Source organism: Shivajiella indica, from assembly GCF_042683085.1.
GTDB lineage: Bacteria > Bacteroidota > Bacteroidia > Cytophagales > Cyclobacteriaceae > Shivajiella > Shivajiella indica.
The window spans coordinates 814,990-930,332 of sequence record NZ_JBHUIV010000010.1; the positions used below are offsets into that span (position 1 = coordinate 814,990).

93 protein-coding genes and 1 tRNA gene (2 of these 94 only partly in view) are annotated in these 115,343 nt (G+C 38.6%); 41 read left to right on the forward strand and 53 right to left on the reverse strand.

The annotated features are described in order from the left end of the window. On the forward strand, positions 1-288 hold the final stretch of the coding sequence (locus ACFSKV_RS06890) for a tetratricopeptide repeat protein (RefSeq protein ID WP_380801204.1). 438 nt of this gene lie to the left of the window's left edge; only the last 288 of its 726 coding nucleotides appear in the window; the start codon falls outside the window, past its left edge; its stop codon occupies positions 286-288. Here ACFSKV_RS06890 and ACFSKV_RS06895 read toward each other — a convergent pair. Then, a complete protein-coding gene (locus ACFSKV_RS06895) occupies positions 285-1,127 on the reverse strand; it encodes a universal stress protein (RefSeq protein ID WP_380801205.1) in 843 nt (280 codons plus the stop codon). The genes ACFSKV_RS06890 and ACFSKV_RS06895 overlap by 4 nt on opposite strands. Positions 1,128-1,139: 12 nt before the next feature. After that, positions 1,140-2,060 carry a 2-hydroxyacid dehydrogenase gene (locus ACFSKV_RS06900; protein ID WP_380801206.1) on the reverse strand — a complete coding sequence of 307 codons (921 nt, stop codon included), beginning with the start codon at positions 2,058-2,060 and terminating at the stop codon, positions 1,140-1,142. A gap of 167 nt (positions 2,061-2,227) precedes the next feature. Between ACFSKV_RS06900 and ACFSKV_RS06905 the strand changes: the two genes are divergently transcribed. The 4 genes from ACFSKV_RS06905 (at position 2,228) to ACFSKV_RS06920 (ending at position 6,415) form a co-directional block, all read left to right on the forward strand. After that, complete coding sequence (locus ACFSKV_RS06905) at positions 2,228-3,079, forward strand: DUF2911 domain-containing protein (RefSeq protein ID WP_380801207.1); 852 nt, start codon at positions 2,228-2,230, stop codon at positions 3,077-3,079. Positions 3,080-3,081: 2 nt separating this feature from the next. Then, positions 3,082-3,705 carry a CatA-like O-acetyltransferase gene (locus ACFSKV_RS06910; RefSeq protein WP_380801208.1) on the forward strand — a complete coding sequence of 208 codons (624 nt, stop codon included), beginning with the start codon at positions 3,082-3,084 and terminating at the stop codon, positions 3,703-3,705. 178 nt (positions 3,706-3,883) lie between these two features. Next, positions 3,884-5,776: a phosphoglycerate dehydrogenase gene (gene serA / locus ACFSKV_RS06915; protein ID WP_380801210.1), complete on the forward strand. Its 1,893-nt coding sequence runs from the start codon at positions 3,884-3,886 to the stop codon at positions 5,774-5,776. 225 nt (positions 5,777-6,001) lie between these two features. Continuing rightward, complete coding sequence (locus tag ACFSKV_RS06920; protein ID WP_380801211.1) at positions 6,002-6,415, forward strand: PH domain-containing protein; 414 nt, start codon at positions 6,002-6,004, stop codon at positions 6,413-6,415. A gap of 135 nt (positions 6,416-6,550) precedes the next feature. Here the strand turns inward: ACFSKV_RS06920 and ACFSKV_RS06925 are convergent, their stop codons facing one another. Both ACFSKV_RS06925 and ACFSKV_RS06930 read right to left on the reverse strand, forming a co-directional pair. Continuing rightward, positions 6,551-9,367 carry a TonB-dependent receptor gene (locus tag ACFSKV_RS06925; RefSeq protein ID WP_380801212.1) on the reverse strand — a complete coding sequence of 939 codons (2,817 nt, stop codon included), beginning with the start codon at positions 9,365-9,367 and terminating at the stop codon, positions 6,551-6,553. Positions 9,368-9,561: 194 nt separating this feature from the next. Further along, the gene (locus tag ACFSKV_RS06930) at positions 9,562-10,305 is read right to left on the reverse strand and encodes a GLPGLI family protein (protein ID WP_380801213.1); all 744 of its coding nucleotides are present in this window, start codon (positions 10,303-10,305) and stop codon (positions 9,562-9,564) included. 128 nt (positions 10,306-10,433) lie between these two features. On the opposite strand from ACFSKV_RS06930, the gene ACFSKV_RS06935 reads away from it, so the two are divergent. Continuing rightward, positions 10,434-11,885 (forward strand): sensor histidine kinase, encoded by a 1,452-nt coding sequence (locus tag ACFSKV_RS06935; protein ID WP_380801214.1) that lies wholly within the window; start codon positions 10,434-10,436, stop codon positions 11,883-11,885. Next, complete coding sequence (locus tag ACFSKV_RS06940; RefSeq protein ID WP_380801215.1) at positions 11,882-12,565, forward strand: response regulator transcription factor; 684 nt, start codon at positions 11,882-11,884, stop codon at positions 12,563-12,565. Before ACFSKV_RS06935 ends, ACFSKV_RS06940 begins: the two co-directional genes overlap by 4 nt. Positions 12,566-12,764: 199 nt before the next feature. Here the strand turns inward: ACFSKV_RS06940 and ACFSKV_RS06945 are convergent, their stop codons facing one another. Then, complete coding sequence (locus tag ACFSKV_RS06945; protein ID WP_380801216.1) at positions 12,765-13,754, reverse strand: bile acid:sodium symporter family protein; 990 nt, start codon at positions 13,752-13,754, stop codon at positions 12,765-12,767. Positions 13,755-13,757: 3 nt separating this feature from the next. Continuing rightward, positions 13,758-14,519 carry a TrmH family RNA methyltransferase gene (locus ACFSKV_RS06950; RefSeq protein ID WP_380801218.1) on the reverse strand — a complete coding sequence of 254 codons (762 nt, stop codon included), beginning with the start codon at positions 14,517-14,519 and terminating at the stop codon, positions 13,758-13,760. Positions 14,520-14,537: 18 nt separating this feature from the next. Here ACFSKV_RS06950 and tamL point away from each other — a divergent pair, with 18 nt between their 5' ends. Beyond that, on the forward strand, positions 14,538-16,955 hold the full coding sequence (gene tamL, locus ACFSKV_RS06955) for a translocation and assembly module lipoprotein TamL (RefSeq protein ID WP_380801219.1): 2,418 nt from the start codon (positions 14,538-14,540) through the stop codon (positions 16,953-16,955). A 28-nt stretch (positions 16,956-16,983) separates the two neighbouring features. After that, complete coding sequence (locus ACFSKV_RS06960; RefSeq protein ID WP_380801220.1) at positions 16,984-17,274, forward strand: hypothetical protein; 291 nt, start codon at positions 16,984-16,986, stop codon at positions 17,272-17,274. A 17-nt stretch (positions 17,275-17,291) separates the two neighbouring features. On the opposite strand, the gene ACFSKV_RS06965 is transcribed toward ACFSKV_RS06960, so the two are convergent. From ACFSKV_RS06965 to ACFSKV_RS06980, 4 genes are all read right to left on the reverse strand, one after another. Then, complete coding sequence (locus tag ACFSKV_RS06965) at positions 17,292-18,197, reverse strand: YihY/virulence factor BrkB family protein (protein WP_380801221.1); 906 nt, start codon at positions 18,195-18,197, stop codon at positions 17,292-17,294. 3 nt (positions 18,198-18,200) lie between these two features. Continuing rightward, positions 18,201-19,157, reverse strand: coding sequence for an aldo/keto reductase (locus tag ACFSKV_RS06970; RefSeq protein WP_380801222.1), 957 nt, complete (start codon positions 19,155-19,157; stop codon positions 18,201-18,203). Between the two features lie 95 nt (positions 19,158-19,252). Next, on the reverse strand, positions 19,253-20,641 hold the full coding sequence (locus ACFSKV_RS06975) for an NmrA family NAD(P)-binding protein (protein ID WP_380801223.1): 1,389 nt from the start codon (positions 20,639-20,641) through the stop codon (positions 19,253-19,255). Beyond that, positions 20,642-21,895 carry an NAD(P)/FAD-dependent oxidoreductase gene (locus tag ACFSKV_RS06980; RefSeq protein ID WP_380801224.1) on the reverse strand — a complete coding sequence of 418 codons (1,254 nt, stop codon included), beginning with the start codon at positions 21,893-21,895 and terminating at the stop codon, positions 20,642-20,644. Positions 21,896-22,070: 175 nt separating this feature from the next. On the opposite strand from ACFSKV_RS06980, the gene ACFSKV_RS06985 reads away from it, so the two are divergent. After that, on the forward strand, positions 22,071-23,288 hold the full coding sequence (locus tag ACFSKV_RS06985) for a serine hydrolase domain-containing protein (RefSeq protein ID WP_380801225.1): 1,218 nt from the start codon (positions 22,071-22,073) through the stop codon (positions 23,286-23,288). A gap of 9 nt (positions 23,289-23,297) precedes the next feature. On the opposite strand, the gene ACFSKV_RS06990 is transcribed toward ACFSKV_RS06985, so the two are convergent. Then, complete coding sequence (locus tag ACFSKV_RS06990; protein ID WP_380801227.1) at positions 23,298-24,272, reverse strand: helix-turn-helix domain-containing protein; 975 nt, start codon at positions 24,270-24,272, stop codon at positions 23,298-23,300. Positions 24,273-24,781: 509 nt separating this feature from the next. Then, positions 24,782-25,327 (reverse strand): ferritin, encoded by a 546-nt coding sequence (locus ACFSKV_RS06995; RefSeq protein WP_380801228.1) that lies wholly within the window; start codon positions 25,325-25,327, stop codon positions 24,782-24,784. Positions 25,328-25,618: 291 nt separating this feature from the next. On the opposite strand from ACFSKV_RS06995, the gene ACFSKV_RS07000 reads away from it, so the two are divergent. Beyond that, on the forward strand, positions 25,619-26,959 hold the full coding sequence (locus ACFSKV_RS07000) for a Gfo/Idh/MocA family protein (protein ID WP_380801229.1): 1,341 nt from the start codon (positions 25,619-25,621) through the stop codon (positions 26,957-26,959). A 49-nt stretch (positions 26,960-27,008) separates the two neighbouring features. Here ACFSKV_RS07000 and ACFSKV_RS07005 read toward each other — a convergent pair whose 3' ends face one another. The 3 genes from ACFSKV_RS07005 to ACFSKV_RS07015 are packed head-to-tail and all read right to left on the reverse strand — an operon-like array spanning position 27,009 to position 29,358. Next, a complete protein-coding gene (locus ACFSKV_RS07005) occupies positions 27,009-27,647 on the reverse strand; it encodes a hypothetical protein (RefSeq protein ID WP_380801230.1) in 639 nt (212 codons plus the stop codon). Between the two features lie 22 nt (positions 27,648-27,669). Then, on the reverse strand, positions 27,670-28,230 hold the full coding sequence (locus tag ACFSKV_RS07010) for a GNAT family N-acetyltransferase (protein ID WP_380801231.1): 561 nt from the start codon (positions 28,228-28,230) through the stop codon (positions 27,670-27,672). 3 nt (positions 28,231-28,233) lie between these two features. Then, complete coding sequence (locus ACFSKV_RS07015; RefSeq protein ID WP_380801232.1) at positions 28,234-29,358, reverse strand: pyridoxal phosphate-dependent aminotransferase; 1,125 nt, start codon at positions 29,356-29,358, stop codon at positions 28,234-28,236. A 220-nt stretch (positions 29,359-29,578) separates the two neighbouring features. Between ACFSKV_RS07015 and ACFSKV_RS07020 the strand changes: the two genes are divergently transcribed. Continuing rightward, complete coding sequence (locus tag ACFSKV_RS07020; RefSeq protein WP_380801233.1) at positions 29,579-30,370, forward strand: hypothetical protein; 792 nt, start codon at positions 29,579-29,581, stop codon at positions 30,368-30,370. A gap of 92 nt (positions 30,371-30,462) precedes the next feature. Here the strand turns inward: ACFSKV_RS07020 and ACFSKV_RS07025 are convergent, their stop codons facing one another. Both ACFSKV_RS07025 and ACFSKV_RS07030 read right to left on the reverse strand, forming a co-directional pair. Then, a complete protein-coding gene (locus tag ACFSKV_RS07025; protein ID WP_380801234.1) occupies positions 30,463-32,307 on the reverse strand; it encodes a gamma-glutamyltransferase family protein in 1,845 nt (614 codons plus the stop codon). A 3-nt stretch (positions 32,308-32,310) separates the two neighbouring features. Then, on the reverse strand, positions 32,311-33,378 hold the full coding sequence (locus ACFSKV_RS07030; protein WP_380801235.1) for a carboxypeptidase-like regulatory domain-containing protein: 1,068 nt from the start codon (positions 33,376-33,378) through the stop codon (positions 32,311-32,313). Between the two features lie 111 nt (positions 33,379-33,489). Between ACFSKV_RS07030 and ACFSKV_RS07035 the strand changes: the two genes are divergently transcribed. From ACFSKV_RS07035 to ACFSKV_RS07055, 5 genes are all read left to right on the forward strand, one after another. After that, positions 33,490-33,834, forward strand: coding sequence for a DoxX family protein (locus ACFSKV_RS07035; RefSeq protein WP_380801236.1), 345 nt, complete (start codon positions 33,490-33,492; stop codon positions 33,832-33,834). A gap of 66 nt (positions 33,835-33,900) precedes the next feature. Next, positions 33,901-35,193: a DEAD/DEAH box helicase gene (locus ACFSKV_RS07040; protein ID WP_380801383.1), complete on the forward strand. Its 1,293-nt coding sequence runs from the start codon at positions 33,901-33,903 to the stop codon at positions 35,191-35,193. 219 nt (positions 35,194-35,412) lie between these two features. After that, positions 35,413-36,087: a dienelactone hydrolase family protein gene (locus ACFSKV_RS07045; protein WP_380801237.1), complete on the forward strand. Its 675-nt coding sequence runs from the start codon at positions 35,413-35,415 to the stop codon at positions 36,085-36,087. Between the two features lie 17 nt (positions 36,088-36,104). Next, a complete protein-coding gene (locus tag ACFSKV_RS07050) occupies positions 36,105-36,788 on the forward strand; it encodes a phosphoribosyltransferase (protein WP_380801384.1) in 684 nt (227 codons plus the stop codon). A 39-nt stretch (positions 36,789-36,827) separates the two neighbouring features. Continuing rightward, a complete protein-coding gene (locus ACFSKV_RS07055) occupies positions 36,828-37,313 on the forward strand; it encodes a hypothetical protein (protein ID WP_380801238.1) in 486 nt (161 codons plus the stop codon). Positions 37,314-37,326: 13 nt separating this feature from the next. Here the strand turns inward: ACFSKV_RS07055 and ACFSKV_RS07060 are convergent, their stop codons facing one another. From ACFSKV_RS07060 to ACFSKV_RS07070, 3 genes are all read right to left on the reverse strand, one after another. Beyond that, positions 37,327-38,307, reverse strand: coding sequence for a PorP/SprF family type IX secretion system membrane protein (locus tag ACFSKV_RS07060; protein WP_380801239.1), 981 nt, complete (start codon positions 38,305-38,307; stop codon positions 37,327-37,329). An 11-nt stretch (positions 38,308-38,318) separates the two neighbouring features. Then, complete coding sequence (locus tag ACFSKV_RS07065; protein WP_380801240.1) at positions 38,319-42,932, reverse strand: T9SS type B sorting domain-containing protein; 4,614 nt, start codon at positions 42,930-42,932, stop codon at positions 38,319-38,321. Between the two features lie 565 nt (positions 42,933-43,497). After that, positions 43,498-46,044: a glycogen/starch/alpha-glucan phosphorylase gene (locus ACFSKV_RS07070; RefSeq protein WP_380801241.1), complete on the reverse strand. Its 2,547-nt coding sequence runs from the start codon at positions 46,042-46,044 to the stop codon at positions 43,498-43,500. 311 nt (positions 46,045-46,355) lie between these two features. Here ACFSKV_RS07070 and ACFSKV_RS07075 point away from each other — a divergent pair, with 311 nt between their 5' ends. Continuing rightward, positions 46,356-47,009, forward strand: coding sequence for a hypothetical protein (locus ACFSKV_RS07075; protein WP_380801242.1), 654 nt, complete (start codon positions 46,356-46,358; stop codon positions 47,007-47,009). Between the two features lie 54 nt (positions 47,010-47,063). On the opposite strand, the gene ACFSKV_RS07080 is transcribed toward ACFSKV_RS07075, so the two are convergent. The 13 genes from ACFSKV_RS07080 to ACFSKV_RS07140 form a co-directional block, all read right to left on the reverse strand. Further along, positions 47,064-47,819 (reverse strand): DUF2490 domain-containing protein, encoded by a 756-nt coding sequence (locus ACFSKV_RS07080; RefSeq protein WP_380801243.1) that lies wholly within the window; start codon positions 47,817-47,819, stop codon positions 47,064-47,066. 104 nt (positions 47,820-47,923) lie between these two features. Then, complete coding sequence (locus ACFSKV_RS07085) at positions 47,924-48,679, reverse strand: porin family protein (protein WP_380801244.1); 756 nt, start codon at positions 48,677-48,679, stop codon at positions 47,924-47,926. 287 nt (positions 48,680-48,966) lie between these two features. Then, entirely contained in the window at positions 48,967-50,346 is a 1,380-nt protein-coding gene (locus ACFSKV_RS07090) for a DUF1254 domain-containing protein (protein WP_380801245.1), read from the reverse strand. A gap of 29 nt (positions 50,347-50,375) precedes the next feature. After that, the gene (locus tag ACFSKV_RS07095) at positions 50,376-51,776 is read right to left on the reverse strand and encodes a DUF1254 domain-containing protein (protein ID WP_380801246.1); all 1,401 of its coding nucleotides are present in this window, start codon (positions 51,774-51,776) and stop codon (positions 50,376-50,378) included. Between the two features lie 56 nt (positions 51,777-51,832). Further along, positions 51,833-53,365 (reverse strand): DUF1254 domain-containing protein, encoded by a 1,533-nt coding sequence (locus ACFSKV_RS07100; RefSeq protein ID WP_380801247.1) that lies wholly within the window; start codon positions 53,363-53,365, stop codon positions 51,833-51,835. Positions 53,366-53,427: 62 nt separating this feature from the next. Beyond that, positions 53,428-54,885: a DUF1254 domain-containing protein gene (locus ACFSKV_RS07105; protein ID WP_380801248.1), complete on the reverse strand. Its 1,458-nt coding sequence runs from the start codon at positions 54,883-54,885 to the stop codon at positions 53,428-53,430. Positions 54,886-55,149: 264 nt separating this feature from the next. Further along, complete coding sequence (locus tag ACFSKV_RS07110; RefSeq protein WP_380801249.1) at positions 55,150-56,304, reverse strand: helix-turn-helix domain-containing protein; 1,155 nt, start codon at positions 56,302-56,304, stop codon at positions 55,150-55,152. Positions 56,305-56,563: 259 nt separating this feature from the next. Further along, complete coding sequence (locus tag ACFSKV_RS07115) at positions 56,564-58,402, reverse strand: alkyl sulfatase dimerization domain-containing protein (protein WP_380801250.1); 1,839 nt, start codon at positions 58,400-58,402, stop codon at positions 56,564-56,566. 347 nt (positions 58,403-58,749) lie between these two features. After that, positions 58,750-59,916, reverse strand: a complete 1,167-nt coding sequence (locus tag ACFSKV_RS07120) for a helix-turn-helix domain-containing protein (protein WP_380801251.1) — start codon at positions 59,914-59,916, stop codon at positions 58,750-58,752. A gap of 159 nt (positions 59,917-60,075) precedes the next feature. Next, the gene (locus ACFSKV_RS07125; protein WP_380801252.1) at positions 60,076-60,882 is read right to left on the reverse strand and encodes a DUF2490 domain-containing protein; all 807 of its coding nucleotides are present in this window, start codon (positions 60,880-60,882) and stop codon (positions 60,076-60,078) included. A 135-nt stretch (positions 60,883-61,017) separates the two neighbouring features. Continuing rightward, positions 61,018-62,256: a BamA/TamA family outer membrane protein gene (locus tag ACFSKV_RS07130; RefSeq protein ID WP_380801253.1), complete on the reverse strand. Its 1,239-nt coding sequence runs from the start codon at positions 62,254-62,256 to the stop codon at positions 61,018-61,020. 206 nt (positions 62,257-62,462) lie between these two features. After that, positions 62,463-64,568 carry an alkyl/aryl-sulfatase gene (locus ACFSKV_RS07135; RefSeq protein WP_380801254.1) on the reverse strand — a complete coding sequence of 702 codons (2,106 nt, stop codon included), beginning with the start codon at positions 64,566-64,568 and terminating at the stop codon, positions 62,463-62,465. 104 nt (positions 64,569-64,672) lie between these two features. Continuing rightward, a complete protein-coding gene (locus ACFSKV_RS07140) occupies positions 64,673-65,848 on the reverse strand; it encodes a helix-turn-helix domain-containing protein (RefSeq protein ID WP_380801255.1) in 1,176 nt (391 codons plus the stop codon). Positions 65,849-66,160: 312 nt separating this feature from the next. Here ACFSKV_RS07140 and ACFSKV_RS07145 point away from each other — a divergent pair, with 312 nt between their 5' ends. Beyond that, positions 66,161-67,363 carry a BamA/TamA family outer membrane protein gene (locus ACFSKV_RS07145; RefSeq protein WP_380801256.1) on the forward strand — a complete coding sequence of 401 codons (1,203 nt, stop codon included), beginning with the start codon at positions 66,161-66,163 and terminating at the stop codon, positions 67,361-67,363. Between the two features lie 396 nt (positions 67,364-67,759). On the opposite strand, the gene ACFSKV_RS07150 is transcribed toward ACFSKV_RS07145, so the two are convergent. Both ACFSKV_RS07150 and ACFSKV_RS07155 read right to left on the reverse strand, forming a co-directional pair. Continuing rightward, positions 67,760-69,103, reverse strand: coding sequence for a DUF6515 family protein (locus tag ACFSKV_RS07150; protein ID WP_380801257.1), 1,344 nt, complete (start codon positions 69,101-69,103; stop codon positions 67,760-67,762). 6 nt (positions 69,104-69,109) lie between these two features. Then, positions 69,110-69,853 (reverse strand): DUF2092 domain-containing protein, encoded by a 744-nt coding sequence (locus ACFSKV_RS07155; RefSeq protein WP_380801258.1) that lies wholly within the window; start codon positions 69,851-69,853, stop codon positions 69,110-69,112. Positions 69,854-70,262: 409 nt separating this feature from the next. Between ACFSKV_RS07155 and ACFSKV_RS07160 the strand changes: the two genes are divergently transcribed. The 3 genes from ACFSKV_RS07160 to ACFSKV_RS07170 are packed head-to-tail and all read left to right on the forward strand — an operon-like array spanning position 70,263 to position 72,021. Next, entirely contained in the window at positions 70,263-70,910 is a 648-nt protein-coding gene (locus ACFSKV_RS07160; RefSeq protein ID WP_380801259.1) for a DUF4136 domain-containing protein, read from the forward strand. Between the two features lie 3 nt (positions 70,911-70,913). Beyond that, positions 70,914-71,522 carry a hypothetical protein gene (locus tag ACFSKV_RS07165; protein ID WP_380801260.1) on the forward strand — a complete coding sequence of 203 codons (609 nt, stop codon included), beginning with the start codon at positions 70,914-70,916 and terminating at the stop codon, positions 71,520-71,522. Between the two features lie 37 nt (positions 71,523-71,559). Continuing rightward, a complete protein-coding gene (locus ACFSKV_RS07170) occupies positions 71,560-72,021 on the forward strand; it encodes a hypothetical protein (protein WP_380801261.1) in 462 nt (153 codons plus the stop codon). Between the two features lie 60 nt (positions 72,022-72,081). Here the strand turns inward: ACFSKV_RS07170 and ACFSKV_RS07175 are convergent, their stop codons facing one another. The 5 genes from ACFSKV_RS07175 to ACFSKV_RS07195 form a co-directional block, all read right to left on the reverse strand. Further along, a complete protein-coding gene (locus ACFSKV_RS07175) occupies positions 72,082-73,377 on the reverse strand; it encodes a TRAP transporter large permease (protein WP_380801262.1) in 1,296 nt (431 codons plus the stop codon). Between the two features lie 4 nt (positions 73,378-73,381). Further along, positions 73,382-73,864 (reverse strand): TRAP transporter small permease, encoded by a 483-nt coding sequence (locus tag ACFSKV_RS07180; RefSeq protein WP_380801263.1) that lies wholly within the window; start codon positions 73,862-73,864, stop codon positions 73,382-73,384. Between the two features lie 58 nt (positions 73,865-73,922). Further along, positions 73,923-74,936 carry a TRAP transporter substrate-binding protein gene (locus tag ACFSKV_RS07185; RefSeq protein ID WP_380801264.1) on the reverse strand — a complete coding sequence of 338 codons (1,014 nt, stop codon included), beginning with the start codon at positions 74,934-74,936 and terminating at the stop codon, positions 73,923-73,925. After that, a complete protein-coding gene (locus ACFSKV_RS07190; protein ID WP_380801265.1) occupies positions 74,933-75,595 on the reverse strand; it encodes a beta/alpha barrel domain-containing protein in 663 nt (220 codons plus the stop codon). The genes ACFSKV_RS07185 and ACFSKV_RS07190 overlap by 4 nt, the downstream gene beginning before the upstream one ends. A gap of 142 nt (positions 75,596-75,737) precedes the next feature. After that, positions 75,738-76,733 carry a PfkB family carbohydrate kinase gene (locus ACFSKV_RS07195; protein ID WP_380801266.1) on the reverse strand — a complete coding sequence of 332 codons (996 nt, stop codon included), beginning with the start codon at positions 76,731-76,733 and terminating at the stop codon, positions 75,738-75,740. Between the two features lie 114 nt (positions 76,734-76,847). Between ACFSKV_RS07195 and ACFSKV_RS07200 the strand changes: the two genes are divergently transcribed. Continuing rightward, on the forward strand, positions 76,848-78,491 hold the full coding sequence (locus ACFSKV_RS07200) for a UxaA family hydrolase (protein ID WP_380801267.1): 1,644 nt from the start codon (positions 76,848-76,850) through the stop codon (positions 78,489-78,491). Between the two features lie 173 nt (positions 78,492-78,664). Here the strand turns inward: ACFSKV_RS07200 and ACFSKV_RS07205 are convergent, their stop codons facing one another. The 3 genes from ACFSKV_RS07205 to ACFSKV_RS07215 all read right to left on the reverse strand — a co-directional run bounded on the left by ACFSKV_RS07205 (position 78,665) and on the right by ACFSKV_RS07215 (position 81,154). Beyond that, positions 78,665-79,687 carry a Gfo/Idh/MocA family protein gene (locus ACFSKV_RS07205; RefSeq protein WP_380801268.1) on the reverse strand — a complete coding sequence of 341 codons (1,023 nt, stop codon included), beginning with the start codon at positions 79,685-79,687 and terminating at the stop codon, positions 78,665-78,667. Beyond that, a complete protein-coding gene (yiaK, locus tag ACFSKV_RS07210) occupies positions 79,684-80,685 on the reverse strand; it encodes a 3-dehydro-L-gulonate 2-dehydrogenase (RefSeq protein ID WP_380801269.1) in 1,002 nt (333 codons plus the stop codon). Before yiaK ends, ACFSKV_RS07205 begins: the two co-directional genes overlap by 4 nt. Positions 80,686-80,851: 166 nt before the next feature. Continuing rightward, complete coding sequence (locus ACFSKV_RS07215; protein WP_380801270.1) at positions 80,852-81,154, reverse strand: DUF1330 domain-containing protein; 303 nt, start codon at positions 81,152-81,154, stop codon at positions 80,852-80,854. A gap of 106 nt (positions 81,155-81,260) precedes the next feature. Between ACFSKV_RS07215 and ACFSKV_RS07220 the strand changes: the two genes are divergently transcribed. The 4 genes from ACFSKV_RS07220 to ACFSKV_RS07235 all read left to right on the forward strand — a co-directional run bounded on the left by ACFSKV_RS07220 (position 81,261) and on the right by ACFSKV_RS07235 (position 92,803). Then, positions 81,261-82,673: a tagaturonate reductase gene (locus tag ACFSKV_RS07220; RefSeq protein ID WP_380801271.1), complete on the forward strand. Its 1,413-nt coding sequence runs from the start codon at positions 81,261-81,263 to the stop codon at positions 82,671-82,673. 123 nt (positions 82,674-82,796) lie between these two features. Further along, on the forward strand, positions 82,797-83,258 hold the full coding sequence (locus ACFSKV_RS07225) for a hypothetical protein (RefSeq protein WP_380801272.1): 462 nt from the start codon (positions 82,797-82,799) through the stop codon (positions 83,256-83,258). A gap of 426 nt (positions 83,259-83,684) precedes the next feature. Next, complete coding sequence (locus ACFSKV_RS07230; RefSeq protein WP_380801273.1) at positions 83,685-91,745, forward strand: T9SS type B sorting domain-containing protein; 8,061 nt, start codon at positions 83,685-83,687, stop codon at positions 91,743-91,745. Between the two features lie 32 nt (positions 91,746-91,777). Further along, positions 91,778-92,803, forward strand: a complete 1,026-nt coding sequence (locus ACFSKV_RS07235) for a PorP/SprF family type IX secretion system membrane protein (protein WP_380801274.1) — start codon at positions 91,778-91,780, stop codon at positions 92,801-92,803. Here the strand turns inward: ACFSKV_RS07235 and ACFSKV_RS07240 are convergent. From ACFSKV_RS07240 to ACFSKV_RS07255, 4 genes are all read right to left on the reverse strand, one after another. Then, positions 92,800-93,561, reverse strand: coding sequence for a DUF2490 domain-containing protein (locus ACFSKV_RS07240; protein ID WP_380801275.1), 762 nt, complete (start codon positions 93,559-93,561; stop codon positions 92,800-92,802). The genes ACFSKV_RS07235 and ACFSKV_RS07240 overlap by 4 nt on opposite strands. Positions 93,562-93,631: 70 nt before the next feature. Further along, positions 93,632-94,255, reverse strand: a complete 624-nt coding sequence (gene pncA / locus ACFSKV_RS07245; protein WP_380801276.1) for a bifunctional nicotinamidase/pyrazinamidase — start codon at positions 94,253-94,255, stop codon at positions 93,632-93,634. Positions 94,256-94,338: 83 nt separating this feature from the next. Then, positions 94,339-95,262 carry a ribose-phosphate diphosphokinase gene (gene prs, locus ACFSKV_RS07250; protein WP_380801277.1) on the reverse strand — a complete coding sequence of 308 codons (924 nt, stop codon included), beginning with the start codon at positions 95,260-95,262 and terminating at the stop codon, positions 94,339-94,341. Then, complete coding sequence (locus ACFSKV_RS07255; protein WP_380801278.1) at positions 95,249-96,730, reverse strand: nicotinate phosphoribosyltransferase; 1,482 nt, start codon at positions 96,728-96,730, stop codon at positions 95,249-95,251. Before ACFSKV_RS07255 ends, prs begins: the two co-directional genes overlap by 14 nt. A gap of 159 nt (positions 96,731-96,889) precedes the next feature. On the opposite strand from ACFSKV_RS07255, the gene ACFSKV_RS07260 reads away from it, so the two are divergent. The 6 genes from ACFSKV_RS07260 to ACFSKV_RS07285 all read left to right on the forward strand — a co-directional run bounded on the left by ACFSKV_RS07260 (position 96,890) and on the right by ACFSKV_RS07285 (position 102,281). Then, the gene (locus tag ACFSKV_RS07260; RefSeq protein WP_380801279.1) at positions 96,890-97,501 is read left to right on the forward strand and encodes an RNA polymerase sigma factor; all 612 of its coding nucleotides are present in this window, start codon (positions 96,890-96,892) and stop codon (positions 97,499-97,501) included. Then, positions 97,479-98,261: a hypothetical protein gene (locus tag ACFSKV_RS07265; RefSeq protein ID WP_380801280.1), complete on the forward strand. Its 783-nt coding sequence runs from the start codon at positions 97,479-97,481 to the stop codon at positions 98,259-98,261. Before ACFSKV_RS07260 ends, ACFSKV_RS07265 begins: the two co-directional genes overlap by 23 nt. A 72-nt stretch (positions 98,262-98,333) precedes the next feature. Continuing rightward, the gene (locus tag ACFSKV_RS07270; protein WP_380801281.1) at positions 98,334-99,119 is read left to right on the forward strand and encodes a hypothetical protein; all 786 of its coding nucleotides are present in this window, start codon (positions 98,334-98,336) and stop codon (positions 99,117-99,119) included. Between the two features lie 158 nt (positions 99,120-99,277). Further along, entirely contained in the window at positions 99,278-100,093 is an 816-nt protein-coding gene (locus tag ACFSKV_RS07275; protein WP_380801282.1) for a DUF2490 domain-containing protein, read from the forward strand. Positions 100,094-100,102: 9 nt separating this feature from the next. Continuing rightward, a complete protein-coding gene (locus ACFSKV_RS07280) occupies positions 100,103-101,170 on the forward strand; it encodes a hypothetical protein (protein WP_380801283.1) in 1,068 nt (355 codons plus the stop codon). A 10-nt stretch (positions 101,171-101,180) separates the two neighbouring features. Beyond that, complete coding sequence (locus tag ACFSKV_RS07285; RefSeq protein WP_380801284.1) at positions 101,181-102,281, forward strand: ABC transporter transmembrane domain-containing protein; 1,101 nt, start codon at positions 101,181-101,183, stop codon at positions 102,279-102,281. On the opposite strand, the gene ACFSKV_RS07290 is transcribed toward ACFSKV_RS07285, so the two are convergent. From ACFSKV_RS07290 to ACFSKV_RS07305, 4 genes are all read right to left on the reverse strand, one after another. Further along, positions 102,184-105,024 carry a CHAT domain-containing protein gene (locus tag ACFSKV_RS07290; protein WP_380801285.1) on the reverse strand — a complete coding sequence of 947 codons (2,841 nt, stop codon included), beginning with the start codon at positions 105,022-105,024 and terminating at the stop codon, positions 102,184-102,186. The genes ACFSKV_RS07285 and ACFSKV_RS07290 overlap by 98 nt on opposite strands. Next, the gene (locus ACFSKV_RS07295; RefSeq protein WP_380801286.1) at positions 105,005-105,898 is read right to left on the reverse strand and encodes a hypothetical protein; all 894 of its coding nucleotides are present in this window, start codon (positions 105,896-105,898) and stop codon (positions 105,005-105,007) included. Before ACFSKV_RS07295 ends, ACFSKV_RS07290 begins: the two co-directional genes overlap by 20 nt. Before the next feature lie 134 nt (positions 105,899-106,032). Continuing rightward, entirely contained in the window at positions 106,033-106,839 is an 807-nt protein-coding gene (locus ACFSKV_RS07300; protein ID WP_380801287.1) for a DMT family transporter, read from the reverse strand. A gap of 144 nt (positions 106,840-106,983) precedes the next feature. Then, on the reverse strand, positions 106,984-107,658 hold the full coding sequence (locus ACFSKV_RS07305) for an ABC transporter ATP-binding protein (RefSeq protein WP_380801288.1): 675 nt from the start codon (positions 107,656-107,658) through the stop codon (positions 106,984-106,986). A 138-nt stretch (positions 107,659-107,796) separates the two neighbouring features. Between ACFSKV_RS07305 and sucC the strand changes: the two genes are divergently transcribed. The 3 genes from sucC to ACFSKV_RS07320 all read left to right on the forward strand — a co-directional run bounded on the left by sucC (position 107,797) and on the right by ACFSKV_RS07320 (position 110,618). Beyond that, positions 107,797-109,011 carry an ADP-forming succinate--CoA ligase subunit beta gene (gene sucC, locus ACFSKV_RS07310; protein ID WP_380801289.1) on the forward strand — a complete coding sequence of 405 codons (1,215 nt, stop codon included), beginning with the start codon at positions 107,797-107,799 and terminating at the stop codon, positions 109,009-109,011. An 18-nt stretch (positions 109,012-109,029) separates the two neighbouring features. Beyond that, positions 109,030-109,103, forward strand: a tRNA-Arg gene (locus ACFSKV_RS07315). Between the two features lie 678 nt (positions 109,104-109,781). Beyond that, positions 109,782-110,618, forward strand: coding sequence for a universal stress protein (locus ACFSKV_RS07320; protein WP_380801290.1), 837 nt, complete (start codon positions 109,782-109,784; stop codon positions 110,616-110,618). Between the two features lie 186 nt (positions 110,619-110,804). Here the strand turns inward: ACFSKV_RS07320 and ACFSKV_RS07325 are convergent, their stop codons facing one another. Further along, on the reverse strand, positions 110,805-111,710 hold the full coding sequence (locus tag ACFSKV_RS07325; protein ID WP_380801291.1) for a DUF3078 domain-containing protein: 906 nt from the start codon (positions 111,708-111,710) through the stop codon (positions 110,805-110,807). A gap of 244 nt (positions 111,711-111,954) precedes the next feature. Here ACFSKV_RS07325 and ACFSKV_RS07330 point away from each other — a divergent pair, with 244 nt between their 5' ends. From ACFSKV_RS07330 to ACFSKV_RS07350, 5 genes are all read left to right on the forward strand, one after another. Continuing rightward, a complete protein-coding gene (locus tag ACFSKV_RS07330) occupies positions 111,955-112,512 on the forward strand; it encodes a DUF4136 domain-containing protein (RefSeq protein ID WP_380801292.1) in 558 nt (185 codons plus the stop codon). Positions 112,513-112,531: 19 nt separating this feature from the next. After that, the gene (locus tag ACFSKV_RS07335) at positions 112,532-112,849 is read left to right on the forward strand and encodes an Mpo1-like protein (RefSeq protein WP_380801293.1); all 318 of its coding nucleotides are present in this window, start codon (positions 112,532-112,534) and stop codon (positions 112,847-112,849) included. 103 nt (positions 112,850-112,952) lie between these two features. Beyond that, positions 112,953-113,309 carry a response regulator gene (locus ACFSKV_RS07340; RefSeq protein ID WP_380801294.1) on the forward strand — a complete coding sequence of 119 codons (357 nt, stop codon included), beginning with the start codon at positions 112,953-112,955 and terminating at the stop codon, positions 113,307-113,309. Positions 113,310-113,399: 90 nt separating this feature from the next. Then, entirely contained in the window at positions 113,400-113,885 is a 486-nt protein-coding gene (locus ACFSKV_RS07345) for a hypothetical protein (protein ID WP_380801295.1), read from the forward strand. A 70-nt stretch (positions 113,886-113,955) separates the two neighbouring features. Beyond that, positions 113,956-114,156 carry a hypothetical protein gene (locus ACFSKV_RS07350; RefSeq protein ID WP_380801296.1) on the forward strand — a complete coding sequence of 67 codons (201 nt, stop codon included), beginning with the start codon at positions 113,956-113,958 and terminating at the stop codon, positions 114,154-114,156. Positions 114,157-114,463: 307 nt separating this feature from the next. Here the strand turns inward: ACFSKV_RS07350 and ACFSKV_RS07355 are convergent, their stop codons facing one another. Beyond that, positions 114,464-115,343, reverse strand: the 3' portion of a protein-coding gene (locus ACFSKV_RS07355) for a peptide MFS transporter (protein WP_380801385.1). It continues 623 nt past the right edge of the window; only the last 880 of its 1,503 coding nucleotides appear in the window; its start codon lies off the right edge, out of view; it ends in the stop codon at positions 114,464-114,466.

Consider the following 115,343-nt stretch of genomic DNA (forward strand, 5'->3'; position numbering starts at 1 on the left):
GAAAAGTTGGGTTATATTGAAAAATCCAAAAAAAGCTTCAAAAAAGCCGATGAGCTGGTTGGTTACAATCCCGGAAAAATGGGAAAACCGGAAATTGACCAAGATTCAAATACGGGATCTAAATTAAAAACATCATTTGTGGAAGATTCCGGTAAAGGGGCTGAAGGGCAATCTTCCCTGACTTTTTCAGATTATTTGGGAACGGTAAAAAAAGTCTTTAAAGACCAGGAAACCCGAAAAGAATTTTGGGAATTTTTGAAGTCAAGGCTAAGCGGAAATAAGCTTTAGGCTCTTTTTAAAACCAGAAGTGGCTTATTGATAAAATAGGACATCTTTCTGGAAAGGTTATGGGTAAAGATCTGTTCAAACCAGGATTTTTTCTTGCTGAGGGTCACAAGAATATCCCCTTTGGCCGTGATCAGATAATTTTCCAGTCCTAAACCTGGTTCATCCCGGTAAGATTTCAGCACATAATTGACTTTATTATATTTGATAAAAGGCTCTATTTCCTGCACCATGATTTGATGTAGTGTCTTATCAATTGTTTTTTCCCTTGAACTTACATGGACGATATCAATTTCGCTTCCATAAAATTTCGCGAGTTCCACTATCTTCTGAATGGCAATTTTGTCTTCTTCCAGGTAATCTGTTGCATAAACCAATTTGCGGGGAGGCTTAAAATAAACACGTCTTGGGATGATAAATACATCTATTTCAGACCGCTCTACCACTTTGCTGGACCTGGTCCCTATATAATTCTGTTTGAAATCATTGATACCTTCCGTTCCCATCACAATTAGGTCCGCATTGATTTCCTCTGAGTAATCCAGAATGGTTTTTACGGTTTTGCCTTCTTTGATGATCCCTTTACAGGAATTTAATCCTTTGTTAAGGCTTTCTTCTCTAACAGTATTGACCAGGTTTTCCAACTTTTTCTGAATAAAGGAATACTGATCTCCAGAATTAATATCTCCAGCAGACAGTTTTTGATAATCCTCTTTGTCAGGAACATGAAAAAGAGTAAGGTCAGCATGGTACTGTTCCCCAAGTTTTGAAGCATATTCGATTGCGTTCAAAGAACATTCTGAAAAATCAGTGGGACAAAGAATCTTAAAATTATTGGCCATAAAATGTGAGGTTTAATATCCCTTATTTCTATCTATTTCATTGAGCAACTTCATATTGCTTTTCATCCTGTGATAATTTTCGACTATCTGAGGTGAGGCAGCTTCAGGATTGGTCACACTGGCAATATGAGGTGTAATTGTAATTTCTTCCTTCAACCAAAAAGGATGGGATTCAGGAAGGGGTTCATTTTGAAAAACATCCAGCAGTGCACCTGAAATTAAGCCCTCTTCAATTGCCAACAATAAATCCTCTTCAATCAGGTGCTTTCCTCTGGCTACATTGATCAAATAAGTTCCCTTATTACATTTCCTGAATAGATCCATATTTAGAATTCCCTCAGTTTCTTTGGTCAAGGGGAGCATACATACCAAAACATTGATAGCTTTGAGGAACTCCTCAGTCTGACTTTTATCAAAATATGGATAATCCAATCCTGTTTTGGGGGAATTCCCCAAACCTACCACTTCAATCCCCATGTATGAGAGTTTTTCAATCACATCCCCGCCTAATTCACCAGATCCCATGACTCCTACCCTGACGGCAATTTCCGGATTGGACATATCCCAAACCTTACGGTTCTTATCTTTTAAATACCTAAAAATCTGTCTATGGAAGTTCAACACCCCCATGATTACATAATTGGTCATGGAAAAGGTAAGCTTTTCATCGACTATTCTTGTAATGGGCAAATGGCCGGGAATATTTTTGTCAGTCAAAATATGGTCCACACCTGCTCCCATAGAGCAAATAAGTTTCAAATTTGGAAAGCTATCCAAAATACCATGAGGGTGTTGCCAAAGAATGACAGCTTGAACATCTTCGGTATCTTTTATTTCAGGGAATACCTGAACTTTAATGTTCTTATCTATTTTTGTTATATTTTCGACCCAAATAGAAACATCTCTTCCTGGGGAAATAATGGCGATACCCATGGCAGTCTTTTATGGTAAGCATAAAACAATTCAAACAACATGTTGAAATACTACCCCGTTAAAAGTAAGTCATCATGTAACCTTTACACCTAACAAAATTAAAGGAATGAATTAAAATTCAAAAAAAAACACAATTAATATCGTAAAAATCATAACAAAATTAAAATATGAAAAGCAAAGCAAAATTATTAATCCTATTTGTAGTATTTATTTGCTTCGGAGGAGTAAATGCACAACAGATTCAGATGCCACAGGCCAGCCCGGCTGCCCAGATTAGTCAAAAGGTTGGTTTAACAGATGTGATTGTGGAATATAGCCGTCCAAGCATGCGCGGCAGGAAGATTTTTGGTGAACTGGTGCCTTACGGAGAAGTTTGGAGAACTGGGGCAAATGCCGCTACTATTCTCACTTTCTCTACAGAGGTGAAAATTGAAGGAAATGCCATACCTGCAGGATCTTATGCCCTTTATTCCATACCTGGAAAAACAGAATGGACCATGATTCTTTCCAGCAATACAAAACTCTGGGGTGCAGTGGGATATAGTGATGCGGATGATGTTTTGCGTTTCAAAGTGAAGCCAGGCAAAACCGGACAGAAATATGAGACCATGGAAATCAATTTTGTCGATATAACTGATACAGGTACATCCATAGCGCTGAAATGGGAAACCACTAGGGTTAAATTCAGAATTGAGACAGAAGTAGATGGTATTGTAATGGCCCAGATCAAAGAACTTGTCATTGACCAGCAACCCCAGAATCCAGGATTATATTACCAGGCTGCCAACTATTATTATACCAATAATAAAGACATGAACCAGGCCTATGAATGGATTGTAAAATCAGTCAATGATGACCCAAAATACTGGACCATGCACCTGAAAGCAAAAATTGAACTTGCTTTGGGCAAGAAAAAAGAGGCGATTGAAAGTGCTACCAAATCCATGGAAATGGCAAGGGAAGCAAAAAATCCGGATTATGTAGGTTTAAATGAAAGATTGATCAAATCCATCAAATAAATATGTACAAAATTCTTGATATGGAAAAGTGGTCTAGAAAGGACCACTTTTCTTTTTTCTCAAAATTTGAGGAACCCTTTTTTGGAATCACAGCTCAAGTAAATTGTAGCAAAGCCTATGATTTATGTAAAGAAAATGGTTTTTCATTTTTCCTATATTACCTCCATGCTTCCCTTTTCGCAGCCAATAAAATTGAAAATTTCAGATTTAGAATTCAAGGACAGGATGTGATCATTTATGATAGGATCAATGCTTCTCCTACTATTAACCGAGAAGATGGCACATTTGGATTTTCATACATGGATTTTTACGAAGATTTTGAAAAATTTCAAAAAGAAGCTAAAAAAGAAATAGAACGAGTGAGAAATACAACAGGATTAATTCCAGCCATGAAGGGAGAAAATGTAATACATTTTTCTGCTGTACCTTGGATTAACTTTTCTTCAATTTCTCATGCCCGAAGTTTTTCTTTTCCTGATTCCTGTCCAAAGATATCTTTTGGGAAAGTGATAGAATCTGTAGGGAACAAGCATATGTCTGTTTCCGTCCATGTGCATCATGCTTTAATGGACGGGTATCATGTCGGAAAGTTTTTGGAAGAACTCCAGAACTTACTGAACAGATAAGCAATAGTTAAACACTTGAAATGAAAATCATGGATTAGATAATTTGGGTTTAAATGCAATACAATCGATTTCCTTTCTTAAGTGCCAAAAATCACAAAATCATTTTAGTAAAAAAAGGGTTTAATTTTTAATAATATTATAATTTTGAGGGAATAATGCCAAAACTTCAACAATAGTAATGCCCAGTAACAAGAAATTCATTATTGATTTTGACAGTACTTTTACCCAAGTGGAAGCCTTGGATGTGCTTGGAGAAATAACCCTGAAGGATGATCCCAAAAAAGAGGACAAATTGCAGGCCATCAAAGACATCACCGATATGGGTATGGACGGTTCCCTTAATTTCAGAGAGAGTCTGGAAAGGAGGTTGGACATACTCCGCCCCAATAAAAATCAGATCACCGAATTGATCCATGCCTTAAAACCAAAAGTTTCCAAATCTTTCAGGAGAAATAAGGAATTCCTGGAGGAACATGCAGATGATATCATCATCATTTCCAATGGGTTTAAAGACTTCATCGCTCCTATAGTTGCTGATTATGGGATCAAAACGGACAATGTTTTTGCCAATGATTTCATTTACGATGATTCAGGAAAAGTGATAGATTTCAATAGGGAGAATGTACTTTCAAGAAACGGTGGCAAATCAGAAACCATCAAAAGGCTAAATTTACAGGGAGATATTTATGTGATTGGTGATGGATATACTGACTATGAAATCAAAGCAGCCGGATTGGCCAATAAATTCTATGCCTTTACCGAAAATGTGAAAAGGGCAAAAGTAACTTCCAAAGCAGACCATATTGCACCTAGTTTAGATGAAATCCTTTATGTCAACAAAATGAACAAAAAATATTCCTACCCAAAAAGCCGTATCAATGTCTTATTGCTCGAAAATGTTCATCCTGTAGGAGTGGAACTGATGAGGCACGAAGGATATAATGTTGAAGTGGTCACTTCGGCCTTAAGTGAAGACGAACTGGCTGAAAAGATTAAAAATGTGAGCATTCTGGGTATCCGCTCCAAGACCAATGTGACAAAAAAAGTATTGGATAATGCCAACCGCTTAATTTCAATTGGTGCTTTTTGTATAGGTACAAACCAGATTGATCTAGAAACCTGTACTGAAAAAGGGATCGCAGTATTTAACGCACCTTTCAGCAACACCCGCTCCGTGGTTGAAATGGCCATTGCGGAGATTATTTTTCTGATGAGGAATTTCCATGATAAAAGCCATGGCATGCATCAAGGCAAATGGGATAAATCAGCCACGGGAAGCTTTGAAATCAGGGGTAAAAAACTGGGTATTATAGGTTACGGTAATATAGGTGCCCAATTGTCCGTATTGGCAGAAAACATGGGAATGGATGTCTATTACTATGATATTATTGAAAAACTAGCGCTGGGCAACGCGACCAAATTAAGTTCTCTGGATGAACTCCTTGCAACCTGTGATGTGATCTCACTCCATGTGGACGGTAGAAAGGATAATAAAAACCTGATAGATGCCGGTAAAATTGGACTGATGAAAAAGGGATCTTATTTGCTCAATCTCAGCAGGGGACATGTGGTGGATATCAAAGCTTTGAAAACTGCATTGGATTCTGGTCATATTTCCGGTGCCGCAGTAGATGTATTCCCCGAAGAACCCAAAAACAATGATGAACCCTTTGTGTCCGAATTGATAGGAAGTCGAAACACCATTTTAACGCCCCATATCGGCGGTTCCACTTCTGAAGCCCAGGTCAATATCGCTCAGTTTGTACCGGGAAAAATCATGGAATATATCAATACAGGAAACACCTACAATTCAGTCAATTTCCCAAACATACAATTGCCGTTTTTAAAGGATGCCCATAGGTTGATACATATACACCAAAATGAACCTGGGGTATTGGCAAAAATTAACCAGTGCCTGGCCAAACACGAAATCAATATTGTTGGGCAGTATCTGAAAACGAATGAAAAAATCGGCTATGTAATTACGGATATTGATAAGGCCTATTCTCCTGAAGTAATAGATTCCATGAGGACTATTCCTGGAACTATCAGATTCAGGGTTTTATATTGAAAAGAATTTAAAAGCTTAGAATACTTTTTTCTTAATGATAGATTAAGTTTAAAAAGGTATTTGATGGAATAAAATATTATATAGAAAAGGTAAAAAAGGCGGTAATTTAATTACTGCCTTTTTATTTTTTTGACAACTAAAGATTTTTCTCTAATTTTTATCATGCATTTATGCTGATAATTTAAAAACGTATTTTCTCAATTCTTAAACCAAAAAATTTTTAATATGAAGAAGTTTCAATCTAAAAAAGGAAAACTGTTTCAAGGATTGTTGGGAACAATAACAGGATTATTTATTTACAGTCTCATTTCTGATAAGTTTACCTGGCCCTTTAGTCTCCTTATATTGATTCCTATTTCTTTGATGATTTGGATTTATTTTAACACTTATTATGTCCTCCAAAATAACCTTTTAAAATACCGCTCAGGTTTTTTAAATGGGGAAATTGACATCGCAAAAATAAATGAAATCCATCCGGATAAGACTTTATGGTATGGTCTGAAACCAGCCCTTGCCCAAAAGGGCATCATTATCAAATACCACAAGTTTGACGAAATATATATTGCGCCTGAAAATAATGAAAAATTCATCGAAGAACTCCTGAAAATCAATCCCTCTATTTTGGTGAACAAACTATAAGTACTCTTAAAATATTTTGATAAAAATTACAGGATATTAACATCCCGGAAGTAAATCCCAAATCCTTAATTTTCTCTGATTTCCATCAAGGAAAAGTGGACCTATTCCTTCGATGAGAAAAACTTGGATCAATTATCAATTCCCCATCCTAAACATCCTTACTCCTCCCCCAGGTCTTCCCATATTGTTCATTGGATTGAGGTTGTTGTTGAGTTTATATGTGAAACTCAACAGAATAAATTTCCCAAGGTTATTAGTAACTGTTTGTTCGATAAAATTGACATCCGCTCTTTGGGAAACTCCAACATTCTGATCCAAAAGATTTTGTCCGGAAAGTCTGATTTCTCCTTTCCGGTTCTTTAAGACAAAACGGCTGATATAGAGATTCAGTAAGGGAATGGTTTCATTAAAGTCTGTAGTTTCACTTCTGTAAATCAAATAGTTGAAAGAGCCACCAAAAGTATAATATTTAAGGAAGTTGATATTCAGTTCAGAAGTATAGCTTTGATTGAAGAAAAGTTGGTTTTGTTGCGGGTTAAAATCATAAGCAGTTCGCTGCCGGCTCCAATTCCCAGATAGCCCCACATTCACAAATTCTTTCCAATTATAATCATATCTCAAATTTCCACCGAAATTGGAAATTTTGATCATGTCTTCTACTTCGTTGATCAAATTGAGCCCTTGGTTATACATCAGGTTAGGACCAAAATTCACCCTGCTTTTTATAACATTGATCGGAAATCCCAAATTAATTGTACCCATGGCCATGATATTTTCTTTAACATTGACTGGAACAATAGTTCTGACCTGTCTTTCGTCTATACTTTGGGAATTGCCGATGGCATTACGGGTATAATTGAAATTGGCATTGGCAAAAAGACTGATGAATTTTCCAAGGTCAAAACTATTATAGTTTACCCGCCAATTGTGTAAAAAAGCAGGCCTTAATTCAGGATTTCCAATATATAGGTTCAAAGGATCAGAATTATTGATCACCGGTTGCAACTGTTCAATGGTCGGTTCGGTCACCGAGGTGACATAATCAAAGGAGAGGTTTTTAGTGTTACTGAAGCTGTAATTAAACCTTAAACTGGGGAGGAGGTTTTCAAACCTATTTTTGATTGAAACCTCATCCAGCAATAACTCTCCATTCAATCGGGTGGCCTGTAGGGAAAGCCCAGCCACCACATTATATTTTGAAGCATTGTAACTTATATTGGCACCTGGTCTGTGGTAGGTATATAAACTTGTGTATCTATTACTTAAAGGTTGGTTGAACGAAAGATTTTCTCCTTCCACATCGTAAACTTCTCTATTTACCTTATTATGGTTTTGCCTGAAATTATATACAAGTTCCAGATACTTTCTTCCGCCCAATGGTTCTGTATAGGATATATTTGTGCCATAATTCAAGGCGCTGTTGTTCTGATAATTTTGCTGGTTGATAATTTCCTGGCTTGGATTTTCTCCAAAAAACTCATTGACAGCATTCAGACTTCCTTCGAAATCACTTTCATTGTACCCAATGTTCACATTTGCAGACCAGGTTCTACCCGGCTTTGCAAATCTATGCCTGAATAAGAACTCTGAATTGATATTGTAACTGTCACCTACATTTATATTTGTTCTTTCTCCCTTGTTCAAAAGATTACCGTTCAAATCTTGATTGCTAGAAACACTGTTCAAAACCCTATCAGAATGGATAAAGTTGGCATTATTGCTTGAGCGGAATGAATTTAGGGAATCAATTTTATGGTCTAAAATCAAATTAAGTCTGTGGTTGGCATTCAGATTATCCTGTTTGCTGAATTCATTGAAATTGAAATCCGCGCCGGGGAAAAAATTCAACCTGTCTGTATTTTGGGTTATCTGATGGTCCAAAAGGTTGAAAAAATAACTACTTGTCATTTTAGTCTTTTTGTTGAATTCACGGTTAAGATTTGCACCAAACCCATGACTATTCATTAGGCCATTTATCCTTTGACCGGTATTCAAGGGGATACTATTTTGATTGCCTGAGCCTCCAATGACTATCCTAACCTGACCATTAGCCTGCGTAAAGCTTTGCATTCCCCCATTGAAATTGATATAATCATCAATTGAGAACCCCTGTTCATTGGTATTATTTGACATTCCCAAAAATGAAAGCTGTTGTTTTTCGGAAAAATTATTGACATTTCCTTTAAGGCTATATCGGTTTTCAGTACCTGCTCCACCATTCAAATTACCGAAATATCCTTTTTTATGGCTTTCTTTTAGCTGAAGGTTGATGGTTTTTTCCCTATTCCCATCATCTATTCCAGTAAATTGGGATTGGTCGGATTTTCGGTCTAGAATCTGTACTTTGTCAATGGCTTCAGCCAAAAGGTTTTTGGTTGCCAGTTTGGGGTCTGTTCCGAAAAATTCTTTTCCATCCACCAAAACCCTTCTTACTGTTTCTCCTTGGGCCTTAATGTTCCCATCTGCATCTATTTCCACCCCTGGTAACCTTTTAAGAAGGTCTTCCACATTGGCATTTGGTTGGGTTTTGAAAGCTTCAGCATGAAATTCGATGGTATCTTTTTTGATGGTGACAGGAGGAATAGCTTCGACCACAAATTCATCTAAATCTGCTGTAGATTCTTTTAGCGTGATTTTGCCCATGTTCAAAAAATCAGCACCAACCGGACTTTTAATTTCTTGCATATAGGATTGAAAGCCTGTAAAGGAAATTTGCAAAATTAGGTTTTCTTCCCTAAGGTTTTTTATTTCAAAATTTCCTTGGGGATTACTTACTCCAAATGTAAGCAGCGTGGAGTCATTTGGGTCCAATAAAGTAATGGTAGCAGATGGCAGTAAATTACCATTCTCATCCTGAACTGATCCCGACAAAGTCCATCTTTTACTTGGGATTTGACCTTGGACACTGGAATACAAAACAAGACTGATCAAAAAAAATATATATTTTTTCATGACTTGATAAAACTGTGGTTTTTGAGAAGTGGAAGGTTTGAAAATCAAGTTTTTAGACCTCAGGGCTGATAAAAAACAATTCCTGACACTTTGCGCTCATTTTCTAGTCTTTGGTATCCTATTAATATATTCTTGAATCTTGATTCTTGGTTCTTGTATCTCGCTTGTAATTTCTCGATTCTCGTCTCTCATGTCTAATTCCTTATCATCATCCTAAATCCTCCTCCAGACCCTTGGCCCCCCATTTTTTCCATTTGTTCTTCCACCATTGCCCGGTATTCTTCATCGGTTACCTCCTGGCCTCCTTTGGGTAATTTAAGTTCATTCTTTTTTAATGCTCTAAGGTCAATTTTATCAGCAAAAATGACCATGTCATCTTTATTAATGGCTACTTCAAGAATAAGTCCTGGAAGGCCATGATATGTTTCAGGTCCGATGGGAAGCCTGATTTCCTCGGTATACCAAGCCATAACTTCCCTTTCACTTTCATCTGTAAAGAATGCATTCTTGCATAGATATCCCTGGATTTCTTTGGTCTCATCCCCAAGTTTCCATGGCAGGCGATTGCTTTCCTTTTTGATGATATACTTCTTTCCCATAAATTCCTTCAACTGGGTAAACATATCCTCATCTCTATTCAAATAGGTTTCATTTTGTAGCACCATACGCATGACTCTTGGTCCATCATTTCCCGGCCCCTGATCAAATGGGTTTTCATCAGGAGGTACTGGTTTAAAAAGACTTTCTGTTTGGTTAAAAATCAACTGGCTTTGAGTAGTTGAAAATTCAGGAATCATTTTTTTCATTTCTTCCTGCTCAGCAGGAATCCGTTTGTGCATATTGACTTTGGTTGAATATGTAATTACTCCCTGGTCAAATTGCTCGGAAATAAAAGCCCAGGAGGCACAAACAAACATGGCTAATAGGTATTTTCTCATGGTTATTTAATTTTGATGATCCAAAGGTAGGGGGACAAATTTTCAAAGCAGGTTAATCAACCTGAATACAAGGTTAATTAAGGTTAATGGATTGCCCAAAGCCTATAAAAACAAAATATATTTGCTGTATGCAAAATAAAAACAAACTGTATCTCTTGCTGATGACAGGAAGTATTTTGGTACTTGTCCTGGTACAGTTTTTTTGGTTGTCCTCTGTGTATAAGGATTACAAAAACAGCCTCAAGCAGGAAACCAGGCTGCTATTTGCAACAACAGTAACCGGATTGTTGGACTCTTTGGTTTTAAAGGAATTAAAACCTATGTTTATTCCTGGTATTCCGGACACTGTATTTTTAAATCAGAAAATAAACAACTTTTCCTTTCAGGATTCTTCAAAAACTATTCGGATTGAAGTAAGAAGAGAAGAAATCAAAGGAGATTCGGTCCATGGAAAAGATCGGGAAATCCGGGTGTTCACGGCTGGGGATGAATTTTTAGGTGATTCAGTCCGTACCATTTTCAGACCCATCATTCAGGGTATTGACAGTCTTAAATGGGAAAACAGATTCACTTTTAGTTTGGACAGACAATCCCTGGATCCCGAACAGGTTGAAAAAAAATTCAATGAGATTTTAGCTTCCACCAACTATCCTTTACAGGCCAGGGTCAAAAGATATGATTTGGGACAGGGTTCCATGACAATTCCGGATGGTGCCATTTCTCTGGAGGAAATCAGAATACCTTTTGGAACAAGGATCATTGGATACATTGAATCCTATCAGGGATTTCTAATTCAAAAGATGTTCCTACCCATGCTATTTGCCTTGTTGGTCGTTCTCTTGATCTCATGGTCTATGTTGGCTATGTACAGGAACATGCTCAAGCAACAACGCTTGAATCTTTTAAAAAACGATATTATCAGCAATATCACCCATGAACTTAAAACTCCCGTTTCCACAGTAGCCATTGTGTTGGAATCCTTGGAAAATTTCGGTGCAAATGAAAAATCAGAAACAAGGAAAGAATACATTCAAATAGCCAAAAATGAGTTAAAAAGATTGACTGCAATGGCTGATAATATTTTGAAATCCAGCGTATTGGAAAAAGGGTCAAATTTAAGTATAGAGGTATTGGATTTAGATTTCCTTTTGGAAGACAAAATACAATCTTTTAAACCAGTCCTGGTAGCTCAGGATTTTGATTTCCATTACCTTAAACAAGGTAATGATTTTAAGATAAAAGGAGATAAGGAGCAACTTGGTCTTGTCATTTTCAATTTGTTGGATAATGCGGTAAAGTATAGTAAAGAGGAAAAAAATATTGAAATCAGCCTTCAAGAAAAGGAAAATAAAATCAGTTTAGTGATTAAGGACAAGGGAATAGGAATTCCTGAATCCTTTCAAAAAGAGATTTTTGAAAAATTTATACGGGTTCCCCAACAGGATCATCATGATGTAAAAGGATATGGGTTGGGACTGGCTCAGGTAGCGGCAATAGTCCGTGCCCATCATGGCAAAATATCCCTTGAATCGCAAGTTGGAAAAGGCTCTACATTTACCGTTCAATTTCAGAAAGCATGACCAGGATATTGTATGTTGAGGATGAACCTGCTTTGGGAAAAATTGTAAAAGAAAGCCTTCAAAGCAGGAATTATGAAATAATAATGTCAGAAGATGGCTTTTCTGCGGTTAATTTATTCAAGCAATCAAACCCTGATATCTGCGTTTTGGACATCATGTTGCCTAAAATGGATGGGTATACTTTAGCTAAGGAAATCAGGAAATTATCACCCCAAATACCTATAATTTTTCTAACTGCAAAAAGTCAGGTAGAAGATGTGGTCAAAGGATTCCAAACAGGAGGAAATGATTATTTAAAGAAGCCTTTCAGTTTGGAAGAATTAATTGTAAGGATAGAAAATTTGCTGGCCTTGACCAAAGGTCAAAAAATACAGAATAAGTCAGAAATTCAGTTTGGCAAATATAAATTTTATCCTTCCCGTTTTGAGCTTCATGGTCCAAATGAAGAAACCAAACGTCTTTCCCATAAGGAAGCTGGGATTTTGGCCCTGTTATTGGAAAATACCAATCGGACAACTGAGAGAAAAGATATATTAATGGCTTTTTGGGGAGATGACAGTTATTTCAATTCCCGCAACCTGGATGTTTATATCACCAAATTGCGGGATTACCTCAAAGCTGATCCTAATATTCAGATCATTACGATTAAAGGGATAGGATATTATTTTTCCGTTTCCTGAGGTTTGGTTTTTGATTTTTGATTTTAGATCTAAGATTTTAGATCTAAGATTTGAGATTTTAGATTTTTGATTTTAGATTTTGGAGCTTGAGTTTTGGATTTTGGGTTTTGGAGCTTGAGTTTTGGGTTTTGAGTTTTGAGTTTTGGAGCGTGAGTTTTGGATTTTGATAATTGGTAATTGGTAATTGATAATTGATAATTTACCCCCCCTTCTTCTCCCCCATGCTTTGCGCCAAAGCCGATCCTGCCATCAATTGCAGGGCATGGTAAACCATCAATGGCAAAAGAATTATACCAAAGACTACAGGGTCAGGAAACATCACCCTTCCCATGACAGCCCCTTGGACCAAAGATTTTTTACTGCCACAGAACATTACTGTAATGGTATCTGCCCTTGAAAACTTTAGTCCTCTGGAAATATAATACATCAAGGCTAACATCAACCCAAAAAAGGCCAACATGAAGGTTCCCAAAACCATCAATTCCCAGGTGTTATACCCTGCGAACATATCCTCTGCAAAGGATTCGGCAAAGGCTGTAAACACAATCAAAAGAATTATTCCCTGGTCAAAATTCTTAAGGGCAGTCTGATGCTTATTTACAAATCCAATCAATCTAGCATGAAGGAAAAGTCCAATAATTACCGGAAAAAGGACCTGTAAACTAAGTTTGATGAAAGTATCTGTCAAGTCAAAAGAAACTGCTGTTTCAGGAAGCATTACATCCATCCAAACTGGGGTAATAAAAATACCCACCATGCTTGATATACTGGCATTGAAAATGGCTGCAGGCAGATTTCCCCCTGCTATGGAAACCATGACCACCGAGGAAGATACTGTAGAGGGCAATGCCGCCAAATAAAAAGTTCCTAACCAGAGGTAATTGCCTTCTTCTCCAAAAAGAGCATAAAAAAACAACACCACCAGAGGGAAAACAAGAAATGTGGTAGACTGAACAACAAGATGTAATTTCCAGTTTAATAGCCCTTCTTTTAGTTTTTGAGGACTTAATTTCACCCCATAGAAAAAGAAAATAAAAGAAATCCCTGCCCCGGTAATGGCTTTTAAAGGAAGCGGACTATCAGCTGTCCCCCAGTATGGGAAAAACTTGGCCAAAAAAATCATGGCAATTAAAAGAAAGAAAAATGTATTCAGCCCGGCTTTTTTGAGTGTATCCCTTATACTGGCCATGTCTTAATTCTTTTGTCTTAAATAAGTCCCTCTTCTCACATTATCGCAAAAAATAGAAGTAGCAATCGCTACGTTCAAAGACTCGGCATGTCCAAATCGGGGAATTGAAATTCGATGCAGAATAAGCTTTTCCACCTCCTGCGAAATACCATTGGATTCATTACCCATGACTATAATCCCACCTGTTCCAAAATCCGTATTGTAAATGACTTCTCCCTGTAAAAATGCTCCGAAAACAGGCAAATCAATCTCAGCCAAATAAGAAGCCAAATCAGTGTAATAAAAACTTAATCTCGTAAAACTTCCCATACTGGCATGGAGTACTTTTGGATTGTAAATATCCGCAGACTCTTGGGAAAGCAATAATTTATTTATGCCGTACCAATCCGCAATCCTGATAATGGTACCCAAATTTCCCGGATCCCTTACATCATCCAGGGCAATCACCCATTCATTTGACTTGGGTTCAATATCCTGATTGACTTTTATTTTGCCCACGGCCAGTGCGCTGTCATTGGATTGGAAGGTTCCCACGGATTCCAGTGTTTTTTGATTGACCTCATATTTCTCCCCTTTAAAGCTTAAAACTGCACTCGGGTTCTCCTCAGCAAACTTTGGTGTAAATAAAAGTAAGCTAATTTCGAAATCTGATGACAACAATTCCGTTACATTTTTACTTCCTTCGACAAAAAAAGCCTGTTCTTGCTTTCGGAATTTTTTCTGTTGCAAGGATTTAATAAACTTAAGCGTATTTTTGCTTAACATTCGGATAATTGCGTAGAAGTGAATAAGTCCAAATATATAAACTTTCTTTTTCTGCTTATTTTAATTTCTTCCTGTTCTTTGACCAAAGGGCTCAAAGAAAATGAATATTTACTTTACAGTGTTGATGTCAAAGGTAATGATAGAACAGGCAAATCTGAACTTTTAGATGTAGTCCAACAAACTCCCAATACCAGAATTCCCTTATTGAACACCTCTATTGGCATATCCCTCTATAGATTTGGAAAATGGACTTTTGACAGTATGAAATATGTCAATAAAAAAGAGGCTATCCTTGCGGAGAGAACAAAATTAATCCAAAAGGAATTGGAAGGACAGGGGTTGACCAAAAAGGAAAAAAAGAGATTCGACAAACTCAGCAGTAATCTCACATCTGTTGAAAAAACACTGGAATATGGCAATTTTTTTATGAGAACGGGAAATCCCAGGGTGATATTTGATAGCTTGAGTACAGTAGAAAGCAGCAAACAGATTACTTATTATCTTATAAACCAGGGTTATTTTGATGCTGAGACTAGCTTTGAGGTTGAAAAAAAAAGGAAAAAAGCCTGGGTCAAATATTTTGTCGTAGAGAATAGTCCCTACCAGGTGGATTCATTTTATACCAGATCAGATGATCAAAACATATATGAACTTTTATTAAAAAATGAAAGAAGGTCAAATATAAAAGTAAAGCAAAACTATAATCAAAGTGCAATAAGTAGGGAACGACAAAGAGTGGAAGATGTTTTGAAAGACAATGGCTATTACACTTTTTCAAAGTCCTACATTGAATATAATGTATATAAAGACACCTTAGAGAAAAATGTTAAAATTGAACAGCTGATCCGAAAACCTGTCTATGGGGATTTTCATCAGGTATACAGGTTGGATTCTGTACACTTCTTTATTGATCCACCCACCAATGAAACATTGGATGAAGACATCAAGACAACTTTTCGTGATATTGACTTCTCCATCTATAAGGACAGGTATTCTGAAAAAATCATTGCCTCAAGAATATTCCTCAATAAAGGGGAATTATATAGCCGGAGAGATGTAATAGAAACCCAAAGGCAATTGGCAAATCTTGATTTATTCCGTTTTGTAAATATTGCATTTGATACACTTGGGGATGTACTTAGGCCAAAAATATATACACAACCAGGACAGAAATATCAAATTACCAATCAAGTCGGAGCAAGTATCACCGAACAATTACCAGGTCCTTTTTTCAGCCATTCTTTGAGGAACAGAAATCTGTTTAGAGGAGCAGAAGTGTTTGAATTTTTCTTTAGGGCCGGGCTTGAGGGAGTTGTATCCGCTACAGGTGAAGGTGGGGTTTTTAGAAGCCGTGAGTTAAATACTTCTGCATCTGTCATTTTCCCACGTTTCCTTTTTCCAATTGGGAAAAACTCTCTCCAAAAATTTGGCCGTTACAACCCGAATACAAGGACTTTGATAGGATACAATTATGTCAACCGACCGGAATACATCAGGGAAAGTGTGAACGGCATCATTGCCTATAATTGGAACACAAGAAATTTAAAACAACAATACGCCTTCAATGTATTGGATGCCAATTTCATCAGGTCAAACCTGAGCAATGATTTCAGGACCTTACTGGAAGATCTTCAGAATCAGGGAAATAACCTGATCAATTCATTCCTTCCCTCCTATGTCAGCAGTATTTCAGGCCAGGTCATCATCAATTTCAATCAATATGGTGCCTCCCAAAAAAACAGGGCCTCCTTATGGAGGATTTTCATGGAAAGTGGTGGTACTACGCTTAATTTTTTGAATGAAAGTGTCATTGCTGAAAGAAATCTGGCCTATTTTCAATTTCTAAAATTCCAATCCGATTTCAGGAGATATATCCCCCTTTCCAGAAACCAAACCTTTGCTTTTCGTTTTAACTTAGGAATGGCAAAGCCCTATGGAATCAGTGATGGGGTATTGCCTTACGAAAAATACTTCTTTGCAGGTGGTAGTACTGGTATCAGGGCATGGCAACCACGGCGTTTGGGCCCGGGTTCCAATACGCCTGATACCTTTGAAGACGGTACATTCGATTATAGGTTTGAACAACCTGCAGACATTTTATTTGAAGGAATGTTTGAACTACGGTCAAAACTTTATGGTTATTTTGATGGGGCATTTTTCATTGATTTGGGCAACAGCTGGACCTTCAAAGAAGATCTGGCAAGGCCTGGAGCAAATTTTGAATTCAACAGGTTTTATAAAGAAATCGCCATAGGAACGGGGCTTGGATTAAGGATGGATTTTGATTTCCTTGTTCTTCGTCTTGATATGGGCGTGAAAGCAGTGGATCCGGCAAGGCCTCTGGGAGAAAGATTTATTCTGGATAAATTTTTCCAGAGTTTCTTAGGAGAAAGAGGTCAGACCGTATTCAATATAGGAATTGGTTATCCTTTCTAAATCAGATTTTCAATAAATTCTTCAAGATATGGACTTCAATGAATTTGTTTCAACTTTAAAAAATGAACATCCTCCCCAAGGCATTCCCAGACAGTTGGAGGCCTTATGGCATGATGGCAAAGGAAACTGGAAAAAAGCACATGACATTGCGGATGGACCTTCCGACCTGCTTTCATCCAGGGTCCATGCCTATTTGCACAGAAAGGAAGGTGATATATGGAATGCCGATTATTGGTACAAAAGGGCTTCAGAACCTAGGCCTAATATCAGTTTGGAGCAGGAATGGGAAATGTTGGTCAAAAGGATACTGAAAGTTTAAATCCAAACCAATTCATGCTAATCAACTTCCCTGATTTCAACTTTAACAGCCTGGGGTTTGGGAACAATGTTGCCTCCTACATGTTCGGCAATGTAGTAAGTAACCTGGCCACCAAATAAGAAAATAACTACTGAATAATAAATCCAAACCAAAAGTAGGGCCAAAGATCCTGCAGCCCCATAGGTAGAGCCTATATCACTGTTTCCTAGGTAAACCCCTATAAGAAATTTTCCTATTCCAAAAAGGATCATGGTAACTATTGCCCCGATCCAGGTATCTTTCCATTTAACTTTCGCATCTGGAAGGATCTTAAACATCAGTGCAAAAATCACAATCAGAACCAATTGTGTTATGGCAAAATTTAGGATACTGGCAAGGTGTAAATTAATATTTCCGATAAATTCTGTAAGGTATTGGCTAATGATTACCATAGCAGCTTCCAACAGTAAAGAAACTATCAATAAAAATCCTATGGATGCCACCAATGAAAAACTCAAAAACCTGTTGATCAAAAATTTAAGTAATCCCCTTTCAGGTTTTGGTTTGATATGCCAAATATGATTAATGGCATTCTGGAGACTGATAAAAACTGTGGTTGCACTGAAAGCTAAAATTATATAAGCTATAAAATTGGGAATTACACCATCTGGATTAATGGAATAATTTCTGAGGATTTCTTCTAATGTGGCTTTGCTTTCCTCCCCTGCCAATCCTTCAACCTGGACCAGCAATTCATCTCTTATTTCTGACTTACTTAAAAAAGTGGTTCCAATATTCAAAAAGATTATCAGTAGAGCGGGTAGACTGAAAATAGTGTAAAAAGCAGTTGCTGCAGCCAGATTCATTGACTCCCCATTAGAAAAATCAATAATACTATCCTTTAATATCTGAAAAAGTGTCAGTTTTTTTATGAATTGGATCATTATTTATTCCTTTTCCCAAAGATCATCCTTGGTATATGGACTAATGGGTCCAGTAAAAAAACTACCGTCAACATAGCGGTAAGATACTCCAATATTGGCAATTTTGGCCATATCCTGTGCAGAAAGATCAATTGTTGTTGCCGCCAGATTTTCATTAATTCTTTCCTTATTCACTGATTTTGGAATAACAGCAATACCTCTTTGTATGGAATAAGCAATCAGAATTTGTGCAGGACTCGCATTATATTTTTTAGCAATTTCCACTATGGTTGTGTTCTCCAATAAACTAGGTTCATTGGCCTTTTTGATAGAAGCAGAACGGTCACCTGAACCCAAAGGGGAGTAAGCAGTATTCAATATTCCATGTGACCTGCAAAAATTCACTAATTTTTCCTGAGGGAGAAAAGGATGTAATTCTATTTGGTTCATTTCCGGAACTATGCTTCCTGAATTGATAAGTTCATTCAGTTTACTGATATTAAAATTAGAAACCCCAATGTGCTTTGTCAATCCTTGTTCCTTACAATGTTCCATTCCTTCCCAAGTTTGTATCAAGGGAACGTCACTATAGGTATAAAATTCTTCCCGATGTTGGGCAAATCCAACTCCTGGCTTAAAACTTATTGGCCAGTGGATAAGATACAAATCCAAATAATCCAATTTAAGGTCTTTCAAGGTCTTTTTTAAAGCTGTAGGCACATCGTCCAATCTGTGGTTACTGTTCCACAACTTTGAGGTGACAAACAAATCTTCCCTTTTGACAATATTTTCCTTAAATGCCTGTTCAAATGCATTCCCCACCTCTTTTTCGTTATTATATAAAGCCGCACAATCTATATGCCTATATCCAGCTTCCAATGCCCATAAAACTGCTTGAAATACCTCACCAGGCTTGGATTTCCAAGTTCCCAAACCAATGATTGGCATTTCATCTCCATTTCTGAACTTAATTGTTTTCATATAAATTGGACCTTAAATATTACTATACTAAGTTATCAGGTATTCACCGAAAATTAAACAAATAGCTAAAATTTATTAAAATTCCATATTCCCTTTTAGACTTCAAATCTGTATTTCTCCAGATACTTTTTAAATTTATTCATTACCCATAAATGGATTTTGGCCTGGGTGTTTACATAAATCATCCAAGGAAGTCTCGGAACAAATTCATGGATGGCCGAAATCATATATTTCCCTCCCAATACCTCTCTAAATTCCAACCAACCATAATCAAAACGCTTGACAAGCCAACCTCCTGTTATATAAAATAACTGCCTTTTGATATCACTCCTATCAGGAATCCAGGTCAATTGAAGCATGGGTTTTGAACTTCCCAAAAGATAAAAGCCAAGGTCTCCCCTATTGTTTTCCTTGGCATTGATGAAAAATCTAAAAAAAGTTGGTAACCATAATTTGTATCGGTTAGCCACCCACAATGCACTTTGGTGTCGGGTATTGGGAAATCTTTGAATGCTTCTAACTGTATTCTTAACCTCTTTTTCATTCCGAAATTTGGGTAATTGGGGCATTTGGTTGATGGGGTCCAATGCTTCTTTAACACTTTCTTCATAAGAAAGATATTTTATTTCTTTTTGTCGATAGGCAAGGGCTTCAGAAACTGTCAAGGTATGCTTTAGACTCTCAACCAAAGGGGAAACAAGCTTGGAAGGTGTTTCCCCAAAATAACTTACCCAAAGCTTTGATAAGCCAACAGAAAAAAAAGGAACGGAAAATATCCATCGTTTCTTCTTCATTACCTTGGCTGTTTTTTCCAGCATTTCCTTATATGAAAGGATTTCCGGCGAACCAATTTCAATTGCTTTACCAAAAACCTCTGATTTACCCAAACAATCATCCATAATGGTAAGCGTATCCTTTAATGATATTGCCTGTGTTTCTGATAAAGTCCACTGAGGACACATCAGAGCAGGAAGTTTCCTTACCAGATTATATATCATTTTAAAGGAAGAACCACCAGGTCCCACAATTATACCTGCCCTGAGGGCGGTAAGTGGTGTTCCCTTTGAAGCTAGCGCTTTTTCGACCTCTAATCGGCTTTTCAAATGGACAGAAATGTCATTTTCATTAACTTCTTTGGGCAAAATTCCTCCCAGATACAGAACCTGTTTGATACCATTTGCTGCAGCAGCCCTAGCAAAATTATCAGCTAATAATAAATCAGTATCCTCAAAAGAGCCTTGGTTCAAACGGGTGGATCCGCTCATGGAATGTATCAGGTATATGGCAAAATCCACTCCTTGCAGGGCTTCCGTAGTAGAAGTAATAGAAAATAACTCCACTTTTCGCCATTCGACCTTAGGGTAAGGATTTTGGATAACTTCTCTCCTGCTCAGGGCAACGATACGGTATTTGTCTTTAAAATAATGAATAAACCATCTACCGATGTATCCCCCTGCTCCTGCTATGGCTACCGTCTTTTTCAATTAATAGGTCGGTTGCAAACTTAAAATTACCGCTTCCGCAGCTTTTCTTCCTGCCGTCATGGCAGCATTGATGGAACCGTTCAATAAGAAATCACCCGCCAAATACACCCCATCCAACACCTTGGTGTTTGTAGGGGATAGAGTACATGCAAAATCCTCTACTTGCGGTAATGCTTCCTCAATCAAATAAGTTTTGATATGCTCAAAATACTCAGCCTTTATCTTGGTAAGCGCCTCAAGTTCAATGGCTACCATTTTCTCCAATTTTTCAATGGATTCGACCGGTTTAACGATGGATACTGACAAGAGCGCCTTTGTGTTTTGGGAATAAGCTTTACTGATATCCGTCATAAAAACCAGGTTATTGATTAAAAATTGTGGGTCTGTCACCAAAGCAATCATGGGCTGGGCAACAAAAGAATGGAAAATAGAATAGTAAATATTGATCACTTTTCTTCCTGCTTTAAATTGACCCGAAAGTTGAGGAATCAACTTATCCGGCTTGGTCGCCACTATAATCCTATCTGCTTGGATTTCACCCCCTGAACTTAGGTAAAGGGTTGTGCCTTCAATTTTCTTTACCGGGCTGTTAAAAATTATTTGACTTTTAGTCAATTTGTTTTTTAATTGTTCAGCTATCTGTTGCATGCCATTTTCAGGGATAGCTGCATGACCCATAGCAAACATTTTAAATACAAACTTGAACATTCTTGAGGAGGTGTTTAGCTCGTTTTCTAAAAAAATTCCGGAGAAAAATGGTTTGAAAAAATTGTCAATGATTTTGTCTGAAAAACCATAATCCTTTAAAAATTGTAAGGTGGTTTGAGAAGGTTCCTGGAAAATCTCCTCTATGGATTTTTTTTCCAATGATTTGGTCAAACTGAAAATTTTAATTTTATCCAGGAAAGTCCCAACGCCAGAAAAAACCATATTAATTAGCTTTAAAGGGTTTCTTAGGGGATCATGTATAATAAAAGAATTTCCAGGTTTTAAAATAATCGCTCCTGGACTGAATTTTTTGAGCTTCAAAGCTTCATAGTCCAGGTATCTTTGGGCTTCCGGATAGGCGGTCAGGAGAACCTGAAACCCCCTGTCTAAAAGGTAGTCTTTGAATTTATCGGTACGGACCCTTCCCCCTACTTCATCGGAAGATTCTAAAATGATGGGGCTATATCCTGCCATTTCCAGTTCGTAAGCCGCAATCAGACCGGATATCCCAGCACCTATGATATAAATTACTGCATCACTCTTCATAATAAAAAGATATAATGATTAGACCAATTTACTTTCAAATTGTTTTAAGTGTGAATTTAATCTTTTATTCCTGACCAGTTAAAAATAAAATGCAGTAAATCCTGTAAATTAAATTTTGAGGATCAATAAGATATTTTACCTTCCCTTCCTAAATCGCTTTTAAACTATGAAAAATATGAGAAAGACCTTGGTTCTTTTCATTCTTCTCCTGAGTCTAGGGTCCGTACAGGCTCAAAACCATTATTTCCCTCCTCAGGGAGAATGGCAAGAAAAAGAACCCCGGGAACTGGGAATGAATGCCTCTCTGTTGAAAAAAGCTATAGATTTTGCTGTTCAGGAAGAAAGTGATGCGGATAAAAACCTAAAAGTTGCCCACTATCAAAGCGCATTTGGACGGGAGCCCTTAGGCTTTCCGGTTGGCCCCATGAAAGATCGCGGTGCGGCTGCAGGGCTGATAATATACAAGGGTTATGTGGTAGGAAAATGGGGTGATCCCCATCGGGTGGATTTAACGTTCAGTGTTGCCAAGAGCCTCCTTTCCACTACAGTTGGGCTTGCATATGATCAAGGACTGATCAAAAGTGAAAAGGATCTGGTCTATCCTTATATGGCTCCAATTATTCCTTATGATCCATATCGGTTGATGATGAACAAGTCTGACCATCTCCATGAAGAGGATGTTTTTGATTTATTCGGAACGGCTCATAACCGAAAGATTACTTGGGAACATCTTCTTCGGCAAACTTCTGATTGGGAAGGGACGCTATGGGGAAAACCTGATTGGGCAGACCGACCACAGGGGAATGCAGCCGAATGGTTGAGCAGGCCAAGAAATGAACCTGGAACTGTCTATAAATACAACGATACACGTGTGAATGTATTGGCATTGGCAATTCTGAATGTTTGGCGAAGGCCTTTGCCCCAGGTATTGAAAGAAAAAGTGATGGATAAAATCGGTGCCAGTCCCACCTGGAGGTGGACAGGTTACGAAAATTCCTTTATTGTTCTGGATGGACAAATTGTACAATCAGTAAGTGGTGGTTCCCATTGGGGAGGAGGATTGTTTATCAGTGCCTATGACCAGGCCCGATTTGGTTATTTGACGATGAGAAAGGGAAACTGGGACGGTGAACAGGTCATTTCTAAGGAATGGATCGAAAAATCAAGAACCCCGACAAGCGTCCAAACCAACTATGGATTTATGAACTATTTCCTCAATACCGACAAAAAAGAAATTCCGTCAGCACCCGAAACAGCCTTCTTTCATTTAGGAGCAGGGACTAATATGATCTATGTAGATGAAGAAAATGACCTCCTTATCGTCACACGCTGGATTAAAAACGAGAAAAAAGCAGATTTGGTAAAAATGGTATTGGAAAGCCTACCCAATTAGGTTTTTGATTTAAATTTCTTCTTTTTCCAAAGCTTCCATCCTAACCAATACTTTCTTTCTCAGTTTGTTGAAAAAAAGTTTTCTTTCCCTATCGCCTACATTGCTGATCAGGGTTGATTTTTTCATGAGATTTTCAAGATTGGCGAAAACAGAGTCGTTGAATTTTTTATCCACCGTGGCAATAAAATACAATACACTGTGGTTAAGATAGGTTATCCTCTTATTATCCAGTTCTCCCATAAATGTATTGTCCCCTATTACTATTTCATTTACAAAAAAACGGTAATCGGGACTCTCTGAGGTCACTTCCTGGTTGATACCAAATTTTTTGCCTGCCTCTGCCATCACTTCCAGATGATCTATTACTTCCAAAACACATTGGTACAATCTATTTGCATCGGATTTCAACGGAATAATTCCCGTATCCTTATAAAAATCTATCTGTCTCAAGGTAGTATTGATTCCTTCTTCATTCCAGATTTCAGTAGTCGGAATGCAGTTGTACAAATTGATTATTTTCGAACACAAATCTCTATGCTCCTGATAATGAATGGAATCAAGAGAAAAATTCACTCCTTTCAAACTTTCATAATAAAGGATTGATTTACTCCAAAAGAAAAACTTAAAGGAAGCCAATTCCGGATGATATAGATGATAAAAGGGCGGCATATCCTTGACCAAATAATAAATATGTTTTTGTTTATGACTTGCCACCAGTTGGAGCTGCGCCAACATATCCAAAAGCCAATTCTCCAAACTGCTGTTATCATATTTGTTTAGCTGACCATGAAAAACAATGGCATCAGATTGAAGACTTAGCATCTGATCCAAAGAAATCTTAAAATATTGGCATATCTTTTGGATCTCTTCCAGGTTAATAAATTTATCACCCCTTATCCGCCTGTAGGCAGAATCATTACTGATATTCAATAAATCCGAAATTTCTTCCACCAAAGATTTATGGTTGGGCAAAAGTGTTTTCAAATGCTGAAAAAACTTTGTTTGTAATTCTGATGAAACCATTTTATAACAAACAAATAAGGTTTAGAAAATTGGAAATTTGAAACCTAATTCCTTTACTGAATAAGCATAAAGAATTGAGGAGTCTACAAAACATTATTTTGTAAATATTAAATTTTACTTCCGATGAGATTAATTTAATAAAAATACAACAAATAATATTATAAAATATTGAATAAAATACTAACTAGTATTTTAATATAGACAATAAAAGGAATTTATAACATTTATAAATGATATTTATTCAAAAATAGGATTTAATAATTCCGTAATTTTATTCAAAAAATTCTTAATTATCTTATTTCCAATAGGTTATTAAAAAATTCAAAACATTTTAGATTAAACAAAGAACAAGCTTTAAAAGAATACAAGAACCCTTTAATCTGGATCTGAAAAAAATGCTACAAGTCCAAAACCCAATTCATTGATGGGATATGGAACTTGTAGCAGTAAATTATTTTATAGATGTGAAATTATTCCCCTGCTGCTGCAGTTTTGGCATGGAGTTTACCCAATTCCTGATCAATAGTCCAGAGGCCTACTCCCTCTTCACCAATGATATCAAATAATTCCAAAGCTCTTCTGGCCAGGGTTTCTTCTTCTCTTTGTTCGGTCACATACCATTGCATAAAACTGAAAGTAGCAAAATCCTTCGCTGAAAAAGCATGATCAACAATGGAATTGATGGATTTGGTAACCTTTATCTCGTGTTCCAGAATCAGTTCAAATATTTCTCTTAAGGAGTTGAAATTATGACGTATACCCGTGATTTCAGGTTGGATTGCATGTCCGCCTGCTTCATTGATATAGTGGAACAATTTCATCATATGCATTCTTTCTTCATCTGCATGGGTATACAGATAATTTGAAGCGTTTTCATATCCCATCATTTGACACCAGGAAGCCATGGACAAATAATAGGCTGAAGATTTTCCCTCCATTTCAATCTGCTGGTTTAATAACTTTTCCGTATCATGAAGAAGGGAACGTTGCAACGTTACAATTTCTTTATTTTTCATAATTTTTAGTATTTATACAAACTTAACTAATTTCAACAGAATTTGATTTCCTTTTGGCTTCTAAAACTTAAATTTAGAATTAGTATTAGTAAAAATCTAAAGAAGAAAGTATTGAAAAAATAATTCCATATATTCAAATATATAATATCCAAGGATAACCGATAAAAAGGTAAATGGGTAATTTCAACAGAAAATAACTTATCATTTATGTAATTATTTATACATTGAAAATTAAATCATCAATCGCTTTTATCCTTAGCATACTCATAACCTAATAAACAATAAACCAAAATGACATCAAGAAGAAAATTTATTCAAAGCAGTATTCTGGCAACCGCCGGATTGGGTATTCCGGGAATTTTGCAGGCTGAAACCTTAGAAAATCTCAGGAGAAAAATTGCTCCTTCAGATCAATTGAATTTTGCAGTGATCGGATGCAAAGGAATGGGATGGTCCAATATGAACTCCCATTTAAAAATACCCAATGTCAATTGTGTTGCCCTTGCCGATGTTGACCAAAGTGTGCTAGACCAAAGATCTGCAGACGTAGAAAGGATAAGAGGTAAGAAACCTGCTGTTTACAAGGATTACCGGAAAATGCTAGAAAACAAGGATATCGATGCCATCATTGTGGGTACACCAGACCATTGGCATTGTCTGGCCATGGTCGATAGTTTATCTGCAGGAAAACACGTCTATGTAGAAAAACCCATAGCCAATACCATTGAAGAGTGTAACATCATGGTCAAGGCTAAGCAAAGATATGGAAAAATGGTACAGGTGGGCCAATGGCAACGCAGTGGATCCCAATATGCAGAAGCCATCGATTATGTGCGCTCCGGAAAATTAGGACAGATCCGTTTGGTAAAAACCTGGGCATACCAAGGATGGATGAAGCCTGTCCCAAAACGTCCTGATAGCACAGCCCCTGCCGGTGTAGATTATGATATGTGGCTGGGACCAGCCCCAAAAAGGCCTTTCAATGAAAACAGGTTTCATTTTAATTTCCGATGGTTTTGGGATTATGCGGGGGGTCTGATGACTGATTGGGGGGTCCATGAGATCGATATTGCCCTTTATGCCATGGGTGTCACTGCTCCTAAATCAGTAATGGCTTCAGGAGGAAAATTTGCTTATCCTGATGACGCCTCTGAAACTCCTGATACCTTGCAAACAGTATATGAATATGATGGTTTCAATATGCTTTGGGAACATGCAACAGGGATCAATAATGGAAATTATGGTACCACTGAAGGTATTGCCTTTATTGGAAACAACGGGACTTTGGTGGTCAACCGTGGAGGTTGGTGGGTTATACCTGAAACAGAAAATGTAGGTGGACAAACCCAGTCTAAGTTAGAAGAAGTAAAACTTATCCGTCCATCCGGTAATGCCCTGGACCTACATTCCCAAGGCTTTGTCAATGCCATTCTTCAAAATGATGCTTCTAAATTGACCTGTGGGATTGAAACAGGAAGTATTGCTGCCATCAATGCCCAAATGGGAAATATTGCATTCAAAACAGGAAAAAAGGTCTATTGGGATGCAGGAAAGGGTCAGTTTACCGATGCAGAGGCCAATGCTTTAATGAAAGCTAACTACCATAACGGTTGGCAACTACCTAAAGTCTAAAAAATACAATCTTTATAAAAAGCCTGCCTTGGTAACTCGGCGGGCTTTTTTATGGTACAAACTGGGATAAATTGATTGGTAAATTGTTAGTTCCCTTAATTTCCAAACCTGTTTTGGTTTTCCAATTATGGGTTACTACTACCCGATTGGTAGGTAAATCAAACCTGATTGTCATAAAACCACTTTGAGCTTCATGGTTGACGTTAAAATTTGACTGGTTGGGTAAATAATTGATTCCGGCTATCGGCCCTAAGGTGAAATTTTTTTCTGATAGATTGACCAGGATATTCTGGTCGGTTATCTCAGCTGGAGGAAAAACTATATATTCTCCTTCCTGAAGTGGAAAGGTCGGTAAGCTCACCCCTTTATCGATGGAATGGATGTCCACCCTAAGGACACTTGAATTTCCAATGTAAGGCTCTCTGAATTCTATGTCTGTGGATAGAAACAAAGTTGCCCTGTAATGGGAATTAGGTCCGGAAACATCTTGCGGTCCGGTGATAGACAATTTGGCGGAAACAAATTCTACTGGTTGATTCCCGAAAAATATGGTATTCACCTGATTGATCTGGAATTCTTCATATGGAGTAAGGTCACAGGAAGAAAAAATAAAGAAAAAAATAAGCAACCAATACGCACCCTTAAAAGGAATTGAATTCCATGTGAAATTTTGATCTTGGATTTTCATGTGATCAGATTGAGATTAAAACTTACCAATTATTTTCCCTCTTTACATAAGGCCATTCATTCTTAAGAATACTGAAATATATGGTATCCCTCCTCCTTTCCCTTGTCATCAAAGTATGGCTTCTCAAAACTCCTTCTTCTATGGCATTGATATTTTTTAATGCCTTTCTGGCCTGGATATTCAATACATCTGTCTTGAATTCTACCCTTTCTAAATCAAGGGATTCAAAGCAATAAGTGAGCATTAAACGCTTCATTTCCTGATTGATACCGGTTCCTTGGTGTTCCTTGCCCAGCCAAGTCCAACCGATTTCCATTCTTTTGTCACGGGTAGAAAAATTACCAAAAGCGGAAGAACCTACCATTTTCCCAGATGCTTTATCAATCACAACAAACTGTAATCGCTGCTGTTTGAAAGCAGGTTCTGCCCAAACTGCAACACCTTCTTCAGTGGACAAATCGTGGGTGTTAAAACGCCACATATCAGGATTGGAAGTCAAATCCAATAATTGAGGAATATCTTCCGGCATTAAGGGCCTTAATAAAAGGATATCACTTTCAAGAATAAGATCAAAATCCAACATTGGTTATCCCAAAGTTTCATTTAGCGCGTTATTGAAAAAGGCTACTTCCTCCAATGTACCGGTACTTACCCTACACCAATCATTATATGGGGGAAAAGGTCTACCAATAATTACTCCTTTCGCCTGCATTTTTTCCGCGAGAACTTTTACATCCTGTTTGGCATGAAAAAAGACAAAATTGGCCTGGGACGGAAGATAGTCCAGCCCCAATTGATCCAGATTGGCTTCTATTAATTTTCTGGCTTCCAAATTTTTTTGAAGGCTGAATTTGTAAAAATCCTGGTCCTGAAGTGCAGCTTTTCCTGCTTCAATAGCCATGATATTGGTATTGGCTACTACCCTTTCATTTAATTTCTTCGCTATATCAGGTCTTGCCACCATGTAACCCAATCTGATACCCGCTAGGCCATAAACTTTGGAAAGTGTCCGGGAGACTATCACATTTTCTCCTTGTTTTACCAATTCCACCATAGAAGGATAACTACTGTCTTCAATATAATCATAGTAGGCCTCATCACTGAATACCATGGTCTTTTGACTGACTGCATTGCAAAAATCTTTTACATCATTTGCAGGTAAAAGTTTTCCAGTCGGATTATTTGGATTACATAGGAATACAAGTTTGGTTTTAGCCGAAACCCTCTTTTCGATTTCCTGAAGGTCATAATTCATATCCTTATCCAAAGGAACCCAGTTAATATCTGCTCCCCATACCTTGGCATATTCCATCATTGACAAAAAAGTTGGCAAACCTGAAATAATTTCATCACCTATTCCAGCATAGGTGATTCCTGTAATCTTTAATCCTTCAGTAGAACCCGCAACTAAAACGATATGGTCTGGAGTTACCCCTTCTTTCTCCGCAATCATATCCCTCAAGGGATTATTGAATGCCCAAGGATACCTACATCCCAAATCAAAATTATCCTGCATCGCTTTCCTTACTAATGCAGAGGGCCCGTAGGGATTTTCATTGGACCCAAGCCTGACTGGGCTATTGAATGGCCTTGGATTGAATTTTTTTGTTTCTGCAGCCGTTAATTTTCCGATGGAGGCTGTACCGGTCAACATTGCCATACCTCCAATTAAGGAAGCACCTCTCAGCCAATCTCTTCTTGAAAGCTTCATATCTATAATATTTTTTCAAAATCTAATAAGTATTGGGATTTTATCCTAACCCTTTTTTAGAAAGAACCAAAACAAGGTAAAAATATATGATTTTCAAGTATTAATTGCCAAATTATAAATATAGACAAAACTTTGGCGATTAAAATTATCATTTCCGAAATTTTATTCTTAAATTTTAAGACTTCCATATTGTTCTACCTTTCCACTAAAAATAACCGCTATGAAAAAGGTTTTAATTTCCCTCCTCATATTTATGATGGCTATGTCCATGGTAAATGCACAACAAACCAGATATTTGGTTTTCGAGTTCTTCAAGGTGGAGTCTAACCAGACTTATGATTTCATTGAGCATATTGAGTTCATGGAAAAAATTTATAAAGCCGCGATTAATGATAAAAAAATCCAGGGATGGGATTTTTGGTCCCTGCAATCCGGTGCAGATCCCAGTGAGTTTCAATATATTACCATCACCTATTTTGGAGATCCTGTAAGCATGATGAATGGATTACAGGAAGATGATCTGGTAAAATATGGTATGATTTCTTATCCCCATATGACTGAAAAAGAAGTACTGGATAAATTAAATAATGCCTCAACAAGTATGGATTTAGCACAGAGGTCTTATATGCAGGAAATCGCCTCAACCCGGGATAATTTTCAGTTTAAAAGAGGAACATTGGCATCTTTTGACCTGATGAAAGCAGTTGAAGGAAAATTCCAGGAATACGAAAAGGCAGAAAAGGAAGTATTTATGCCTATACACCAAAACCGTATTGAAAAAGGGTTAATGGGCCATTGGAGCCTTTTAAGAACCGCATTACCATTTGGCAGTGAAGCCAAATCCACACATTTGACAATGAATATATATAAAGACTACTTGCAGTTTTTTAATGCCCAGGAATATGAAGACATGGAGTCAACCGAAGAACAAAGGGCTGCCCAAGAAAAAGGATTGAAATCCAGAGATCAAAAATGGGTTTACCTGGCCACTTTGGAAAATGCAGTTCGCTAGAATTTCTAAAGTCACAAAATTCAAAAATAAAGCCCTAGGTGCATCCTAAGGGCTTTATCATTTTAAATATCATAATTTGAACATTGGTCAAATCACCAACCTATGCCATAGTCTTCGCCGTGATTACTGGAACCTCCCCAAAAACTCTTATGCTTCCAATCAAACCAAATGGCATTTAAAGGTCCAGAGGTTCTTTCCATAAAATTCATTTTGTAACCTCTCTTCTCTAGATCATTTCTTACCCAGGAAGGGATCTGAGAATTCAGGGTTATAGATCCTGGTTTAGACTCATGTGCTCCAAAAGAGGATTGAATCTGGTAATTATGGATATTAGCGGCTTCTGTGGCTTCCTGTACTGTCATTCCAAATTCCACAATATTTAGGAAAAGCTGTAAAAGATCTTGATCTTGGGTATCCCCTCCCTGCACTGCAAATGAAAGAAAAGGTTTCCCATCTTTTAAAGCCATGCTTGGGGTCAGGGTCACACGGGGACGTTTCCCTGGTTGCAGCACATTGAAGGGATTCAGATTTTCATCTAAAACAAAACTCTGCATCCTCTGGCTTAGTCCTACCCCTGTATTACCGGCTATAGCCGCTGGTATCCATCCTCCTGATGGGGTAACAGACACCACCCAGCCTTCTTTATCTGCCGCTTGAATAGAGGTAGTTCCAGAAAGAAAACTCTGTAAAAAAGGATCTTCAGGACCTTGAATAGGCTGTTCAGGCTGATAATAGGCCATTGCATTTTTTCTTTTTTCTAAAAGGTGTAAAAATGGGTTTTTTTCATTTTGATAAGGATAAGGATCTCCTGGGCCCATTTCAGGATCATTTTGTTCTTTGATCAGTGTGGCTCGTTCCTTTGCGTATTCTTTTGATAGTAATCCTTTCATTGGACTTTTTGGTGCAAAATCCGGGTCTCCATAATAAAAATCCCGATCAGCAAAAGCGAGGCTCATGGTCTGATAAATAGTATTGATATAATTGGAGGAATTGTAACCCATTGACTTTAGGTCAAAATTTTCAAGAATATTCAGGGACTGCAATAAAGCAGGACCTTGTGTCCATTCCTGTAATTTATAGACATCAATCCCTTTGTAATTGATTGTCAGCGGTTCTTCAATTTTTACTTTCCATTTAGCAAGATCTTCCATAGTAAATAGTCCTCCTTGTTCTCTGGTTCCCCGGACAATTTCCTGGGCAATATCTCCTTTATAAAATCTTTCATAAGCGGCATAAATGGCTTCTTTTCGGGACTTTCCTTGTGCTAATGCCTGCTTTTCAGCCTCTACAAGCTTGGATAAGGTGTTATATAAATCTTCCTGAACAAAAATCTCACCTGCGTAAGGAGCCTCCCTTTCTTCTCCTAAATGAGGTAGAAAAACCTTTTTTGAATAGGGCCATTGCTTGATTAAATCCTTCCTGTTTTCAATCATATTAGCTGTCTGTGCTTCTATGGGATATCCTTTTGCCATTTCCATAGCAGGTGCAAGAACCTGTTCCAAGCTCATAGTCCCAAATTCTGCCAACATGGTCATGAGACCTCCAGGGGTTCCTGGGGTAGTAGCTGCCAGCGGTCCAAATTCAGGCGGATAACTCATACCCTTTTCTTTGTAAAATTCCACAGTTGCACCCGTCGGCGCAATGCCCATGGCATTAATTGCGATTACTTTTCCGGTTTTGGGATTATAGATCAGTGCCTGGGTTTCCCCTCCCCAACTCAACACATCCCACATGGTGCAGACTGCAGCAAGCATGGCACAGGAAGCATCCACGGCATTTCCTCCTTGGGAAAATATCATGGCTCCTGCGGTAGCTCCTAAAGGTTTTCCGGTAATGGCCATCCAATGTTTACCATGTAAGGGTGGCTTCTGTGTTCTTTGTGAAAAGCCTGCATGGTATATCAACAAGCTTAATAAAATAAGGATTAACTTTTTCATTGTTTAATTCTCAACTAGTTTAGGTACCAGGGGTTCAAAACCTTCGAACAGGCTGTTATACTGGGTGAAAATGGTAAAATATCCTGAGGGTAACCTGATATTTACCTCATTTTCATCTACAAATTTTTTAATTTCTTCAGCTTTATCCCCAAATATTGCGAAGAAATCCTTTTTCTTTTTGGGAATTTCTATGACATTTTTATCTTTTAAGAAATAATACACGTTCCTTTTCATGATCTGATCATTCCTTTGGCCTACCATTAGAGCCTCATTATAATTTGAAGTCTTGATAGTTGCAATAGTCCTTCTCAGCAAAGGCATTTGTCCATCTACCAAAACTTCAAATATTCCGGATATGGGTACCCCATCTTCACGGAAATCCATTCCATTTACAAAGTACCTGGGCACATTATGTTCACTGTCTACCCAGACGATATTCTGCACCCTGAAACCTGGCATTGAACTCACCAGATCTTCCTGCTCAGCCCTCAATTCAAAATTATTGCTATTGATGTTATACCTTACAAAATAACCCTCCACGACCTCATTGTCTTTGTAAAGTAAAATGGATGCCTTATTCCATTTAGGATCCAGGTAAAAGTTCCCTACTAGGCGTTTGGGTTCTGGTGGAATCCCAAAAACCTGGTTTCCTCCAATAAAATTCGGTCTTTTGGTAAATAACTCTGCGATATTGGTGGCGCGGATAGTTTTTTGCAAAGCCAATTCCTCTGGATTTTCATAGCCAATAGGGAAAAGAGTGATTACACCTAAATCCAAATCATTTTTGACATTGATCTGAGCCTGATAGGATTGATAACCTGCTACATTGATATTGAGTACATATCTATTGGGATTTACTTTTACCACCTGGAATTCACCACCATCTTTTGAGACGGCAGAATAAGCGGTTTCCCGGAGGGTTACCATAGCTCCTTGGAGGAATTGATCTGAAAGTCCGTCTTTAATAATTCCAGAAATCTTATATTCTCCTTGAGCTTTACTTTCAAATACAAACCCAAGGAATAAAACTATTATGCTAAAGAATACACGGAATTTACACAAAATAACCATAATTCAATGTTCATTCATATTTAAGTCAATTTCCCTAAATTTGTTATGGAAATTTTATCCTACTTTTAAATTGTAATATAATTATTGATTTCTAGAAACCTCAACAATCCCATGGACTTATTTTTTCTTTACCTGATGAGTGGTTTTTACATTTTCGCAGGGCTGATGCATTTTATCAAACCCAGGATGTATATCAGGATCATACCTCCCTATTTTCCCAAACCAGAGATCTTAAATTTGCTTGTTGGAATATTTGAAATTATTTTTGGTCTGGGACTGTTATTTGATCTGACGAGAAGTATTTCAGCAATTGCTATCATTTTATTGCTGTTGGCAGTTTTTCCCGCCAATATTTATATGTATCAAAAAGGTACCAAAGGAATACCCCAATGGGCCCTTCTTTTAAGGTTACCTATACAGTTTGCCTTGATTGCATGGGCTTATATTTATATCTAAACACTATGAACATTGAATTTTAACCAATTTAAATTTGAAGATGCCCTCGTTGAGGGACTGGAGGCTATGGGGTTTGAAAAACCCACTCCTATACAGGAAATGGCCATTCCCGTCTTGATTCAGGGTAAAGACCTCATTGCCTGTGCACAGACCGGTACTGGAAAAACAGCTGCCTTTATTTTGCCTATTTTGAATAAAATAGCCCAGACCGGATCATCCGGATTGGATACCCTTATCCTTGCCCCAACAAGGGAATTAGCCATACAGATCGATCAACAGATCCAGGGTTTTGCCTATTTTTTGGGCATCAGTTCCATTCCGGTATATGGAGGTGGCGACGGAGTGGTATGGGAGCAGCAAAAGAAAGCATTGGAAACCGGAGCGGAAATCATCGTTGCCACTCCGGGAAGATTGATTGCTCTTCTTTCAGGAGGTAAAATCAAACTGGATAAGCTCAAACATCTTATTTTAGACGAGGCTGACAGAATGCTCGATATGGGTTTTTCTGATGATATACTAACCATAGTCAACCATCTTCCGAAAAACAGGCAGACCATCCTCTTTTCGGCCACTATGCCTCCAAAAATCAGACAATTCGCGAAGCAATTGCTCAATAATCCGGAGGAAATCAGTTTGGCGCTTGGAAAGACTGCCGAGGGGGTTACCCAATCCGCTTATCTGGTATATGATTACCAGAAAGAAGATTTGGTAAAATATGTACTCAGCCAAAAAGATTATGAAGCCGTCATCATATTTGCCTCAACAAAAGAGAAGGTAAAAAGTCTATATAAAATCCTCAAGAAAAACTTTGAGGTGGAGGCTTTCCATTCTGACCTTGAACAGGTAGAGCGGGAAAAAATTATGTCAAGATTTAAAAATAGAAGCCTCAAAATCCTGATAGGAACAGATATTATTTCCCGGGGGATAGACGTGGTGGGCATTGAATTGGTGATCAATTTTGATACCCCTAATGATCCTGAAGATTATGTCCATAGGGTCGGAAGGACAGCTAGAGCGGACAGTAAAGGGGAAGCGATCACTTTTGTAAGTGATAAAGACCAATACAAATTCAAAAGAATTGAATCACTGATTGGAATGGAAATTGAAAAAATCCCCCTTCCAGGAGGATTTGACCAAGGTCCTGAATACAAAGGGAATTCAGAAAAATCTGGCAAAAAATCTGGCTTCTCAAAAAAGGGGAAAAAGACAGGGAAGAAAAACTTCCAGAAAAAAAGAGAAAACCCGGAAAAAAGACTGAAGCCAGTTGAGCCCAAAGGCGATAGTAAGGATATGGTTACAGCACAGCAATCGGGTTCACCAAAATTTGGAAAAAGAACCAATGTCATTAAGGAAGATTAATAAAAATTACAACAACCTTTCAAATATGAATTCAAACCCATAATATGTATTATGGGTTTGCTTTTTTTTAATGGGGTACTCATATTTTTATTTCATTTGCCTAAAAATCAATCGAAAAACAAACAAAAGTCATAAAATAGTCCCTGTATTTTGGGTAAATTTATGTACAGTTAATGAGAATTACTTTTTGATACAATTCACTTAAAATTTTATTGAATCATGGAAAGGCTAAAAATAAGAGTTAACCATGTTGTACTGGACGGTGACCTTTCTCTACCTGAAAACCCTTTGGGATTGATTATATTTTCACATGGTAGCGGAAGTAGCCGATTCAGTCCCAGGAACAATCTGGTTGCCCAATACCTGAACAAATTAGGTTTCGGAACATTTTTATTTGATCTTCTGACCCAAGAGGAAGATCTGGATTACCGTCTTCGGTTCGATATCCCTCTTTTATCCGGGCGTTTGGAGCAAGTAACACGGTTTTTATTGGAACATCCGAGTACAAAAAACTTTCCCTTCGCTTATTTTGGAGCAAGTACGGGAGCGGCATCCGCACTCATTGCAGCTTCCCATCTCCAAAATAATATTAAGGCAGTTGTAAGCCGTGGGGGAAGACCTGATTTAGCCATGGGTGTTCTTCCAAAGGTCCATTGCCCTACGCTTTTGATAGTGGGCGAGTTTGACTTTGAAGTTTTGGAACTTAATAGGAAAGCTTATGATAAAATTACAGGAAAGAAAGAGATCAGGATTATTGAAGAGGCAACTCATTTGTTTGAAGAGCCTGGAAAACTTGAACTTGCGGCCCAATATTCAGGTGAATGGTTTTTGGAACATCTCAAATCAAACTCTTCTGGAAAACCAAATATTCCACGTCAAATAAATATTCATTGATTGGATTGTAAAACCCAATCTTTACATTTCAACAGTATCTAAAGAGACCAGCCATGTTCAGAGATAGAAAAGATGCCTCCATTCAATTAGGGGAAGCGCTTGAAAAGTATAAAAATAAAAATGCCCTCGTACTTGGTATTCCAAGAGGAGGTGCTGAAACGGCTTATTACGTAGCCAAACATTTAAAAGCAGAAATGGCTTTGGTGGTTACAAGGAAATTGGGCCACCCGGAAAATCCGGAATATGCCATTGGGGCATTGGCAGAAGATGGAAGCCTCTACCTCTCTCCGGAAGCCAATATTTATTTGTCGAAAGAAACCATAGAGGACCTAAAAAAAGACCAGGAAAAAGAGATCCAAAGAAGGATTCAGGAGTTTAGACATGGTAACCCTCTTCCAGCATTGAAAAACCGTACCGTAATCATCGTTGATGATGGAATCGCAACTGGGGCAACTCTATTTGCAACCATCATGCTTTGTAAAAATAAAAAAGCAGGCAAAATCGTGGTGGCAGCCCCGGTTTCAGGTGAAGGGATGTCAAGGAAATTAAATGAGATGGTGGATGATGTGGTAATTCTTGAGACCCCATATCAATACAGGGCAGTATCCCAGGCCTATCAAAATTTCTTTAATCTGACAGATGAAGAAGCTATGTTTTTTATGGAAAAATGGAAAAAAGAAAATCCCCAAAGTCCTAAATGAAACAAACATTAATTCATTCATACTTTAAATTCTATCGATATGAACAAGAAAATATTAAATGTCCAGCATGCTGAATTCAAGAAAAAGTTACTGGAAGCAAGCATTAAAAAGCACCAATCAGTGATTGATGATTTTAAAAGAAGCATTAAAGAACTTTTGGGAACTGAGACCAAAATCAATGAAGATGAAATGGATATGTCCCAGCAATCTGTCAATACCGAACAGATTCAAAGGGCGAATGCCATCGGTGACCAGGTTAGTTTTGCCAATGATGAAATGACCATTTTGAATAATATGATGCCTTCGATTGAGGATATCCATGACGAAGTGGCACTGGGCTCAGTTGTGGTAACAGATAAAATGAATTTCTTTGTTTCTGCCAGTATTGAGCAATTTGAAGTGGACGGAATTGAGGTTTTCGGATTATCTACTGAAAGTCCGATTTACCAGGAAATGAAAGGAAAGAAAAAAGGAGATAAATTTTCCTTTAAGGATCATCATTATACCATTGTTGATCTTTTCTGATTTCCATCCAATATTAAAACCACCTGGGGTTTTTGACTTTAGATGCTTTTTTGGTGATGTAATATCCCAATGAAAACTCATGAGAGTTATTTCTATAGTTTTCTAAGGCATTTAAGTTTTTATCATAAGCATAGCCTAGCCTGAGATCAGGGGTGACAAATACTTCTACAATAAATGCCAGTGCAGTTCTGTTGTTGAGTATAAAGTTTCCTTCTATGCTATCATTCCCTATTTGCATATTGGAACGATAACTGGCTCCAAGCCACAGCCGATCAAAAAATAGAAACATGCCATTGATATCGTAATTTATTGGCGCACCTTTTACTTCTCTGATTAAAAAGCTTGGCTTGAACTCCACGTTATCACTGATGGGCAGCATTAGTCCAGCAGTGATATAATAGTGGATGTCATGGAAGGAAAGTGCAATATCACCACGTTCTAATGTCTTTCTGCCAACCAGATTAAAAGCACTTATCCCGGCATAAAAATGAGTAGAATGAAATAATATCCCCGTGTTTAAATTAGGAGTAAACATTACCTGAGTATCAAAGGGTAAGTCAGGATCCGATGGGTCTTTGGCTATGAGCAAGCCCCCATCAAACAAATACTGACTGGCTCCACCCCCTACCCCAAGGCTTAGAAAACTGTTCTCGGCTGTCTGTATACGGTGAGCATAAGATATTATACCTGAAGTTGTTTTTGTGGCACCAATTTGATCACTTAACAAGGAAACTCCAATACCTACCAAACCATCATTGGCACTCAAATCCGCTGTTAATGAAAAAGTCTGGGGTGAACCTGGAAAATTCATCCATTGTTTTCGAAAGGTACTTTGAATATACCCTTGTCCTTTGTAACCTGCATACGCAGGATTAATCGTCAGACCATTGAAGATGTATTGGCTAAACTGGGGAAGCTGCTGAGACCGGGATTTTTGAGGAATCAATGCTGCCGTTGAAAAGATTAATATTGAAATAAATAATAGCTTTTTCATAAGTTGATTCATCATTTTTTGATAACCTGAATCCATCCTTTGAACTCTTGATTTCTTCCTTCCCTATCCTCACCCCGAAAGATGTAATAATAAGTACCTGCTACATGGCCTGATGCATCCCAGTCATTGGCATAATTTTCCGTTTCAAATACATGATCTCCATACCGATTAAATATCACTATGTCATTTTTTATAAACTTATTGATGCCTACTATTTCAAATACGTCATTAGAGCCATTTCCATTGGGTGTCATTACATTAGGAAAAAAGAAAGGATTAATGGTATTCGTATCGGTTGCACCTTTTATCAACTCCCCAATCTGTACGGTGGCATTATTGATAATGACTTTAGGGCTTGCATCCATCAGGTTTGCTGCCAACACCTTTAATCTGATTTCGATTCCGGCACCTACAGGCAGATTCGGTAATTTCCAATTTAAACGGCTTCCTTCCTGAACAAATGTGACTTGAAGATCGGGTGTGGTAAAGAATACCTCCTGGCTTTCGAAACCTAATCCTTCCGGAAGGATGTCCTCTATCAATACTTCAGACAAATTTTCGGTACCGGTGTTGGTAACATTTATAAAATAGTCGAATGTATCATCCCCCCATATGTCAACACCGTTTGAGGTTTTCTCAATGGTGACATCTATCTCTCCTTCTACAAATACTTTTACAAAAGCAAAATCACAGATGTTTGGATCTGATTTGCTACAAATACTGTAAAACAACATGTATTCCCCAGATAGGGTATTCTTTGCTAATGTGATTGAACCATTATTATTTAATGTCAATTCCTCACTGCTACTTTGAACGGTCAAGATCACATCACCTGGATCTACAAGCAAACCATTTATAGAATCATTTTCCAATACGTTTCCGAAGGTCATTCCCTCTTTTCCATTAAAGGGACCATAATTGTCGTCATTGGCTACAATGGTGGTATTTTCCACAATAATGGTAACTGTTGCAGAATCACAATTTTCAGGATTAGTAGAAGAACAAATAGAATACACCAAAACATAGGTACCATCTTCAGTATCAGGCGCGACATCCACACTACCATTTGGATTCAAAACAATATTGGGTTCTGAATTATTGGCTTCATTTAAAAAAGTTACCGGTTCCACTACCTTGATGCCATCTACCAATAAGTCCACCTGGCTTAGGTTTAAATTAAGTCCATTGATTCTGTCGTTATCAAATATATTGATCAAATTATTCTCCCCAATTACTCCTTGGACTCCATTGACATTGTCGTCATTGGCTACGATCGTTTCCAGATCTGTATCAACAACCAATGTAATTAATGCTGAATCACAGTTTGCGGGATCGGAACCTTTCTCACAAATACTGTATGCTATGGTATAGGTTCCATTGGACATTTCTCCAACAGCAATGTTCCCTGTCACAGGATCTATTGTAACAAAAGGAGAAGATGTTTCTATAGAAGTAATATTTACCTGATCCGGGTTCAGCGGTGAACCGTTAAAAGAATCTGCTCCCTTACCATTATCTACAAAAATATTGCCCGCATTGGAATTATTGGCAGAACTGGTAACCGTTCCATCCATAGCAACTAACAGGTTCTGGACCTGTACCGTAACCGTTGCGCTGGAGCAGTTAAAATCCTCAGGATCTGTTCCGGCCTCGCAGATACTGTATGTGATGGTGTAAGTGCTGCTGGATACCTCACCTATAACAATGTTACCTGTTTCATGATCGATGGTAACCGAAGGATCGGTCGCATTGCTGATTGTTATTTTTACCTGATCTATGGATACAGCTTTCCCATTCAACAAGTCTTCCCCGTTACCGTTGTCCAGTAAAATATTTCCTGCATTGGGGTTGCCGGCAGTGCTGTTGAACGTATCGTCATTTGCTTCTATTGGGTTCTGGACCTGTACGTTAACTGTTGCACTGGAGCAGTTAAAATTCTCAGGATCCGTTCCGGCTTCACAAATGCTGTATGCTATGGTATAGGTGCCGCTGGATACTTCGCCCACAACTATATTACCAGTTTCAGTATCGATGGTGACCGAAGGATCGGAAGTATTGATTATGGTTATATTTACCTGATCTACGTTTACAGCTTTGCCATTCAAAAAGTCCTCTCCATTACCGTTGTTATGTAATATATTGCCGGCATTAGGGTTGCCTGCAGTGCTGTTGACCGTATCGTCATTGGCAAGGATCAGGTTCTTGACCTGCAAGGTCACGGTGGCCTTGGAACAATTTGAATTCGAAGGATCTGTTCCAATTTCACAAATATTATATTCAATAATATATGTATCGCTGGATACTTCTCCTACAAGTATGTTTCCAGTTTCTAAATCGACAGTAACCGAAGGATCGGATAGATTGATAATTGCTAAATTTACCTGATCTATACTTACAGCTTTCCCATTCATCAAGTCCTCTCCGTAGCCATTATCTTGAAATATATTACCTGCATTCAGATTGCCTGCGGTGCTGTTGACCATATCGTCTTTGGCAGCTATTGGGTTTAAAACTTGCAGGGTCACAGTGGCCGTGGAACAGTTTGAATCCTCAGGATCTGTACCAGCCTCACAAATGCTGTATGATATAATATAGGTGCCACTGGAAACTTCACCCACTATGATGCTTCCTGTTTCAGGATCGATGCTGACCAAAGGATCAGAAGTGTCAATAGAAGTGATGTTTACCTGATCCGGAGTAATCGGTATGCCATTAAAAGTATCTTCCCCATTCCCATTATTTTCAAATATGTTGCCTGCATTTGGATTATTGGCAGCACTGTTTACTTCATCGTCATTGGCAACAATGAGATTTTGAACCTCGACAGTCACGGTTGCAGTGGAACAGTTGATTCCGGCTGGATCAGTTCCTGCTTCACAAATGCTGTATTCTATTTGATATATGCCTACTGGAACATCCCCAACGGTTATATTTCCTGAATCCACGTCTATGGAAACCAATGGATTGGAGGAAATTACAGAGGTAATATTTACCAAGTCAATGGTAATAGGTTCATCATTCAACAAGTCTGCCCCATTTCCATTGTCTCCGAACACATTACCAGCATTGGTATTATTGGGAATACTGATAACATCATCATCATTCACTACAATCAGGTTCTCAACCTGTACTGTCACGGTGGCCGTAGAGCAGTTGGTATTTTCCGGATCAGTACCGACCTCACAAATAGTATAGCTTATGGTATAAGTTCCGCTAGGAACACTACCCACAAAGATATCCCCTGTATCAGGATTAATGGAAACCAGAGGATTGGAAGGAACCACAGAAGTAATATTGACATCATCTATGGTAATGGGAAGATTGTTGATCCGGTCATTTTCCAATACATTTCCGGCTATTTGAATATTTGCTGTTGATGTGATAAGTAAATCATTCGCAATAATGACATTGACAGGTGCCGCGGTAATGCTGGATATGTTATTATCTGGATTGGGATCACCCGCTAAGGGAGTTATTTCAGCTGTATTTCTATAATTACCCGAAGTGTTGACAGTAACTCCGATTTTCAAAGTGGCAATTTCTCCATAAGAAAGCGTACCTATTGCCCAAATTCCCGTACCGATGTTATAACTTCCTTTAGAGACATTTAAACTGGCAAAACTGAATCCTGAAGGCAATAGGTCTTTAACCTGGACATTGCTTGCATTTAAAGGCCCGTTATTGATTGCTGAGATCGTGAAGGAAATGGTCTCTCCAAAATCTGGTACTGGGTTGTTAACTTCCTTGGTGACACTCAAATCCACGGAAGATGTCCTTATTAAAAATACCTTTCCATCTCCATGGTTAATATTAGCACCTATATACCTTACAGCAGTAATGTAAGATCCCAATGGTACTACCTGATCTAATCTAAATAATGCGATACCAATATTGCCATTGTTGGAGTTTACCCTACCCGACCTCCAATAATCTGCTCCTACAGCTGGCGGCCCAAATACTGGCCCCGCAATTGGTGGCCCAGGCCTGGCAAATAAACTTCCCAACACGGTCTCAGGACCTCCAAAAGATTGGGAACCTATAATTTCTATGTAAATACAACTGTTGGCATTTCTTGTAGTTATCCCAATAATTGCCTCTTGGTTGACAATTTGTAAATCATCATAAAAAATTGTTTGAATTTGAGCATCTGTCGTAGCGGCAGCCTCAAAATCCGAACAAATATTTCTTCCATTTCCATCTGAATCAAATATAAAATTAAGGTTTGGACTGGAAAAAGCTGCCAATGCATTTGTATTCCATGTAGGACTACTACTATCCGTTTCAAGGAAAACCCCGTTTTCAATTATGTTGTTCTGGTTATGTCCATTAGGACCGATACGGGTAAGCTCATAACTGCTCGGAAAGGAGAATCGATCATAAACCTTTTCATCAACAGTTATTGAAACCAAATTGGCGGGTGAAGAAGGAGTTGGCTGAGGGCCATCCCATTGAAAAGTAACTCCCGATGTAATGCTGGGCGGTTGGGTTTGAGCTATTAGAAGATTAGTAGAAAAAAATGCTGAAATAAAAAGGACAAATGTCCACCTAAGAAATAAAATCCTATTTTCTAAAAATTGATGAATGAAAGACAAAAAAAACCTTGAGGTAATTTTTAGCAGACCCATGCACAAACCTTTAAAAAATTGAAATATTAGAAATACTGACCAAATCAAAAGTGATAAGCCTTTGGGAAGTTGATTTAAAAAAAACTCTTTTATCATTAAAAAGATCAATAAACCCATCATTGTAATAAGTAGAAACTATTCCTGCATTTCTGATAGAAAAATCTAGAGTAAAAATAATAATATTTCTTTTACTAAAGAAAATTTGAAAATAAAATAATTTTAATCTAAAAATTCAAATATTATCCAAAGTATCTTCTGTATTGTTTTTTGTAATTAATAATAACTTTTTTAGATTTCACATAAAAATTTTGTTGTTAAGCCAAAATAAAAAAAATATAATAACTAGATATTTAATTCGTGATTTTCGATAAAACGATGCCTTCCAAGCAAATTTTCCGTTTTAATTTCTCAAAAGATTAAATCAATCTAAATAATTCTCAAGTTCAAAAAACGCATATGAATCCATATTTATTCACCCATAAATAGCAGAGGGTAAAAATGGAAAAAGCCGGAGTTTCAATAGTTTTCACAGAAACATCCGGCTTAAAATAAATGATAAAGAAATTTAATTTCCGTTTAATGAAACAGGTACTGATTTGACTTTCCAGATATCCTCACAGTATTCCTGTATACTCCTATCACTTGAAAATTTCCCCATTCTCGCGGTATTCAAAATGGACATTTTTGCCCATTTTACTTTATCTCTATAAGCAACATCTACCTTATCCTGGCATTCTATATAAGACTGATAATCCGCAAACAAAAGAAACTGGTCATCATATAAAAGAGACTTCACCAAGTCTTTGAACACCGTGTCATCCAAATGTGAGAAATAACCTGAGGAAATTTGGTCCATTGCCAATTTTAATTCTGCATTATTCTGATAGTATCCATAAGGATTGTATCCTTCAGATTTTATTCTGGCTACTTCTTCTGCGGTCAATCCAAACAAGAAAAAGTTTTCCTCCCCAACACATTCCCTTATTTCCACATTCGCCCCATCTAAAGTGCCTATAGTAAGGGCACCGTTCATGGAAAGCTTCATATTTCCTGTTCCGGAAGCCTCCTTTCCTGCAGTGGAAATCTGTTCGGAAAGATCTGCAGCAGGATAGATTTTCTGGGCATTGGTAACATTATAATTGGGATAAAACACCACTTTCAGTCTATCTTTCACATCAGGATCATTATTGACAATATCTCCTACAGAATTGATCAGCTTAATCATCAGCTTAGCCAGCTTATATCCCGGAGCTGCTTTCCCCGCAAAAACGAAAGTCCTAGGAACAATATCGATTTCCGGATTTTGCTTGATCCTATTGTACAAGGTGATGACATGTAAAATATTGAGGTGCTGACGTTTATATTCGTGGATTCTCTTAACCTGAATATCAAACATGGATTCAGGATTTACATCTATACCCGTTCTGTTTTTAATTTTCCTTGCCAGATTCTTTTTCATTTCCAATTTGACATCCATCCACTGTTTTTGGAAATCCGGATCATCAGCAAACTTTTCAAGACCGCTTAATTCTTCCAAATGCTTGATCCAGCCATCACCAATTTTACTACTGATGAGTTCAGTCAATTTTGGATTGCTTAAAACCATCCACCTTCTGGGAGTTACTCCATTGGTTTTGTTGCTGAATTTCTCCGGGTAAAGGGCATAGAAATCCTTCAAAACCGTTTTCTTCAACAACTCTGTATGCAGTGCCGCCACCCCATTGATGGCATAACTTCCAACACATGCAAGATTCGCCATTTTTATATACTTTCTGGGGCCTTCACCGATCAAGGAAAGGCTTCTTATTTTTTCAGGATCCCCATAAACCCTGACCGTTACTTCATCCAAAAATCTCCTGTTGATTTCATAAATGATTTCAAGATGTCTTGGCAATACAGACTGGAATAGTTCCAGATCCCATTTTTCCAGAGCCTCTGGCAGCAATGTATGGTTGGTATAGGCAAAGGTTCTGCTAGTAACCCGCCATGCGGTAGACCAGTCCAAATCATGCTCATCCAAAAGCAATCGCATCATTTCGGCAATGGCAACTGCGGGGTGCGTATCATTTAACTGGACAGAAAATGTGGATTGAAAGTCTTCAATTTTTTCTCCTTGCCTTAAATGAATACCAATCATATCCTGCAAAGAACATGACACAAAAAAATACTGTTGTTGCAATCTCAGCTTTTTCCCGTTTAAAGTTTCGTCATTTGGATATAGTACTTTGCTGAGGTTTTCACAAACAATTTTTTGGTTGACGGCGAAATTATAATCCCCCGCATTAAATGACTGAAAGTCAAAGGATCTTGGTGCTTCTGATTTCCACAGTCTCAAGGTATTGGTAGTATTGACTTTATAGCCTAAAATAGGAGTATCATATGCCACTCCCTTTACGGTCAATTCCGGTATCCATTTACTCCTGAATTTTCCATCTCTATCCGTGTAATGCTGAAGGTAACCGCCCAATTTGACATCATAACTGAGTTCCCTTCTGGCAATCTCCCATGGATTTCCTCTTCTCAACCAATTATCAGTATCTTCGACCTGCCAGCCATCTCTGATATCCTGTTCAAAAATTCCAAACTGATACCTGATGCCATATCCTATGGCAGGTACTTCCAGAGTTGCCAAAGAGTCCATATAACAGGCTGCTAACCTGCCCAGACCACCATTTCCAAGTCCAGGTTCTACTTCTTTCTCAATTAACCAATCCAGACTAATCCCCAATTCTTTGGTCGCTTGTTCTGTCTCCTTATAAATTCCAAGGTTGATTAAATTATTCGCTAAATGAGGACCCAATAAATATTCAGCAGACAAGTAAGAGACAATTCGGTGCTTTTCCTGCAAATACTGCTTCACTGAAGCTACCCACCTTTGAAGTATCCTGTCCCTGACAGCGTAAGCCAAGGCCATGTAGTAATCATTTCGGGTTGCTATTTCAGGATATTTACCCTGCACATAAAACAAATTATTTTGTATAGCTTTTTTGAGAGTTTCAACTGTAAGACCTGTCCTGGCATCCTCCACTAAAACATTTTGAACCTCATTTTGGTCCAAACCTCTATCTTCTAACACAGACTTTATGTCAGAAAGGGGCAATGATTTTTTCATTCTATTTTTTGAATTCAATTAAAAGGCCGAAAGTTAAACAAATCTAATTGGATATAAAAAATTTAATAATAGAACCCCAATAACCCCTTTTAAAATAATAATAATTAAATTTGAAAAAATGGTATAATCCGGTAACCCTGTACTAAGATTTTAAAAAATAATCTTCGAATATGACAATCTAAAATTTTTAACTTCAAAGTTAAATCCATTTTGAATAAATGATTAACTTTCTTTTATACAATTCATAAAAATTAGGTATATTTCTATTAATTAATCCAATTTTAATTCCTTATTTATTTCAACAAAAACCTATGAAAAAACATCTACTTTACGCATTGATTGTTTTGGTGTCTGCATGTTCTCCTGCAACAAAAATTACCAGGTCTTGGACAAGCCCTGAAAAAAGTACCTATGGATACAATAACCTATATGTGGCAGTTGTGATAGGTGACATTTCCAAAAGGCAGATCATGGAAGATGACATTCAAAGTAAACTGACTCGTTTGGGAATTTCTTCTACGACCAGTAATTCCACCATTCAACCTAATTTTTGGATGAGTACTGATCTGGATAAAAATAATATGATGAATGTGGTCTATCAAAGTCAAAAGGATGCTATCATGACCGTTTCACTGATAGATGTGCAAAATGAGCAACGGTATATCCCCGGAGCCGTGATGATGGGAGGACCGATGATGATGGGTCCAGGTGGTTGGGGCATGGGTGCCAATTTTGGAGGTTTCTGGGGTATGAACCACGGAATGATGATGACCCCTGGCCATATTGTGAATGACAGAAAGTATTTTATTGAAATCAACATTTATGACACCAAGTCTGAGCTCCTAGTATGGTCTGCTCAGTCTAAAACCCTGAATCCTGCCTCTATGGAGAAGTTCTCCTCCGAATTTGCCCAAGTTGTATTGGAAAGAATGTTGGAAGAAGGTGTAATCAGAAACCAGAATTAAGAGTTTAATATTTTTGCTTTTACAAAGAATGCCGGAATACTCTTCCGGCATTTTTCATATATGATCCCCCGGGAAATCTTTTAGGGTATGTCTCCTGAAATTTTTGAACTGATAATTGATGTTAATCCATAAAAACAGACCATGGTTTATAAATAATGTCTTGCTGTTATACTCCGGTATGGCAAAACGGATATGGTAACCGGGAGAAAATGTAATGGACTTTTTCTGAAAACTGAATAACAAAAAAACGCGATGTTCAAGCGGATTAACCACAGGATCAGGCCCCACCGTAAATAAAGTTTCATTAAATAAAGTCGTGGCAAAATTGAAATGAGGACTTAACCTATTTTTCCAATTGTACCTCAAACTCGCATTAAAGCGTAAGCGGTGATTGAGCCAATAGCCATCGATAATTTCGGTAGTATTGAATTTTGCTCTGTAGCGCATATCATGCCTGTATCTCAAACTAACCGAAAAATCAGAACTGCTGGGTATTCTATAAACTACTTGGCCCCAGGGTCGGTGTTCCGGTCTAATCAGTTCACCATCCGAAAAGGGTGTGGTTAATTTTAATCCGGCATAACCTCCTGTTACTGCAAATTTCTGGTCATCCGTATGGTAAGTCAAGCCACCTCTCAATATAAAAAATAAATCAGGAACATGATGGGTATCCAACCATAAAGACCATTTGGGGGCTATTTGTCCAGAGGTCATCAAACCAAACCAAACCTCTGAATTGACCACAGTTTGCCTTTGGGCTATCGATGGAATAGTGATTGTGAAAAAAAGCCAAAAAAAGAAAGTTTTCATTCAATTCAATATTGCCTAAATAACTAAAGTTTTTTCAAAATACCCCAAAAATTACGGTTTAGATTCATCAAGTAAAAAACAAAGCTGAATATTTATCTAAAAACTCAATCTACATGATCACTGGGATATTCTACAAATGTTGGGAGTTTATTTTTCATGAAATTCAGGTTAATGGTCACCCAGATCACAGGTCCATGATTGATTCTTGCTGCGGTGGGGCTTGAATTGATATATCTTATTACATATCCAAGGGAATAAACGAAATTCCCTTTTCCCAACTGCCCCAAAAAATGCGTTCTGTGCTCATGCCTTACACCATTTGGACCGGGACCTGATGTGAACAATGCCTCGTTGAGCATTGTGGTAGTAAACCGGGTATTTTTGCTGATCACATTTCCCCAAGCATACCTCAAGGCATTGTTAAACCTCCACCTGTGATTAAAAGAAAAACCATCTGTTAGATTTCCCGCTTCCAGATTCTGAATAAAGCGGGCATCATACCTGAACCTGAAGCTTGTACTCAGCTTTTTGGTGGAAGGGACCCTGTAAATGGTCTGCATCCAGGGCCGGTGTTCCGGTCTGACCAGGCTTCCTTCCGAATTTGGGGTTCCTAATTTCAAAAAGCCATAACCAACTGTAGTGACAAAATTGTCTCTTTTTGGATGGTAGGTAAGACCTGTCCTATAGATAAAAAACAGCTCATTGACAAAATGGGCATCATTCCATATAGCTAAACGATCGGATACCTGAGCGGAAGTCATTACTCCCCACCAAGTCTCATTATTAAAACTAATATCTTGCTGAGCAAAACCGGAATGAAATAAAACACAAAAAATCAAAATCTTAATTAAACGCATCATTGTTTGTTTAAATACAACCTAGCAAACATACAAATTTGAACGCAAAGTGGCTTTGGGATTTTCCAAAGAAATCCGGATAAAACGAATTAATTATCTGATGAGCACTTCTATAAGTGGTGCTCCTCTTACACCGGAAGGTGAATTAATCTTAAAATACAGGAAAAGAGTAAGCGCAATATCCATTTATTGCCAATTTCAAAATTGATATGGAAAAAAGAGCCAAATTAAAAAGCTAAATCATGAAATCGCCTACCCCTCTATAGCAAGATTAAACTTCATAATCAATTTCAATCCAATTTAACAACAGGTTGGGGAACCCAGGAATTATTCATAACTTCCTCTTTAGGTCCATACAAACGTAACAAGATGTCAAAAGGACCATCAGGTGCCGGAAGCCAGTTGCTTGGCCCTTCTTTGGGCATTTTGTGGCTCATGTAAATCGTCAACGAACCATCTTTGTTGTATTTCAACCCTTTGGTCCTGTCGCCAATAGAGTAACGGTTCAATTCATTATGAGCCATCAATCCGGTTACGTTGTCGTACATGGTAAGCGACCAGAAAAACTTAGCAGGGGGTAAGGCATCAGCCGGAAAAGTGAGGGTATAGGAGTTTTGCCCATTAAAAGGATATCCATCAGCATCCCTTCTGGCCGCGGGATAGTAAGCTTCAATCGGGCAATTCGCGTAGATATGCCCCCGGGCAATCTGGGTACGAAGCCTGAAGTTGCTTCCAAAATACGGGTCCTGTATGGGCCATAGCATCCAGCCATTTTTAACAGTTCCTATTTCCGTCATCATAGCGTCTATTCTTTCCAATCCTTTTTTAACACCGGCAGAAAAGGCTTCCTCGTATTCAGGGTTCTCTTCCAAAAAGGTAAAGTCACCGCTGTTGTTTACCCCAATTTCTTCAAACTTTTTTATCATCGCTTCATCGTCAGGTGCCAAAGTCGTGTATGGTAAGAGGAAGTTCAGCAACGAAAAGAACTCGGGTGTGGTAATACTGGCCTGGCTGTAGGCAGGAAAGTCTATCTTCTCCACGGTCTTCGGCTTGAACTCGGGATAAAATTTGCTCATGACCCCGATCTCGATCTGGTTTTGTAAGGCTATAGCCGCATCCCGGTCCACGGGGTCTTCACCATTCACACCTATCCTCCCCACCACACCCACGAACGCTGAGGGGGCCTTGATTTCGACAACACCTTCGGGAAGTTTTCCGGTATAATCGGGCCCTGTAACCGCATATACACCGGCTTTCGAGCCTCTTGACCTCGTACCGATGTAGCTAAAATTGTCGGTGGTTTGGGAGGCCAACTGGAAAACATAGTACCGGTTGTTCGCCTCCGGCACCTTGAAGATCACCGGCTCGGCACGCAGATCCAACACACCATTGCTGTAGTAGGTGTCGTTGTTGGCGCGGACCACGGCTTTATCATCAGCGGTATAGAGCCTTGTTTCGAACTTTACGGTATTCATGGGGGTAAAGAATGGAGAGGCTTCCAACACTCCGTAGAAATAAACAGCCTTGTAATTTTCCACGATTGGGAAGCAATGCACATAGGCATCGGCTACGAGGTTTTCAACCTGTTCAGATGTTAGTTTTTCTTTTGGGCTTTGGCAGCTTAGCAAGAGGGCGACAAGCCCCAAAACAGTCAATGATTTTGCTTTCATACTTCCATTAATTTTTTTGAACTATCAATCTACTGCACCCGTACCAAAGGCTTTGGCTTCCACGTTCCGTTCAAGGCCTCAGGTTTAGGCAAATACAGGCGGTTTACGAAAAAGAAAGGCCCATTAGGCGCAGGAAGCCAATTCGACTCCTTGTCCTTTCCCGGAGATTCGTGCTGTATATAAATTGTAATACTATTGTCTGGATTGCGCTTGAGATTTGGCAACATGGCGGAATTTATCAAATACCGGTTAATCGGATTTTCCGTCATAATTCTTGCCGGCAGCTCATACATGGTATAAGACCAAAATGCATTAACCGGGGGCATTTCATCACTCTTCATGGTCAATGTATACTTGTTGATAGCGGCATTCAAAGGCTGCCCTTCCGAATCAGTCTGGTAAATAGGGTAGATCGCTTCTTCTTTGGAGAGGCCATAAATACCCAATACCGCTCCGGCCATGCGAAACATATAATTGTTGTTTAAATGTTCCCTGGTGCCAAACGCCTCCGCGCTACCCACTTTGCCGGTTTTGATTTCGTTTGTATTGAAGGCCTCAAATTCTTTCCAGGCATCTTGCATACCCGCACTCAGCGCCTCTTTGATTTCGGGAGACAAGGATGCTGCATCAAAGGTTTTACCGGGTACCAGGCCGATTTTGGCAAATTGCTCCCTGAGGTCCTTTTCGGATGGATGCGTAGGGCAGAACTGCAAGTAGAAGTTCAACAGGCTGAAGAACTCCAGCGATGTCCTCTGGGACTCCGGCGTGAGCGGCCGGGGGAAGTCGATCTTAGGAGCAGCCTTTGGGGCAGGTTGATTGAGGAAGGCCGATAAAGTCTTAACAATATACTGCTCCTGGATCTTTTTAACATTCTTTAGGTCGGCAGGATCGAAGAGTTGTGTCCGGAACTGGGCGGAGGCTATTTCGGTTTCGCAACGGATTACCCTGGTAATTCCTTCGGGTTTTTCCCCTTTCCAGTTGGGACCTGCAATGAGAAAACTGCCGCCATTGTTCCCATCTGTGCGCGTACCGGGTATGTCGAAGTTGTGTGTGTACAGGTCGATTAGCTGCAAACTCCAATACCGATCTTTTTCGATAGGCGGCACAGTGAACACAATCGGTTCTGTGCGCAGATCGAGGCCGATCCACGAATAGGGAGTGTCCGAATTTGCCGTTTGGATTGCTTTGTCCTGGGAGGTGAAAACGCGGGGAATATTATAGAGGATATTGTAAGGCGCTTTGTAATCCGGATCGTTCTTGTCGATGAAATAGGCGTATTGCACCCGCATATTGTCTACAAGCGGGAAGCCGTAGATGTACGCTTCCCTAGCAATTTTCCTTGTTTCTTCGGGCGTCACTTCGGTTTTCGGACTTTGGCAACCAAGGACAAAGGCTATTAACCCTAGGCCAATCAAAAATTTTATATTCATACTATTTTGTTTAAAGTGAGCTGTATATTATGTATAGCCTCTCTATATTCTTCCATTTAATTCACCTCCTCAAAATCAGGCAATACAAAGGTCTTATCGAAATAAGGTTGCAAAGGAGCATACAGGCGAAAGATCACAAACCAGCCATCGGTTCCCACCGTTTTCATGAAGTTGCTCTCGTATCCTTCAGGAGCTTTGGCACCAATGTAGATATCAACGGTTCCGTCTGCATTGCGCTTGATGTCTGGCATCCGGCTGTTGATGGCGACTGAACTTACCTTTGGATTTGGGTCTCCGTTGTCATAATGGCGCCTCGTATCCTGGCTGTACAAATCCACCGCCCAGAATTGGGCAGTCGGGACATCTGCGGGCACCCTCAGGCGGTAGGTCTTATCGGCCCGAAACAGGTTGCCCTTGCTGTCGCGTTTAACGGCCAGATACACCTGGCCCTTTCCGATATAAGGGTTAACCATGCCTTCACTGCTGGTAACGGCATCATAAAACCATACGGTACGCTCGTCCAGTTCCACCTTGGTGTAGGTAATCTGCGGAATTGAAAAACCCATCATATTATGCCATTGTTTATCCGGCCAGTAAGTCTCTATAACCCGTGGATTGGTTGCCAGGTTACGTGCCATCAATTCGCCCAGCGCGGCTCCTTCCATCAGGATTTTCGTTTGTCGGGCATCCGGTGCAAATGGTTTTCCCTTGACAATTCCCAAGGGCTCGATCATGGCCATCCAGGCCTTGTCCTGCTCACGCACCGGCTCCTGATTGATGACATCGTGCAGGGCTTTCCAATAGTCCATTCCCCGGTAGGCTGTGGCCGACCAGGTTTTATCTAAACCCTCGATCAGTTTATTCTGCACAGGCTGCCCACCAAGGGCAGAAACTTTCAAGGCCTTTACGAAATTACTTTTAAATTCCGGGGCAGTATCCAAAATGCGGAATCCCCACATGATGTTATTTGTGGCAGACTGAACCACAAAAACTCCCCTTTTCTCATACTTTTTTGGGTCATCTTCCGGCCCGACAATGATATAAGTTCCTCCTTCGCCCCTATCCGGTCCCGTAAGCCCAAGATCGGCAATAGGACGTTGCCAAAAATCCAGGGCTGCACCTGCTGTCATGCCTGCCGGGTACTCAATTTGAAGCGGGCCTTTTGAAAGGTTTTCGAAGGATATAAAGTAAGGCGTTGTCAGATTGGCCGTGACGATTCCCTGCTTCTCTCTGAAACTTACAAAGACCGCAAAGGTCCCCCTTGCGTTGGGACCGTAGTGTTTGTTCTGCTCTTCACGCCAGGTTACAAAACTGACCAAAGGTGTAGACCACATATAAGCCTGAGAGGCCCGCTGCAGGTCCATGGCATCAAAAAGCCTTTGGGAGCTTTCGTCCGTCAGGTAGTTGTGCTGCAATTCCATCACACCGTAAGGTGTTGTGATTTTTTCGTCACCTACCAATGTGGCGTTTTCTAATGGGACAGAACTGCTTTGTACTGTACGCGATTTCCTTTGGGCATAGGAATTGCCTGAAAAGGCCATGCAAAGTATGGCCAGAATAAGCAGTAATGGGATTTTTTTAGTTTTCATTTTTACTTTTTTTAATTTCAAAAGAATCTAGATAAACTTTATATCTCTATAGAGGGAAATTCTCAATCTACAAGCTCCAAATCAGGCAAGACCCAACTTTTATCGAACAAAGATGGAAGCGGTCCATAGAACCTGAACAGTATCTCGAATTTGCCCTTAGGGTCCGTTGGGGTCCAATTAGACTCTTTACCCTCTGGGGCTTTCGGTCCGAAATACAGATCCACCGATCCGTCCTCATTCACCTGAAGACCAGGACTCTGGGAGGAACGTCCCGCGTGGGACATCTCTCGGATAAGGGCGTGGGTCTTCAGGTCGTAGAGCGTGGCCGACCAGTATTGCCGCACGGGGGCATTGGCAGGAACATTCAGCTTATAGGTCTTGCCACCGTCTAAGAGCTGGCCCTCCTTATCCACGAGTGCCATGAGGTAGAACTGACCTTCACCCATGCGTTTGGGTGTAAAGAAGATGAAGGAGAATAACAGGCCCCGGGCATCCACCGGATAGAGGTTTGGGTCTGTAAATTGCTCTTGGGAGGCCTTAAAGACCATGGCAATCGACTGGGGAAATGACCACCTGCTGCCCTCTGCAAATGCACCGCCCTTCACCACTTCCTTGTACATCCCGTCAATAAACGTAAAACCCTGCCCAGCTGCCTCATTGAGCAATTGGGCGCGCTCTGCGTCCGGTGCAAATGGCTTTCCTTTTTCAATGCCGATCATGCGCAGCTTATCAATCATGGCCCTGTCACGCTCGAGCCAGGGTTCGTACTGAACTATACGGTTCAGCGACTCAAAAAAGCGGATGTCATATTGAATGGTTGCATCATAAAGCACTCCCGCCGCATCCACATAAACGGTGGGAGGCGGAGCCTGTGCCTGCGACAAGGGGTAGATCTTCATTCGCTTTCCGTATTCCACTGCCTTGGCAAGGTCTTCTTCACTGCCACTTTTTAGTACAGAACGGATAAGAGCGTACCCCTTGTAGGTCAGCGATGGAAGAACAATATATCCTGAGGGCAAATTGCCTGAATACCCTGGAGGAAGAATAAGGTACTTACCTCCCTTACCCCCGTCGGCACCTGCCGGGCCGATATCTTCAAGCGGCATCTGCCAGGCATCCATGATAGTCCCTACAATAGCACCGCCATCAGCCGGGGGTATCTCTAAGACCACTGGCCCCCCTTGTTTCGTATCAAAATAAGGCGTGAAATAGATGACATCGGTATTGGGCGTAAGCGTTTGGTTTTTCCAATCAAGCAGCCCCGACCAATACAGCATCTGGTTGTCCCGGCAAGCGGTCTCGCGGAGCATGGCCTGGTACATGAGATCAAGATTAACTGCGGGCATACCCCATAACATAGCCTCGACGGCACGGTGCTTTATAACCTGCTGCTCCATTTCAGAGAAGGACACAGTTTGATATGCCTGTGGTTCGCCTGAATTAAGAGACTTTTCCTTAGGCGTACAATTAGTCAATGCCGAAAGGATCAAAAAAATAAAAGGTAAGTAACAGATTTTCATGGTTTTCATTTGAACAAATCATAAGATACATTCAAATTTAAACCAAATCAGGTCCTTATCATTTTGCTCATTGCACCTTTTTAGCCAAAGAATGCAAGGAGAAAATCTATAATTGGCTGGATATCTTTCATCATTTCAAAAAAAACAAAGTTAATTCCTATGTCAATGGAGGTAAAAGTTCTGATCAAATAAAAAATTTGAGTTCAATATTGATTCCTTCCAGCTTGACCTTAATACCATGTAACAAATTATTCGATTTTAGTTTCAATTCTCAAACCCGGACCTGAATTCTGAAGGAGAAACTCCCATTACTTTTTTGAATGATTTGGTAAAGGAATTTCTATTGTTAAATCCACAATCAAATGCAACCGCCTCTAAAGTATGGTTCAACCATTCCCCATTCTTGAATTTGTTGATGCAATATTGGATACGCTTTTGATTGATAAAGTCCACAAAACCTAGGCCCATAAATGCATTAAGACTTTTAGAAATCTGATAGGCCGGTATATTGATATCTCTGGATAAATCATGAATGCTGTAGCCATGCTTCAAAAACAATTGGTCTTTTTCCACAATAGTATCAATCTTGGAAATTATTTCCTCCAGTTTTTCATCTTCTGCGGTCAATTGGATTTTATTTATGGATTTCGAAGCTTTAATGGTTCCATTGAATGATTTTCCGTACAGCAATGAAGGGTAAAAAAAAAGGGAGAAAATTAAAATCAACAACCAAATCACAGAGACGGTATTGGCCAATTGGTAAGAGGTCAATTGATCCAACCAAAAAATACTGATCATATGAGGAAACCAAATAAAAAACTGACAACCTAAAAACACAAATATCCAATTCTTCCAAATTTTCTGATACTTGCTTAAGGTACTTTGATTCCTTGCCCATTTGACCAAAACTACCAACTGAGCTACCCAATAGGCTCCAAAAACAAAGGTTCTGAATTCATGGTGAAAATTTGGTCCAAAAAATTTACTTTGGTTAAATTGGGCCATAAGTGCCAGATCCTGAATTTCCAGAAGAATAAGCTCCTTCTTTTCGGCAGCAGGCAAAATCAAAACATCCCAATAATCAATCAGATAAATCAAAAGTGGGATGGCATGAAGTAGGTCATACCCTTTCCATTTCCGGTTTTTCGTGAAAAAGTCAACATGCAAAAATGCCATCACGCAAAAAATAAGGACAAATATCTGTCCGGTTCTATAAAAAATTGGCCAGTAAACGAGCAATTGAGAACTTAGGGAAAAACTCACCCATACTGCCAAAGAAGCATTCAATTGGGCAAACCCTAAAGGTATATTGGCAGGATTTTTCTTGATTCCAAAATAAAAAATCACTGAGGCTGAGATTACCCCTAAAGCCACCACAACCAATTGAACAAAAGTGATAATATCAAAATTGATTTCCATTTTGAATAAATAAACAAATTTCTAGTATCAATCTAGCACGATAAAAATAAAGGGATTTTTTGGAATTTTACCTTTTAAAAAGAATTAAAAACAAATATGGCTTAATGCAAAAATCCTTGTCATACAACCACATCCAAATGCATTGTTGCAATCCTACTTAAAGACAAAAATGAAAAAGTGATTATTGCCGAATACGAAATCCGGCAATAATCACTTTAGAATTGAAATACTGAAAAATTTTTAATTATGATTATTTGATTTATTGTTGTAGAACCGGAATGTGCTGATTTATGGCAGGGTTAAATATTTCATCAAAATACGATAGGAATTTTTCTACCTCTTTCTTATCCCCTTTTACGGAGTTGCCTTGTTCGGACAGTATTTGACCCACTGATTTTCTGTTCATGAAAAGATCAACCAAGGAGGGTTGCGACATGGTAAGGGTGGCATTGGGGGCTTGACTGTATTTTTCCACATCATCTATAAACTCAACCACGCCAAAGCGGCAGTGAAGCCCGACTTTCTTGTCATTGTCTACAGCAAAGGCCAACAGGTAATTCGTGGTACCCGCCTTTTCAGGGTCTATCCTTACCTTGTATTGCGTGAGCAGGGTGTTTGGATTCATGCTATTCACGATCTCATCAGGCAATACCAACCGCGGCAAAGCTAATTTATTGGTAAGCGCATAGGCCTGTGTGATGCACCAACTGCGCGCATTTTGAGATTCGAGCACCATTCCCAACTGATAAAGCAATTGCGCTTTTTTAGTTCGGTAGGTCTGATTGGTGGGATCGGTCACATACAGATAATTGATAAGTTTCATAGCCCAAATTTGATCCCCATCTTTATTGGCTTGATCGCTTAGTTGTTCCACACGTTCAGCCCCACCCATTGCTTTAATCAAGTTTGTTGCCTCATCTTCTCTTGTAAGTTTAAAAATATTGGCAGCATCATTGTCAAACCATCCGCGTCCATGATGGTAGATGGGTTCGGCATAGGTTTCGAGGGGACCGTAGGTTTCACACAAATACTCCGCATCGCGAAAATGCTGTGGCAATTTCAAAAACTTGCCCAGGTCCTGCGGGGCCCTTCCCAACAACATTGCCCTCAAGGTTTGGTCCTTCACAAAATTGTAAAAATCGGCATAAGTCTCTACTGTTTCCTTCACCTCCTGCTTACCCACAATGGGCATGCCGTGTGTACTCAGCATTATTTCCGTACCCAGATCCCTGATCTTAAATAATGCCTGGGTTATGATTTCCGGATCTCTGAAGTTGGAACCACGCAAAGAATACATATTAGGCATAAAGCCCCAGAAGGCATTGTTCAAAACGATTTTCCTGCTTGGGATCCATACGAGCAACTGGTCGTCTGAGTCAACATTGAAATTGGTGAAAAACTGAAGATCCAGCCCATCAATAGTAAGCACCTGCCCTTCGGTCACCTCATAGGTCGGCCTTACGAATCCGCTGAAGTCAGGGAAAGAGATGAAACCCCCAAAGGGTGCATCCTTACCCTCTCGTGGCAGCATCATATGAAACTGCTGTACCAAACCACTGTTCAAGAGGGGGCCAATCTCAGGAAACACACTTCCTGCCCCTTGGCCGGAAGCCAGGTTTGATGCCACCCTCGGGTTGGCAATGAATTGGGCATTGGGGTATTTTTCCTTGATTGCGGAACTTCCAAAAATGTAGTGGGAGTGGCTGTAGATCACCGCAATCACCGGCTTCTTGGTTACGGTTTCCAGCATCTTCAGGATTTCCCGTCCTATTTCCGGGCTGGTACCACTATCATAGATGATCACCCCATTTTTTGTTTCTATTACAGGTATGTACGATGCAAACAAACCATTGATGGTGTAGATGCCATCGGCAATTTTTGCAACTTCCTTTTTGATAAAATTGGACGATAATGGGACTTTGAACATTTTATAGTCAGTCTGTAGGGTTTTGTTTGCCCATGCCCCATTTGGAAATTCTACAAGCTCATAAGGGGTACCCATGAATGTCCCCTTCTTGTCAACCTTCAATTCCTGGGCTTTACCCATAAAAGGAACAAGTAAAATTATAATTCCAAAAAAGAGTTTGGATGCTTTCATAGATATTTTGGTTTATGTTTTTAAATAATTAATTGTGTGTGGATTGCCGATAAGAATCCAAATTCCATTTATTGCATTTTTTTATTGGAATATGGCCTTTAAATTGATATAAATACCCGGATTCATCCCATAACTATTTTTCTATTGGTTTTTAATAATTGCTTCAACTCAAAAGTAATTGAAGGTAGCAGGGAAGACTAAATGTCTTGGCATATATTCAATCAATAATGACGAGGCCTAATTATTTAGTAATAAAAAAATGAGGAGGCCAACTAAAACGAATCTACCGAGGAAAAAAGCTAACTTTCAAAGAGGGTTGATCTACTTCTTTCGAATAAAAAACAATGTTAATTTTTTAGGTTTTCCCGGTATTCAGAAGGGGAAGATCCAAGGAATTTTTTGAAAGCATTGGTAAAGGAATTGCGGTTATTAAATCCGCATTCAGCAGCAATAGCTTCAACTGTGTAATTTGACCATTTCCCTTCTTTGAATTTCTTCACGCAAAAAAGTACACGCTTTTGGTTGATAAAATCTATGAAACTTAAACCCTTGAAAGCGTTCAGGCTTTTAGAAATCTGATAAGCAGGAAGATTGATGTCTTTGGAGAAATCATGGATACTGTATTTGGCATTCAAAAAAAATTTTTCCTCCTCCATCTTTGACTCCATTTCCTGAATTATATCCTCTAATTTCTTTTCATCCAATTCAGATATTTGGGGTTTTTTAAGGTTTTTTGTGAACTTTGATATCCTATTACCTCCTTCAAAAGGCTTTCCATATAGCAAAGAAGGAAAAAAGAAAAGGAAAAGACTTGAAAGCATCACCCATCCCACAGAAAAAGAGTTGGTGATGTAGTAGGTAGTCGATTTATCCAACCAAAAAACAGTAAGGAAAAAAGGGAACCATAAAAAAAATTGGCAACCTAGAAACAGGATCATCCAATTTTTCCAGACCTTGTTTTCCGGTGTTAATAAAGACTGACTTTTGACCCATTTGATCAAAATCACAACCTGTGCAACCCAGTAACCGCTAAATAGCACTGTTCTGAATTCCGTGTGAAAACCCGGACCAATAAATCTTCCTTGGGTAAATTTTCCCAAGAGGTCCAAATCATTGATCTCCTGTAGGATCAATTCTGTCTTTTGAGCTGAAGAAAGGGATAATGTGTCCCAATAATCCACTAGATAAATCAATAGTGGAATCAAATGCAACAAGTCATACCACCTCCATAGCCGTTTTTGGGTGTAGAAAACGGTGTATAAATAAGGCATTGGGATAAATATCAGAACAAAAGCATTTCCTAACCTATACAAAAATGGCCAATGGACAATCAATTGGGAAACGATGGAAAAACTCACAAAGATCCCCAGAGATATGCTTAACTGCCCAATGCCCAAAGGTTGGTTGACAGGATTTTTCCGGAAACCGAAATAAAGAATAACCGCTGAGGATACAATCCCCACCACCACAGCAGCCAAATGAATAAAAGTGATAAAATCAAAATTGATTTCCATGGGGTTGTAAAAAAAGCAGATTCAAATTAAACGACTACTTCTTCTAAATTAATTTTAATTTCAGGAATCTAATTAACATTGACAAAAAAATCATCAAAAGAAAGAAGTCCTAAATATTGCTTTGGTTATGTTTGGACCCACCTATTGGATAAATATTTCTCAATCAATCACAGGAATTTCCTCTTCATTGATATTCTTCTTCTTCCTGAAATCCAAAGTTTGAAAAAGGGTTATCCGAAATGAATTGATAAGGAAAGTTTCCCTCAAAAATGGCTGTTGCTGAACGATAAGCTGATACAAAACCGCAACGCTCATATTCCCCGGAGGAGATATCAATACACCCGCCAAGGTCCTGTTCTGATCAAAAAGCATGTAGCCGACTTCTTCCTTGTTGTGGATAAAAAATTCATTGGCCAATTGCCATCGAAATCCAATTTTACTTTCAGGATATTCAGTGATGGGACCGTCGAACTGGATAAGGTAACGGTATCTATTGGTAAATGTGTAAATGGTTTCATCCAATTCTTCATTGGTAAACTGTTGCCGCCATCGCTGCTCAATCCGTAAACGATGCACCACATTTATATGACCTTTTTTATGATTGTACTGGAGTTGCTGATAGGTCCTGTTCTCATGTAGCCATGTCTGTTCTGCCTCAGAAGCAAATGTCCCAAACCAGGCATATCCACCTGTAATCCTAAAACCCATATTGGTATGGTAATTCATACCCACCCTTCCTGCGGTTAGGCTGGAATTCAGGGGAATAAGGCCAGTTGTCCGATAGTTGAGGTCGAAGCCGTAACTCCACCTGTCGTCAAACCTGCCGGTGTGGTTATAGGTAAACCAATATTGGGGCTTGGCAAATTGGGCCTGAACAGAAATACTGACCAAAAACAGAACAAAAAAAGGAAAAAACAGTCTCCAGTCTGATTTGATAATGGTACTTTTCCGTTTTTGGGTTTTCATTGCAGCTACGATATTATGAATCCGCATTGACAAAGAAATCCAACAATGTGTAATGTACCTAGACCTTAATCTGTTTTTCACCTTTTTCCCCGTAATCAATCTAATATTAACTCAAATTCAAAATTCATTGATTTGTTAAAAATATTCATTCAGGTTAAGGAACAAGCCCTGTGCACCGTTGGCACCAAAACCATAATCAAGTCCCAGGTTAACTCTTTTCTTTTCATTGATCATAAATCTCAGTCCTCCACCATATCCAAAAACAAAATTGCTAAATGCATTGATGTTTTCAGTCCTGCTGCTTGCAGTAGAAGCATTCAAAAACAGTACTCCTCCCCATTTGTTTTTCTCTCTCTGAAGGGGAAATCGCCATTCAGCTTCCCCGTATACCAAATCCTCTCCCCTTATCCTACCCTGCGTATAGGGCCTGCCTGATCTGGCAAACATATCCCAACCAATGGCAGGCAAAGCCAGATAAGGGGAAGTGCCACTGGTAACAAACCAACCATAAGCCCAAAAAGCCAATACATTACGGGGGCGGTTCTTATCCAGGTTGACATAGGTACGGTATTCCATCCATAATTGGGAGGCGCTGGTAGTACTTCCCAAGAACTCCGGAAATGCCCTTAATGAAATTGCTGCCAATTGCCCTTCATAGGGGTTAACTACGTTGTCCCGGCTATCAAAAGTAGCATTTGCAGAAAGTCCTGACTGAGAATATTTTTCATCGCTAAGCCCTTTCAGGTTTTGGTACCGGTAATGGTGGGTAATTCTCTGTGGTTCAGCATCTAGGTCAAGCTGTTTGTCATCTATTGCCCAAAAGATGTCCAGGTGATAACCAATACCATAAAACAGGTTCGTCTGCTTATGTCTTTTCTGTACAGTTTGGTACAACCTGAAATTATTAAAATACATCATCTCCTGTTCTTGGAAGGGTGGATAGGGATTGTCTGAAGGAATATCACCCCCTCCTACCAGCGTGCTCTTATCCAATACTGAACCCAGGCCATATGTGGGTTGTGCATTCAAGTTGAAGCGGATATCGGTCAGAAGGTTGAATTTATCTTCTTTGGTAAAGGCATTGGCGCGAACGGATGTAAAAAGCTGATTTAAGGTAGTGTAATAAACACCTATCAGGGCGGTAGAGTTTCTTGTATCAGCCGGTGTTCCCATATTCCAATTGACACCTGGCAATACTCCAAACAAAACCCCTACCGTGGGGTTTGTGGCTACCACGGGCAGAATATTGATATCAACTTTCTTTTCTTTTCTTGCCGTTTCTTTAATAGCTTCCTCCTCTTCTTGGCCAAATAAAATTGAAGGGAAAAAAAACAGGAAACCAAATATCCAAATAATAGTAAGGGTCTTTTTCATTTTTTAGTTGCAATGTGAATTTTGAACACTTAAATATAAGTCTATTGGATTTGGGATTTCGGGAGTTATTGCATGCATTTAAGGAATCATTGCGAGAAATGGAGGTATACCCGAAGAAAATTAATGTTTTCTACAATGGGTCAGCGACCCACTGTAGAAAACATTCAACTACCTTATCCCAAAATTGATGGTATCAAAATTCAACATCAATCTTCGATATAGGCGGGAGCATCAAATCCGCTATCGGCATTTGGAGCTTGGAACTTATTCTTTTTTGTACCTGGTAGAATTTCAAATCTTGGGTCAAACTCATCCAACATGCCAACCAATTGGGCAAGTATCTGTGGATTACCTTCAACTTTTGCTTTCCCTTCCTTGAGCAAATCCTCAAAAGTTTTAACTCCCATCATGGCCAAGTTTAGATCCGCCCGATTCAATGTTAGGGTAAGATCTGCGTTTTTGGCGGTAAAACCTTTGAGGTTGGATAGTGTCGAATTGCTCAATTCCACCAAGAATTTCTCGTTGTTATCTGGCGTGATGATGTTCATCTTAAAAGTTATTCCTTCTGCCTTTTTGCTATTGAGTTTTACACCAAGAAAATCCAACCAGGTTTCCGTACTCATGGCTCGAATGATATCAGGAGTCACAGATTTAGGCATTTCACCACCAGGGATACCGTTTCGAAGCTCATAGGCCCCTGCCAAGAAACTGTTTCTAAGACTTGTACTTTCCTGTTGGTATCCTATCTGCTCATAACAATCTGCCAAAAGGTCTTTGGCTTCTTGGTTTTCCGGTTCTGCAAATACTAGTTTGTTCAATAACTCGGCCGCATACTTATATTTTCCCTCCTCGAAAAGTTGTCTCCCCTTTTTGATTATTGGGGCTGCTCCACCCATCATTTCTACAAAAAGTGGCGCGGACTCTCTTTCCGACATGGGTATTAAAGTAAGCGGATTGGCATCCCAATATCCCAAATACCTGTTGATAATGGCACGGCTGTTATGCTCCACTGAGCCATGATAAGACCTAGCTGCCCACTGCTTTTGCAAGCTAGGAGGAACCTCATATACATTATGGACTTCATTGACTGTCACCCCTTGATTGGCTAGGTTCAAAACAGTATTGTGAATATGACCATAGGCATCCCGCTGCGAACGCAGGACTTCCTTTACCCTTTCGTTTCCCCATCTTGGCCAATGGTGCGATGCAAACATTACATCCGCTTCCTCTCCAAACATATAGAGTGCCTCGGATATTTTTTTTGACCAAGTCAAGGCATCCCGTACCAAAGCTCCTCTTAAGGTGTAGATATTATGTATTGTAGCAGTGACGTTTTCAGCCATCCACAATGCCTTTTTCTCAGGGATATAAGTATTCATCTCAACGGGAGCCTCTGTATTGGGGGTATTATGGAAGATCATCCTTAAGCCGTCAACCACCAGTTCTTCTACAGGCTTGCTGATTGAAATAGTAGGAGCTATTAAACCCAGGGTTCCGGAAGAAACATTCTTGGCCAAAGCCTGGTCAACGTGCCCGTAAGGACTTACTGGTAAAAGCACACCATATTGATAAAACAATCTTCTGTTCATCGCGTTGCCGGCAATCACGTTTTCAGATACCGCAAAGTTCATAAATCCATCCGGCGCTATCACTTTGACTTTTCCTACAATAACATCATCTTCATTGATAACACCCCGCACACCACCAAAATGGTCAGCATGGGTATGGGAATAAATAACCGCCCTGACTGGTCTCTCACCCAATTGTTCATTGGCAAACTTTAAGGCTGCAGCAGCAGTTTCCTTGGTAGTCAATACATCAATTAGAATCCAACCTGTCTTTCCTTCCACCAAAGTCAAATTGGACAAATCGAATCCACGAACCTGGTATATCCCATCTGTAACCTTATACAAACCGTAACCCATATTAAGCGTTGCAATTCGCTGCAGAGATGGATGAATTGTTTGGTAATCCTGCTCATTTAATAAGAAATCGTATCTTCCGATATCCCAAATTACCCTACCTTCCGCATTTTTAATCTGTCTAAAATCAGGAGCAGCAATGAAGCCTTTTTGCTGCTCTTCAAAATCCCTTTTATCATCAAATGGCAGGGAATTTTTCCAGTTTTCCCAAACTGCCAAGGTGTGCTTTGAAGGACCCTTCCCTTTGGGGTCAAAGTGGTCCGTGACACTTAAATCAGATTCTCCTGTCTCACTTTGCTGACCTGTGCAACTGACCTGGATAAATAAAATGACCAATAAAACCCAATTAAGTAAGGTTTTACAAATAGGTCTTTGGATCATGGTTTTCATATTGAGTTTAATTTAAAATTAACCCATAAAGATACCAAAGCACAAAAAGGTAAGTAACGTATTCTAAAAATCATTAGCCAATCTTAACAAAAAATTGGCGAAATTTATTTCATACCCTTTTTCCTAACTGACCTGATATAAACTGAGGGAGAAACATTCTTGAACTTTTGAAAAGCAAGGGTAAAAGAATTCCGGTTATTGAAACCGGACAATTCTGCCATTCCAACAATAGATAGATGGTCAAATCTCCCTGATTCAATCAATTTGCAGGATTCTTCAACCCTTTTCTCATTGATCAAATCAAAAAAATTGGTATTGAGATGTTGGTTGATAAATTGGGTTAAAAGATACACAGGAACATCTGTATCCATTGCTAAAGAATGAATGGAATAACCCCGTTGAAGAAATTTTTTTTCTTTGGTAAGAACCTGATCAAGTTTGACTTCGATCTCTTGTATTCTAGTAGGTGAAAGCATTTCTTTAGATTCACTTTTACTTTTCACAATTGACGCTTGTTTCTTCTCTTTTTTATTTATCCCATATAATATATTAGGGAAAAAGATAAGTGCGACAGCTGAGACAACTGTAAGTAAAGCTAGTGTTCCGTGCAATAATTCAAAAGATATTAAAGGATCATAAAACCAGTTTAACAAAAAGTATGGTAAGAAAAGCAGTAACTCAAAACCTAAGAAAATTTTGATCCAAATCAACCATTGCTTCCCAAAATCATCCATTTCATCTTTAAGCCTTACTGAATAATCCCAAACCAGTTTCACGGAAAAGATCCAATAAACAGCCAACATGGAAGTTCTAAGTATGGTGTAAAAATCAAAAGAAAAAAACCGGGACTGGGTATATTGGGTAAATAATTCCGGGTAAGCGATTTCCGATTTTATCAGTTTAAGCTTTTCGGGATTTTCCAATAAAAAAACAGGCCAGTAGTCCACCAGGAAAATAAATGCCGGAATAAAATGCAACACATCCCATAATTGTAAAAAATCAGATTTAATAACCGTTCGGATATATAGATATATTATAGGAACTGTAAACAATGCCAAGAGATTACCAGACCTGTATAATGCCGGGAAATGAATAAAATTTCCTGTAAAAATCAACCAGGAAATAAATGACATATATGAAAAAACCAGAAAAATAAATCCTAATAAAATATTAGATCGATTTTTTCTATATCCATAAATAATCAGAACAAATCCTATTAAATACCCGATCAACTGGGAACTAAGGTAAATAAGATTTTTCCAATCTAAAGTGATCTCCATACAAGATTAAAAATAATGTCGGGTCATAATTCAAATGTAAAAATAAAAATCCCAAGACTTTATTTTCAGATTTTGTAATTTATTTAAAAAATAAACACCCATAATACGAAATAGTTAAGGTTTTATTAAAAATTACTAAATAAAATTTTTCAGTACGCGAATTTTACAAATTTTTCTAATCTATTTAAGAAAAATATTGATATTTATTCTTTACCTTCCCTAAAATATACAGTTAATGAACCAATGGATTTTTCCAAGATCCGGTTATTAGTATAATTCAGAGGAAAACCATTTAACAATACAGAACAGTACATGAAATATAGCATTCTACTTTCCTTAGCCTTGATTTTAATCATGTCAATTAATGTTCGGGCACAGGACAGCCTAATTTATAAACCCAATAAAATCAATAGTTTCAAATGGGTTCCATTACCTGCAGTCGGTTCTAACCCTGCTAATGGCTGGATGTTCGGATTGGCACCATCAGCCACCTGGTATATGGGTAATCCATTGGATACCAAAATGTCCAATTTAGTGGGGAATTTTTTATACACCACAAAACAACAATGGATTTTCAGTTCCAGAAGTAATGTTTTTTTGGACAAAAATTCCTTGATTTTGGTGGGTGACTGGAGGTACTTCATCACCTCCCAGCCTACCTTTGGTTTGGGTAGCGGAGCCCCCAATGAATTGGGGGAAGATCCGAATTTACCGGGAGTTTTTCAGGGAGAACAACAAATGGATTTTAGTTTGATCCGTTTTTATGAAACCGTATTGAAACGCGTCGGCACTTCGAATTTCTATTTGGGCATGGGTTATCATTTTGACCTACATTCAAAAATCGAAAATTTCATCGATGAGAAAACCCCTCCCACTTTGGAATTCGCCCATGATTACTATAATCGCACTTTAGGTTTTGATACCGATAGGTATATCTTGTCTGGAATAACTTTGAATGCCGTCCTGGAAAACAGGGATGTAGCTGTTTCTCCATATGAGAAAAATTTCGCATTGGTGTCTTATAAAATCAATCCTACAATTTTAGGTTCGGATCAAAACTCCAGTACTATTTTATTGGATTATAGGCACTATTTTAATTTGAGTCAGATCAGAAAAAGGCATCTTATCGCTCTTTGGGGTTTAGGCAATTTTCTTGTTTCCGGCAACCTTCCTTATATGAACCTACCTTCGATTGGCTGGGATATGTTCGGCAGATCAGGAAGGGCCTATGCGCAGGGAAGATTCAGGGGGGAAAGTATGGTTTATTCGGAAGCTGAATACCGGTTCCCTTTGCAGAAAAACAAAGAAACTTTTGGAGGCACCGTTTTTGTCAATGCGGCAAGTTTCAGCAGCAGGACAGTCAATGAAAAGCTTTTTGAAACCATCAACCCTGGATACGGAGTGGGATTCAGGGTAATGATCAACAAACAAAACCGGACTACCATTACAGCCGATTATGGTTGGGGACAGAAAGGGAATTCCGGATTCTACCTCAATGTGAATGAAACTTTTTGATAGGAAGTCGGATGTGGGATGTAGGATGAAGGGATGTGGGATGTGGGGTCGGATAGCGGATGTCGAAAGGCGGAAGTTGGAGTGAGATGAAAAATTAACAAAAGTTATATAACCACGTAATGCCTTCCTGACGGAAGGCAGGGTTGAACAATTTAAATCGTGTCAAATAATTTCAGGAGGTAAAATGGTAATCGCTATATAAATAGATAATTGCCCATGCCTGGGGCTGACAAGTTCGGCGATATATTTAGAGCTAAGTTCAGATACGATTCTTAATTGGAAAGGAGTCAAGTAATTTCAGGACTTGACTCCTTTCCATTTTGAAGTTTGGAATTTTTGATTTTGGTAATTTGGTAATTGGTAATTTGGTAATTGGTAATTGGAAATTATCCTTGATCATTGATCCAACTCTTCTTCCTCAATGTACACCACCTCATACATATTCCTTCCATTGACCTGTACAGGCATATAATAGGTATCGCCGTATCTCAAGAGGATTACATCACCCATTTTCACTTCTTCTCCCCCTTCCGGAAGATTTTGTACCAGTGCCCCGGCTGTTGGTGGAACTACGGTATAACCTTTTTCAGATTTTTCATAATAAGTTCCCCCCCAGAAATAGTTGACAGTCCCGTCATCCAAAATGACTTTTTCATAATTCTCAGGAATTGCACTAACCTCCACTCCTACAGGGCCGGGAACCACTACAAATCCCTCATCATCTTTTTGATAAAATACCCCATTATCATAGAAAAATTCATTGACAACATTAGTAACGTTGGTCACATTCGTGACGTTGGTTTCGTTAGTTACATTGGTCACATTGGTTACGTTGACCACTTGGGCAGTGAGTGGTAAAGTAGCCATCGGGAATCCCCAGGGATGCCACCAAGGTCCCCAGAAGAAGGGTCTGAAGGTAAACCAAAAGAAGGGATGGGCAGACCAGACCATCCATCCTCCCCACATCATAGGCGGACGCATCATCATCGGTGACATCACATTAACGCGGACTACGGTATTTCTTCGGGCATTGATATTGATGTTGTTATTGTTTCCAATGTTAATATTATTTCCACCAGGTCTATTTCCACCAGGCCGGTTGCCTACAGAACCACCGCCACCTGGTCTGTTCCCGTTACCCACTCCGGGATTTCTTCCTGAATCCGGCCTATTATTTGGTCTCTGGTTAGAAGCACTTCCGGTATTGGAATCCCCTCTTCTATTGGAGTTCCCCCTATTTGCTGAGGCCGAACCAGCTTGTTCTCTAGAAGCAGTTCCAGGTCTGGCAACATTTGGATTGTTCGTATCTCTGTTCTGCCTGGTATCATTGATGGATCTGTTTTGATTCGAAGGACTTGTGGCGGTCCGGCGGTCCGAAGACCTTTGGGCACCTCCATTTATTGAACTCCCAGATGACGGGGTTTGAGGTCTTGCAGCAGGAGAATTTGATCGGTTTGGAGGAGAAGACATCCCTCCTCTTGAACCTTGTGGATTTCCACTTCTTTGTGGCGAACCCATTCCACCTGGGGAAGCCGCCCCGGTTCTAGGCGGAGCGCTGGATCTGGAAGGAGAGGACATGGAACCTGCACCTGCTCTTGAGGGGGATGACATGGCACCTCCTCTTGCAGCCCCACTACCATGGTTCATCCTTTGGGATAAGACCAATTCAGGATTGAATACCAACATCATAAAGAGTATCCATACCAATAAACTTTGGATAAATGATCGGTTCTTTTTCATGATTTTTTAATTGGCTTTGGATTTTGGTACAATGGTCAATCTTTTTGCACTTTCAGGTACCACAAAATCAAAAATTGATTCCGGTAAATAGGGATTTATCATCCATTCAGAAAAAATTCCTTCATATTGAAGCGTATAATTTTCAGACTTCTCAAGGATTACAAAACGATGGGGTAAAGTAAAAGTATCATTCCTTAACCAAAGCTGTAAATGCTGCTCAGGTCCTACAGCAATGATATGGTGACAGTCCACTCCATCAACATTTACCAGCCCAAGGTAGTGTATGGTATCACTGTGGTCTATAAGATCATCCGTAAAAGTGGGATAAAAGAAATCAGCTGCCGGGAAATCAACTCCATATTCAGCATTGACCATGTCTATAGTTTCAATAATATTATCAGGAGTTTCTATAAATCCATAATGATTATAAGTGAGAGAATAATACATCATGATATCCCCATTATACCAATAGAAATGGTTATTGGTAGGTGCATTGGTTTGGATATGCATTTTATCAGGACCTACAAATTGAATTTGATGCTTGAAAAACTCTTTGACCAATCCCACTTCGGGCAAAACTTTGTCGGAAGAGGCATTCAGTTTAAAACTGCATGAATTTAATTCCCCAATAACCTCACTCATCCTGTCGAGCAAAACGACTGCTCTATTATCGAAATGAGATGACTCCTGGGCATAAAGCGAAATAGCTACCAGAAAAGACAGCAACCCTAAAATCAAAAACTTTCTCATATTGTGTTTAAATCTTGTACTTTTTAAAAGAAAATACCCAAAGAGAATTCATTAGGCAGTCTTTCAAAGATATCTAAATATTGAATCATGTTTGGAAAAAATCATTACAATATAATGATTATTTTGCCAACTTTAAGCCAAAAAATACAAAAACATCTGCTAATTCTGAATTTTTTAGCTGACGGGAAAATTTCAATAGTTGCCAATTGTTTCAAATAATATAAATTGCAGCGCATTTCAAAAGCTACAAAAATTATCTCTCCAAATTGATTTGGTCTGTCTTAAAAATCTGGGTAAATGAAATGAAAAAATTTAAGACGGAAGCGTCCATAAATATTATTGAACTATTTATACCTTTATATACATAATTGGCTTCTAATCCCAATTAATGGATTTTAATTAAATTAAAATGAAAGTATTCAGCTTTATTATTTGGTCATTTTTTGTTTTGACTACCTTTAGTTCATGCCTTCCTGAAAGTGGAGCAGCAGATGAAATTGGAGATCTGGATGTAGTATATACCAACCACAATTCAAGTTTCAACTTTGGTTCAGGAACAACCTATGCTATTCCCACAAATGTGATTATTGTGACCGCTGACCCCATCACACCTGGTGTAAGGCCCCCAACTTTGGATTTTATTGTCGCTGACCAAATTTTAGCAGCTATCCGTAATAATATGAATGCAAGGGGATTTACTCAGGTAAATATACAGGCCAACCCGGATTTTATCATTTTGCCGTCAGCAACAGAGGAAGGCAGGGAAATTATTTATAATTATGGGTCCCAGTTTTGGACCTGGTGGTACCCGGAATTTGGGGCCGGTTTGATCTTTCAATATCCGAATTTTGACCCACAGGCCATTCAAGGTGTGGATACCGGATCCTTATTGTTGCAATTTATTGATAATAGAAACAGAACTCCAAACACTCCTGTTTCAGTGCATTGGATAAGCGTTGTAAATCTGGCATTGAGCGGGTCCCAAACGGATAATTCAAACAGGGCAACCCGAGGTGTCAACCAGTCATTTATTCAATCGCCTTACATTCAAAAGTAATCTATGAAAACCTACATATATCTATTGACTTTTTCATTGGTCACTTTTCTTGGTTTAAATGAGTCTTTAGGACAGGGAAATCTGATCATGATCAATTATGCCCCTACCTTACCTTTGGGGAATACGGCAGATTTCACTTCTAATTTCACTGGCCGGGGAGGGAACTTCGAATTCTATTGGATGCGGTCAAACCAATTAGGAATCGGTGTAGAAATAGGAAGTGTTTCTTTCAAAGATAAGATACCGGACAGAACCTTCTCTTCCGGAACGGTTACAATTACCGGAACACAATTCAGAGGTCAGGCATCTACTCCTATTCTTGTTTCTGCCATGTATATTTTAACTGATAAGGGAAAGCTCAAACCTTATGTTTCTATTGGTGCAGGCATCATGCAAAATACCCAAAGGATTGATTTGGGAATTTTTGTACAGCAGGTGTCAAGCCGGCATTTTGCCTTCAAACCTGAACTCGGAGCTATTTACCAAATCAGCGATTATGTAGGCATAAAACTGTCCGGAAAATATTACCAAAGTGTGGGTAATAACACCATAGATAGCCAATCCATGCTGGGAATCAACCTTGGTTTCGTTATGATAAACTTCAACAATTAAACTAAATATCCTCCACAAAACTTAAATTATCTAAAAAATGAAAACAAAAGTACTTATCCTGTTCCTTTTTATGAGTATGCCTGTTTTGGTGAATGCTCAGGCTATTGATGATGAAATCAAACTGATCCAAACTGCATTTGGTATGGAAAAACGTGCCATGATTGAAGAATACATGGGTCTCCCCAGTACTTCTCCTTTCTGGCCAGCTTATGAGAACTATGAAAAAGAAAGAAGGGCTTTGATGAAAGAAAGAATTATGATCATCAATGAATACCTTGAGAAATTTGATGGACTTACTGATGCTGACGCTGATGCCATTGCACTTAAAGCCATCAAAAACAACACAAGTTTAAATGCACTTCAAAGCAAACACTACAAAAACATGAAAAAGGTGATTTCAGCCACTGAAGCTGCAAAATTCCTCCAAATTGAAAACTATATTCAGAGCACTATTCTTTTGGCAATTTCTGAAAGCTTACCTTTCCTAGGAGAAAAATAAAAATTCCTCAATTATAGTTGAAAAACCTGCTCAGTTTTCTGCGGCAGGTTTTTTTATTTTTCATAAACCAAACATCCTTGGCAGCCACAAGGTCAAACCGGGCCAAAGGGTGACCACGATAAGACCCAAAATCATAGCAATGAAGAAAGGAACCAAAGGTTTGACTGCTCTTTGAATGCTGATTCCGGCCACTTGTACTCCTAAAAAAAGAACAGATCCTACCGGTGGAGTACATAATCCAATACATAAATTCAGAATCATGATGATTCCGAAATGCACGGGATCTACCCCTAAAGCAGTGACTATCGGGAGAAATATCGGGGTGAAGATCAAAACTGCGGGTGTCATATCCATGAATATCCCGACAAATAATAACAAAAGGTTGATGATAATCAGGATTACGAAAATATTATCACTTAGGGATAACAACGTAGCACTGATGGATTGCGGGATATCCTCACTGGACATAACCCATGACATACTCATGGAAGTGGCAATCAAAAGCATCACAACAGCTGTCGTTTCTGAAGATTTTAGTAATATACCCGGGATTTCTTTCCATTTTAACTCTTTGTAGTAAAATGAAAGTAGCAGTGTGTAAATCACTGCTATGGCAGAAGCCTCAGTGGCAGTAAAAATACCCCCGACAATCCCACCTATCACGATGAACAAAAGCATTAAAGAAGGAAATGCCCTCAAGGATTTTGAAATCAGTTCTTTGGTTGAAGTCCTTTCACCTTCCGGTAGTTTATGTTTTTTGATAAAAATTGCTGCAGTCAGCATTAAAATCAAACCAATGAACAGACCGGGAAGATACCCGGCAATAAATAATGCCGCAATGGAAACTCCACCGGAGGCCAAAGAATACACAATCAGAATATTCGAAGGTGGAATGATCAGGCCAGTGGTAGAAGAGGTAATGTTCACAGCTGCCCCCAATCCTTTGGGATAACCTTCTTTCTCCATTCTTTTTCCTAGAATGCCACCAATGGCAGAAACAGCCGCAGCTGCTGAACCTGCAATGGCTCCAAAAAGCATGGCTGCAATGATATTGACATATAACAGTCCTCCTGGAAGTTTTCCTGTTATCGCTTTTGCCAGTTCAATCAATCGATTGGCAATCCCACCCTTGTTCATAATTTCACCTGCAAGAACGAAAAAAGGAATGGCCAATAAGGCAAAACTGTCTAATGAAGTGCCCATCCTTTGGGCAATAGTGGTAGCAGAAGGCATAGCGGCAACAGTCACCATCAAAGTGATCAGACTGGAAATGCCCAAACTCCAGGCTACAGGAACCCCAATACCCATTAAAGTGATAAATGACAATACCAGAATAATGATGCTTAAATATTCCATTGGATCAGGAGTTAGACTGCTTAAGGTGCTGCGAAATCTGGAAAAGCTGATAGTATATAACCAAAAGCCCAGAGAGGGGAATGATGGTATAGATATAGGCCAAAGGAATCTGCAGAGTGGCCGATTTCTGCTCAAGAATGTAAGTGATATAAACCAGATTAATTCCGCCCAAGACCATAGCAATCAGTGCAAATAATAAAACCAATATATTGATCAGGATCAGAAGTTTCATTTTGGGCTTTCCGCTGAGTTTATTCGGAAGAATATCTATGGCTAAATGTTTATTTTGACCCGCAACATAAGCTGCCCCCAACATGCCCAACCATATCAACATATACCTGGACAATTCATCAGTAAAAGAACTTGGATTTTGAACCACATAGCGGGAAATTACCTGCCAGGTCACATTCAGTACCATTAATCCCATCAATAAGCTCAATGAGAATGCGATGATTCTGTCTAGGTTTATTTTTACTTTTTGGACCATATAGGTTTGATTTTAAATGATTTACAGGATTTTCAACTGAAAAATAGAACAATCACAATTATTCAGTATTCCTGATTTTCTCAATGATAGTATATAATTCCGGTTGGTTGATCCTATAACTTTCATACATACTTTCAACTGACTCCCTGAATCCTGATTGATCAGGATAGGTAATTGTTACGCCTGCTTTTTGCAGTTCCCTAAGTGATTCTTCAACTGAAGCTTCCCAAAGCTTGTATTGAAATACTGCAGATTCATCGGCAGCTTCCTGCAACCATTGCTTTTCCTTTTCATCAAGTGTATTCCATACTTTAGTACTGACAATAAGGACATCAGGAACAGCAGTATGTTCATTGATAGAATAATATTTACAAACCTCATAATGTCTGGAAGTGAATAAACTTGGGGGATTGTTTTCCGCCCCATCTACAATTCCCTGTTGCAGGGCGGTATATAGTTCACCATAAGCCACGGGTGTTGGAGAACCTCCAAAACCCTTTACCATATTCATGGCTGTATTGCTTTCCATAACACGGATTTTCAAACCTCTAAGGTCCTCAGGGGAATCCACAGGTTTGTTTTTGGTATAAAAGCTTCTTTTTCCCGCATCATAATAACAAAGACCCCTTAGCCAATACTTCTCACTTGCGAGTAATAATTGCTTTCCTATCTCACCTTTTAACACCCTTTCTCTATGCGCATCATCTCTGAAAAGGTAGGGCAAGGACAAAACCTGGACCATCGGGGCAAAACTTTCTAAAGTTGCAGAAGAAACTTTTGTCATCCCCAAACTCCCGATCTGAAGTAATTCGACCAACTCCCTTTCCGTACCCAATTGTTGGTTTGGATAGATCTTAACCTGCATTTGCCCCTTTGACTTTTCTTCGACCAGACTGGCCATCATTTCCATGGCCTCATGAACGGGATGCTTAACTCCCAATCCATGCCCCAGCTTGATTACCCTCACTCCCCCAGGTCCATTGCATGAAAAGGAAAAAAACAATAGCACCATCAAAAAGTAAAATATTCCAGTTTGCTGATTTAAGGGTTTAAAGAAAAAATATTTTTTCATTTTTTTAGGCTTTGAATCAGGTTCAAAACTTCTTTTATCCTCAGGGAAAGGCTTTCAAAATCACCACTTTCAATCGCTTTTTTATCAAAAAGTTGAGAGCCCATACCCACACAGGTTACTCCGGCATCAAACCAACCTTTAAGATTGGAAATATTGGGTTCCACCCCGCCTGTTGGCATAAGTCGCATATCCGGAATTATCGCAAGTACAGATTTAATGAAGTTGGGCCCAAGTAAATTCCCAGGATATGCTTTGACCATAAGCGCTCCCAAAGTTTTGGCATTCCAAACTTCCGTAATGGTAGCGCATCCTGGGACAGAAAATATTCCACTCATGTGGCAGTATTGCATCACTTCATTGACCAGAGCAGGAGAAACAATAAAATCTGCCCCTGCCATATGGAATCTCTGTGCATCCTTCTTTGTGAAGACGGTTCCAATGCCAAGTAAAAGGTCAGGATATTTCTCAGAATAGAGTTTCAGTTCTTTAAAAACCTCAAAGGCATTGGACTCTCGATTGGTAAATTCAAAAACACGGACTCCTGCTTGATAGGAAACATCCAAAACTTTCTTCGCAACATGAATATCCTTATGGTTGAAAACAGGGATCATTCCTGTTTCAGTCATTTTGTCAATTATTTTTTGATAGATTGTGGTCATAGGTTTTTAACGTATTCGATAGGTTTGATAAGAAATTTTAAATCTTTTAATCGAAATAAAAATCTGTTGGCCGAAAAGGAAAGCATTTGATCATTAGCTTTTGTCCTATATTCTTTTCCTTGGTTCTTATTTTTTGACTTTTTTACCTGAGCAGTTTTCCTACATTTTCCCCCTTCATCAGGGTTAAAACTTCATCGACGCTTGCCAAATTGGCATCTCCGGGAATACTATGTTTAAGTACGGAAGCAGCAGTTGCAAATTCCAAAGCAGTTTGGTCATCATAATGAAGGAGACCGTATACCAAACCAGCAAGAAAAGCATCACCTCCACCTATCCTATCCACTATATTTGGCATGTCATAAGTTGTTGATTTGAGAATTTCTTTACCATTCCAAAGATGTCCACGAAGTTTGTTATGGGAGGCTGAAATGGATTCTCTTTTGGTCTTGGTGATATATTTTATTTGTGGGAAATCCTTTTGAGCCTGCCTGCAGGCATCTTCATAATCATCTTCAACAATATCCATACAGTTTTCAAAATCAGAGGAGCCAGCAACCAGGACATGAGAATACCGGATAAGTTCAGGCATAACTTCCAAAGGTCCTTTGCCATATTGCCATAGATTCCTCCTGTAATTGATATCAGCACTGACTATAATACCCTTATCTTGCGCAGCCTTTAAAGCATCCAAAGTTAGATCTGCGGCTTTTTGGGAAAGTGCAGGAGTGATACCGGTCCAATGAAACCAGTCAACCCCATCAAAAACCATATCCCAGTCAAGTAATTTGCCGTCAAAAGCTGCAAAAGCTGAATCATATCTGTCATACACTATTTTTGAGGCCCGTTGCATAGCCGAGTCTTCCAAAAAATATAAACCCAATCGTCCCTCCTGGAATTGAATAAAATCGGTATTAACCCCGAATTTTCTTAAATAGGCGGTTGCTGCATATCCAAGGTCATTGGAAGGAAAAGCAGTAACATGGATAGATTCACAGCCAAATTGAGCCAATGAAATGGCCACATTGGCTTCAGCCCCACCATATACAATGTCAAATCCACTTGCTTGAGAGAATCTTTCTTTATTTTTGGTACTGAGACGCATCATGACATCCCCGAGCGTTACAATTTTTTTATTCATTTGCCAAAATTTATTTAATCCTGAAAATAAACACTTAAATTTTCATTTCAAGAAAAGTTGGCTATACTTTATCTAAACGTTTTCAGATTTTTGCTGTCAATAATGATCTAAAGCATGAAAAAAACCATCCAAATACATGAAAAAGACAATGTACTTGTCGCTTTGTCCCATCTTTCAAAAGGAGAAACAATCATTCATGATAATGTAGAAATAAATTTAAAACAGGAGGTTCCTGCAAAACATAAGTTTACTGTTAAAGCTTTAATGAAAGGGGATTTGATCATCATGTATGGAAATGTGGTAGGAAAGGCTAAAATACCTTTACCGGAAGGTTCCATCATTACTACCCAAAATACTTCCCATCAAACCAGTTCATTTGGAAAGAAAAAAAGTGATATTAATTGGAAAGCACCGCTAATAGAGAAATATCGCAATCAAACATTCTTGGGCTTTCATAGACAAGATGGTCAGGTAGGTACGGCTAATTATTGGTTGGTAATCCCTCTCGTTTTTTGTGAAAACAGGAATGTTGAAGTGATCAAACAGGCTTTTGAAGAAGAATTAGGCTTTGCTAAAAGCAATCCTTATAAATCCCTCGTCAAACAAATGAAGGCCATGTATACAGAAGGAAAAATGGACGAATTCGATCGCTTGGGTTTTGAACAAGGTTCAATTACTACTTCAGATAAATTTTTTAAAAATATTGATGGGATAAAATTTTTAACCCATCAGGGAGGATGCGGAGGTACCCGTCAGGACTCAGAAAGCCTTTGCGCACTGCTTGCTGGATATATCCATAATCCCAATGTGGCGGGGGCCACTGTTTTGAGCTTGGGATGCCAAAATGCCCAATCGCAGATATTGGAACAAAAGTTGAAAAAGCTAAACCCTACCTTTTCAAAACCACTGATTATCTTGGAACAGCAAAAAGAAGGAACAGAACAGCAATTGCTTTCAGAAGCTATTAAAAAAACATTTTTGGGAATGATTGAGGCCGATAAAATGGTAAGAAAGCCAGCTGGATTGGATAAATTGACCGTTGGGCTGGAATGTGGTGGTTCTGATGGATTTTCAGGAATATCTGCCAATCCTGCTGTTGGACACGCATCAGACCTAATTGTAGCATTGGGAGGGAAAACCATCCTTTCTGAATTTCCCGAATTATGCGGAGTTGAACAGGAGTTGATTGATCGATGTGTGGAGGAAAAAACTGCAGAGAGATTCAGTCAGTTGATGCAGGCCTATTCAAAGGCTGCAGAGGCTGTGGGATCTGGTTTTGATATGAATCCTTCTCCTGGTAACATTAAGGATGGCTTGATCACAGACGCTATGAAATCTGCTGGTGCTGCTAAAAAGGGTGGAACCTCCCCTATTACCGATGTATTGGATTACACAGAATATGCTGTCCGTTCAGGTTTAAACCTCTTATGTACACCTGGGAATGATGTGGAAAGCACTACTGCGATGGCAGCCTCAGGAGCTAATATTATGCTTTTCACCACTGGACTGGGCACCCCGACAGGCAATCCTATTTCTCCTGTCATTAAAATTTCATCTAATACAACCCTTGCCAAACGCATGCCCGATATCATTGATATTGATGCAGGAGGAATCATTTCGGGAGAAAAGACCATTTCAGAAGTTGGAGAAGAAATTCTCGACTATATCATCCTTGTCGCTTCCGGAAAAGTAAAAACAAAGGCGGTGATGTTGGACCAGGATGATTTTATTCCTTGGAAGAGAGGCGTGTCTTTATGAAAATCCAATGATCAATTTCCAAATTACAAGTTACAAAAATCCAAGACCCGGAAACGCGAAAATTAGGTTATCCTGCTTCCCCGGTTATCCTGCTTCACCAGAAGCAGGAAATTCTCCAGAGGTAGCATATTTCAGAAAATCATCCGGCTATCCTGCTTCTCCAGAAGCAGGATTTATCTTAACAACACTACCCTGCCCTCTCTTGAGGATGTATAAATACCTTCTATCAACTTCAGCGATTTCCTTCCTTCTTCCCCATTGACCAAAGGCTCCACATCTTTTTGAATAGCATTCAAAAAATCCCTGTATTGTTCCAGATGCCATTGATGACCAATAGCCATAGGGTCTGAAGCTCCTGAGGAGACCATGTCCATCAAACTGATGGAAAAAGGCGGTTCACCTTGAATATTCCATGCAGAGATTTTCCCTCCTTCCAAAATCACGGATCCTCTGCTTCCGAAAATTTCTAAGCGCTCCGGATAACCTGGATAAACAGAGGTAGAAGCTGTAATCGTACCCAAAGCCCCGCTATGGAAATTCACCAAAGCTGTGGCAGTATCTTCTCCTTCAATTTCATGAAGAAGTGTAGCGCTCTTGCCAAAAACAGATGTAACCTCTCCCATACAATCCAACAATAGATCAATGGTATGGATGGCCTGATTGATCAGGGCTCCTCCCCCATCCCCTTTTAGTGTACCTTTCCAAGGACTGCTGTTATAATAAGCTTCATCTCTAAACCAATTGACATAGGCGTTGCCCATCAGCAATTTACCAAGTTTACCTTCAGTGATTGATTTTTTGAGTTTGATATATTCAGGATTGAACCTGTTTTGAAAAATAATTCCCAATTTCAATTTATACTCCCGGGCAGCATTGATTATTTGATCTGCCCTTTGGAGGTTGATCTCCAAAGGTTTTTCAATAAGGACATGTTTTCCTGCCTTGATAGCCTGTAAAGCCGGTTCAAGATGATGGCCACTTGCCGTGCAGATGCAAACCAATTCCATATTCGGGTGCCCCAAAAATGAGTCTATATCCCAATAAGCCTCCACACCAAAAGTTCTGCCCGCTGCTTTGGCCCTTTCTTGGGAAGAGCTGCAAACAGAGACCAATTCTGCATCTTCCAATTCTTTGATGGCAGCGGCATGCTTGGCTGCAATAGCTCCTGTTCCAATGATCCCTATACCAATACTCATTTGAGTTCCTTTATTATTTTTTCCCACACATTAGGGTCAACAGGAATTCCAGTTTTCAAATTTTCAGACCTGATCTGTCCTACCTTTTCACCGGGATACCTGATTTCCCCAGCTCCAAATGCTTGACTGCTTTTCAAATCCTCAATGATGGCATCCAGTTTATCATCCAACCAGGATTGCATTCCCAATTTTTTCGGGTCTAATGCAATGAAAACCTGTGAAAGGCCAAATTCTGCTCCTGTTTTACCGATTTCATGAGTAGCTTTCCCCCCAGATAAAACAGAGACCAGCATATCCAATACTAAAGATAGGCCTGCTCCTTTCCATAAGCCAATAGCCAAAGCCAGTTCATTTTCAATAACAGCCTTGGGTTCTTTGGTCAGATTACCCTCTTGATCAAATCCCGCCTCAAAAGGCATGGATTTACCTTCCCGGAGGTATGTGTTCATTTTACCGTAAGAAAATTGCGACATCGCCATATCCAGGACAATGGCACCCTTTTTTCTGGGAATTCCGATTACCAAGGGATTATTTCCCAGTTTAGGTTCCTTTCCTCCCCAAGCAGGCATATTGGGTTTGGTATTGGTGAAACAAATTCCAATAAATCCGGCATCTACCGCCTGCCAGCCATAATTTCCAGCTCTCATCCAATGATTGGTATCCTGAAGAGCCAACATGCCTATGCCAAATTCTTTGGCAATTTCCATAGCTCTATCCATGGCCAATTGGGCGTTTAAGGGACCTGGTCCAAAATTTCCTGACCAACGTTCAAAAAAACCAAAGGATTCCAAAAGACCTGGTTCAGCACTGGGGAAAACGCGGTTTTTTCTGATCATTTCCAAAAAAACGGGCACCCTATCCAGTCCGTGGGAAGGAACTCCCTCCAGGCTTGCTTTTGCAAACAATCTGGCGCACAAGCCTGCTCTTTTTGCTTCAAAGCCTTTGCTCTCAAATATTTTTTCTAATACCTGAATAACTTCCTGGTAAGAAACACGCATATAAAAGTGATAAGATCAAGTAATACAATATAGACGAAAGAAGTCAAACCAAAAAAGACATCCTCAAAACAATGGCTTCAAATCTTCTATTTCCCAAATTGGTCAGACTTCCCCTTTCCAACTTGGTACTTGGTACATTGTACACGGTACTTGGTACAAAGTATAATCACCCCCCAACAGGACCCAAACTTTCCACCAGCAGCATCTTGGAAGTGGCCGTCTGATAACGGATATTTTTGGCTATGGTATACTCCGGAGATGCCCACCAATTTTTGGCCGCTTGAATACTTGGGAATTCTAGAATTACCAGTCTTTCAGGGTTCCAATCCCCTTCAAGGGATTCGGTTTTGGCACCTCTCACTACAAACCTTCCTCCGAACATTTGAATGGTAGCCAAAGTATGCTTTTTGTACTCTTCATATAATTCGGGATTGTGGATAGTTACTTCCACTAATACTAACGCGGGCATAGGATGATTTTTTAATTTGACTTAAAAATGAAAATAAATATCAAATATCCATCAAAAAATCTATCAGAATATCGCGCTTTTGTGAAGATAAATATAACTTATCGGTATGAATCAAGCATCCATGAATACTATTTACAAAATTCAGCGGCCTATCAAGGTACTTCAATTTGGCACAGGAAATTTTCTTAGAGGCTTTGCAGATTGGATGATAGACATCATGAATGAATCCATAGACTTTGATGGAAATGTCCATGTGGTACAGGTTCATGGAAAAACAGTACCCGAGGAATTTATACAACAAAATTACAATTACCATGTCCTTATCCGGGGCATCATGAATGAGAAGGTAATTGAAGAAAATAGATTAATCACCTGTATTTCGGGAATAACCAATGCAAATGTTGACTATCGTTCATACCTGGAACTTGCAAAGTTACCTGACCTTCAGTGTATCATTTCCAATACCACAGAAGCCGGGATTGTTTTTGATCCATTGGATAATTCCGGGATTGACAAAACTGCTGTAACTTTTCCGGGAAAGTTGACTGCATTTTTATTCCATCGCTTTCAATTTTTCAAAGGGGCACATGAAAAAGGTTTAACTATTCTGCCCTGTGAATTGATTGAAAAAAACGGGGAGGAACTTAAATCCTGCATTTTGAAGTATGCCAAACTTTGGGAATTGTCGGAGGATTTCATGAAGTGGATTGAAATCAGCAATACTTTTTGCAATACCTTGGTAGACAGAATTGTTCCAGGATTACCTAAAGACAATTTTGAGGAAATTCAGAAAAAGTTGGGATTTGAAGATCAATTGATGGTCATGGCAGAACCTTACCATCTTTGGGTGATTGAAGGTTCGGAAGATTTGGAAAGGAAGTTTCCTGCATGTCAAGCGGGAATACAGGTGAAATTTGTGAAAGATTTAAGTCCTTACCGAACCCGAAAAGTCAGGATTTTGAATGGCTCCCATACAGCTATGGTACCCCTTGCTTATTTGTCCGGATTAAGGACAGTTCGGGAGTCTGTGGAAGATCATAATATGGGGAAAATCATACATGTCATCATTTTTGAGGAAATTATACCCACCCTGGACCTTCCCAAAGCTGAACTGGAACAATTTGCATCAGATGTTTTGGACCGTTTTAGAAATCCTTTTATCCAGCACGAGTTGATTTCTATTTCCCTTAATTCTATTTCCAAATTTAAGGCCAGGGTGCTCCCCAGTCTATTGGAATACAAAAATCGTCAGGGAATTTGGTCGAAATACCTGACCCGATCCCTGGCTGCACTGATTTATTTTTATTCAGGAAAAAATCAGGGGGAAAACATCCCATTGAAAGATGAAATAAAGGTTTTGGATTTTTTTGGAAAAGTCTGGAAAGAAAATGATCTCTATCATGTTGTTAACCAAACACTGCAAAGGAGCGATTTCTGGGGAGTTGATTTGAGTAAAATGGAAGGGCTTTCAGCTATTCTCATTAGGGAACTGGAGAATTATCAATATGGTGTCCGCTGATTTCAAATACGCTAAAGGGAGATCGCTTTTGAAATTGGATTCTGGACAGACATTATTTGGGCTGATCAGATTTTTTTTAACCAAACATGAAAAGCAAAGAAAATTTCTGCGAATTTTGCCCTTATGAGCGAACAGGTACATCCTATAAAATCAGAATTGTTACAGAAAGCACAGGGAATGCTCAAGGAGCAGATCCAGGATGTGCAGTTACAACTATCCCAACTACAGGAATCTTCTGAAACGGAAGAAAAGAGTTCAGCGGGAGATAAATTTGAAACCCATCAGGAAATGTTAAACCAGACCAGGGATATGCTGCAAAAATCTTTGGCAAAGGACAAAATTTTATTGTCCCAGCTCAACGCAGTTCCAATTAAGGCTATGGATAAGGTTGAAGAAGGGGCTATGGTGGAACTTTCTATCGGAAAAATCTGGATTTCAGTTCCAATTGGTAAAGTGAAATTAAATGGTACGGATTATCAATTGGTCTCCAGAGATTCTCCATTAATCAATATTATCTGGCATCTGAAGGCAGGTGACAGTTATGAATTCAGAGGTAAAAAAGAAAAAATACTGACTGTATATTAACCAGCTGATTTAATAAATAATGAGAAAACCGGAAAAAGCAATTTTTCCGGTTTTTGGCATTTTTTACCATTTATATTTTTATTCAAGCAGCACTATTATCCCTTCCTTATTTTTTCACATTTCATCCAAATCCCTCCTTCTTTTCCTCCAAATAAATTAAAAGTTAAAATTGAAATCGGATTTTTATTTTTTCTTGATTTTTTTGTTTTTACAATTTTATTCTATTTATTATCGATATATACAGTTTTTTAGGAATTAATTTTATGGTTATGTGAAAAACATAAAATATTATACTAAATAACGAAATACTCTTTCTTATACATGTTTTACATTAAAATTGGTAATAAGTGTATTGAAAGCGAAGAGAAAACCAGTAAAACAAAAAAGTAAATTGAAATATTTCCGGTTTTAATATAAGATTCATATATGAAAAAAATTTACTCATACTTTTTGTTTTTTCAAGTGATCTTGACATTCCTGCTTTTAAATTCATTTGAATCTCAGGCTCAAATAATTGTTCAGGATTCATTTTTCTCCGAATGTAGGAGATCTGTTGAGTTTAGGGTTTCTGGAGGAGTTGCTCCATATACATATGTTTGGAGTTTTGAGGGTGAGGTCGTACAAACCGACAGTAATTTATCAGGATCACAAAGTAGTTTATTATCCCAAGCACAAGCAGGAACTTATACAGTAAGAGTTACTGACAATGTAGGAAATACTTTGGTGAGGAACTTTTCCTTTTTAGGAGTTACCAATTTTGAGTTGGATGTTATGGTGGAGGACATTGTGGTTTGTGGTAATGAAACAACTGCAGTGATCTCAGGTGACATTAGTGGAGGACTTGCCCCATATACTATAAGGTTTTATAACCTTGACGGCGATCTGGTAAGAACCATAAACAATTTTCCAGGTGGTCAATTGAGTCTTAATGGAATACCCGCAGGGGAATACTTGGTAGAGGTTGAGGATGCTAATCTTTGTATAGAATTAACTAACATAGAGATTCCTGAAATAGAACCTATTGAACTAAATCCTGCTGTTGGAGTAGGTACTTTTCCAGCTACTTGCGGGGACAACGGAGGAGTTTCCTTTGTTGTTGAAGGTTTTTCAGGGGAAGTAAGGTATAGGATTATTCAAAGACGTGGAAACAGAAATTTTACCGTCATTACAGGCTGGACAGTTGCACCAGGCGGTGTCATCTTTTATGATCAATTACCATCTGGAAATTACGTACTGGAAATCATTGATTTATACAGAAATGAAGATTGTCCATTTCAGTTGGATTTTACAATCGGTCAAGAAACCTTACTGGATTTTACCGCAACATCCACGGATATAACATGTTTTGGTGAAACTGATGGTACCATCACTATAAGGGCAGATAGGGTATTCATGGGTTTTGCATACCCTCCTCAAAGCATCAATGTAGATATTATTGGGCCAAATGGTAACATAATTGTAAATAATGCAATAATTCCCATTGGAACTAACTCTGGTGAAAATACATTCACGGGCTTAGCACCAGGTACTTATACCATAAGAATAAGGCACGGAGGTGTGAACTATCCAGTCTGTGAACAGCAATTAACTGTAACAATTGAAGCACCTTCGTCCAGCATTAATTTAATTACCTCCTCTACTCCGGTATCCTGCTTCGGAGAGAATGATGGAAGGGCCTCTGTAGTTGCCTCGGGAGGTTGGAGAGGTTTTACCTACCTTTGGAGTAACGGGGCTACTACCGCAACTGCCACTGGACTGGCACCAGGAAATTATTCGGTAACTGTAACTGACGCAGAAGGATGTACTGCTGTCGCCAACGTAACAGTTACAGGACCACCATCAGCTCTAACTGCTTCAATAAATGGACTTAATGAATTAACCTGTGCGGGCTCTAATGACGGTTCAGCGGAGGTTACCAATGTCAGCGGAGGATGGGGTAACTATACTTACCTGTGGAGCAGTGGAGAAACTACGCCTATAGCCTATAATCTTCCGTCGGGACCCAATACAGTAACCATCAGGGATTCCGGTGGCTGCGAATTGGTTCTTAATGTAAATATTGGTGTTCCGCCTGCTCCTAATGTAACTTCCAGCCCTGTAAGACCAACTTGCTTTGGAGGCTCAGACGGTAGCCTAAGAATCCAAATAGCAGACAATACACGAACTTTTGCAGTAACTGTCAACGGTGTGACCTTGGTAGGAAATGATGTTCTCTTTGAAAACCTACAGGCTGGCACCTATTTCGCCAACATTGCTTATGATGGAGGGGCATGTCAAATTATCCATGAAGCTACCATTTCTGCTGCTCCCCAGATTATAATTAATGACGCGAATCTGAATATTCAAGATGTCCTTTGTCACGGAAATGGAAATGGTTCTATTACAGGGCTTCAAGTAATTGGCGGGACTGGGGCGCTAACTTATCAATGGCAGGTTAGAAGCGGAGGTTCTTTTGTGAATATACCAGGACAGACAGGTTTAAACCTATTCAATTTATCGGGAGGAGTTTATAGAATCGTAGTAAGGGATGCTAATAATTGTACTGTAAATAGACAATTCGAGATTTTAGAACCTTCGCCATTATCTGTTAATGGGCCAGTAGTAACCAATGTAAATTGCTATGGAGAGGATTCTGGAACAGTTAGTTTTTCAATTTCAGGAGGTACAGCTCCCTATACTTACAGCTTAAATGGCGGAACTCCTGCAACCACTTTTGAAAGCAATGTAACCATCACAGGATTAACTGCTTCAAACAATAATTTTATTGAGGTAAGGGATGCCAATAATTGTCAAGTTCCTAACCTTAATTTTAACATCACATCTCTTCCTGAAATTACGGTCAACAGCATCAATGTCACACCGGAAGTTTGCGCAGGCCAAAACAATGGTTCGATAAGCATCACTTTCAGTGGTGGAAGCGGTTCATTGGGCGTACAGTGGTTTGTTGCCGGTAATTTTGCAACGGTATTATCAAATAGTGCTTCATTAAACAATAGAGGACCAGGAGAATACACTGCCAGAATTTTTGACCTAACTAACCCCAATTGTTTTATTCTTCAAAATGTTACTATTCCTCCTACCCCGGCAATCGATTTGCAATTGGCCGGACCTCCAACCAACGTTTCTTGTTTTGGGGAAGAAACAGGAGCGATCAACATCAATGTCAGTGGTGGAACCGGTGGTTATACTTTCCTTTGGACTGGACCTAATGGATTTACTGCAAATACTCAGAATGTTTCTGATATACCTGGAGGACTTTATACGGTTAGAGTAACAGATGCCAATGGATGTTTTAGAGAATTGAACAATATCTTGGTAAGCCAGCCTCCTTCAGGTGTTCAAGTCAACGTACTGAACATCATAGAGCCTACATGTTATGATTCAGAAGATGGAAGAATAGAAATACAAGCTGCTGGAGGAAATCCTGGATACACATTTGAGTGGTTCAGAGATGAAGGAATGGGCAACATCGTACCGGTTCCTGGAACAAGCAGTACTTTGTCAAATATAGGATCTGGCAACTATTTTGTTAGGGTAACAGATGCGAATGGATGTTCTGTTGAAGAATTGATTGCAGTGGATGGACCGGATCCAATTCAGATCAATGTCCTTAATGTTGATGATATTTCCTGTGTGGGCAGAAATGATGGAAGGATCTTCATAGAGGTAACAGGAGGAACAGGTATTTATTTCTTTAACTGGGATCATGGCTTTATCAACCAAAACGCAACCAATCTAAGCGCTGGCTCTTATTCTGTAACTGTTAGGGACGCAAATGGTTGTGAGGCAAGGATCGAAAATATTATCGTTGATGAACCAGAACTGCTTGAAATTAACTTAATTGAAGCAGTAGCACCTACTTGTGTTTATGATGATGGTTCCATTGAAGTGAGCTTCACCGGTGGAATCGCAGGATTGGAAAGCAGCCAATGGTATAATGTGCAGACCGGAGACCTGATTGCTGAAAACACCAACATTGTAACCGGCTTAACTCCTGGGTTCTATCGTGTAGAGTTCAATAATGGGGCTAACTGTACGGTTTCAGAAATTATTCGTCTACCAGGTCCTCCAAATCCCTTAAGGATATTAGCCAGCACACAGGATCCTCTCTGTCCTGGTGGAGCTGGACTATTGAATCTATCCGCAACAGGAGGTGTTCCTGGCTACACTTTCCAAATATTCTTAGGAGGTATATGGCAAGAAGTCAATAGTACCATTTTATCCGGATTGACAGTAGGTAATTACGATGTAAGGGTAACTGATAGCACTGGTTGTGAAGATCACACTACCATTACCATTAATGATGATAGTGAACCATTATTTTATTCCGTAGAAATTGAACAGGATGTTTCCTGCTTTAATGGAAATGATGGTGTCATTGTTTTTGAAATATTTGGCAATACGAGCAATCTCAATAGTGTACAATGGTACAGAAGAACACTTCCATCTGGAGTTGCTCCTGTAAATACATCTGATTTAAACAACCTAATTGCAGGAACCTATTTCTTTGTGTTGACATATGATGGTGATTGTACCACTGAATCAGAAGATTATGTCATTACCCAGCCTGAAGAGATAGTAGTTTCAACAAATCAAGTTCAACCTGTCTGTATAGATGACTTTGGATCTTTCCAGCTAACAGTTAATGGCGGAAAAGCTGGCAAAACCATTCAAATCAGTTCTCCAAATGGTACCAATATTATTTATGAAGGAGAAAATACAGGAGTCTTTAATTTCAACAACCTTCCTCCTGGCAACTATACATGGTCAGTGGAAGATCCCGGTTGTGGAATAACTTCTGGAAATTTTACGGTCAATGCAGTTATAAAACCTAGTTTCTCATTCAATTCACAAGATATTAGCTGTTTTGGGGCCAACGATGGAATTCTTAACATCATAGATCCTATCGTAGCATCGGGTAGGACCTTTACGGTATTGATCAATAATGTTTCCCAAGGGGCCATGCAATCCTTTAACAATTTGGCTCCCGGAAACTATCAAGTAAGGATAATTGATAATTTTGGATGCCTTTCTGACCCTGTTCTGGTGCAAATTTTAGGTCCTAGCAGACCTTTGGAAATTATTAACTTCAACAAAGAAGATGGTGAATGTTTTGGGACCCCAACTGGAAGCATTTCATTTGAAATTGAGGGTGGCAGACCTTTATACCGTGCCATCTTGACAAATGCAACTGGTCTGAACTTAGAACTTAGCGATCTTGCAGGAAATACAACTTATGAATTTGAAAACCTGGTTGCAGGGGATTATATCCTAAATATCATCGACAGGGATGGCATTTGTCAGGTATCGAGAAATTTTGTAATTAATCAACCTGATTTTGTTACTGTAAACTACGTAAGTCCGGAAATATCCTGTGAGCCCAACCTCACTTATATCAGCTTAACTATCACTGGAGGTCAGCAACCATATATCATTACCTGGGAAAGGTTTAATTATGGAACTTCCACTTGGGAATTAATCCCGTACAACGGGTTACTTCTTGACAATGTTGGTCCTGGACTTTACAAATATACAGTTGAAGATGGCAATAGCTGTGGGGCGGTTACAGAAGATATTTTGATTACCGAACCACCAGCCTTCGAAATAAACTACACCAAGGGAGAAATCCTTTGTTTTGGAGGCAACACTATTATTGAGTTCTCAGCTACTTTTGGTAACGCAGATAACTTTACTTTCTATGTAAATGGAAGCCAGATATTTGGGAACCTATTTACTGCAGTTGCCGGAATATATACAGCCTATGCAATCAACAATGTAACAGGTTGCCGGTCTCAGGATATTTTGATCCAAATAGATCAGCCAGCTGCTCCCTTGACCCTTCAGCAGTTTACTTCTGAAAACTTAAGCTGTTATGAATCTGGCAATGGCCGAATTTCCTTTACTTTGATCGGAGGAACAGCTCCTTATATCATCAATTTCCAGGGGGAAACTTTTTCCGGAAATGAAGGGGAAGAGATTGTTTTTGACAATTTGGTTGCCAATGTCAATTACAGTTTCACCGCAACTGATTCCAATGGTTGTCCTGTACTCATACCTTCCAGGACCTTAAGCCAACCTCTACCTATCCAGGTAAATGTAAGCAACACTGAAATAAGGTGCTCTGGCAATCTTGCAAGAATTAATCTACAGGTTACCGGAGGAACAACACCTTATGAAATCAATTGGGCCTTTTCAACAGATGGCGTCAATTTCACCCCTGATCCAGGCTTGACCAATGCCACACAATTAACCAATTTGTCGGGAGGTTATTACAGGTATACAATCACTGACCAAGGCTGTGATCCTATTGAAGATGTAATCTATATCCATGAACCATTGCCAATTCAAGTTATACCTGAAGTAATCAATGTGACCTGTCATGGAGAAAGCACTGGTGCTATCAATTTAGATATACGGGGCGGAACCGGTAGCTATAGTGTGCAATGGAGCAATGGCATGATAGGCAGTTCCATCTCAGGGTTAAGGGCAGGAACTTATACGGTGTTTATTGTAGACGAAAATTCCTGTGTTATCTCCAGAACCTACACCATAACACAGCCTGATTCACCGATACAAGTAGAAGCAGACTTTGCCACTTTCTATTGTTCATTTGATGATGAAATTAGCTTAAATATCAATGTTACCGGAGGTACAGCCCCATACACATTCCTTTGGTCCAATGGTTCAACTGCTCAAAACCTTGTAGGAATTGAACCAGGAAGCTATACAGTAAGGATTACAGATGCGGAAGGTTGTGAAATAGAAGCAACCTACGAGATCCCTCCAAGGATTCTTCCAATTGAAATTGAACTTGAGGCCAATCAGGTAATCTGTTCTCCGGGAGAAAGGGTAGAGATTACCGCAAATGTAACGGGTGGATCAGCTCCATATACCTACTTATGGTCAAATGGGGCCACAACACCTATCATTTCGGATCTTGGGCCAGGTACTTATACCTTGACCGTAACAGATATCAATGGTTGCCGTACACAAAAATCAATAGAAATCCTCCCTGCACCAAATTGGAGGTTAAACCTTGAAGCACTCAGTCCTGTTTCCTGCTTTGGAGGAAACGATGGTTCAATTCAGTTGTCGTTAATTGCAGCAAGAGAACCGGTCAGTATCCGATGGAGTCATGGGCTGGAGGACCAGTTGTTTGCCGGTAACCTTACTGCAGGCACTTACTCTGTGACTGTGGAAGATTCATTGGGCTGTACAATCACATCTGCTTTCAATATCAGAGAACCGGAAATCCTTACCCTTACTGAAGTAGTAGAAAATAGCCAATGTGCAGGTTTCAATAATGGCAGTATTTCCTTAAATATTCAGGGCGGAAGTGCGCCATACACTTTCAGGTGGTCACATGGACCTAACAGCAGAAACCTGAGGAACTTAGCTCCTGGAGATTACTCTGTTATCGTTACAGATAGAAATGGATGTTCTACTGCCGCCAATTATACAATTCTTGAACCAGAACCACTTGAAATCATAAGTGACTTCACAGAAGAGGTCTTATGCCATGGAGACCTGGATGGATACATTAGAATAGACATTCAAGGCGGGATTCAACCTTATGAAGTGACTTGGTCTGACGACCCTAATTTAAGTAGTCTTTATAGAAGTAATCTTCCAGCAGGTGTTTATACGGTCAGTGTTAGAGATGACAATGACTGTAGGATAGAGCAAACTTTCAACATTCAGGAACCTGATAGACTCGAGGTAAGACTGGATACCAGATACCAGGTAGATTGTGAAAACCAGGAATTAGTGGGTATAGCATTTATAGATATAACAGGTGGAAAAGGGGATTACTCCATATTTTGGAGTAATGGAGATACAGATGTAATGGAAACATTCTTCTATGAGGATGGGGAGCTTTCAGTGATGGTATATGATGAAAATGGCTGTTTTGCAGAAGACCTTGAGGTCATCGTAATGCCATTGGCATTCTCTGAGGCTGACTTCACTTACTCAGTAATCTCATTGGGTACAATTGGTGAAATCCTGGTCAATGATCCTGTGCAGTTTATCGACAAAACCTTAGGAAATGTCATCGCCTGGGAATGGGACTTTGGGGATGGAAACAAAAGCAATGAACAAAATCCAACACATACTTATAAAAAACCGGGGATTTATACAATTACCTTGATGACATTTGATGCCCTGGGCTGCGTTTCCAGTGCAAGTATTGAGGTAGAGGTATTATCATCTTACAGGATTATGGTACCCAATGCATTTACCCCAAATGGGGATGGCATAAATGATACATTCATTCCTAAAATGAGGGGAATAGATGAATTCGAAATGCACATTTTCAATAAATGGGGAGAACTTATATACTCTTGTTATGACAGAGAAGACAAAGGATGGGATGGCCGTTTGAGAGGTGTCATGAGTCCTAACGGAAACTATGTGTATAAAATAGTATTCAAGGCAAATGACGGTGAAACGGGAAGCCAAACCGGTGTGTTTACATTAATTCTTTAAAAATGGACTTTTTATTTAATCTATCAGTTTATATGAAAAAGCTAACATTACTTATCTCCTTTATTTTTCTCGGGGTAAGTTCAGTTGCCCAGGATTTCCAATATTCCCAATTTTATGCAGCTCCCTTAAACCTTAACCCGGCATTTACAGGAGCCTCCGACTTGACTAGGGTCGGAGCAAATTACAGGAACCAATGGCCTGGACTGGACCATTCTTTCAATACTTTTTCTGCATATATAGACCATTATATGTTTGATATCAATAGTGGTATTGGGTTAATTTTCAATGGAAGCCGGGAAAGCAAGGTCAATCTGAGTTCCAACGAAATAGGACTCACTTACGCCTACCGTTTAAAATTAGGAAATGATGCATATTTAAGAGTAGGTGGGCAAGTTAGTTACATTTCAAGGGATGCCTATTTCGGAGATCTGGTTTTCGGAACCCAATTGGATATTAACAATGGAACCATTGGACCTGACAGTGGGGAATTGTTTTCAAAAGATTACAGACATTCTTTTGCTGATTATAATTTTGGAATGTTGTTCCATTCCCAGATTTTATGGTTAGGTGTGGCAGGTCATCATCTTACTCAGCCCAACACCTCTTTTTTAGATGGCAACATGAGCCGTCTTCCATTAAAATTATCTGCACATGGGGGGATAAAAATTGATCTTGGGGAAGGTTTTATCAATAATTATTTCAACAATTCAAGACAGGAAAGATCCGCATTCTTTGCTTTCAACTACAAACACCAGGATCCTTTCAACCAATTGGACATTGGGGCCCAGTTATTTATACAACCCCTGGTCCTGGGTGTCTGGTATAGAGGTTTCCCTGTAAAATATTCTTTACCAAACAATGAGGCTGTTATTGGGTTGATTGGAATGGCTCTGGAAAGCGGTTTGGATATTGGTTACAGCTTTGATTTCACTGCCTCTAAAATGAGTTTGGGTCAGTCTGGAGGTGCCCATGAAATCTCCATCCGATATTCTTTCCTATTTGGTGATCCAAATCAGCGAAACAGGAGAAGCACGATCATTCCTTGTTTTAGATTTTAAAAGTTAATAAAGGTATTGATGATAAATCCATTATTATGCTGGAAAACATTTTTTCCTTCTACCAATCGACCCAATTGAAGGGTTTGATTGAAGTAACCTGCTTCAATTCGTGTTGTTCTTGAAAATTTAAAACCTACAAGGATACCAATCCGGTTTTGATCAAAAATATTTTGGTTGACATTTTTACCAAAACCTATCAATAGTTCGTCGTAAGCGGCCAAATAGGGTTCTTTATCATCCAATGTATTTCCCTTTAATGGTAAATCCATCCTGAACATATATCTGGCACGGTTTACATAAACATAATCATCAATTACTTTTTCATTTGGGTTTGAATTCCTTCCTACCCAACGTTGCTCCAACATGAACCTGTGTGATAAGGATACTTTTCCAATCGGATTAGATACCAGCGCCATGAGGTATGTTCTATGTTCGGGAAATCTCATTCCGCTGCCATTTATTGGAATTTCCCCATAATTGTAAGTATCAGCATAAGCATATCCCACCCTTAATGTTACCTGTGGGTGAAGCTGGTAATTCAATCCTGTTCTGTAAAGGTTTTGTTGGGGGTCTGAAATCCAATTTATCCTTCGCCATTGAAACTCCCCGTGAAGGCTCCACTTATCTGCCAGTTTATAATTCATAAAAAAGGCATACCATCCAATGTTGTTATTGTCCTCAACCCTGTTATTTTGAGCAAATATTGGTGACGCTTGAATAATAAAGGTCACAAATACTAATAGGAAAATCTTCTTCATAATCAATTAAGCAATCTTAAATAATGCCCCAAAGTTAAGATGGTGGGTAAGCTCACTACTGTAGCAATTATCACAATGGTTCACATATTTCATTGGAAGAAACAATGGATGCACCGGCTTCTTTCATTTCCTTAAGGGACGCTTCAAAGTCACCAGGTTTAAGATTCACCGCCTTTGTGGCATCTTTGATCAAATTGGTCTTGAAACCCTCCATTATCCCGTCCAATACCGTAAATTTTACGCAATAGTCCGCCGCGAGACCACAGACAAAAATTTCAGAAATCTTATTGGACTTTAAATATGTACTTAATCCGGTATCCCCCTGTCTGTTATTATCAAAAAAACCGGAGTAGGAATCCACTTTCGGATTGGTTCCTTTTTGAAATACAGCCTTCCATTTTCCCATTTCTATATCAGGGTGAAAATCAGCTCCGAAACTTTCCTGTACACAATGGATCGGCCATAAGATTTGTTGAACTCCGTTCAAGTCAATAAAGTCACCAATTTTTTTCCCCGAATGATTTGCTGCAAAACTACCATGATCAGCAGGATGCCAGTCTTGGGTGGCAACTATGAAATCAAATTCATCTTGAATCCGGTTGATTATTGGAATAATTTGATCCCCATCTTCTACAGCCAAAGCTCCCCCTGGGGTAAAATCATTCTGCATATCAACAATAATTAAAGCTCTCATATTAGTTAGAAATTTTGTTCATTAAAGGAGTTGAAAAGTATTTTCGGACATAAAACAATTATATAATTACATACTCCATTACCCTATTTTTTAAGTTGATCAACAATCAACAAGGCAATACTTTCCACCCTCAAAATATCAGATTTGATGGAATAACTGTTGGGATGACTATTGGTCGTAACCACTTTTTCAATCACACCGGAATTTTGAATCCTGGTCAAAGCATCATTACTGAATAATCCATGAGTTGTGATGGTAAATATTTTTTTTGCTCCAGCTGCTTTATATGCCTTTGCTGCATTGATAAGTGATCCACCTGTTCTCACCATATCATCATATATCACAACATCCTTTCCCTCCACATCTGCAGAAATACTCGTCACCTCAGTCTTTTCTCCAGAGACCCTCCGTTTGAAAACAAAGGCTGCATTGACCCCCATTTCATTGGCCAAAGACTCCACCCACTTGGCCCTACCAGCATCGGTACAGGCCATGACAAAGCCATCTTCCGCCAATTCTTTGGCAGCCTGTATGATGATTGGTTTACAATAAACATGATTGATCAAAACCTGTCCCTCGAAATAATGGGGAATTCCTTCAGAGTGAAGGTCGAAGAAAATAAAATGATTGCCCAAACTCGTCCTCGGCAAGGAAGAAAACATCACCGCCCGGGATTTTGCGGTAACTACTTCCCCCGGTTTTACTGCCCTTTCCATGGTGGAATAGCCAAAATAAGGAAAGAAAATACGGATGGATTTAGCACCATATTTGATCAATGCATATGCTAGGTCAAATATTTCCAGCGTATCAGAATCTGATATCGTCCCCCCAATCAAAACCACATCCCTGCCAGTAACCGGAGTCAGGATCCTTTGATAACGTTCTCCATCCGGAAAGAGTTTAACTTCAATTTCTCCCTTTTCAAAATTACCCAATTGGAGAACTTCTTCCTGCAAATACCTGTAATCCGGTATGGAGAAAATTACTTTTCTTTTACTCTCGTTCATAATCCTTCATTTTAAATACCAATTCTGTTCTCAGATCATAGAGACTTTCTTCCAATCCAACAGGATAAATATGAGGATTAACAAAACGTTTGTGCGCTTTATCAAATTGGCCTAGGTTTCGTTGCGCATTCTTTTTTATATGATGGATATCAGGACTAACATAAATTACCTTCCCTTTCCTAAAAATTGGTTTTAATAGGAACTCTTTGTCCAAGTCCAGGGTATTTATTTTTTTCCTTTTAGTGGGATCGACTGGATCAATGATCGTATACTGACCATCATCCAATGCTTTCCCATCCAGGTAGATCATATCTGCAATGGCCTTCCCATTTTTGGAATACCTTACTGTTTGATGAATGCCTGGAATATTGATTTTTATCGATTGTTGGGAAACTTTAACTTTTGGTTCCCATTCCCCTTCCCTATTCTTAACAGCGGACAATTTATAAACGGCTCCCAATGCAGGCTGATCGTAAGCTGTGACAAGTTTGGTTCCAACTCCCCAAATATCAATAGAAGCTTCCTGAATTTTTAAGGAAGTAATGATATGTTCATCAAGGTCATTGGAGGCCACTATTTTTGCATTTGGAAATCCTGCTTCATCCATCATCGCCCTGGCAATAGTACTGTAATAAGCCAAATCACCTGAGTCTATTCGTATTCCGACCATTTCTTTGCCCTTTTCCCTTAAGAGTTTCCCAACTTCTATGGCATTTTTGACACCATTGATGGTATCATAGGTATCCACCAAAAAGATACATTTTTCGGGAAAGGCATCCGCATAAGCTTTAAATGCTTCCAGTTCTGAGGAAAAAGACATGATCCAGCTATGGGCATGGGTACCTGAAACAGGTATTCCAAAGAGTTTGCCGGCCATCACATTGCTCGTAGAAGAAGTACCCCCTATATAGGATGCCCTACTTGCTGCCAACGCCCCGTCAATTCCTTGTGCCCTTCTTAAGCCAAATTCCAAAACCGAATCTCCTTGGGCCGCATAGGAAATCCTTGCGGCCTTGGTCGCTATAAGTGTTTGAAAATTTAGGATATTCAACAAGGGTGTTTCAAGCAGCTGACATTGTAATAAGGGACCTTTAACTTTTACCAAAGGCATATGAGGAAATACCACCGTTCCTTCTTCCACTGCCTCGAGGTCACAGGAGAACTCCATTTCCTTGAGATAGTCTAGAAAATCATTTTCAAAAGTAGGACTGCCATCTGTATTTTTCATGGAACTGAGGTAAGCTAAATCTTCAGTATCAAATTTGAAATTTTTGCAATAATCTATCACATAATCCAATCCCGCCGCCAATGTATATCCACCTTGAAAAGGATTTTTCCTAAAAAAAAGATTGAAAACTGCCTCTTCCTCAGCTTTACCTGATTTCCAATAAGCATAAGCCATGGTCAGCTGGTAAAAGTCAGTCAGTAAGGCAAGAGAACCTTGGTATAAATCTTTGGTTATTTTCATTTTTGATTGTTTAAACAAAAATTGAAGTATTTTTTATGTACTGCAATATAATCAATGATGATTGGGGAATAACATTTTGAAAATCCACTTTAAAATTATCAAAATATTAAATTAGTTGGTTACATTAATTGAACTCACTTCGACAAAGAGTTATAAGGAATGAAAAAGGCAAAGGAATTAACAGAGCAGGAAATAATTTCTGCTATCCAATCAAAAAAGGCAATTAATTCAGCCTTAAAGTATCTGTATGATAGCTATTACAGATACCTGGAGAGATATGTACTTCAAAATAGCGGTAACGAAGATGATGCAGCAGATATGATTCAGGAAGCTTTCCTGGTTTTTATCAGGTTGATAGAAGAAAACAAATTCCGACAGGAATCTTCCATCAAATCATACCTCTATTCGATTACCAGAAATTTATGGATTACTGAATTGAGAAAAAGGAAAAGTATGGCCATGCGAAATGAATATTATGAAAATGAGAAAAATGAAGAACTAGCGGATATTTCTCATGCCATCATCAAAAATGAAAGCCATAAAATAATCATGGACCTTTTTTCCGAAATAGGTCAAAAATGTAAAAATATACTCTACCGATTCTACTATGAAGAGCTTCCCATGAAAGAAATAATGGTATTGGAAGACTTTTCCAATGAACAGGTTTTAAGGAACAAGAAACACAAATGTTTAAAAAGTCTTATTGAAAAAATTCAGTCAGATCCTTCAAAATATACAACCATTAAAAATGCCCTACAATATGTTGGATGATAGATATATAGCATTGATTGATGATTACCTGGATGGTATCCTTAGTCAGGAAGAAAATGAAAAAATTGAAGCTGAGTTAAAAGAAAACCATGAGTTACAAGACTTATTGGCGCTTTTAAAATTGACCCGGGAAAGTATCAGAATGTCAGGACAAAAGCAGATGATCCAAGAGATTCACCAGAACTTCATTGAGGAATCCGAAAGCATTGAAAATAAAGAAAAAACCATCCGTTTCAAAATTTCCCCATGGTGGTTGGGCATAGCGGCTTCCCTTGCCTTATTAATACTTATTGGGAATTTTTGGGTCAATACCCAAACCGATTCTTATTTCGAAAGAAATTATGTAGCCTATAATCTGCCTACCATGCGCTCTTTGGAAAGCCAGGAAAATGAAATTGTCAATCTTTATAAAACTGCTGAATTCGAGAAAATTACAAAAATAATTACCCTCAATTCAGAAGATTCTGAGGCTCTTTTTCTATCAGGATTATCTCATTTTGAATTGGGAAATTACCGTGAATCGGCACAGTTTTTGAAAAAGGTACAAAATCTTAATGAAACCAAAACAAGTGAGGCTAGGCTTTTTCAGGATGAATCCGATTATTATCTGTTCTTAACCTTCCTCAAAACTGAAGATTACATGGAGGCAGAAAACTATTACTCAAGGATTACCTCCCAAAAGAATCATACTTATCATACTATGATTGATCTTCAGGATAAGGTGAGATTCAGTATTCTAAAGCTTAAGAAAAAAATGTAAAAAAAAATTTAGCTGTAAGGTTACAATTTTCAGTTTTGATTCGACCAACTATTAAACAAACAAAAAATAACTATGAAAAATTTAATCAAATATTTTCCTGTTTTCGGTTTAATTTCCCTAGTGATTTTATCCTCATGCAATACAGAAGATCAAGCTCCAAGTGTTGGGGAAGGTGAAGGTAAACTAGGGGTAGCACTGGTACTTAAAAACAATTCTATAAACATGTCCAATGCCAGAGTTGAAAACAATAATTTAACTATTGAAGAGGGATTTATTCAAATAAAAGAATTGGATTTGGAGGTTGAAGGAAGAAATGAATCCGGCAAATTTGAAAAAGAGATTGAAATAGAATTTAATGATATCAAAAAAATCAATTTCAATCAATTCGATAAATCAGTTGACTTTTTCATCAATATTCCTGAAGGAGAGTATAAAGAAATTGAACTGGAATTGGATTTAATCGACTACAAAAACCAGCCTTCCATATATTTTGAAGGGAATTTTACCGATGACGAGGGTAATACCATTCCATTCCAATTTGAATATTATGGAGATGATATTGACTTCGAGGTTGAAATTGAAGCAGATGATGATGATAATTATGATGATGACGATGATAATTATGATGATGACGATGATAATTATAAGTATTTTACAGTTGACAGAATCAATAACCCACTTGCTTTGTTTGAATTAAATGCAGTGAATTGGTTAAGAAATGTAACAAGCTCTGAGATGGCCAATGCGGATAGAACAGATGGAAAGATCCTTTTAACCAGAAATAGCAATAGCGATATTTACAAAAAAATAAAAAGCAATATTGAAGCTTCTTCAGAGATTGAAGTTAATCTTGATTGATTTATCCTCGATTCTAAGTGAAAAAAGCCAACAAAATAGTTGGCTTTTTTTTATATTTATTTCATTATATATTTTGATTTAAACTATTATTAATTTTTTTTATTATTAAATATTACATTTTTTATCCATGTGCAGACTAAGTATAAAAGAAGATGCACATGAAAAATTTTAAATTGTATCTGGTATTTTCCATCCTACTTGTCCTGCTTACCTTCCATGGAAATTTAAATGCCCAGCAGGAAATAAGGTATTGGGGTTCATTTTATTTGGATGCCCCTCTTACCCGTAAAATTGATCTTCGGTTAAACTACCTTCGTTCAGTAGAACAGTACGGATCTGAATTGATTACCAATTTCAATTGGTATCAGTTCCGTTTCAATTATGAAGTAAACAAAAAATGGGACGTTCAAGCTGGAACGGCTTGGATGCAAGTACCTGCATACCATACTACAACCAACAGAATTTTTGTTAAGGCTTTTAAAAGTACCAAAATCAATAGAAAGCTGGTGCTCCGCAATGGGATTCAATTAGAACACCATAATGATGCAGAAAAGAGATTTGATCAAAGGGTTATATTGATTTCCAGACTTGGGCTTAAAAAGAGACTCGAATTTTTAAAATTAGCACCATCTGTCTCCTACTTACTTTTTTACAATATAGGTGGCACTCCTATTCGGTATTTCAATGAATCCGGTGAACAGATTGCTTACCAGGCAGCAAATGGGTTCCATAGAGGGAGACTTGTATTCAACCTCAATACAAAAGTTAGTAAGCAGATCAGAGCAGCAATTTTTTACATGAACCAACATGAGTTCAACATGGGTAAAGAAACCAGAAACATCAATGTACTGAACCCCAACACAGGAAGAATCCAGCGTCCTTTCCATAATTACCATGCATTTGGATTCTCATTGACTTATATACTGCCGGGATCCAACAACAAACCTTATTTAGAAAATATCTTCACCAATTAATTGAAAAATATGAAAACCAGAATCAAAAAATCTTTCGCATGTCAAGGAATCAAAAACTTTAGAATATCCACAGATATAAAACAACTGGACAATTACATCCCTAAAGAAGGTGATGTGGTCTTATTTGAAGTGATTGAAACAGGAAAACATAAGAACCTTCAAACGACAACAAGAAATGTAACCCTTATGCCAGAAGATCAAATTCTTGGGGTATTCGGTAACCGTTATGCTACCAATCAATTCGAGGGTTATGTTCCGGATCGTCCAATGGAAGAATATCATATGTTAGGCGGCGGTGGTGTAATGGGCATCTTGGCTTCATCCCATTCCAAATTTGAGGAAGTTGGGCCGACCAGGTTAAAGTTGATAGGTTTGGCTACCGACCCCTTCAAAAGGGTTATCAATACATTGAAGGTGTTCAAAGATGAACTCGTACCTTTCTCGGGATTATCAGCCAGTCAGACAAAAATCGTACTTTCCCTTGGTTCATCAATGGACAGTGGAAAAACCACCACAGCGGCTTTTATGATCCATGGACTTAAGAAAAGGGGAAATAAAGTTGCTTATATCAAATTGACAGGAACCGCTTATCCAAAGGACAAAAACCTAGCTTATGATATGGGTGCAGACCTGGCCATTGATTTCAGCAAATATGGTTTCCCTTCAACCTACCTGACCGAAGAACCTGTTCTACTTTCTTTGTATGAAACATTGATCAAAGATTCCTTATCAGTTCGTCCAGACTATGTAGTCATTGAAATAGCAGATGGTATTTTCCAAAAAGAAACAAAAATGCTACTTCAAAATTTTGCTTTTATGAATACTGTAAATGATGTGGTATTCTCTGCCGGAGACAGTTTGTCCGCTGTTCATGGCTATCATCTTTTATGTCAAATGGGGATTTTCCCAACCGCCCTTTCAGGACTGTTTACAGCAAGTCCACTTTTGGTCCAGGAGGTAGAATCAACTTTATACAAAGATTCGGGCAGTCCGTCTGTCCCTGTGCTTGGCCTTCGGGATTTGATGAGCGAAAACTGCCCTATTTTCAGCAATACAATGAAAGTTTTACAAGCTTAAATTTTACAAAATGGGAAAGAAAAAAAAGCTATTGGGAAGCAAATTACTCAGGGAAAATTACTTTAATTCCAAATTCTATTTAATCTTCATTCAGTTGGTAGGTTGGCTGGCATCTATCAGTACATTCGCCATTACCATCATCATTGGGGCTTTTTTCGAGCTTCAATTTCATACATCAACCAACCGGTCGACTTTATTGAAAAACTTAGGGGTGGAATTTTCATCCCTGAATTTCTTTTTCTTTGCATTCGCCTTGATCATTTTGGTCAAAATTTCCCTCAGTTTCATTGAAAAGCAGCTCATCAATAAAAAAGCTGAAAGTTTCATTAAAGAAACTACCCTCTTGTTGTTCAAAAAACAAATGTTTTGGACAAAAGAGGTTTTCCAGGAAAAGAGCTATGGAAAATACCTTTTAAGATATAGTGGCGATCTAGGCAGCATCAAAAACATGTTGGTCAATGGAATCCACAGAGCAACAAAAGACCTTTTATATTTAATTACAGGTATAGCTTTAATGCTTAGTATAAACAGTTATTTAACAGGAATTATAGTCTTAACTGCCCTCATTTTATCCCCCATCATTTTTTATCTGGACCATATCCAAAATCCCTTGATCATTGAAAAAAGAAACAGGAAAAGCTTGCTTCTGGATTTGGTGACCCGGAGTTTTTCCAACCATGAGGAAATTGGGAAATCCAATAAAAGAAACAGGACTGTCAGAAAATTCAAATCCAGGATCAACTCTGTTATTGAAGCCAATCTTAACTATCAGAAGTTGGAAAATTTGAGACAGATGATAGGGCCAACGGTAGCAAATCTTTTGGTTTTCATCCTGCTATTCAGTATTTCTCAATTTTCCTTTATCCAGATAAGCCCAAGTGAATTATTAGTATATTTATTGATCTTGGCAACCATGACCAGTCCCATCAAGAACATCATTAAAGCGCCGGGAATCATTCAAAAAGGAAAGATTTCTTTGATGAAAATTGAACAAATGATCAACAAAAAAAGGACTAAATCTTCTGTTGCCTCCTCCTTTGACGGGAATGATAAATCCAGTAACCCGCCAGTGGAACTAAGCCTAAGAATAAGTAAAGATATATCGGTATGAAAAGCTTGGTTTTATTCAAATTACCGACCAATACCAAATTAGCCCAAAAAACCGGGTGATGGTATTGGGCCATGGCAGGATCAGCTAATAACTCCATTTTAGCTTTTCTCAAGGAGACCGAAAAGGAATTTCCCTTTTCTACATGTCGGTAAAATGCTTCAGTTATATAAGCTGTAGCTTTATCTTCAGCTTTCCAAAGAGATGATATGATATTTTGGCATCCTGCCAGCATAAATGCCCTGGAAATGCTTAAGGCGCCCTCACTCCTACTTAAGGCCCCGAAATTGGTCTCACAAGCACTTAATAATACCAGAGATGTATGGCTTAGATCCATATTGACCACTTCATTGGTATATAATCTGCTTTCAATATTTCCAGGAAATAAAGCAATAAATGCCAGGTCTGGGTTTTGAGGATCCGGAATGGCGTGGGTGGACAATTGCAAATATTCTGCCTCAGGAAGAATATCCAAAAAAACATCCTTTCCAGCTTCCTCTCCCACAAAGCCGGTACCCTTCAGGTAAGTAATTTCTTCACCTGAATAGGGCAAACTTGAAAGCTGAACCTGCTCGTCTGACCAGGAATGGTCAAAAAATGGAGCAAATCCAATATTTTTGGCCTTTTCAATTGATTTCAAATCTATTTTCCCAATAAGCTGCAAGGAATATTGGTAAGTAATTGCATGATCATAAAGTAAAAATTGACCGTTTTTGCTTTCCAGGACCTCAAAAGGCAAATCAATCAAATTTCCATGCGGTATGATCAAAATATTTGGATAATCTTCAAAACGTGAATAAGCTTTCCCAAATAAATGGTTGAATAAAGTCATGCCTTCAGCCCCTGAATTATATTTTTGCCCCAACTTATATCCAATGATATTTTTTCTCAAGTTTTGGATTTCGTGATTTAATATATCTGACTTTTCAATTACCTGGAGATCAATATTCTCTTTATCCAAGAGAAAAAGTATGAAATTAGATTCAGTCTCGAAAAATGACAAAATGATGGTTTTTCTGTCCAATAGTTCTTTTTGTAAAAAAGGTATATCCAGGGGCAGATAATTCAACTTTCCCATTACATAATCAGGGGAGTTATTGAATTCATTATGAAGTCTGGACAATTCTAATCTTTTATCCGTCAAAGAATCCTGAAGAAGAGCAACTTGGTCAACATTACTCTCCAACAGAATTGCCTGCTGTATTCTCGAAATAGAGAAATGAAGGTCTCTCTCCAGCTGAAGTTTTTCAGTCGAAATTCCACTTATTTTTTTCAGCTTTCTCTCTCTTATTCCAATATTTAAACCAGTAGCTTTACTCCTTTCGGCCCATTCCAAAGCCTGGGTCAAATATTCTATATCTCTATCTAGCTCATAGCGTTCTAAAACTGTCTCTATCGCATATTGGTAAGTTTCCAATACAAAGTCACCTAAGAAAATTCTTGCTTCATCATTATCATAGTAATTACTCACAAAAAATGCCATGTCAAATGCAGTTTGAAAAGTCTCCCTTCCGGCCTGGAAAAACTTGGGATCCTGTTTTGATTCATACAGTTTTACAAAGGATTTTGCTTTATCTACCAAACTTTCAATTAGGGAAAATGTAGCAAATCCCAATGAATAATCCATTGGGTTTTTAAAAATATCAGGGCTGTCAAAATAACCGTCAATATTGATCATGGCTTGATGGAAATATTTCACCGCACTTTCATAATCTCCCTCCTCAAATGCTATTTTTCCCAACAAATTGTAACTCCTGCCCAATCTAAAATTAGAGGAACCTGTTCTTTCTACCCTAGTTCTGGACAAATAGGATTGTAGCACATCTTTGGCCCTTGCCAATTCATGCCGCTGCAGAAAAATTTCGGCCCTTTGATTTTGGAAGGATGGGGACTCCTTAAATTCTTCGGATGTAATTTTTTCAAGATAATTTAAAGCTGAATCAGGCAAAGATTTATCCAGAAAAATTCCTGTCATTTGCGTGTAAACCTGATCTCTATTGAATCCATACCTTTCCAATTCATGGTAAATTGCCAAAGCACTGTCCAGACGGTTCAGTTGAATCAGAGAACTTCCGATATTGCTGAGGAAGCTAAACAAGGCATATTGAAAATAGGGCTCCAGTTCATCAAATGACCGATTTCCTATAATTAGATTTTTCGCTTTAGTGAAATAAGTAACAGACTGAACATAATTACCTGATTCGAAGTAAATTACACCCAAGGAATTATATAATCTTGACGCTTCTGTTAAAGAGGATTTTTGTTGTATTAATTTTTCAGCTTCTTCCAGATAAAAAATACTGCTATCCGCCTGACTTTTCAAGTAATACGCTTCTCCAAGAAATAAATTGGATGCAAAAAACAAGGTGTCATTTACTGAATCTGAATTTTGGATTTCAAGCCCATTCCTGTAATAAACCACTGCATTTTTAAGGTCTCCTTTGATTAAGGCAAGGTTTCCGCATTTTTCAAAAATATCCAGTTTGATTTTATCCTCCAAAAGCTCCGCTCCTGAATGTAAAAGCTCCTTGAACAAAACCATTGACATACTATCTGTATAGTCTGAAGGGTTTTCTGATTCGTAATAAGCAAGGGCCTCCGAATATTTGGACAAAAGGGCTTCAGGACCTTGACCAGGAGAATGCTGATAAAACAATAATAGGAAAAGCAAAAACCACCTATTGATCAATTTGGAAAGATTTGATGAAGTGGTAATATTACCTAAATTATTGTAAGCTGGCAACAATCACTAGATAAGGCGGTCTAGGTTTGGTTTTAGGATTATCAGCCAGGAATCTGCCATTTTCAAAAATGAAAGGTTGGGTATAACTCAAAATACCGGATTTTCTATCCTCAATTTCATCCAAAAGGCTCTGAGGAACGTCCTGTAATTTTTCATAGTAGAAAATCTTAAGGTCTAAACCATTTAAAGCCCCAAGGCTGTTGTCCTGCAAACTGTAATACATTCTTACATCCAGAGTACTCCCATTTTGAGGAACTTCTCCAAAAGCTTCATTTTCAACTGTCTTTTTTAAATCAATTACTCCGGTAGAAGAATTTATTTCAATGCCAAGATCTGCCAATTTTTTATCGTCTGGACCTATTTCATCAAATTTACAACTGCTATTGTCATCAATGTCATCATCATCAATGTCATCATCATCATCAGGACAGGGACTTATAGCTGTTGGATTGGCATTGAATACAGGAGTGGCCAAAAAATCACTTTGATCCAAAATATAAACTTTGTCCAAATAATTGACACCGGCGACAATGAGTTCAAATTCACAAACAGTTTCAGGGGAGGAAGTTGGGGTAAAAGAAACCTTATACTTCAGGCCGGTCTCACTTTTGTTGATATCTATTTCTCCCGTTTCAGGATTGATCTGAAGTCCTTCCGGAAAAGCGGAAAATTGTCCACTTAAATTTTGAACAGGTATTATCTTATTTTCAGTAGCTGCATTAATATAAAAAATTGTATCACTGTAGGCGAAATTCGAGCAATTATATGGCTGACCGTTGCCATCAATAGGATCTCCATCATCATCCACCAAAGATGATTCACAGGCTATAAAACCTGAAAGGGTGAGCATTAGTAAATACTTCAAATACTTATTCATGTTAACCGGTTTTATCTGTTAGTCGAAGCTAACTATACAATTGTAACCAAGAAATGAGTTTTTTTAACATTAATCTAAAATTAGGCCAATTAATATTAAACACAACTTTTTCTTTTAGCTTTCCTATCCAGGAATCATACCTTGGAGGTCACATTCAAAACGACACCTGCCAATACCAGGGACATACCTATAAAACTTATCAAACTAAAAGTCTCATCAAAAATAAAAAAACCAAAGCCCAAGGCATAGATAATTCCTACATAACTCAAACTTGCCACTTTAGATACATTGGCATTCTGGTAGGCCAAAGTCATAAAGTATTGGGCAAACTGGGTAAGTAATCCCACGGCCAGAAGAATAAGCCAATCCCATTTTTGTGGGGTAACCCAAATAAAATAACTGAAAATAGCCGCTATTGGTATGGTAATTAAAGGAAAATAAAACATAATGACCAAAGGATGCTCGGAATTACTGATTTTCCTGATCAAATTATAGGCAAGACCCATGGACATCGCTGCTACCAGTCCTACAGAAAGATCAAAAAATGAAATCCTGGGATCAAATCCTTCGATAATAATTACGCCAATAAATGAAATACCAAAGAAAATAAACCGCTTTGCCCTTACCTTTTCTTTTACAATAAAAATCCCAAGAATGGTGGTAAAAATTGGAGCCAGATAATTGATGGTCACTGCTGAGGCAAGTGGAATACTCTGCAGATTATAGAAAAAAGCAATCAGGCCTATGGAACCTACAATCCCTCTCAATATCAGTAATTTTTTATTTGTCCCAAATAATGGGACTTCGGCTTTTTTTATTAGAAAATAGGTGAAAACGAAGCTGAAAACTGACCGGAACAAAATAATTTCAATAGCAGGGATATGTGGTACCAGTTTAACCGATACATTCATCAGGGCAAAAAGAAACCCTGCAAAAAGCATGTTTTGAACACTCTTATTACTCAATTTTCGATCAATATTTCGGCAAAGCTAAGGTAATAATTGAAATGTTCCTGTTCGCTTTTTAAAGAACATGTTCAAGATTTTTTTAGAATCATAACTTGAATATGGCCTTTTGGAATTTCCTTATCCTTTTTTATTGGTGAGTATGGAAAGCATTTTACCATCCTGCATGGTCAGGGTTCTGTCTGCCATTTTGGCGAGTTCCTGATTGTGGGTAACAATAACAAAAGATTGTCCAAAATTTTCCCTTAATTTAAAAAACAATTCATGGAGTGCCTGGGCATTTTGGGTGTCAAGGTTACCGCTAGGTTCATCTGCAAATACAATTTTCGGATTGTTGATCAAGGCCCTGGCCACAGCCACACGCTGCTGTTCTCCACCTGATAATTCTGAAGGTTTATGGGAGAGCCTTTTTTCAAAACCCAATAACCGTGATAATTCCATTGCCCTTTTTCTTAATTCGGTTTCATGTTTTCCCGCAATCAAGCCGGGGATAAGTATATTTTCTTCCGCCGTAAATTCAGGTAATAAGTTGTGGAACTGGAAAATAAATCCTATCTGACTGTTTCTGAAATCTGCCAGTTTATCACCTTTGAGCTTGGACACAAGAGTATTCCCTATCCATACTTCTCCCTCATCTGCATTATCGAGTGTTCCCAAAATATGCAAAAGTGTACTTTTCCCTGCACCGGATGCTCCCACTACAGAAACTACTTCATTATCAAATATTTCCAGATCCACACCTTTCAGAACATGGAGGTCTCCATAATATTTTTGAATTCCTTTGGCAACAAGCATAAATGGGTCGATAAAAGTTAAAGATAATGTGAGAGAAATTAATAAGGTTCAAAAATGCTATTTATTTACCAAAAAGAGGAATGCTTAACTTGAAAAATCAATATGTAGCACTTAACTTCGGGCAAAAATTTTACAAGGATGAATATACACGAATATCAAGCAAAAGAACTTTTGAAAAGCTACGGTGTACGAATTCAGGAAGGTGTCGTTGCTGACAGTCCTGAGACTGCATTGAAAGCAGCAAAAAAACTGAATGCAGAAACCGGAACTTCCTGGTATGTTATCAAGGCCCAGATCCATGCTGGTGGAAGGGGAAAAGGTAAAGTTAAAGAAACAGGCTCTAATGGAGTAGTTTTGGCAAAAAAGCTTGAGGAAGTACCGGAAAAAGCAAAAAACATCCTTGGTGGAACTTTGGTAACCATTCAAACTGGGGCTGAAGGTAAAAAAGTAAATAAAATATTGGTTGCTGAAGATGTCTATTATCCAGGTCATTCAGAGCCAAAGGAATATTATTTATCCATCCTTTTGGACAGGGCCAAAGGCTGTAATGTGATTATGGCCTCCACTGAAGGAGGAATGGATATAGAAGAGGTAGCTGAAAAACATCCGGAAAAAATTATCAAAGAATGGGTGGATCCTAAAGTGGGACTTCAGGGCTTCCAGGCAAGAAAAGTTGCTTTTAAACTTGGTTTGGAGGGCAATGCTTTCAAAGAGATGGTAAAATTCATTACTGCACTGTATAATGCGTACATAGGTTCTGATGCTTCCCAATTTGAAATCAACCCGGTTCTGAAGACTTCGGATGACAAAATACTTGCAGTTGATGCAAAAGTAAATCTGGATGATAATGCCTTGTTCAGACACCAAGACCTTGCGGAATTAAGAGATTTGGCAGAGGAAGATCCTTTGGAGGTTGAAGCTGGAAAATCTGACCTCAACTATGTGAAATTGGATGGAAATGTAGGTTGCATGGTAAATGGAGCAGGTTTGGCCATGGCCACTATGGACATGATTAAATTATCCGGGGGAGAACCTGCCAACTTCCTTGACGTAGGAGGAGGAGCAAATGCAGTTACAGTGGAAGCAGGTTTCAGGATTATCCTTCAGGATCCCAATGTGAAAGCAATTTTGATCAATGTTTTTGGGGGTATTGTCAGGTGTGACAGGATCGCAAATGGCGTAGTTGAAGCCTATAAGTCAATCGAAAATATTCCAGTTCCCATAATAGTAAGGTTACAGGGGACTAACGCCGAAGAAGGCGCAAAAATCATAGATGAATCCGGACTAAAAGTATCCTCCGCCATTACGCTGAAAGAAGCAGCTGAAAAAGTCAGAGCGGCTATCACTTCCTGATATTCTAAAATATAAGTTGCGCGCGTAGTTCAACTGGATAGAATATCGGATTTCGGCTCCGAGGGTTGAGGGTTCGAATCCTTCCGCGCGTACTAATCCCCCTAGACACAATCTAGGGGGATTTTTTTGGGGGGAGTTTAATGGCGAGATGCCTAAGGTAAGACTTGGATGATTTCTTCATTTTTACTTAAGTCTAGAATTGTGGAAAGGGAATTGATGGTATAATGAATCAGCAATTAGGAATGAAAGGGAAATTGATTTAAAGGTTTATAGTAAAAAATTGGAAAGAAAGTGAAAAAATCCTTAAAGAGATAATTCAATTTATAAACGATGAATTTCAGGTTTGATTTTGCTTATCTACCAAGGATTTTTAACAAAAAACCCTGACCAAGATGATCAGGGCTTTTTAAACTTAAACGCTTAAATTAAAATCTGTTTATTCAGATTTTCAACAAATAAACGAATAAGTTTTATCTATTTCAATTTCCCAAAAAAAGACTTTTATTAAGAAAAAAATCTGCTGTCAAGGGCTGGAAATGTACCGAAAATTATCAGCTATTTTCAATTCCATTTTCGTCTCAGACTTCAAATAAAACTTTCTTTTCTTTATATCCTTCTTTCGCATTTACTTAGATGGTACTTTATATAAATGAATTGGTTTTTTTTGACCTTAAACTGATTTTTATCATGGTTTGGACTGATCTGAAATAGCAAAAATTTATTATTTGAAGGGTAACTTTATACATATCAATAATCCAAACCCGAAAGTCATGAAAAAGATACTTATCCCCACCGATTTTTCTACTTGTGCCAAATCAGCTGAAAATTACGCTTTTCATCTGGCCAAGAAGATCAAGGCCGAATTGGTATTTTTACATATCATCATCACTCCTGTGGACTGGGCCAAACTGACCAAAGAACAGGAGGATTTCTTCCCTGAAACTAAAAAAGCCATAGCGAATGCCAAAGAAAAACTCAAGATTTTATTGAATAGGGCTGAAAGTGAAGGAATTCAGGCCAGGAAACTATTGGTTTTTAATGACGGAAATGAGAAAATCCATAAATATGTGGAATCTGAACACATTGATTTGGTAGTGATGGGTTCGCATGGACAATATGGGTTTAAGGAACATATGTTGGGAAGTAATACTTACAGTATGATCAGGAGAGCCAGCGTACCTATATTTGTAATCAAGGAAAACAATGATAAAACTGCCATCAATAAATTGGTTTTTGCCACTAATTTCCGAGAAGAAACAGGGGAATCATTCCGGTCAGCCGAAGCCCTTGCGGAAACTATAGGAACAAAGCTCCAAATCCTTTTTGTCAATACCCCAACTTACTTTATGGAAACCAATGACATTATTGTCCTTGGAAAAGCCTATTTAAAAAAATTCGGAAATTATGCTTATGATATCAATATTATAGATGCTTTCAAGGAAGAAAGAGGTATCATACAGTTTGCCGAAAAAGCGAAAGCAGATGGAATTGCAGTCATCACTTTCGGAAAATCAGATCTCATGCAGTATTTTTCACCCAGTATAACAGAAAATCTAATTGCAATGACGGATTTACCGGTGGTAAGTATCAGGAAACTCAAAAAATAAGAATAAAACTTGAAAAAATCCTAAAGCAATCCATAAAGGATTGCTTTTTTAAATAAAAAAGCAGGAGAAATTCTCCTGCCCTTTATATGAAAACTAAACCAACTATTATTTAACTACCACAATTGAAACAAAAATAATACATATTTGTAAAATTCAAAATTTTTTAAAAAAATCATATAAAAAGACTTACTTTTTATTACCCACTTTATACAAAAGACCTAAAGCCAATGCCTGGCTAAACTGAATCCCTGAAGTCATATCAATATCATACACATTGATACTTGTAAAAGTCACATCCACGTATTTTGTGATTTTGGCAATCAAGGTAAAATCCAAACGGTGGTCAATACTGTCAAAGGCCAATGTTTCTAAATTGGCAAACATCTGGTATCTTGAATTCAAAGTTAAATTATCATTGAATTTTTTATTGTATGTCATGAATACCTGAAAAGCCAACCATTCCTGTCTTACTGTCTGTCCTGCCGGAACACCATAATTTTCCGGTACATTATTGATGATATTAGGATCTGTAACGAATGTAAACCTTGGTGAAAAAGGAGCCAAACGCAAAGCGAATTCTTCATTCGGCTTGTATTCCATACCAAAACCGGTTGTCAAAAATGCAGGTGAAAAAAAGCTGGAAATTAAAATGGGATCATCCTGGCTATAATCAAAACCCTGGGTAAACTGGGTGATAAAGTTGACTGAAGCAAAATACCCCCATTTTTCACTGATTTTACGTCCTACTTTAGAATCAAAAAAGATCCTGTCATTGGATTTTCTAAAGTCCTGTCCTTCATTTTTCACTAGGCCATAAATTAATTCAACCTGGTTATCCCAGCTCCATTTGTCTTTGGCATAATTGGCTTTTCCTGACACAATGGAACCCAGCGCAATTGAATTTACACCCCCTGCTTTCCAATTGCCTGAAAAAGCCGCCTGATTGAAGTTAATTCCAAATGAAAATTCCCTATCCCAATAGCTAGTATCCTGCAAAGCTTCTTCGGTTGCATCTGTCAATTCTTCCACTTCCTGTGAAATGGCCAATTGACAGGTAAGTAAAAATGCGCATAGTAGAAATAAATTTTTCATATGAGTTTGTTTAGGTTTAATTCATTAGAATATAAATAGATAAATAAAATTTTAAATTAAAATTATGCTTCGTCAATTCAAATTATATTCAGAATAAAAATTGAAATAAATAATCTGTAATAAACGGACAATCCAGACCGGACAGAAATGGGAATATTATTTTTGGAGGAATGTTTTCTTGATTAAATTCAACAGTATTGCGGTACTTCCGTTAATATCATTGACTTGAATAACAGTTCTAAAAATGACCCAAATAAAAAAATATTTTCTCTTAAGCTTATTAATGGTAGGAACTTCCTGCAGTTCTATTGAAATTTTCAAAGAAAAGACCGAATTTAAGCCTTATAAGAAATATGAATCATTTGTAATTCTTAACCGGGAAATCGGCCACAAGGGTTTTCCTGATGACTATCTCGACGCCTTGGTTTCTGACAGATTGAAAGAGATCTTTGAAAGTCAGGGAATGGTTTATGAAAGAGAGAAACCCGACCTAGTCATCAGGTATACCTCCAATGAAGACAGAAGGGAAAAAGAAGTTTACAACAATCTTTATCCCATGTGGGGATATAGGGTTTGGGATCCTTGGATGTATGACCCAAGAATGTTCAGACCTACAAATCAAAATACCTCGAGAAATTATGAGCTGATGCAACTTATTGTAGATTTTATTGATCCGGGCAATGAAAAGATGCTGATGAGCTTGACAGCGGTATCAGAAGTACATAATCCTAAGTCAAAAAGCAAAAAATTGATGCAATCCGTTGAAAAAATAGGAGAAACTTATATTTATCATATTAAATAACCCATTTCCCAATATAACCATGACCACTAAATACAACAGTTTAAAGGAATTTTATCCCTATTATTTATCTGAACATCAGAACTCAACCTGCAGAAAACTACATTTCATAGGTACTGCCCTGCTTTTCTTTATTCTTGCTGCGGCCTTTTATTATTCCAATTATTGGTTACTTATTCTTATACCTGTGGTGGGATATGGCTTTGCTTGGGTGGGTCATTTTTTCTTTGAAAAGAACAAACCTGCCACATTCAAATATCCTTTTTATAGTTTGGCCTCTGATTTCATACTTTTCTTTGACCTTTTGACTGGCAAAGAAAGGTTTTCTTCAAAAAAATAAGTGTGAACTACAAAAATACAGGTTTGAAATTTTGCAAATGGCAAAACTTTTGCTAGCTTTGTAGCATAGTATTTGTATTTGGAACAATATATTTTGTATTTGAATGGTAAAGATAGTTTTGATAGATGATGATCCGATAAGCACATTTGTGACGGAGAAACTTATTTCTAAAAATATCAAGGTACCATTTGAAATATACAAATATAACAATGCAGTCAACGCCCTAAAGGAGATTCCGGAAATAGATCCCAATTATTTGTTTTTGGATCTTAATATGCCTGAAATGACAGGCTGGGATTTTTTAGAGGAGTTCCATCCAAAAAACACCAATCCTGAGGTTTACATCTTAAGTAGTTCTGTGGATGAAAGGGATATCGACAAAGCGAATAACTACTCTCTTGTCAAACGGTATTTATCCAAACCTCTGGTTAAAAAATATATCAAAACCATCTTCAACTGATGGTTTTTTTTATGTTATTTTTTTTTCGCAAATTAGGAAACACCGATATGTTAAAATGGTTATTATTTTTAAGTACTAAATTTTAAAATTATGGCCAGAGCATCCGCAGAATTAATTGCAGCATTCAGAAGGACAATTTCAAAATTAAAGGACAATGCCCATTATGAATGGGGACATATGGGTGCTTGTAATTGTGGGAATCTTGCGCAGGAGATTGCCCATCTATCAAAAGCCGAAATTCACCAATATGCCATGCAGAAACACGGTGATTGGAATGATCAGTTGATTGAATACTGCCCGACCAGTGGCTATCCCATGGATTTAATGATAAGCAAATTGGTGGCAGCGGGGTTGACAATTGATGAACTAAAACACCTCGAAAAACTTTCAGATCCTAAAATTTTGTCCCATATTGAATTTCCAAAAAGGTATGAACTTCAAAAAAATAAAAAGGAAGATGTCATCCTATATTTGGAAACCTGGGCCTTAATACTTGAGAATGAGTGGGTCGGAAAATTTGAGGTAAAAATAAGCATGGAAAACGAGAAAAATATCCCTTCAAAGGTATTTGCATAAACATATATTTTATCGTATTTAGCACAAGATAATCCAAAAATAAATTTGCACAATTAATTTAATTCACGCTATGGAGGATTTTGACGACGATTTTGATGAATTCGATGATTTCGAAGAGGATGAGTTCGATGATGAGTTTCAGGATGAAGTTTACGACATTGATGAGGAAACAGAACTGATCGATGATAATTTCATGGACTTTGATGAAGAAGAGCTTGATGACGACTTCGACGACGAGGATTTCGAAGATTTCGATGACGAAATTGATTAAAAGCTAAGTCAAAAAGCAGGTGCATCTTGGATTAACCTGCTTTTTTCTTTGTACTTCTTTGAACCCTTGTTGTTCTATCTTATATTTCGGAAAATTAAGATAGGACCATAATTATATTCATATGACTTTATTAGAAATCTTTAGTTCCCCAATAGCTTCAGGAGCTCAGTTATTCCTTTTGATTGTTTGTATTTTGATTGGTTTAGGTGCAGGTCTCACTGCCATGGACTTAAGGAACACTAATCCACCAAAAGAAAAAAATAAATAAAAAAAGGCTGTTTCTCCCCGAAACAGCCTTTTTTTGTAATCAATGTACATTACCCATCAATTTTCTGATAGGCTTGCTTAAAAGCAGTAAAAGAATACCGGCACCTACCGCTGTGTATACAATTAATTTATATTGATCGGGCATTTGGGCCAAAGCCTCTTCGCTTCCCCCACTCGCTTCTCCAGCAATTAGTCCGGCAAATAAATTTCCCAAAGAAACTGAAAGGAACCATATACCCATCATTTGGCCTCCATACCGTGCAGGAGCCAATTTTGTCACCAAACTCAAACCTACTGGGCTCAAACTTAACTCTCCAAAGGTATGGAGCATGTAGGTGAAGATCAACCAGGTTGGTGCAGCCAAGTCTCCTGAAGCGGCTATTTTTGCAGCAAAATACATGACCAGAAATCCCATCCCCAAGAGCAGTAAGCCCATAGCAAATTTCAAAGGAGAACTTGGCTCCAGATTTCTCTTTCCCAGCCAAACCCATAATGCCCCAAAAAATGGTGCAAAAATAATGATGAACATGGAGTTGACGGATTGGAAATACCCTGCAGGTATTTCAAAACCTAAGAAATTTCTATTAGTAAACCGTTCTGCAAATAAATTAAGCGTAGATCCTGCCTGTTCAAAGCCCGACCAAAAAAGCGCTGAAAATAAAAACAGGATAGCTATAACCCCAACTTTTTTCTTATCATCAGACTCGAGGCCCCCAAAAAGGATGACATAACCCAAATAAACAAAAGCTACAATGGCTATAATAGTGCCTGAAGCTCCAGCAATTGCCGAAACATTTATCGGGATATAGCCGAGGAAAATAATTGCCAATAAAAAGAGCAATATGGTTCCTAAACCCAACAGGATCTTTTTCAAATTCTCCCTCTCCCTTTTGTCTGTTTCTGTCACAACGGGAATTTCC

What these genes read in the sequence shown, in the direction of transcription:
- ACFSKV_RS07040 (WP_380801383.1), top strand. Translation starts at nt 33,901, where the DNA reads ATGGGGTTTGAAAAACCCACTCCTATACAGGAAATGGCCATTCCCGTC.
- ACFSKV_RS07295 (WP_380801286.1), bottom strand. Translation starts at nt 105,898, where the DNA reads ATGAATAAGTATTTGAAGTATTTACTAATGCTCACCCTTTCAGGTTTT.
- ACFSKV_RS06895 (WP_380801205.1), bottom strand. Translation starts at nt 1,127, where the DNA reads ATGGCCAATAATTTTAAGATTCTTTGTCCCACTGATTTTTCAGAATGT.
- ACFSKV_RS07045 (WP_380801237.1), top strand. Translation starts at nt 35,413, where the DNA reads ATGGAAAGGCTAAAAATAAGAGTTAACCATGTTGTACTGGACGGTGAC.
- ACFSKV_RS07060 (WP_380801239.1), bottom strand. Translation starts at nt 38,307, where the DNA reads ATGAAAAAGCTATTATTTATTTCAATATTAATCTTTTCAACGGCAGCA.
- ACFSKV_RS07165 (WP_380801260.1), top strand. Translation starts at nt 70,914, where the DNA reads ATGAAAACCTACATATATCTATTGACTTTTTCATTGGTCACTTTTCTT.
- ACFSKV_RS07230 (WP_380801273.1), top strand. Translation starts at nt 83,685, where the DNA reads ATGAAAAAAATTTACTCATACTTTTTGTTTTTTCAAGTGATCTTGACA.
- ACFSKV_RS07195 (WP_380801266.1), bottom strand. Translation starts at nt 76,733, where the DNA reads ATGAATAAAAAAATTGTAACGCTCGGGGATGTCATGATGCGTCTCAGT.
- ACFSKV_RS06910 (WP_380801208.1), top strand. Translation starts at nt 3,082, where the DNA reads ATGTACAAAATTCTTGATATGGAAAAGTGGTCTAGAAAGGACCACTTT.
- ACFSKV_RS07185 (WP_380801264.1), bottom strand. Translation starts at nt 74,936, where the DNA reads ATGAAAAAATATTTTTTCTTTAAACCCTTAAATCAGCAAACTGGAATA.
- ACFSKV_RS07085 (WP_380801244.1), bottom strand. Translation starts at nt 48,679, where the DNA reads ATGATGCGTTTAATTAAGATTTTGATTTTTTGTGTTTTATTTCATTCC.
- ACFSKV_RS06960 (WP_380801220.1), top strand. Translation starts at nt 16,984, where the DNA reads ATGGACTTCAATGAATTTGTTTCAACTTTAAAAAATGAACATCCTCCC.
- ACFSKV_RS07220 (WP_380801271.1), top strand. Translation starts at nt 81,261, where the DNA reads ATGAATCAAGCATCCATGAATACTATTTACAAAATTCAGCGGCCTATC.
- ACFSKV_RS06920 (WP_380801211.1), top strand. Translation starts at nt 6,002, where the DNA reads ATGAAGAAGTTTCAATCTAAAAAAGGAAAACTGTTTCAAGGATTGTTG.
- ACFSKV_RS07345 (WP_380801295.1), top strand. Translation starts at nt 113,400, where the DNA reads ATGGCCAGAGCATCCGCAGAATTAATTGCAGCATTCAGAAGGACAATT.
- ACFSKV_RS07030 (WP_380801235.1), bottom strand. Translation starts at nt 33,378, where the DNA reads ATGGTTATTTTGTGTAAATTCCGTGTATTCTTTAGCATAATAGTTTTA.
- ACFSKV_RS06980 (WP_380801224.1), bottom strand. Translation starts at nt 21,895, where the DNA reads ATGAAGAGTGATGCAGTAATTTATATCATAGGTGCTGGGATATCCGGT.
- prs (WP_380801277.1), bottom strand. Translation starts at nt 95,262, where the DNA reads ATGAACGAGAGTAAAAGAAAAGTAATTTTCTCCATACCGGATTACAGG.
- ACFSKV_RS07145 (WP_380801256.1), top strand. Translation starts at nt 66,161, where the DNA reads ATGAAATATAGCATTCTACTTTCCTTAGCCTTGATTTTAATCATGTCA.
- ACFSKV_RS07140 (WP_380801255.1), bottom strand. Translation starts at nt 65,848, where the DNA reads ATGGAGATCACTTTAGATTGGAAAAATCTTATTTACCTTAGTTCCCAG.
- ACFSKV_RS06905 (WP_380801207.1), top strand. Translation starts at nt 2,228, where the DNA reads ATGAAAAGCAAAGCAAAATTATTAATCCTATTTGTAGTATTTATTTGC.
- ACFSKV_RS07010 (WP_380801231.1), bottom strand. Translation starts at nt 28,230, where the DNA reads ATGTTGGATTTTGATCTTATTCTTGAAAGTGATATCCTTTTATTAAGG.
- ACFSKV_RS07255 (WP_380801278.1), bottom strand. Translation starts at nt 96,730, where the DNA reads ATGAAAATAACCAAAGATTTATACCAAGGTTCTCTTGCCTTACTGACT.
- ACFSKV_RS07065 (WP_380801240.1), bottom strand. Translation starts at nt 42,932, where the DNA reads ATGGGTCTGCTAAAAATTACCTCAAGGTTTTTTTTGTCTTTCATTCAT.
- ACFSKV_RS07285 (WP_380801284.1), top strand. Translation starts at nt 101,181, where the DNA reads ATGGGAAAGAAAAAAAAGCTATTGGGAAGCAAATTACTCAGGGAAAAT.
- ACFSKV_RS07350 (WP_380801296.1), top strand. Translation starts at nt 113,956, where the DNA reads ATGGAGGATTTTGACGACGATTTTGATGAATTCGATGATTTCGAAGAG.
- ACFSKV_RS07120 (WP_380801251.1), bottom strand. Translation starts at nt 59,916, where the DNA reads ATGGAAATCAATTTTGATTTTATCACTTTTATTCATTTGGCTGCTGTG.
- ACFSKV_RS07265 (WP_380801280.1), top strand. Translation starts at nt 97,479, where the DNA reads ATGCCCTACAATATGTTGGATGATAGATATATAGCATTGATTGATGAT.
- ACFSKV_RS07095 (WP_380801246.1), bottom strand. Translation starts at nt 51,776, where the DNA reads ATGAATATAAAATTTTTGATTGGCCTAGGGTTAATAGCCTTTGTCCTT.
- ACFSKV_RS06985 (WP_380801225.1), top strand. Translation starts at nt 22,071, where the DNA reads ATGAGAAAGACCTTGGTTCTTTTCATTCTTCTCCTGAGTCTAGGGTCC.
- ACFSKV_RS07340 (WP_380801294.1), top strand. Translation starts at nt 112,953, where the DNA reads ATGGTAAAGATAGTTTTGATAGATGATGATCCGATAAGCACATTTGTG.
- ACFSKV_RS06925 (WP_380801212.1), bottom strand. Translation starts at nt 9,367, where the DNA reads ATGAAAAAATATATATTTTTTTTGATCAGTCTTGTTTTGTATTCCAGT.
- ACFSKV_RS07155 (WP_380801258.1), bottom strand. Translation starts at nt 69,853, where the DNA reads ATGAGAAAGTTTTTGATTTTAGGGTTGCTGTCTTTTCTGGTAGCTATT.
- ACFSKV_RS07175 (WP_380801262.1), bottom strand. Translation starts at nt 73,377, where the DNA reads ATGGAATATTTAAGCATCATTATTCTGGTATTGTCATTTATCACTTTA.
- ACFSKV_RS07260 (WP_380801279.1), top strand. Translation starts at nt 96,890, where the DNA reads ATGAAAAAGGCAAAGGAATTAACAGAGCAGGAAATAATTTCTGCTATC.
- ACFSKV_RS06930 (WP_380801213.1), bottom strand. Translation starts at nt 10,305, where the DNA reads ATGAGAAAATACCTATTAGCCATGTTTGTTTGTGCCTCCTGGGCTTTT.
- ACFSKV_RS06940 (WP_380801215.1), top strand. Translation starts at nt 11,882, where the DNA reads ATGACCAGGATATTGTATGTTGAGGATGAACCTGCTTTGGGAAAAATT.
- ACFSKV_RS07020 (WP_380801233.1), top strand. Translation starts at nt 29,579, where the DNA reads ATGAAAAAGGTTTTAATTTCCCTCCTCATATTTATGATGGCTATGTCC.
- ACFSKV_RS07330 (WP_380801292.1), top strand. Translation starts at nt 111,955, where the DNA reads ATGACCCAAATAAAAAAATATTTTCTCTTAAGCTTATTAATGGTAGGA.
- ACFSKV_RS07300 (WP_380801287.1), bottom strand. Translation starts at nt 106,839, where the DNA reads ATGCTTTTTGCAGGGTTTCTTTTTGCCCTGATGAATGTATCGGTTAAA.
- ACFSKV_RS06945 (WP_380801216.1), bottom strand. Translation starts at nt 13,754, where the DNA reads ATGGCCAGTATAAGGGATACACTCAAAAAAGCCGGGCTGAATACATTT.
- ACFSKV_RS07235 (WP_380801274.1), top strand. Translation starts at nt 91,778, where the DNA reads ATGAAAAAGCTAACATTACTTATCTCCTTTATTTTTCTCGGGGTAAGT.
- ACFSKV_RS06935 (WP_380801214.1), top strand. Translation starts at nt 10,434, where the DNA reads ATGCAAAATAAAAACAAACTGTATCTCTTGCTGATGACAGGAAGTATT.
- ACFSKV_RS06900 (WP_380801206.1), bottom strand. Translation starts at nt 2,060, where the DNA reads ATGGGTATCGCCATTATTTCCCCAGGAAGAGATGTTTCTATTTGGGTC.
- ACFSKV_RS07190 (WP_380801265.1), bottom strand. Translation starts at nt 75,595, where the DNA reads ATGACCACAATCTATCAAAAAATAATTGACAAAATGACTGAAACAGGA.
- ACFSKV_RS06970 (WP_380801222.1), bottom strand. Translation starts at nt 19,157, where the DNA reads ATGAAAACAATTAAGTTCAGAAATGGAGATGAAATGCCAATCATTGGT.
- ACFSKV_RS07105 (WP_380801248.1), bottom strand. Translation starts at nt 54,885, where the DNA reads ATGAAAATCTGTTACTTACCTTTTATTTTTTTGATCCTTTCGGCATTG.
- ACFSKV_RS07335 (WP_380801293.1), top strand. Translation starts at nt 112,532, where the DNA reads ATGACCACTAAATACAACAGTTTAAAGGAATTTTATCCCTATTATTTA.
- ACFSKV_RS07055 (WP_380801238.1), top strand. Translation starts at nt 36,828, where the DNA reads ATGAACAAGAAAATATTAAATGTCCAGCATGCTGAATTCAAGAAAAAG.
- sucC (WP_380801289.1), top strand. Translation starts at nt 107,797, where the DNA reads ATGAATATACACGAATATCAAGCAAAAGAACTTTTGAAAAGCTACGGT.
- ACFSKV_RS07000 (WP_380801229.1), top strand. Translation starts at nt 25,619, where the DNA reads ATGACATCAAGAAGAAAATTTATTCAAAGCAGTATTCTGGCAACCGCC.
- ACFSKV_RS07305 (WP_380801288.1), bottom strand. Translation starts at nt 107,658, where the DNA reads ATGCTTGTTGCCAAAGGAATTCAAAAATATTATGGAGACCTCCATGTT.
- ACFSKV_RS06995 (WP_380801228.1), bottom strand. Translation starts at nt 25,327, where the DNA reads ATGAAAAATAAAGAAATTGTAACGTTGCAACGTTCCCTTCTTCATGAT.
- ACFSKV_RS07100 (WP_380801247.1), bottom strand. Translation starts at nt 53,365, where the DNA reads ATGAAAACTAAAAAAATCCCATTACTGCTTATTCTGGCCATACTTTGC.
- ACFSKV_RS07035 (WP_380801236.1), top strand. Translation starts at nt 33,490, where the DNA reads ATGGACTTATTTTTTCTTTACCTGATGAGTGGTTTTTACATTTTCGCA.
- pncA (WP_380801276.1), bottom strand. Translation starts at nt 94,255, where the DNA reads ATGAGAGCTTTAATTATTGTTGATATGCAGAATGATTTTACCCCAGGG.
- ACFSKV_RS07180 (WP_380801263.1), bottom strand. Translation starts at nt 73,864, where the DNA reads ATGGTCCAAAAAGTAAAAATAAACCTAGACAGAATCATCGCATTCTCA.
- ACFSKV_RS07160 (WP_380801259.1), top strand. Translation starts at nt 70,263, where the DNA reads ATGAAAGTATTCAGCTTTATTATTTGGTCATTTTTTGTTTTGACTACC.
- ACFSKV_RS07320 (WP_380801290.1), top strand. Translation starts at nt 109,782, where the DNA reads ATGAAAAAGATACTTATCCCCACCGATTTTTCTACTTGTGCCAAATCA.
- ACFSKV_RS07225 (WP_380801272.1), top strand. Translation starts at nt 82,797, where the DNA reads ATGAGCGAACAGGTACATCCTATAAAATCAGAATTGTTACAGAAAGCA.
- ACFSKV_RS07115 (WP_380801250.1), bottom strand. Translation starts at nt 58,402, where the DNA reads ATGAAAGCATCCAAACTCTTTTTTGGAATTATAATTTTACTTGTTCCT.
- ACFSKV_RS07090 (WP_380801245.1), bottom strand. Translation starts at nt 50,346, where the DNA reads ATGAAAGCAAAATCATTGACTGTTTTGGGGCTTGTCGCCCTCTTGCTA.
- ACFSKV_RS07135 (WP_380801254.1), bottom strand. Translation starts at nt 64,568, where the DNA reads ATGAAAACCATGATCCAAAGACCTATTTGTAAAACCTTACTTAATTGG.
- ACFSKV_RS07080 (WP_380801243.1), bottom strand. Translation starts at nt 47,819, where the DNA reads ATGAAAACTTTCTTTTTTTGGCTTTTTTTCACAATCACTATTCCATCG.
- ACFSKV_RS07150 (WP_380801257.1), bottom strand. Translation starts at nt 69,103, where the DNA reads ATGAAAAAGAACCGATCATTTATCCAAAGTTTATTGGTATGGATACTC.
- serA (WP_380801210.1), top strand. Translation starts at nt 3,884, where the DNA reads ATGCCCAGTAACAAGAAATTCATTATTGATTTTGACAGTACTTTTACC.
- ACFSKV_RS07215 (WP_380801270.1), bottom strand. Translation starts at nt 81,154, where the DNA reads ATGCCCGCGTTAGTATTAGTGGAAGTAACTATCCACAATCCCGAATTA.
- ACFSKV_RS07110 (WP_380801249.1), bottom strand. Translation starts at nt 56,304, where the DNA reads ATGGAAATCAATTTTGATATTATCACTTTTGTTCAATTGGTTGTGGTG.
- ACFSKV_RS07170 (WP_380801261.1), top strand. Translation starts at nt 71,560, where the DNA reads ATGAAAACAAAAGTACTTATCCTGTTCCTTTTTATGAGTATGCCTGTT.
- ACFSKV_RS07025 (WP_380801234.1), bottom strand. Translation starts at nt 32,307, where the DNA reads ATGAAAAAGTTAATCCTTATTTTATTAAGCTTGTTGATATACCATGCA.
- ACFSKV_RS07280 (WP_380801283.1), top strand. Translation starts at nt 100,103, where the DNA reads ATGAAAACCAGAATCAAAAAATCTTTCGCATGTCAAGGAATCAAAAAC.
- ACFSKV_RS07275 (WP_380801282.1), top strand. Translation starts at nt 99,278, where the DNA reads ATGAAAAATTTTAAATTGTATCTGGTATTTTCCATCCTACTTGTCCTG.
- ACFSKV_RS07205 (WP_380801268.1), bottom strand. Translation starts at nt 79,687, where the DNA reads ATGAGTATTGGTATAGGGATCATTGGAACAGGAGCTATTGCAGCCAAG.
- ACFSKV_RS07325 (WP_380801291.1), bottom strand. Translation starts at nt 111,710, where the DNA reads ATGAAAAATTTATTTCTACTATGCGCATTTTTACTTACCTGTCAATTG.
- ACFSKV_RS07070 (WP_380801241.1), bottom strand. Translation starts at nt 46,044, where the DNA reads ATGAAAAAATCATTGCCCCTTTCTGACATAAAGTCTGTGTTAGAAGAT.
- ACFSKV_RS07005 (WP_380801230.1), bottom strand. Translation starts at nt 27,647, where the DNA reads ATGAAAATCCAAGATCAAAATTTCACATGGAATTCAATTCCTTTTAAG.
- ACFSKV_RS07130 (WP_380801253.1), bottom strand. Translation starts at nt 62,256, where the DNA reads ATGAAAAAGACCCTTACTATTATTTGGATATTTGGTTTCCTGTTTTTT.
- ACFSKV_RS07270 (WP_380801281.1), top strand. Translation starts at nt 98,334, where the DNA reads ATGAAAAATTTAATCAAATATTTTCCTGTTTTCGGTTTAATTTCCCTA.
- ACFSKV_RS07125 (WP_380801252.1), bottom strand. Translation starts at nt 60,882, where the DNA reads ATGAAAACCCAAAAACGGAAAAGTACCATTATCAAATCAGACTGGAGA.
- ACFSKV_RS07075 (WP_380801242.1), top strand. Translation starts at nt 46,356, where the DNA reads ATGAAAAAACATCTACTTTACGCATTGATTGTTTTGGTGTCTGCATGT.
- yiaK (WP_380801269.1), bottom strand. Translation starts at nt 80,685, where the DNA reads ATGCGTGTTTCTTACCAGGAAGTTATTCAGGTATTAGAAAAAATATTT.
- ACFSKV_RS07200 (WP_380801267.1), top strand. Translation starts at nt 76,848, where the DNA reads ATGAAAAAAACCATCCAAATACATGAAAAAGACAATGTACTTGTCGCT.
- ACFSKV_RS07015 (WP_380801232.1), bottom strand. Translation starts at nt 29,358, where the DNA reads ATGAAGCTTTCAAGAAGAGATTGGCTGAGAGGTGCTTCCTTAATTGGA.
- ACFSKV_RS07240 (WP_380801275.1), bottom strand. Translation starts at nt 93,561, where the DNA reads ATGAAGAAGATTTTCCTATTAGTATTTGTGACCTTTATTATTCAAGCG.
- ACFSKV_RS06965 (WP_380801221.1), bottom strand. Translation starts at nt 18,197, where the DNA reads ATGATCCAATTCATAAAAAAACTGACACTTTTTCAGATATTAAAGGAT.
- ACFSKV_RS06950 (WP_380801218.1), bottom strand. Translation starts at nt 14,519, where the DNA reads ATGTTAAGCAAAAATACGCTTAAGTTTATTAAATCCTTGCAACAGAAA.